Below are 115,343 nucleotides of genomic sequence, written 5' to 3' on the forward strand. Positions count from 1 at the left end.
ATTGGTAACTATTGCTTCGCCTGTGTTCGATTTGCCTACCCTAGAACTGTTACCCTTGGGCCAAATACAATCATTACACCTATATGTGGCCCAATTGGCCGGAGGCACCAGTGTTCAGCCCTTTGGTACCCCTGAGGATTATGACAATTGGCTAAGCCGATTAGAAGATTATCTTACTTTTTTGGATACATGCATTGTTAAAATGAAGGAAGGTATGGCCAAAGGTGTGGTTTTGCCCAAAACGCTAACGAAAAAAATGATTCCACAGTTAGATGGTTTTGTAAATACACCCATTAAAAAACATCATTTTTATACCCCGATAACCTTGTTGCCAGAGTATTTTACCTTGCAAGATAAGGATCGGATAACCGCCGAATACGAACAAATTATTGGGGAGAAACTAATACCAAAATATACAGAACTAAAAGATTTTCTAGAAATTACCTATTTGCCGGCATCCAGAGCAGGTTCTGGAATAGGAACATTACCCAATGGCCCGGAGACTTATCAATATCTGGTAAAATTGCATACTACTACGAATATGACACCTGATGAGATTCATGAACTAGGGAAAAGTGAGGTGAAGCGAATATTGGGAGAAATGGAAAATGCCAAAAAAGAAATTGGTTTTAAAGGTGATATAAAAGCATTTTTTAATCATGTTAGGACCAGTAAGACACAAATGCCTTTTGAGACCCCTGAAGAGGTGTTGGCCGATTTTGAGTTGATCCATAAGAAAATGACCCCCGAATTGGGCAAGCTGTTCAGCACAAAACCCAAAGCAGGTTTCGAAATAAGACGAACCGAAGCTTTTAGGGAGGCTTCTGCAAGTGCAGAGTATGTGCCAGGATCCAAGGATGCCGCTAGGTCTGGCATATTTTATGTGCCCATTCCGGACGTTAAGACCTATAACAAGTATAGCAATGAGGCTCTTTTCTTGCATGAGGCCATTCCTGGTCATCATTATCAATTGTCCTTACAACAAGAAAATACGGATTTGCCAGAATTCTTACACCCCGAAAGCATGGGAGTATTTGTAGAAGGTTGGGCACTATATGCGGAATCTTTGGGGAAAGAACTGGGACTGTACCAAGATCCCTATCAATATTTTGGCATGTTGAGCATGGAAATGCACCGAGCAATACGTTTGGTAGTAGATACGGGGTTACACGCAAAAGGCTGGTCTCGGGAAGAAGCAATTCAATATTCCTTAGATCATGAAGCGGAATCAGAAGCTTCTATCACGGCAGAAATTGAACGCTATATGGCTACTCCCGGACAAGCGCTAAGTTATAAGATTGGACAACTAAAAATTAGGGAACTGCGGTCCAGGGCGGAAAAAGCACTTGGTGAAGCGTTTAAAATAATGGAGTTCCACGATCAGGTGTTAAACTCTGGTAGCCTTCCACTTGTTTTATTGGAGGAAAAAATAGAATATTGGATGGCAGGTAAACTAGATAAGATACAATGACGAGTTTTTCGTAAAGTCCAAAAAATAGAACTAAATCATAAGAATAATGAGAACAATAGTCATACTTGCGCTTTCTTTAATGCCCTTGGTAACATTTTGTCAACGTTTGGATCAGGACCGTTTAGACGTTTTATCGGAGAAGTACGCCAAGTCTTCCTTTCCTATGTTAAAAGAACTTTTAAGCATTCCTAACGATGCCTTGTACCCTAAGGATATAGAAAAAAATGTACGCTGGTGCGAGGAAGTATTTGCTTCTCGAGGCTTTTCGCTTACTAGGATTGAAACCGAAATAGCGCCTTTATTACTTGCGGAAAGAAAAGTGAAAAAAGCAAAAAAGACTGTGTTGATATATCTTCAGGTAGATGGTCAGCCAGTAGATACCACACGATGGTTTCAGGAAAACCCCTATAAGCCCGTACTTAAAAAGCAAGGCGCCTCCGGCGATTGGGAAGAGATTCCGTGGAGCAATATCGAGAACTATGAAGATGACTGGCGCGTCTTTGCTAGGTCTGCCTCCGATGCCAAAGGTCCGGTTGCCATGTTTTTAGCCGCCCTGGATGCGTTGGCAGCGGAAAAATTAGAGCCCAATTACAATATTAAGGTCATAATGGATTTTGAGGAAGAATTAGGGTCTCCAAGATTACCAGGTGCCGTTAAAGCACATTCAGAACTTTTAAAATGCGATATGCTGATCATTTTTGATGGTCCCAGGCATATTACCAATAAACCCACCTTAACTTTTGGTGCCAGGGGAATAGCCACAATAGCACTCACCACATATGGTCCGGTAGTACCACAACATAGTGGACATTTTGGGAACTACGCGCCCAATCCGGCTTTAGGACTCTCCAAACTATTGGCATCTATGAAAGACGATAATGGCCTGGTAACCTTGCCCGGGTTTTATGATGGAATTGCCATAGATACGGAAACTGAAAAAATCCTGCGGGTGGTTCCGGATGATGAGGACGAAATCCAAAATAGGTTACAATTGGGTAGCATAGATAAAGTCGGTAGCTATTACCAAGAAGCCATGCAATATCCATCACTTAACATTAGAGGGATGCAATCGGGCTGGATAAACGAAAAAGTAAGGACCATTGTACCCGCTTGGGCCAAAGCGGAAATTGATGTAAGATTGGTATTGGAGTCCGACCCAGAACGACTTATTGGTCTAATCAAAAAACATGTAGAAGACAAAGGATATTACCTAACCGAGTCACTCCCAACTAAAGAAGAACGAATGACCAATGAAAAGGTGGCCACATTTAACTATGAAGTTTCTTATGGTGCATTCAGAACGGATTTTTCATCCGAAGTAGGAACCTGGTTACGAAAAGCATTGAAGAATGCGTTTGGAGAAGCCCCAATAATGAAGCGCACTTCGGGAGGTTCTATTCCCATTTCACCCTTTGTAACCACGCTCGGTGTGCCCGCGGTTGGCGTACCTACCGTAAATCAGGATAACAATCAACACAGCCCCAATGAAAATTTACGTCTTGGGAATTATCGTGAAGGAATTAAGACCATGATGGCTATTTTGGCAGAGAAGCTGTGAGGATATACTTGGCTTTACGGTTTATACTTGCAGTAATAGGGTAAATGTCTATTTTTGGGATAAATCACGCGACTTATGAAAAAACTTTGGATATTACTATTGATAATTGGTCTCGGAGGCTGTGAACAGGCTAAAGAGCAGGTAGATCTTATTGTGCATAACGGCACTATTTATACAGTGGATGATGCATTTTCGAAGGTCGAAGCCTTTGCCGTCAACGAAGGTAAATTTGTTGCGGTTGGTACATCTGAGGAAATTGAAAAGGCCTATACAGCGGATACAACAATAGATGCTCAAGGTAGTACCATAACCCCAGGACTTATAGATGCGCACTGCCATTTTTACGGACTGGGCCTAAATCAGCAAGTGGTAGATTTGGTAGGTACCAAAAGCTACAAGGAGGTATTGGACCGGGTGGTTGCATTTCAAGAAAAAAATAAGAAAAACTATATCCTTGGGAGAGGTTGGGACCAAAACGATTGGGAAATAAAGGAGTTTCCCACCAAGAAAAAACTAGATTCGCTGTTCCCAGATACACCAGTGGCGTTAAGACGGATAGATGGGCATGCCTACCTCGTGAATCAAAAAGCTCTGGATTTAGCAGGTATAACAGCTCTAACAAAGGTTGAGGGAGGCGAAATTGTAAAAGTATCAGGAACTATTACCGGCGTTTTAATAGATAACCCTATGGGTCTTATAGATGCTACATTGCCAGAGCCCAGTTTGGAGACAAAAATACAAGCCTTAAAAGATGCCGAGAAAATCTGCCTTCAGAATGGGTTGACAACCGTTAATGATGCCGGTTTGGATCAAAGTACCATAGCTCTGATAGATAGTTTGCAACAATCTGGGGGGTTGGCTATTAGAATCTATGCCATGGTCAGTAATTTACCGGATAACTTGGATTACTTTTTAAACCATGGAATAGTTAAGACCGATAGGCTTAATGTTAGGTCTATAAAAGTTTATGGAGATGGAGCTCTGGGATCTAGAGGTGCCGCACTTAAAGCGCCTTATTCTGACCAACCTGGGCACTATGGTGCTATGGTGACCCCTGTAGAGGATATTGAAGCCTTAGCACAACGCATAGCCGATTCGGACTATCAGATGAATACACATGCCATAGGGGATTCTGCCAATACTGTTGTACTTAAAGCCTATACCAAGGTTTTAGCAGGAAAAGGGGATAGACGATGGAAGGTAGAACATGCCCAGGTGTTGGATTCGGTAGATTTTGATTATTTCAAAACGGGTATTCTTCCCTCTGTACAACCTACACATGCCACTAGTGATATGTACTGGGCTGGTGATAGGTTGGGCCCTCATAGAGTAAAAGGTGCCTATGCTTTTAAGAAATTATTGCGGATCGCAGGTAAGATTGCTTTAGGGACAGATTTTCCGGTGGAACAGGTTAGTCCATTCCTCACTTTTTATGCAGCAGTAGCAAGAAAAGACCTTAAAGATTATCCGGAAGGTGGTTTTCAAATGCAAGATGCACTCTCCAGGGAGGAAGCACTTCGGGGAATGACCATTTGGGCCGCATATTCCAACTTTGAAGAAGATGAGAAGGGAAGTATCGAAATTGGCAAACTTGCCGATTTCACTATGTTGAGTGGTAATATAATGGAAGCGCCCGTGGAGGAAATTCCGGGGTTAAAGGCACAGCAGGTGTTTATAGGAGGTGAATTGATGCAATGACCGGTTATCTGGGGACCACTCTTGGGGCCTTAAGACGTATACGGGGAATAATAAAAAAAAGCCGAAGCAATACTTCGGCTTTCTAAATTTATATAGTAAAGAGCACTCTATATGCTTATAGGTAGCGCTACTCTGGTAGTGCCCCAGCCCATAACCAAATGTGCTCCGCCATCAACCTCTTTAAAAGCTATGGAAAAGGCTTCCAAAGACTCCCCAGCAGTACTGGCTTCAGCACTTACACGTGCAACATCTGCGGACTGATCATAAGAATAAGCCCCCCATTGATTTAATTTATTGTTCAAGATTACGGTCCATTTACCTTCGCCCGGAATAGTGAACAAAGAATATGTACCAGCTTTTACAGCAGTTCCGCCAACAGTGGCATCTTTATAAAAAGTAATTTCTACGGCCTCGTTGGCACCAGTTCGCCAAACTTTTCCGGCGGGAGCCAATTCGGATAATGACCTACCCTTCAATTGGGGACGGCTATAAATTACCCTGACCGATTTATCCGATACCCGATAGCTACCGGGAAAAGAAGCAACGTCGGCCGGACTTTTGTCCAATCCGCTAAATTCCTGAGCGGTGGTTTCGGTAGTAAATACCAAGGCAATAACTAATGTGGCAAGTGTAAATAGTTTTTTCATGATTCTAAATTGTTTTGTGTGCGTCAAATCTAAATAGTATTCTATTTGGTGTCTTATAAAATGTCGTTAAAATTTAACGAGCTTACAAAATGAATTTTGAAACAACCATTTAGCCAGTTATTGATTATACTAATAATATAATAACATCTTTTATGTTTTAAATTGTTATTAAAAACAAAATATATGTTTATAATGTAAAAGTTAATATGCATCTTTGCTTTATAATTGAAACAATAATTGCTTATGTGTGGAATAGTATGCGCGTTTGATGTTAAGGAGAGCACGGAGAGTTTACGCCCCCAATTACTGGAAATGTCCAAAAAAGTTAGACATAGGGGCCCGGATTGGAGCGGTATATATTCCGATGATAAGGCTATTTTGGCCCATGAGCGTTTGGCCATTGTAGATCCGGTATCCGGAAAACAACCTTTGTTGAGCGAAGATGGAAAGCTTGTTTTGGCCGCTAACGGGGAAATATATAACCACAGGGAGTTGCGTAAACAATTTGAAGGGTCTTACAATTTTAAAACCGCTTCGGATTGTGAAGTGATACTTGCCTTATATCAAAGGAAAGGTCCCGATTTTTTGGATGAGATGAATGGCATCTTCGGTTTCGCCATTTATGATACCGAAAAGGATGAATATTTTGTGGCTAGGGATCATATGGGAATCATCCCCCTTTATATGGGATGGGATCAGAATGGCACATTCTATGTGGCTTCAGAATTAAAGGCATTGGAAGGTACTTGTGCCAAAATAGAATTGTTTCCTCCCGGTCATTACCTAAGCAGTACGGATGGTAAGCTTACCAAGTGGTATAAGCGAGATTGGATGGAGTATGATGCGGTTAAAGAAAACCAGACGAGTATAGACGAGTTAAGGGATGCTTTGGAAGCCGCCGTACATAGACAATTAATGTCCGATGTACCCTATGGTGTATTGCTTTCCGGTGGTTTGGATTCTTCCGTTACTTCGGCAATCGCTAAAAAATATTCCCAAAAACGGATAGAATCCGGAGATACCAAGGATGCTTGGTGGCCACAACTGCACTCCTTTTCTGTAGGACTTGAGGGTTCACCGGATCTGGCAGCTGCGCAAAAGGTAGCTGACCATATTGATACGGTACACCACGAGATCAAATTTACCATACGAGAAGGGTTAGATGCCATTAAGGATGTCATCTACAACCTGGAGACCTATGACATTACTACGGTAAGAGCTTCTACCCCTATGTACCTTATGGCTAGGGTTATTAAGTCTATGGGAATTAAAATGGTACTTTCTGGTGAAGGTGCGGATGAACTTTTTGGTGGATACTTGTACTTTCATAAAGCACCGAGCCCCAAAGACTTTCATGAAGAAACGGTCCGTAAACTAGATAAATTACATATGTATGATTGTCTTAGGGCCAATAAATCATTGGCGGCCTGGGGAATAGAAGGTCGAGTACCGTTCTTGGATAAAGAATTTATGGATGTAGCCATGCGTATTAACCCAAAAGATAAAATGATCAACGGAGAACGCATGGAGAAATGGGTAATTAGAAAAGCCTTTGAGGATTACCTGCCCGAAAGTGTGGCCTGGAGGCAAAAAGAGCAGTTTTCCGATGGAGTTGGCTACAGTTGGATAGATACCCTTAAAGAAGTAGTGGAAGCGGAAGTAACGGACGAGCAATTGGCCAATGCAAAGTTTAGGTTTCCATTGCAGACTCCTACCTCTAAAGAAGAATTTTATTATCGTTCCATCTTTGAAGAACATTTTCCTTCGGATGCAGCGGCCCTATGTGTGCCTCAAGAGCCTTCAGTAGCCTGTAGTACCAAGATTGCCTTGGAATGGGATGAGGCGTTCAAGAATATGAACGACCCATCCGGAAGGGCTGTGGCCAAAGTGCATGCAGACGCTTATGAAAAGTAAGTGTTTTTAGTTTATGAATGAGTAGTTCGTTCCGATAACTATCGGGATTATTCAGGTTTTTAATTATAATTAGTCCTTAAGAAGCGCTGTAACAGGCGCTTCTTTTGTGGGTGAAATTCAACCAAAAACAACATAGGAATCGGCCTCTCAAAATTACGCTTGCAAGCGTTCCCAAACACGGCTTGGTATGCGTTGCTAAAATTGAATTTCGCAAGAGAAACCACCTATATATTTTCCACAATTTTTGTTGATAACTTAAGCGGTTAAAATAGTCATTAAGGCCTTATTCTATAGGGTATTGCTTATATTTGCAAGATTGCTAAATTATAATTGAAACAACAGAATTTGTTCTATGAGCGAAGAAGCAAAAAAACCAAATTATTCGGCCGATAGTATTCAGGCCCTAGAGGGTATGGAGCATGTGCGCATGCGCCCCTCAATGTATATTGGTGATGTGGGTGTAAGAGGTTTGCACCATTTGGTCTATGAGGTAGTGGATAACTCTATCGATGAGGCCATGGGAGGTCATTGCGACACCATTAACGTTACAATAAACGAGGATAATTCCATTACCACCAAAGATAATGGGCGAGGTATCCCTGTAGATTTACATAAAAAGGAAGGCGTCTCCGCCTTGGAAGTAGTAATGACCAAAATAGGGGCCGGAGGAAAATTTGACAAGGATTCCTATAAGGTGTCCGGTGGTCTTCACGGGGTAGGGGTATCCGTGGTAAATGCCCTCTCCAACCATTTGAAGGCCACAGTATATAGAGATGGCAAAGTTTGGGAACAAGAATATGAAAGGGGTAAATCACTATACCCGGTAAAGAGCGTAGGACAGACCAAAGAGCGTGGAACCATGGTTACCTTCCATCCGGACGAGACCATTTTTAGTCAGACCATAGAATTCAGCTACGAGACCTTGTCCAATAGAATGCGCGAGCTTTCCTATCTAAACAAAGGCGTTACCATTACCATAATGGACAAGCGCCAGAAAGACAAAGACAGTGAAAGTGGTTTTGTAGAAGATTCCTTTTGCTCCGAGGAAGGACTTAAAGAGTTTATACAGTTCTTGGATGGAAACAGGGAACAACTAATAAGAAACATAATTTCAATGGAAGGGGAAAAGAACGGTATCCCCGTTGAGGTAGCCATGGTGTACAATACCTCCTACACCGAGAATCTGCATTCCTATGTGAACAATATTAATACCCATGAAGGAGGTACGCACCTCTCTGGCTTTAGAAGAGGGCTTACCTCTACACTAAAAAAATATGCCGACTCATCGGGTATGCTGGACAAACTAAAGTTTGAAGTACAAGGAGACGATTTTAGGGAGGGACTAACCGCAATTATCTCAGTAAAAGTTGCAGAGCCACAGTTTGAAGGACAGACCAAAACAAAACTGGGCAATAGAGAAGTTTCTTCGGCGGTGAGCCAAGCAGTTTCCGAAATGCTGACCAACTATCTGGAAGAGAATCCGGACGATGCCAAGGTTATTGTTCAGAAAGTGATTTTGGCAGCGCAAGCAAGACATGCAGCTACCAAAGCACGAGAAATGGTGCAACGTAAGACGGTAATGAGTATAGGGGGACTTCCAGGAAAACTATCGGATTGCTCAGAACAAGACCCCACACTTTGCGAGGTGTTCCTGGTAGAGGGAGATTCGGCAGGAGGTACCGCCAAGCAAGGAAGGGACAGAAATTTTCAGGCAATTCTTCCGTTACGGGGTAAGATCCTCAATGTGGAGAAAGCCATGCAGCATAAGGTCTTTGAAAATGAGGAGATAAAAAATATCTACACCGCCTTGGGTGTTACCATAGGTACAGAGGAAGATAGTAAGGCGCTAAACCTAGAAAAATTACGCTATCATAAGGTGGTTATTATGTGTGATGCCGATGTTGACGGTAGTCATATCGAAACACTAATCCTTACCTTCTTTTTTAGATATATGCGCGAGCTTATCGAAGGAGGTCATGTTTATATTGCCACTCCACCATTGTATTTGGTAAAAAAAGGAAGCAAAAAACGCTATGCCTGGAATGATAAAGAGCGCGATGAGATAGCGGAGAGTTTTAAAGGAGGTGTTGGTATTCAGCGTTATAAAGGTCTTGGTGAAATGAATGCCGAACAATTATGGGAAACCACCATGAATCCTGGGTTCAGGACGTTAAGACAGGTAACCATAGAAAACGCTACCGAATCGGATAGGATTTTTTCTATGCTCATGGGCGATGAAGTGCCTCCAAGAAGGGAATTTATAGAGAAGAATGCCGTTTATGCGAACATTGATGCATAAAAAGTAGTACATACACAACAAAAACTCGCACCGAAAGTGCGAGTTTTTTAGTTTTGGACAAAACCAAGAAATTATGAAACGTATATTTTTGTTCGTTGCAGTTTTGTCAGGAGTTTTGTCCAATGCGCAGTCCAATGTAAATGATCTATTGGCGGCCGGCATAGAGGATGCAGAACGTTTTACCAATGATTATCTGGCTCCTGTTTCAGAAGGGGCTATCTATAGTTTTTCGAATGGATGGTATAATTCTGCCGATGCAAAGCCCTTAGGTGGCTTTGAAATCTCAATTATCGGAAATATTTCCCCATTTAAAAATAAGGACGATAAAAAAGCCTTCGTCCTAAACACGGCCGATTACGAAAACCTTCAATTCGCGGATGGGAGTCCTTCTAGAACGGTTTCCTCGGCTTTAGGGGATTTGGAAGGGATTATGGTCTTTGTAGAGGCCGAAGTAGCTCCTGGCGTAAATGTTAGGGAAGACTTTGAGCTGCCGAGCGGACTTGCTTCCGAAAACATAAACTTTGTTCCCTCAGCGTTTTTGCAGGCAAGCGTAGGATTGATCAAAGGAACAGAGATCAAAGTAAGGTTTTTGCCAAAAATAAATACGGATAACGTGGATGTAGGTCTTTATGGGTTTGGTATTCAGCACGATTTTACAAAACACTTACCTGCCGATAAAGTGTTGCCCGTGGCAATATCAGCAGTAATTGGATATACACATTTGGATGGTACTTACGATTTTTCGGATACGGATATCATTGCTGGCCAAAATCAACGCATAGATACCGAAATAAATACATGGGTATTTCAGGCCGTAGTATCTACTAGATTACCTGTTATTAACTTTTATGGAGGTTTAGGGTATCTCACCGGAAAATCAAAAACAGATATTTTGGGGACTTATATAGTACAATCTGGCCCTTTTCAAGAAACATATACCGATCCCTTTTCCCTAAGCGAAGATGCCAGTGGTGTTACCGCCAACTTGGGAACAAAGTTAAAACTAGGATTTTTTAGAATAAATGTAGACTATACCATAGCCGAGTTCAATAGTTTATCACTGGGCCTTAACTTTGGTTTTAGGTAACAGATTTCTGCCAAAGAAATAAATCAAAAAGGCCGTAAAACATTCGTTTTACGGCCTTTTTTCAAGAGCGTGTTTAAAAGTTTTATTCTCTTACGGCCAAGGTATTGCCTTGGTTGTCCTTAAGAACAGTTCCATCTTCGGCCTTCTGTAAGGTAACTATATCATCCAATAAGTCGGTTCCCGGATAGGAAATGGTATAAACCCCATCCTCTTGGGTCCAGCTAAAATCGGTTTTCATTTCTAATTGCTTGTTGGTATAACTGTGAAATCGCCCTAAATAGGCATCGTTGAATATCCACTCCTTGCGGGCAGTTTGCTTTTCTGTAAGACTGTTGCTGCCAATAGTTTCATTGGTCCATATTCCAATAACCGGGTCATTGTTTTCAGGTATGCGAGAACAGTTACTAGCAAATATTATGGCCAAGATTGCCACAAATGAAATCATCTTCTTCATCATCGTAGGTTAATTCAGATTTGGGTATAAATGTTAACGCGTATAGTTTCAATTGTATTGCAGTTATTCGACGTATTGCATACAATTATTTTTTTCTTCGTTGAAATGTCGTTTTTTTTAACATTGTCTCTCAATAATTTAACGAAACAGTACAATTTTGAACTGCCATTTATTATGCAAACAACGGTCGTTTTTCTGTTAAAATTCAGTACTTTTGAACTCTTGAAATTAAATTTAAAAACGGACGTAATATGAAAGTTACCGTAGTAGGTGCAGGTGCTGTTGGCGCTAGTTGTGCAGAGTACATTGCAATTAAAAATTTTGCATCGGAAGTTGTAGTGTTGGATATTAAGGAAGGCTATGCCGAAGGCAAAGCGATGGACTTAATGCAGACAGCTTCTTTAAATGGTTTTGATACCAAAATTGTAGGAACAACGAATGATTATTCTAAAACGGCAGGGAGCGACATTGCCGTAATAACTTCTGGTATTCCTCGTAAACCGGGGATGACCAGGGAAGAATTGATAGGTATCAATGCCGGAATAGTGAAATCAGTGGCATCCAGTCTTTTGGAACATTCGCCCAATGTTATTCTCATTGTGGTGAGTAATCCTATGGATACTATGACCTATTTGGTGCATAAAACTACGAGTTTACCCAAAAACAAAATTATTGGGATGGGCGGAGCTTTGGATAGTGCCCGTTTTAAGTATCGTTTGGCCGAAGCCTTGGATGCCCCAATTTCTGATGTTGACGGGATGGTAATCGGCGGTCATAGCGATACCGGAATGGTGCCTCTAACGCAACATGCCACAAGAAATAGCATCAAGGTCTCCGAGTTTCTCTCTTCTGAGCGTTTGGAGCAAGTTGCGGCAGATACCAAAGTAGGCGGTGCCACATTAACCAAGTTATTGGGGACAAGTGCATGGTACGCTCCAGGTGCCGCAGTTTCTGGACTGGTGCAGGCCATTGCTTGCGATCAGAAAAAGATGTTTCCCTGTTCCACACTTTTGGAAGGTGAGTACGATCTAAACGATATTTGTATCGGAGTACCGGTAATATTAGGAAAAAATGGTATCGAAAAAATTGTCGATATTGAACTGAACGATGCCGAAAAAGCCAAAATGCAAGAAAGCGCCGAAGGGGTAAGAAAGACCAACGGCCTGCTGCAACTTTAAGTGAAAGTTAAGTATAGCATAAGGGGCAACCGCTTTAAGCGGTTGCCCCTTATTTTGTAATAACTCATAAATATATTGCCAATTCCTATGGGAAATAATATATTTGCACGCTGTTAAGAATACTACAAATAAATACATGTAATCAATGCAAAATAAAGGACTTATAAAGCTTTTTGCTTTCTTGTTTGGGATAGTAAGTATCTATCAATTATCCTATACTTTTATTACCAGTAAAGTTGAAAAGGAAGCTGAAGTCTTTGCAACTAATAGTGTTTCTGAGACTGAAGAGGATTATGTTGCCAAGAGAGAGGCGTTGGAAGCCCGTTATTTGGATTCCATTGGTAAAAATTCCATTTTAGGATATACGGATTACAATGAAGCCAAAAAGAAGGAACTGAACAAAGGTCTAGACCTTAAGGGAGGAATTAATGTTACGCTTCAAATATCCGTAAAAGATATTTTAAAAGGTTTGGCCAACAATACCAAAAACCCCATTTTCAATAAAGCATTGGCTGATGCGGATATTGCATCACAAAGTAGTGACAACACTTATCTGGAATTGTTTTTTGATGCCTTCGATCAAATAAAAGGCGATGCCAAACTTGCATCCCCCGATATCTTTGCAAACAAAGGGTTGAGCGATGTAGTTAATTTTCAGATGACCGATGATGAAGTAAAGCCTATTATTAGAACTAAAATAGACGAATCCATAGTTTCTGCCTTTGAGGTATTGCGAGAGCGTATCGATGGTTTTGGGGTTACACAACCCAATATACAACGCGAAGGCAATTCTGGTCGTATTTTGGTTGAACTTCCAGGCGCAAGGGATATAGCCAGAGCGCAAAATCTACTTTCCAGCACGGCTCAATTAGAATTCTGGGAAACGTACCCAAATAATGATCAAAGTCTTAATGCCTTTTTTGGTGCGGCGAACGAGAGATTAAAATCCTTGGTAGATGTTAGCCAGGAAGAACCTATAAAGGAAGAATCGGAAATAGATTCATTACTATCCGATGTTTCGCAAGATTCTTTGGATCTTGCTAGTCAGGTAAACCCCCTATTCGATTTAATACAGGGCCAAGCCGCTAGCTATGCAACCTATACTTTTGCCATAAAAGATACCGCTACGGTTGGGGCATATCTTAGAATGCCGGAAATAAGGCGTTTACTTCCCCCCGATGTTCAATTTGCAAAGTTCGTTTGGGAAAGACCACCAACGAAAGAAACCGAAGTAGTGGGCCTTTATGCCCTAAAATCAAATCGTGATGGTACTCCAAGGATAAGTGGCGATGTGGTTAGTGATGCCAGGTCCCAATTTGATCAATTCAACAGACCGGCTATTGGAATGGACATGAATGTAAGAGGGGCCAAGCTTTGGGAGAAATTGACCAATGAGGCAAATCTAAACAATACAGGAATAGCTATTGTTCTGGATAACAAAGTGTACACGGCACCAGGAGTTTCGCAACCTGGAGGTATATCTGGTGGTAGTTCCGAGATTACAGGAACTTTTACCGTAAATGAAACCAAAGATATCGCAAACGTATTACGAGCAGGTAAACTACCTGCTTCTGCAGAGATAATACAATCGGAAATTGTAGGACCATCACTAGGACAGGAAGCTATTGATAGTGGCTTTAAATCCTTTATGATAGCTATGGCCATCGTATTACTGTGGATGATATTCTACTATGGCAAAGCCGGAATCTTTGCCGATATCGCCCTACTATTAAACATACTGCTGATTTTTGGCGTGTTGGTAAGCTTAAATGCCGTACTAACTTTACCGGGAATCGCAGGTATAGTATTGACCATAGGTATGTCGGTGGATGCCAACGTACTTATTTTTGAAAGGATAAAAGAGGAATTGGCCAAAGGAAAAGGAAAAGGAGAGGCCATATCGGATGGTTTTGCCAATGCATTGTCTTCCATTTTGGATGCCAACGTTACCACCGGGCTTACCGCCCTAATCCTATTTTTGTTTGGATCCGGGCCTATTAAAGGTTTTGCAACAACTTTACTTATAGGTATCGTTACCTCTTTGTTTACCGCAATATTCATTACAAGATTGTTAGTAGACTGGTATATAAGCGGAAAAGGAAGAACCCTGGATTTTTCTACAGGTATTACCAAAAACCTGTTCAGAAATATGAACATTAATTTCTTGAGCAAACGAAAAATCGCCTATGTAGTGTCTACTATTTTGGTTGGTATAGGGTTATTCTCCCTAATTACTCAAGGCTTACAGCAAGGGGTAGACTTTGTTGGGGGACGTTCTTATCAGGTAAGGTTCGAAAAAATAGTGAACCCCTCCGAGATTGCCTCCGAGCTTAATACGGTCTTTGGTAGTGGTACCAATGTAAAAACGTATGGCGATGGTAATCAAATTAAAATTACTACACCTTATAAGGTAGACGTTGAAGGGATTGAAGTAGATAATGAGATTCAAAATAAGTTGTATACATCCTTACAAAAATATTTGCCGGACGGTATTGCCTATGAAGATTTTATCAGCGGTGGAGATGGCACCCCTATTGGTATATTGCAATCCGTAAAGGTAGGCCCTACCATTGCAGATGATATTAAGAACAATGCCTTTTTGGCTATAATCGGTTCTTTGGCGGTAGTGTTTTTATACATTTTATTGCGTTTCCGTAGATGGCAATTTTCTCTTGGTGCGGTAGCTGCGGTTTTTCATGATGTGTTGATTGTATTGGGAATCTTTTCATTGACCGGCAAGATAATGCCTTTCAATATGGAGATCGATCAGGCGTTTATTGCCGCCATCCTTACCGTAATTGGATATTCCTTGAACGATACTGTGGTAGTTTTTGATAGAATTCGGGAAATAGTCAATGAAAGAGGATGGAAATCTGGTAAGAACGTAAATTTGGCCTTAAACAGTACATTGAGTAGAACGCTAAATACATCGCTTACTACTTTGGTAGTGTTATTGGCCATATTTGTATTTGGTGGAGAATCTTTACGCGGATTTATGTTCGCCATGATTGTAGGTATTATTGTGGGTACCTATTCTTCTTTGTTCATTGCTACACCGGTAATGTTCGATACCCTTAAAAGAAAATTCAGGACTGGGGGAGAAGAGGCATAAAACAAAAACCTAAAATATACAAAGAGCCACTATGCTGACAAACAAAGATAGTGGCTCTTTTTAGTTGCGTACTTTCCCTACAGAGCCTTTATCCGTCATGTGCAGGTCGTAAATGAAATTGGGGGTCAACCCTTTTTCTTGTCGATGCGACACAAATATTATCGCAGTTTTGCTTTCTTGGGCTATTTTGTTGGTTAAAGCCACAAACAGGGCCGCGCTATGATCGTCTAACCCAGCGGTAGGTTCATCTAGAATAAGTAACAACGGATGCTTTATCATAGCTCTAGTAGTCATCACCAAACGCTGCTGCCCCATGGAAAGATCGTGGAAATACGTATTTCTTAGTTCCCACATGCCAATTAAAAGCAACCAATCTTTAGCTAACCTAAATTCGGCATCGGTAGGTTTTACGTAGAGGCCCACGGAATCATGAACTCCCGATATCAACATATTCTCTACAGTATGATGGCCAGAGAATTTATCCGTCATGGCGGGTGTGAAGTATCCAATTTTTTTCTTTATATCCCAAATACTCTCCCCACTTCCCTTCTTAACATCAAAAATATAGAGATCCTGTCCGTAGCCCTTACTATTTTCACCTGTAACCATAGACAGCAATGTTGTTTTACCACTTCCGTTTTTTCCTACCAATTGCCAAAATTGTCCAGGCTTTATTTCCCAATTTATGTTTTGTAAGATGGGTTTGTCCCCATAGCTCACGGAAACGTTCCTTAAATCTATCAATACATCCGAGTCGTAATCAAAAGGATGCAAGGGCAAGGGAATACTGCCTTCAAAAAAGACTGTTTCTTCTTCACTACCTTTCTCCACCGTGATTTGGTCCACAACAAGTTTTTTGCCTTCAAGGGTAATTAAATTGGTGACAAATGGTAGCAGATCTATTTTTCGACTAATTAGTTGAACAATAGTAGTGTTTTGCGAAATATCATTTAAAAGGTTCGCCAGGTTGCTTTGGGAAGCAACATCCAAATTGTCGAAAGGGTTGTCCAAAATCAGAAAATCTGGTTTCACCTGTAGTAGGTGACGCAGTAAGGCTTTTTTTTGCTCCCCACTCGACATGGATTTTAAACTTTGTGGGGTATTGGAGGTTATTATTTTTGTATCGTGGCGTTCTTCTTCGTCTATGAACCGATGTAATGCCAATTTTGAAAAAAGGGCTCCCTTTAACCCGCTGAGTTCCTCAAAATATGATGTTTCCGGACGCCCTTCCAACAGCGTATCAATGAAACCTGCCTTATCCGATCGGTTGTCAATAAAAATGCCCCAATGTTTTCTGTTGCCCATAAACCGCTAATTGCCTACTAAGTTATACTTTGCCCATTAAAGCCAAAAATGTGATTTTTACCTATTTTTAACCCTAAATATATGCACGGGATTGTCTTTATACCTAGTTGTCTTGTCCAAAAACATTCCATTGTTGCGGGCTACTTTTTGCGAAGCCATATTGTCTACCTGAATTATGGATATCAATGAATTGTTCGCAAATTTTAAATGTAACTCCTTGTCAAAGGCATATTGTTTACATTTTATGGCCGCTTCCGTAGCATAACCTTGGGACCAATATTGAGGTAATATGGAATATCCGATTTCCAATTCTTCCAAGCCATCTACCTGTTGTATTAGCAATCCGCAGAGTCCTATGAGCTTTCCACTGGTTTTGTTGACAAGCGCGTTCATTCCACCTAGATCGTTTTTATAGCGATAGAATATCTGTTCAAATTGTTGTTCACATGCTATAACGGGATCGGCGTGTATGCCTGTCCAGAATTCCGTACTTAGAGGTTCTTTATGAAATGGAAGCCAAGTATCAAAATCGGTTTGCGTTACTTTCCTAAATAACAACCTATCCGTTTCCTCGCCTTCAAGAAGATACCCCATAATTTGCTGTAATACACTAGTTTCTCGTGAATTCTACGCGGTCACCCACTTCAAGAGACCACTTTTCAGCTAGCCCCGCATTAATTTCCAAAACATATTGTACTGGCACTTTAGAAGAAAGACCAGTTTCGTCTAAAGGCTTGGCATTCTCTTGAAAACTGGCTATATGCAGGTTTTCGTCCAGAAAAATAAGATCAAGGGCTATTTCTGTATTTTTCATGTAAAACGAATGCATTTCCACATCTGGGAATATAAACAGCATGCCCTGGTTTTCTGCCATGGCATTTCGGTACATAAGCCCAGTTTGGGTCTCGTAGTCCGTTTCGGCAATTTCGATGTTCAATTTGGTAAGGACGGTATCTGTTTGTCCCCTGTAGACCATAAGTTCTCCTTCCTTGGTAAAGGTTATGGGCGCAGTGCTTATTACTTTTTTAGGTTCTTCTTTACAGGCGCCCAATATAAACAAAACTGCTAGCAATAAATATGCCCCGGATTTTATCTTTGTCATTGGGATGCTAATAGATTTTTATGAAGTTACAGTTTTTGAGGGTCTAAACATAAAGTACAGTCCAACCGCAATAAATGGTATGCTGAGCCATTGCCCTGTAGATAAAAGTCCCAGTGATTCCTCAAAGCCACCTTGGCTTTTCTTTACAAATTCTACAAAGAAACGGATCGTCCACAACAACACCAGAAAAAGTCCGAACAGAAAACCTAATTTCAGTTTTTTATCTGTTTTCCAATAGAGGTAGTAGAGGATGGCGAAGACAAAAATATAGCAAACACCTTCATATAACTGGGCAGGATGTCTGTAAGGAATAGCTTCGAGATACTCTGAAAACCTTGGGTCTTTTTCTATGAGGTCGTATGCGGCATTAACGGATTTTTCTTTGGTAATGGCTAAAGCTTTAGATGCGGGCATATCATCGGAATCTCGAAGAAAACGCGTAGCAAAAACAAAAGACTTATCAACTATTTTCCCATTGATTTCGGAGTTAAAAAAATTACCCAAACGTACACAGAACGCCCCTATAGAAACCGGGATAACCACTTTGTCCAGTATACCCAGTATTTTAAATTCGGGATATTTTTTTACATAAAGGTACATGGCTATAATTATACCAATAGCCGCACCATGACTCGCCAAGCCGGTGAAACCGGTAAACTCGTATCCGTTTATCAATCCAAACAAAGTACTACCCGCTCTTTCCCGTATAGGCAGCAGTATTTCCAAAAGATGGTTTTTGTAATAAGGCCAATCATAAAAGAATACATGTCCTAGGCGTGCACCCAACATAGTTGCTAGAAGGGTATGGATAAAAAGGGAATCTAACTGTTCTACAGACTTTTTTTCATTCAAAAAAATCTTTTTCGTTAGATACCACCCTAGGGCAAAGGCCACAATCCAAAGTAAATTATAATATTTTATTTGTAGGACGCCTAGATTAAAAAGTGTCTCATCTGGGTTCCAGGTAATGCCTAAAAAGTACATTCGCTTTTGTTTTTAAGTGGCTAAGATAAGTAAATACTGTATTAGTAATTGTTATTTTATAGTCAGTGTTCCAGATTTAACGGACATTAAGTATTAAGACATGCTTTTAGGCTTTTAAGGTACCGGATCATATCCTTTTCCACCCCAAGGATGGCAACTAAAAATACGTTTTAAGGCAAGCCACCCGCCTTTGAAAAGGCCATGTTTCTTTAAGGCTTCCAGGGTATATTGAGAACAGGTGGGTGAATAGCGGCATGTCGCCGGTGTAAGGGGCGAAATCAATAACTGATAGATTTTTACCAGAAAAATAAAAGGGGCTATCAGAATTTTTTTCATTTTACACCAAATGGATTCTATGGCAATCTGCTATTCAGTTTTATATTGGTTGCAACGTTGACCGTTACAAGACCCTACCCGCTTAAGAAACGCTAAAGGTGGTGCCATCCTTGCCATCTTTAAGTTGTATGCCCATACCCGCCAATTGATCTCTTATTTTATCGGAGGTGGCAAAATCTTTGTTGTTACGCGCTTGGTTACGAAGCTCTATTAACAGATCTACAACACCAGAAAGTTTGTCAGAGTCCATGTCAGAGTCAGAGGACTGCTCTAGTCCCAAAATATCGAAGACAAAGTTATACATGCTTTCCTGCAATAAAGCTTTGTCCTCAGATGTAATATTTTCTTCTCCTTCTTTAATAAGATTGATATGTTTAACGGCCTCGAACAGATGGGCTATAAGCATTGGGGTATTAAAATCATCGTTCATGGCGTCATAGCATTTTTGTATCCAAGCGGCAACATCAAAAGCCGAAGTATTAGATTCTTTACCTGTCTTTGCAGTAAGACCTTCCAATACTGTTACAGCTTCCATTAATTTGTTGTATCCTTTTTCGGAGGCCAAAAGGGCATCGTTGCTGATGTCCAAAATACTGGTATAATGTGCTTGCATCATAAAAAAGCGTACAGAGGAGGGAGAAAAAGGCTTGCTAAGCACGTCGTTTTCGCCCGAAAATATTTCTAAGGGTAAGATGTTATTACCCGTTGACTTCGCCATTTTTTTACCATTTAAGGTCAACATATTGGCATGGAGCCAATACTTAACCGGCGAATGCCCATTACTGGCTTCGGCTTGGGCAATTTCACATTCGTGGTGTGGAAATTTAAGATCCATACCACCACCGTGTATATCAAAAGTATCGCCCAAGTATTTGATGCTCATAGCAGTACATTCTAAATGCCAACCTGGGAACCCATCTCCCCAAATAGATGGCCAACGCATAATATGCTGGGGTTCTGCTTTTTTCCATAAAGCAAAATCTTGCGGGCTCTTTTTTTCTTCCTGAGCGGAAAGCTTTCTGGTATTGGCGATCATATCTTCCAATTTTCTGCCGCTTAGCTTTCCGTATTCGTGATCTTTATTAAACTTCTTTACGTCAAAATAAACCGATCCGTTGACCACATAGGCATATCCTTTGTCCAGGATATCTTTTATGATCTCCATTTGCTCAATAATATGACCGGTAGCCGTAGGTTCTATACTTGGTGGCAAAAAATTGAATTTTCTAAGGATATTGTGAAAATCAACAGTATACCTGTGTACCACCTCCATGGGTTCTAGCTGCTCTAACCTGGCTTTTTTTGCAATTTTGTCTTCCCCGTCCTCAGCATCGTTTTCCAAATGACCGGCATCTGTAATATTCCTTACATACCTTACTTTGTAACCCAAATGTTTAAGATATCTAAAGATCATGTCGAATGACATAAACGTACGGCAATTTCCCAAGTGTACATTGCTGTATACCGTAGGGCCGCACACATACATGCCTACGTAACCTTCGTTAATGGGTTCAAAAACTTCTTTTTTGCTAGATAGGGAATTGTATACTTTAAGTTGTTGGGTTTTGTATAATTGCATTTTGGTTAAAACAATTAAAAATTGGTATCAAGATTAATGTAGTCCAAAAACTCCCTGCGTACCGCTTCTTCCTTAAATTTTCCACCGTATTCGGCCGTAACCGTACTGCTTTCAATATCGCGAATACCCCTAGAATTTACACATAGATGTTTGGCATCTATAACGCAAGCAACATTGTCCGTGCCCAGTACTTGCTGTAATTCCTTTACAATTTGAATGTTTAGACGTTCTTGTACCTGTGGTCTTTTGGCGTAGTAATCCACAATGCGGTTCATTTTTGAAAGCCCCACTACAGTACCTTTAGAAATATAGGCTACATGGGCCTTACCAACAATAGGCAGTAAATGGTGTTCGCAGGTAGAATAGAGGGTAATGTTCTTTTCTACCAACATCTCCCCGTATTTATATTTGTTTTTAAATGTGGAGGATTTTGGCTTGCGCTTGGGGTGTAGTCCCCCGAAAATTTCTTTTACAAACATTTTGGCAACTCTATTGGGTGTGCCACTTAGACTATCATCCTCTAGGTCTAATCCCAGTGTTTGCATTATCTCCCTAACGTTGTTGCGTATTGCCGTTATTTTTTCTTCGTCCGTTAAAAGGAAAGCATCCTTTCTTAGGGGTGTATCACCAGATGTGGAAACATGGCCGTTTCCAATTTCATCAAAATGTTCTTCCGTTGTGCTGTCCAATTTCATAGTTCGATACTATTTAATTATCCATTGATGTGTTAACCAAAAAGATGGATCCCCAAAATAAGTGGGGAAGGCTTTCTGTAAACCAAGGTTGTTGATAAAAAACAGCTTATTCAACAACGCTAAGTGCTTGGCCCATTTTTCTTTTTAAACCATCTTAAATGGGGCTTAAGCAAGGAGCAAAGATATACATTATATAGCACTTAATACCATGTTTACGGTGTTACACAACATAAATTAGTGTTAACGCCGAGCAGTATCTAGTTTTATATCATCCAAACCCATGCCTACCAATGAGGAGATTAATGATTGCTATATGGGCTTCCGTTTTATGCGGGGGTTATATTGCGTCGGGACAAGTTTCGCCCGATTGTGATACGGCAATTCCTATCTGTAACAATACTCCTGTAAATGGCGGTACAACGGGGTTTGGCATCGATGATTTTAACAGTGCCCTACAAACAGGATGCTTGGAGCAAACGTCTACCAATGCCATAGAATCTAATTCTGCATGGTATCGTTTCCGTACCGGAGCTTCGGGGCAATTGGGTTTCAACATTGGATTTGATACTTCCGAAGATTGGGATTTTGTTCTCTATAGAGCGTCGGACTGTAATACCTTGGGAGAACCGATACGGTGTAATTTTTTTGATAATAGCGATGGTATGACCTATATGGGTGTGGGCGAAGATCCTACAGGAGCCACTGGCACCGTCCTGTATGAAGATTGGTTACAGGTTACGGCAGGGGAGGATTACTTTTTACTGATCAACAACTTTAGCAATAATAACACGGGTTTTTCCGTTCAGTTTTCCGGTAACATTTTTGTTACCAACCCACACGATGCCTTGGACTGCTCAATAATCAGTAACCTATTGGGCGCACCTGTTTCGGCATGTGAGAATGAAAATATTGTACTTAATGCAGCAACGACCAATGCAGTTCAGTACGATTGGTTTATGGATACTGGTATGGGTTTTTCCCCAATAGCAGGAGAACACAACCCTATATTACCCATAAATGTCTCTGCTTTATACAGGGTAGCTGTATTTACTTCTCTTGGCGATCTAATTCTCAGCGATGTACAGGTTGAATTTTCCCCGAACCCTAGTACATTTCCGCTTGTAGACGAATTGAGCTGTTCTGAAATTGGTTTTTACGATCTATCGCAGAAAGATGCGGAAGCCCTTGGAGGGCAAGCAAATAATGAATTTGTGGTGAGTTACCACAATTCCCAGGCAGATGCTGTACAGGGAATAAATAGTTTGCCAAAGTCCTATCCGGTACACGGCGGCACGGAAACCATTTATGTAAGGGTAGCCTCAATAGCAAATCCAAGATGTTTTGATGCATCTGAAAGTTTTGGGCTAACCATTGTGGAGACTCCGGTTTTAAGTTTCCCCGAAGAAGTGAATCTATGTGAGGGAGATTTAATGGCCGTAATTGGTGAAACAATGCCCAATCCCAGTTATTCCTATGCCTGGGATACCGGTGAAACTACTGCTAGCATTACCGTTTCCCAAGCAGGCTCTTATACACTTACCGCCACACATATAAGCCTAGGGCTTAGTTGCCAAATCACTAGAACGGTTTCTGTTGTTATATCACTGCGTCCACAAATATCCGATGTGGTTATTGAGGGTCTTCAAAATAACAATACGGTTACTATACTTACAGATATTGAGGGCGATTTTGAATATCAATTGGATAATGGGAATTTTCAACCGAGCAACGTTTTTGATGGGGTAACCCCTGGAATGCATACCGTTACCATAAACGATCTTAACGGATGTGGTACGGCAAGCGAAAATATTACCGTAATGGGTTTCTCCAAATTTTTCACCCCCAATGGCGATGGGGTTAATGATAGGTGGCAAATTACAGGAATTTCAGATTTGGAGGAGCCGGTTGTATTCATTTATGACAGGTATGGAAAACTCCTAAAGCAATTAGATCAAAATAACCTGGGTTGGGATGGTACATTTCAAGGAAGAAATCTACCTTCTTCAGATTATTGGTTTAAACTTACTTACATAGACAACCAAGGTCAAAAAATTACCGCTAAATACATCAATAATCATTTTTCACTTCGAAGATAATTTGGTGCCATTTTTTATCAAAACAATCACTTCATCGATTAACCGTATAAAAAATACGTTGAAATATACTAAATCAAAGTGATGCGAGTTATAATATTGATCGTATTTCTAACGTTAGCCCCATAGTCTATGAGAACACGTATCTGTCCCATGTTTTGTTTATTGCTTTTTACTTTTGCGGCAATAGCACAAAACTCTCCAGATTGTAGAACCGCAATCCCCGTATGTGCGGATGTACCTATTATTTCCGAAACCAATGGTAGTGGTGATGTTACGGATTTTGATCCGGACGTTATTAGACAGACTGGCTGTTTGGAAAAGGGAAGTGTGGCATCTGCGGATATAGAAAATAACACGGCTTGGTATGTTTTTAGAGCCGGCACCGATGGTCAGATCGGTTTCCATATTGAGGCTTTATCGATAACCGCCGAGTGGGATTTTGCCCTTTACGGGCCCTATGGTCCCACTTCTGCCTGTGCAGATATAAGTAGTGGGGCTTCAGAACCTATACGATGTAATTATGAGGTAAACACAACGGCGTTCACAGGAATAGGTGTAAACCCTGAAAATGGGCAAGAAGGTGCACCCTTTCTAGTTGGGAGTCAAAATACCTATGACGAATGGTTAGATGTCCTCGAAGGTGAAATCTATTACCTGCTTATCAATAACTTTAATACCAATTTCAATGGGGATCCGGAGCCATTTTCCCTTAGGTTTACCGGGACTTCGGTAAATGCAAATCAGGATACGGCTTTGGATTGTGTATTCCGAGATGAGTTTTTAGGATTGGACATTGTTGCTTGTGAGGGCGATCCCGATATTATTTTAAGTGCTTTACGTTCTCCGGCCGGAGCAGATATTGTAAGCGTTGCCTGGTCCGTGGATTTTGATGATGACGGTACTATAGATCAAACACTCACCGGTACCGGGCCATTTGGCGCCGAATTAGCGGTTGCGAGCCCAAATTCTGGGCGTTATTTTGTTTCCATAGAAGATATCTTTGGTGTTACCCTTACCGATGATGTTTTAATAACGTTTTTTGGAATACCTGTTTTAGATGAGGTGTCAATTTTAGAAAGGAATATAGATGACGATTCTGTGGATACCAACAACGTGGAAATAATAGTTGATGGTAATGGGAGTTATGAATATGCCATTAATGGGGGCGAATTTCAGGACGACCCAATTTTCCTTGATATCCCCCCGGGTATGAACACTGTTATTATAAACGATAAAAATGGCTGTGGTACTACAGAACCCATAGAGTTTTTGGTAGTTGGGTATCCTAAGTTTTTTACGCCGAACGGCGATGGGATTCACGATGCATGGAACGTATTGGGGATAGAGACTTTAACAGATCCGGCAGTTTTTATTTTTGACCGCTTTGGGAAGCTCCTAAAGCAGTTAGACGAGACCACCATTGGTTGGGACGGTACCTTTAACGGTAGGCCGTTGCCCTCATCCGATTATTGGTTTAGGATAGAGTTTTCCGAAGATCAAGAAGGAATAGTTGTGGCAACCACAAAACGAGCACACTTTACATTAAAACGCTAAAACAATAAGGGCCCGTTAACGGGCCCTTATTGTTGCTTTTTCTAAGATTTTCCTTAAAAATTAAGTGTATAGCCAAGTGTTACGTTGGTTATTGCACTGCTTATTAAAGCTGGTGTGGTTACCCCCGTATCGAACAATTGTTGGTTAAAATCTTGCTCGGTTCTACTAACGGCCAAATCCAATCGGCTTCCACCAAAGTTATATCCAATACCACCAGAATAACCGTTTAGGTCACCTATGGTAACACCATCTTCATATGGACTTTCTTCGAAACGGTATCCTGCCCTAAGGCTAACTTGGTCAATTCTATACTCGCCACCGACCCTGTAAGTGGATACGGCACCCAATTGACCTGCAATAAATGTGTTTTCCGAGGCAAAACTAGCATCGCTTGTAGGGCGCAATTCGGCTTGTGACATATCTTGATACCCATAGTCGAAGCTTAGAAGACCTTCTTTTCCAAAGATCAGCGCCAAACTCCCCGTTAACTTACCAGGTGTTTTTATGGTATATCTTTCAAATAAATTAACGATGTTGAAATCGATAAATCCAATATCATTGTCCGCCAGATCTGAATTTATGCGTTGCGAAGTGTCGTCGGTAAGTCGGTACCAAGTTGGAGATTGATAGCTTCCTCCAACCCGTATATTATCATTAAGTTTGGCTATGGCACCTACACTAAAGGAAAAACCAGAGCCTTCGGTATGCAAAAAGTTGTCAAAATCCACAAATTGAATTTCGGAACCAGCATCGAAACCGCTTTCGCGCAATCGTGTAATCTTGTCGTAAAATACCGTATGGAAGTTTAAAGAAGCCCCTAGATAGAGGGTTTCCTTGTATTGTGATGCCACATTTAGGGTAAATTTGCCATTGTAACCAGAAGTTCGCTGAAAAAATTCTTGGTTTACGGTGTTATAGGTGGCATTGGAGACATAATCGGTATTATTGTCGTCTGTGGCGTCCACAGGGTCTATAACACCCCCAAAATAGCCTAGAAATGCCTGTTGGTCCGCAAAACCTAAGTTGGCACCGATATCTAAATAAGCTTCTTCTATGAATTCGCCATCCTGTAGCAATAATGGCCCTAGTGGAACTCCCTGCGCAAAATTCAGGAAATAATTGTCTATGCCCTGATTGCTGTTTCCGGCTATAAAAGTCCTGTTGTCAAAATTCTGTACTAAATCGTAGTTAAAGGCCAATGCAATTTTTTGCCAATCGTCATTGTTATTGCTTTTAAATACAAAAACACCACCTACCTGATTAATTTTTACATCATTAAGGTCTTCCGTGCTGGTACGGTTAAAATATAAGGCATCGTTATTATTGTAATAATTGGTACCTGAAACGGTAAACAAACTATTATTAAAAACTGCAGATCCGGCCGGGTTTACGTTTAGTGCGGATAAGTCGCCTCCCAATGCTCCAAAAGCTCCGCTTAGTCCTTGAAAACGCGCCGTTCCTTGTGTGTTATCTATGCTGTATCGCAATACATCGTTTATGTTTTGGCTGCTCAATAATGCACATGACAATACCATTAGCAAAGTTAAATAGCTTTTCATTATCGTAAAATTTAGAATGATTTAATTGATTGTACCTATTTATTGTCTTCCGCCACCTCTTCTTCCACCGCCTGAGGATCTACCTCCAGAAGAGCGAGAGCCTCCTCCGGAGCTTCTTGCACTTCCGCTAGATCTTCCGGAACTTCCTCCTGATCGGTAACCCGAACTGCGGGAAGATGAAGATGATCTGGAGTACCCAGAACTTCTTCCGGATGAACGTGAAGATGGTGATCTGGAATATGAAGAACTCCTAGGTGCACTACTTCTGTAAGTGCCCCTGGCCGCACTGGTGCGATTGCCAGAACTTCTTCTATAGGTACTGCTTCTAGGCGAATTACTTCTATAGGTCTGATTGCTTCTAGAGCTGCTATTGTACCGTGGTACAGCACGTGTGGTTCTGCTGGTCCTATAAGATCTGTTACGGGCTGCAGCATCTACTCCCACAGTCCTTCGGGCCGTAGTCCCTGTTCTATACCTGCTAGAAGAGCGGGTACCGGTATTTCTTCCTACGTTAGACCTACCGCTGTATGTTCTGTATCTAGATGAGGTAGCACCTCTCCTAACGCTAGACCTACTCCTTAAAGAATTACCAACTACTCCATTGCGGTTGTAATAGCCACGTCTACTTCGGTTAAAGGCGTAACGACCTCTTCCGCCGTAATATCCATAATGCGATCTTCCATAATAAGGCCTACCGTAGAAACCACCGTAACCTAATCCATAACCAAAACCAAAGCCGGGTCCGTAAAAGCCACCCCAACCAAAACCACCCCAACCAAAACCACCCCAACCAAAGCCACCCCAGCCCCAGTTGTTCCAGCGGTTCCATCTATTCCAGCCAAAGCCGGGTCCGTAAAAGCCACCCCAGCCCCAGTTGTTCCAAAGCCATGGGTCGTTCCATCCCCAACCGAAGCCGGCACCACCCCAGTTATCGTATATATTAATACTTACGTTAGAAGGGCTTTCTCCCCATCCGGCGTAACCATTGTAATTGTTATTATTATCAAAATAGTTGGATTGTTCCGCAATTTGTAGGCTATCGTTTTCAGCGCCTCCATAATACTCATCTACATCCGTAAATACCTCACTGTCCAATATTTCTCCATATTCATCCGCTTTCTGCCCAAAATAGTTTCCATACCCGCTTTTGTCCTCTTTTTGCGCTGGTGGTCTCTGGTAGCGGGGTTGTTCTACCGAAACCTGACGCCTTTCCTCGGAATAAATTCCATCATTATCATAGTAAGATGCTTGCTGATATGACCCGCAGGAAACAAAAAGTGCTCCAACAAAAGTATACAGGGCAACAATTCCAATTTTAGGCCGGGGTAGAGAATGTATCATCTTGGTAAATTTAATTGTTGAACATTATAAAAATAGTTAGTTTTACCGAACTATTTTTTAGAAGATTAAGTCACAAGTTTTGTGCCAAACTGAGAATAATGGGTAAATATTTAACAAAAAGGGGAGAGGATTACTCCAAATGGTACAACGAACTTGTGGTTAAGGCTGATTTGGCTGAAAATTCGGGAGTTCGTGGATGTATGGTGATAAAGCCTTATGGTTATGCTATTTGGGAAAAAATGCAGGCCGGATTGGACAAGATGTTCAAGGAGACGGGTCATGAAAATGCCTACTTTCCGCTGTTTATCCCAAAATCTTACCTAAGTAAAGAAGCCAGTCATGTTGAAGGTTTTGCAAAGGAATGTGCCGTAGTTACCCATTATAGATTGAAAAATGCGGAGGATGGCAGTGGTATTATCGTAGACCCGGAAGCCAGGTTGGAAGAGGAGTTGATTGTAAGGCCAACATCCGAAACCATTATTTGGGATACATTCAGGAAATGGGTACAGTCCTACAGAGATTTACCTTTATTGATAAACCAATGGGCCAACGTAGTTCGTTGGGAAATGCGTACGCGTCTTTTTCTACGTACCGCGGAGTTTTTGTGGCAAGAAGGGCATACCGCCCATGCTACGGAAAAGGAAGCGATTGAGGAAGCAGAGCTGATGATGAACGTCTATGCCGATTTTGTTGAAAACCATATGGCGGTACCAGTAATTAAAGGGACCAAAACCGAAAGCGAACGTTTTGCCGGGGCCATAGAAACCTATTGCATTGAGGCATTAATGCAAGACGGAAAAGCGCTTCAGGCCGGAACATCGCATTTTTTGGGTCAAAACTTTGCCAAAGCCTTTGATGTAAAGTTTGCCTCCAAAGAAGGAAAACAAGAGCATGTTTGGGCAACCTCTTGGGGCGTGTCCACAAGGCTAATGGGCGCATTGGTAATGACCCATAGTGATGATAACGGTTTGGTATTACCGCCAAAGCTTGCACCCATACAGGTTGTAATTGTACCTATTTATAAGGGTCCAGAGCAATTGGATGCTATTTCCGAGCGTGTTGCTCCCTTGGTAAAAGAGCTACGGGCAAAAGGAATATCCGTAAAGTTCGACAATAGGGATACCCATAAACCCGGGTTTAAGTTTAACGAATATGAGCTTAAAGGAGTTCCGGTAAGATTGGCAATAGGCCAACGCGATATGGAAAATGGCACATACGAACTTGCCAGAAGAGATACTTTGGAAAAAGAGACCGTTAATGAAAAAGATGTTGTTGCTAGGATTCAATTTTTGATGGAAGATATGCAACAGGCCATTTATACAAAGGCATATGACTATAGGCAAAAACATATTACACCGGTAGAATCCTATGAAGAATTTAAGGATATCCTGGAAAATAAGGGTGGTTTTGTTAGTGCACATTGGGATGGTACCCCAGAAACGGAAGAAAAAATAAAGGACGAGACCAAGGCTACGATTCGCTGTATTCCTATTGATGCTCCGGAGGAGGTTGGAAGCTGTATGGTTACCGGAAAACCGTCAAGTCGTAGAGTGCTGTTTGCCAAGGCTTATTAAAAGAAATTAAAAAATAATATATAGGTGTTGCGATAGTAAAAAATAATTGTATTTTTGCATCCGCAATTGTGTAAATTAATGGTCCGTTCGTCTAGGGGTTAGGACGCCAGGTTTTCATCCTGGTAACAGGGGTTCGATTCCCCTACGGACTACAAGAAGGTTTAAAACTTAAAGATGACTTTTGGTTGTCTTGGGTACAACTTTTAAGTTCTAACTTATAATGGCCCGTTCGTCTAGGGGTTAGGACGCCAGGTTTTCATCCTGGTAACAGGGGTTCGATTCCCCTACGGGCTACAATATAAAGCTCGTTTGGGTTTAGTATAAAAAATAACAAAAGAATAAAATGGCAAATCATAAGTCGGCATTAAAGAGAATAAGAAGAAATGAAGCGGTAAGGTTGCGGAATAGGTACCAGCACAAAACCACTCGTAATGCTATCAAGAAATTGCGTTCGGAAGAGGACAAAAAGGCTGCGCAAACTTTATTGCCTTCAGTTATAAGCATGATAGATAAACTTGCAAAGCGCAATATTATCCATGCCAATAAGGCGGCAAACCTTAAAAGCAAGTTATCTAAACAAGTAGCTGCTCTTTAAGACTTTTAAAAGTCATTGTACAATAATTTAGCGCTCTTCTTTGGAAGAGCGTTTTTTGTTTCCCGAAGTAAGGATGTTAGCCTTTAAACGGTTCTGTTTTAATTACATCCACGGAAATGTCCTCAGTGGAGACTAAATAATTCTTACCGGCTATAAGGCTAAAAAAATGAACTGATGATTCTCGCACGATCTTTCCCGTGAGCATCTCCATATCTATTTCTCCTCCTTCTTGCTGCCATATAAAGCAGGAATGTTCCTGAATTTGTATAATCTTATGGGTAGTTTTGTACTCGGCAATATAGGTGGTCATATTGTTGCGGAATTGGTTGTTAGTATAGGGTATGGGCTCCTATAATGCACATTCCAAACAGCATTATGGAAATCAAATTTAATTATTTGTCGGGTTATTTTAACTCTACTTACGTTAAAATAACTACTTACCGATGGTATAAAAGTTTAGGGTAGTTACTTTGATAATCGCCTACGCATTCTTAGAAATCCAATGATGAAGCAAGTATACATAACTAAGATTAGACTTAAATGAATTTTTCTTAAATGGACATATTCACTCAATCCATGGATTGCGTTGTAATGTCTATTTATTTTAATGGGAAGATAGCCTATATAGAATATTGATAACCCCAAGCTAAGCCAGGCCAATAAATCTCTTTTTAAAGAATAGGTAGGCCCAGAGTTCTTCAACTGAAGTAAATACAAAACAATACAAGTCAAAAGAATCAGTGCGCCCACCACATAGGTATAGACCTGAGCCTCCAACATAAAATTTTGAAAGATTGGGTTAATAATGCTAACGATAATAAAAAGCAACCCGGCCCTCAATACAAGCGCCTTATGTCTTTCATTTTGGAGATGGTCCCAAAAAACGTAGTAAAAGTATAGGTAGAAAATGATGCTATAGATGTTATAAATAACAACATTGTAATAGGAATATCTGTCGTTCATGAAAAGGCTAAACTCTTCATTCCGTAAAATAAGAATCCCAAGAAGTTCATTAAAAAAGGTATACGCAAAAATAATGGGCAAATATTTTAGCGAGGTGGTATAATACTTTGGATATTTCACTAACGCAAGAAGTGCCGTTATGGCGTATAACGGCACAAAGGAGTTTTCTAAGAACTTATTCAAAAAATCCAAAGCAGTTAGCGTTTTGTGTTCAACTGAGATCCAATACTATTGATGGGGCGGTGGTGCAGAACCGCCTTCGTTAAGTATAGTACTTCTATTGCCATAAAAGTTTATTGATGGTCCCTTAGAAGTAGAGGTGGATAAGTTGGGAACAAAAGTAGCGTAAGATTTCTCACTGCCAACTTCTTGTGCGCCCATTCCTTCAATGGAATATTCGTCTAATTCATAGGTTAACAAAACCGCCTTACGCTTTCCGGGTTCCCCATCCGCAGTATAGAAACCAAAATCTTTGCCGTCCTCTTTAATGGTTGGCATTATAAAAATAGAATTTTGCCTTGGATGAACTATTTTTCTTCCGCCTTCAAAATTTGGTTTATCCGGATAGTTGGAAAAATAGAATCGTAAGGTAGAAATTTCTACATTGGCCAATTTGGCTTCTTGTTCTATGTAGGCCAAATATTGTTTTATGGTTTTGTAATCGTAGTATGTATATCTGGCAACATCAAAGGTATCTCTACTTTTCTTCTCGTATCTGTTTATAGAGTCTTCGTAGCGTTCTATGAGGGGAGCCCTACGTTTGGTATAGTTTTCAAACATCTTTTTGGCCTGATCTACTGAAATAATTTGATCTGGCGCTTTAACTTCTTGGTCTTCTTCATGTTGTCCTTCCCCATTTTCCTTTGCTCTTTGTTCTCCGCAGCCAACTAGGCCAATCAGTATTGCTAAAATGAACAGTGGTTTTAAAGATGACTTTTTTGCAAGGTTTTTCATAAGTGTAATTTTAATGATTGCTAATTTGTTCTTTTCGTCTTTATGGGGGTACTGTTTTCTGTCATAAAAATAACATATATTCCGTTCAATTTAGCAAGAAAAGAAATCTATTCGCTGTATGGGGGTTATTAAAACAAAAAATCCCAAGTGCCATGACACTTGGGATTTTAGATATACATGATGATTTGTTTACTGACTCATCGTCATTAAAAACTCCTCATTGTTTTTGGTCTGTTTAATGCGTTGTTCCATAAACTCCATAGCTTCCACCGGGTTCATATCGGCCAAATACTTACGCATAATCCACATACGTTGAATATTGTTTTCATCCAATAAGAGATCGTCCCTACGCGTACTGGAAGAGGTAAGGTCAATAGCTGGGAATATTCGTCTGTTCGAAATTTTTCGATCCAACTGCAATTCCATGTTACCGGTACCTTTAAATTCTTCAAAAATAACTTCGTCCATTTTTGAGCCTGTTTCCGTTAATGCCGTGGCAATAATGGATAAGGACCCTCCATTTTCTATGTTTCTTGCCGCTCCAAAGAATCGTTTGGGTTTGTGCAAGGCATTGGCATCTACACCACCGCTAAGCACTTTTCCAGACGCTGGTTGTACCGTATTATAGGCACGGGCCAATCTGGTTATAGAATCTAAAAGAATAACAACATCGTGTCCACACTCCACTAAACGCTTGGCTTTTTCCAATACAATATTGGCCACCCTAACGTGTTCCGTTGCTTCTTTGTCAAAAGTAGATGCAATTACTTCTCCACGAACATTTCTTTGCATGTCCGTAACTTCTTCCGGGCGTTCGTCTATTAGCAATACTATTTGGTATACCTCCGGGTGGTTGGCGGCTATTGCGTTGGCAATATCCTTTAATAGCATGGTCTTACCCGTTTTAGGTTGAGATACGATCATACCCCGCTGACCTTTGCCAATTGGGGAGAAAAGATCCATAATCCGAGTGGAAATAGTGCTTTGGCGTTCTGCCAAATTAAACTTCTCATCTGGGAAGAGCGGTGTTAAGTGCTCAAAAGCAACTCTATCCCTAACCACTTGAGGGTCTAGCCCATTAATTTTGTTAACTTTAATGAGTGGAAAATATTTTTCCCCTTCTTTTGGCGGGCGTACATTACCCAAAACAGTATCCCCCGTTTTTAGTCCAAACAGACGAATCTGGGATTGGGACACGTAAATATCATCTGGAGAGGAAAGATAATTGTAATCCGAAGAACGCAAAAATCCATAACCGTCTTGCATAATGTCCAGGACGCCTTCGCTCTCAATGATGCTATCAAATTCAAACTCGGGTTGTTTGTACTTATTTTTTAGGTCCTTGTCAAAGTTACTGTTGTTCTTGTCCTGACCGTTTTTGTGGTGGTGACCACTATTTTTGTTTCCCTGATTTTTATGTTGGGGAGTATTTTTTTGAAAGTCCTTTTTAGGATTATTGCCACTGTTTTTTTGTTGCTGCGGCCTTTTTTCTTCTTGCTTGGCTGGCTTTGCCGAATCCGTTTGCAATGAAGCTTTATTTTCTACGGCCTCGGGGTTATTTACGGTAGCCGTTTCCTTGGAAGTTCGTTCCCTTCTGGGTTTGGGTGTTGGCTTAGGCGTAGGTTTAGGTTTTTCTGGACTTTTCTCTACGTTGCCGGGAACTGCACTGGGATTAGATGCCTGTAGGTCTAGAATCTGATATACTAGATCAAGTTTTTTTAGGGTTTTGTACTTAGGAACCTTTAAGCCCTTAGCAATTTCTTGAAGCTCGGGAAGCTTCTTTGATTTTAAATCTGAAATCTCAAACATTGAGTGTTGAATAAATTATACTTGTCTTAAAACTTTATGAAGTCTACTGTCATTTGGGTATTACTCGGGAAAGATACTCCCTTGGGTAAGTGCTTAAACGAATAAGCGAAACAATATTACAAATTATTTTCAATATTTAGGCGATATTTTTTAAAAAGACGCTTATTTTTGCCTTTTAATACGATTAAAAGTAATGATTCAGAGAATCCAGACCGTTTATTTACTTTTTGTAGGCCTTTTGGCAGGCTTACTACCTATTTGGGCAGGTCTTTGGACAAATGGTAATGGTGAAGAGGTTTTTGCGGTTAATGAACTACCTGTCTCCATTATGTTCTACGGATCCGCTGTGTTGGCCCTTATGGCTATTTTCCTATTCAAGAATCGAAAAAATCAATTTGTTGTAAACAGGTTGAATATGATATTAAATCTTTTTTTACTGGGATTTTTCGTTTACCGATCGCTAAACTTATCCGGAGAAAACATCATTTCTGAGAAGGGTATTGGGATGCTGATTCCTGTATTTTCTATCGTTTTTTTAACCCTGTCCAACAGGGCAATAAAAAAGGATGAAGATCTTGTAAAATCTGTTGATCGTTTGCGTTAAACCTAACATCTTAGTAGTATTAGTGCGTAAACCCAGGGGTTGTTCCCTGGGTTTTTTATACACCAACTATAAAGCAGTCGCTTTTATTCCTAGTTCATTTCCAAAATGGAAGTTGTGGTAAAACCGTTATTAAAACTAAGGTCAGAAATAGTTTGTACCAGACTTGGCTCTTCTCCATAAGTACCGTCCTCCTTGGGCATAAAATAAGTACGCTTGGTAGCTACAGTCTGTCCTTCAATAGTTTCATAGAAATAATTCGCAATGATCAGAGGGTCATTGAGTCCTAGAAAAGGTAAAGAAAAATAGAAACGATCTATGAGTCTTGTAGTAGGATTAACATAAAGGATATACGTATCGTTTTGCTCTTTTCCGGTAATTTCTGGGTCATAGGTAACTTTTACTTTGTCGTAGACCTTGGAATTGTATTCTTCTTGGCCCAGATAACTTACAATAGTACCCTTATCTCCTAATTTATAAGGCATTACAAACCAAAAATAGTTTGCCCTTCTCAAAAAATCAGCTCCTCCAAGTATCTGTGGATCCTCAACTTTTGCATCGTTATGCATTACGGTGGTTTCCGTGCCGTTAAAGAACTGACTTACTTTACCAGGAGTTTTGGGCATTACGTTTATTTGATGCTGCTCATAATGGCCAAAAGAAACTTCCGATTTAAAAATGTAGCGTTCCGTAGAAACATCCGCATCGTTGTTGGCCGGGTACCGGTAGTCATATGTATAGGCAACATCTCCTTTTTTTAGAAGATCTTCCCATCCTCCATGGGCATATGCCACAGAAGCTAAAATAGAGGCGGGGTCTTCCGTATTGTAAACGGGTTCTTTAGCCATTTCTTCAACCGGGGCGATTACGGTTTCGTTTTTTTTTGTTTTTTCCCCACATGATCCTAGGAGCATTCCCAGACCCAAGATCAGTGCAATAGGTAATTTTTGTGTTTTCATTGTGGTTGTTTTTGTTCTTAGCTTAGACGGAATTATAAAATTATCTTACGTCCCTAATTTGAAAACACCACTCCCCACCAACCAAACCTATCGTTTGCCAAGTTCTATGATTTCTAAGTTTTTAATGTCTTTTTTATCAATATCGAACCGTAACATCGTCCGTACTTGGTGAAAACCATGCTTGCCGCAGGCACCGGGATTCATATGAAGCAATCCCAATTTTTTGTCCCACATCACTTTTAATATGTGGGAATGACCAGAAATAAACAACTTTGGGGGGTTCCTTTTTATATCTTCCCTTACGCTTACATCATATCTATTTGGATAACCCCCAATGTGCTTTATCCAAACATCTACCTCTTCGCACAGAAACCGATTGTTAAGAGGAAACTCTTTTTGGATTATATGGTCATCGATATTTCCATAGACCCCTTTGGTTGGTTTAAGTGCCAGCAGGGCATCTGTTACCTTTAAACTGCCTATGTCCCCGGCGTGCCAAACCTCGTCTGCCTGTTCCACATAGTTTAGTATGGCCTTGTCCATATGGCCATGGGTGTCGGATAATAATAGGATTTTTGTCATGAATTGTTCGGTTAAAAGAAATCCCAAAGTATCTGATCAAAGCTTTTTTGTGCATTGGTCGCGAGATAAATAATTGTTGGGAAAACTTAAAAAATGCTTAAATATAACAGCGTTGTACTTCTTTTTAATGTGATTGGGGTATCTTTAGGCGCTACAAAAATAGGGTATTCACTTGAGATATTTCGTTGCTTTTTCATATGTTGGCAAGGCCTACCACGGATGGCAAAAACAACCGAATGCCATTACCGTACAACACGTGTTGGAAGAAGTTTTTTCCAAACTTTTGAGACAACCGGTTTCTTTGGTGGGGGCAGGTAGAACCGACGCAGGTGTACATGCACGGCAGTTATTTGCCCATTTTGATTTAACGGAGGATGCTTTGGAAGCGGATACAATACATCGGTTAAATGCTTTTCTCCCAGACGATATTGCCGTACACAATATTCATAAGGTGGCAGACCATGCACATGCACGTTTTGATGCTTTGGAGCGCACTTATGAATACTGGGTAGTACAAAAGAAGGATCCTTTTTCTATGGAGGCGGCACATTATGTAAAGCAAGCATTGGATGTAGCTTTAATGAACAACGCAGCAGAACTGTTAATGGGATACGAGGATTTTGAGTGCTTTTCCAAATCCAACACCGATGTAAAGACTTTTATATGCAAAATAAAGCATGCAAAATGGAAGAAAGACCAGGATAAATTGGTTTTTACCATTACCGCAGATCGCTTTTTACGAAATATGGTACGAGCCATTGTTGGGACTTTGATCGAGGTGGGTTTAGGAAAGATGACCTTGGACGAATTGCATCAGGTAGTTCAAAGCAAGGATAGGAGTAGGGCAGGTGTGTCCGTTCCGGCAAAAGGCTTATATTTAACCAAGGTTTTATACCCCAAAGATTTTTTTAAGATACATGGATAAAGATACTGGCAAAGCATTTGATTTTAGGCTGTTCAATAGGGTTATGGCACATACCAAACCTTATAGGCCAACGTTTTACGGAGTGGCTTTTGCAGCTGTTCTGGCCTCTGCTTTTGCCGTGCTTACGCCAATTATTGTGGGTGATATTATTGATGAGGCGGTTAAACAGAAGAACGTAGAACAATTGTGGAACCTTACCTTGGCCTTGCTAGGTGTCCTTTTTGGACAGGTGGTTAGTCAGCTTTCCTTTAACTACTACGCCAACTGGTTGGGAGAATCTGTAATTAAGGACATACGGATCAATCTTTTTGAAAGGATGATGGGTTTTCGGATGAAATATTTCGATAATTCCTCTATAGGGGTGTTGGTTACCCGGGCCGTGGCAGATATGCAAAGAATAGGTGAAATATTCAGCCAAGGGTTTTTTGTGATTGTGGCAGACTTGTTAAAAATGATCGTGGCGGCGGCAGTAATGCTTTATCTCGATTGGAAACTGGCATTAATAGTGTTTGGGGTACTTCCTATAATATTATACGCTACCCGCGTGTTTCAACAGGCCATGAAAGTTGCTTTTATAGAAGTAAGGGCCCAGGTATCCAATTTAAATTCCTTCGTGCAGGAACGCATCACAGGAATGAAAATCGTGCAGCTTTTTACACGAGAGAAAATAGAGCGAGAAAATTTCAGACGGATCAATGAAAAGCATCAAAATGCATGGTTGAAGACGGTATGGTACAACTCTATCTTTTTCCCTATAGCGGAAATTGTTTCTTCAATTACCGTAGGGTTGATCGTATGGTACGGCGGACTTCAAAATGTAAGCAATATTGCGGCCGACGAATACGGCACTATTTTTACCTTTATTTTGTTGATAGATATGCTGTTTAGGCCTTTAAGGCAGATCGCAGATAAATTTAATACCCTTCAGATGGGCATGGTTGCCGCTAATAGAGTATTCAAAATATTGGATACTGGTGGGCAAATAGAGGATCACGGTACGGTACTAAAAGAACAAATCGAAGGAAAAATTGCATTTTCTGATGTTCGGTTCGGGTATTTGGAGGATGAAGAGGTACTCCATGGTATTTCATTCGATGTAAAAGTGGGGGAGACCATAGCTATTGTGGGAGCCACGGGAGCGGGGAAATCTACCATAATTAATTTGCTGAACCGCTTTTATGAAATTAATTCGGGCGCCATTTTTGTTGACGATATCAATATAAAGGACTATCAACTATCTTCACTTCGTTCCGGTATTGCCGTAGTGCTGCAAGATGTTTTCCTCTTTGCAGATACTATTGCCAACAATATATCTTTGAAAGATGAGTCCATTTCGTTGGAAACCATTGAAAAGGCAGCAAAAGAGATCGGGGTGCACGATTTTATTGCTAGCTTGCCCGGAGGATATTTATATAATGTTAAGGAGCGAGGTACTATGCTTTCCAGTGGCCAGCGTCAGCTAATCGCATTTTTAAGGGCGTATGTGAGCAATCCAAGTATTTTGGTGTTGGATGAGGCTACGTCTTCTGTAGATACCTACTCCGAACAGTTGATACAAAAAGCTACGGATAAAATTACCCAAGGCAGAACCTCCATTGTAATAGCCCACCGTTTGGCAACAGTAAAAAAGGCCGATAAAATTCTGGTGATGGAAGCGGGTAAAATTGTGGAAACCGGCACGCATAAAGAACTTCTGAAACTTGGAGGGTATTACAGCAATCTTTATGAAGCACAGTTTATGGCTGAGGAGGTTGCTTAATTACACTAGATCGTCCTGTATTACATTGGCCAGTTCCGTTAAATCTTGGTAGAGCACAAACTCCCCGTTTTTAATGTAAGATATCATTCCGGTTTCTTCGCTAACCACAAGTGCCAGTGCATCGGTTTTTTCCGTAATTCCTACGGCCGCTCTATGCCGTAACCCAAAACGCAAAGGAATGGTACGTTCACTAGAAACCGGTAAAATTACCCTTGTAGCCACAATATAATTATCTTCTATTATCACGGCGCCATCGTGCAGGGGGCTGTTCTTGTAAAAAATACTTTCAATGATGGGTTGGGTAACCTCAATATTCATTTTATCTCCGCTCGATTTTATAAAATCCAGGGAGTTGTTTCGTTCTATTACAATAATGGCCCCGGTTTTTGAGGTACTCATTTTTTCACAAGCACCCAAAATTGCTTCAATATTTACTACAGAAGCAACCGTTTCTTGTCTCAGAAATTTAAATTGGCGCACAAAACTTCGTTTAGAGGCAAAATTGGTTGAACCTACCATTAAAAGAAATTTACGTACCTCTTGTTGAAAAACGATGATCAAGGCTATTAGACCAATACTCATAAAGCCGCCTACCATACTGCTGATCATCTTCATATCCAGCAACTCTGTTAATTTCCAGAGCCCCCATACAATTACGATGCCAATGAAAATATTAATGGCAACTGTGCCACGTACAAGTTTGTAGATGTAGTAAAGGAGTGCGGCTACCAGAATAATGTCTATGATATCCGTAATTCTAAAATCAAGAAAATTTAAAAAATCCAAGCCAAGTGGTTTTTGTAAAATTAGGAAAAATAGGTTAACCAAAAATCAATTGGTCCCATGCTTAAGTTCCTGTATCAATTTAATACATTCCCCCGCTTCTTTAACGTCATGAACCCTTAAAATATTTGCTCCATGGTCCAAAGCATACATATTCAATGCTGTGGTCCCGTTTAAGGCACCTTGTGCATCTGTGTGCAGTACTTTGTAGATCATGGATTTTCTGCTGACCCCTACCAAAAGAGGAAGATTTAAAGTTTCGAAAATAGAAAGCTGCCTCAGCAGTACATAATTTTGTTTCAAGGATTTGGCAAATCCGAAACCAGGATCTACAATAATATCATTGATACCAAGTTTTCGGGCTGTTGCCACGCGCTCAGAAAAGTATACTAAAATCTCCCCCATAAGATCTTCGTACGTACTATGTTGCTGCATTGTTTGTGGGGTACCCTTCATATGCATCATAATATAAGGGACGCTGTGTTTGGCAATTATTGGTAACATTTCGGGATCTCTTTTTCCTGCAGAAATGTCGTTTATCATAGCGGCCCCTATGGCCAGACCTTCCTCAGCTACTCTACTTCTAAAAGTATCAACGGAAAGCAATATGTCTGGAAATTCTTTTTGCAGGAGGGTTATTACAGGAAGAATACGTTGCAATTCCTCTTTTTCGCTCACGTTTTCCGCTCCTGGTCGCGAACTATAACCCCCAAGGTCTATAAAGGTAGCGCCTTGCTTTAGCATTGTTTCGGTTTGGGTCAATATCGCATGGGCATCTTTATATTTACCTCCATCATAAAAGGAATCTGGCGTAATGTTTAAAATACCCATTATTTTTGGGATGTTCAGGTCAATTAGGTTTCCTTTGCAATTGATGGTCATAAGGTTCTTCCTTCGAAACAAATTGGAGATTAAAAGTTAGGAAAGCCCAAGTTTGGACCGCTAACTTTGAACAATTAAAAATTTTAAGCGAAATTTACGCAAATTACTAGGAATACATGCAGCAAACCTCGGAACAGTACAATGCCGTCGTAAAAATTTGTCGAGATCTATTTTTAAAGAAGATGAAGGATTACGGTAGTGCTTGGCGTATTTTAAGACTTCCCTCATTAACCGACCAGATATACATAAAAGCGCAGCGCATACGAAGCTTACAGCAAAATAAGGTGCGAAAGGTAGATGAGGACGAGAGGGCCGAGTTTATTGGTATCATTAACTACGCTATAATGGCTTTGATACAATTGGATAAGGGCATTGTGGATCAACCCGATCTTTTACCGGAAGAGGCCTTGGAGCTATATGACCATCGTATTGCGGAGACCAAATCACTTATGGAAGATAAAAACCATGATTACGGGGAGGCTTGGCGAGATATACGTGTTAGCTCATTGACCGATTTGATTATTCAAAAATTATTAAGAGTGAAGCAAATAGAGGACAATGATGGAAAAACGCTTGTTAGCGAGGGGATAGCGGCCAATTATCAGGATATGATCAATTATTCAATTTTCGCCATGATTCATTTGAACCATAAGTCATAATAGTATGAAAGTTTTAGTGAATATTGCCCGGATAATCGTTGGAGTACTTTTCATTATTAGTGGATTTATAAAGCTCAACGATCCTGTAGGGTTTTCTTTTAAATTAGAGGAATACTTTAGCCAAAGTGTTCTAGACCTACCTTTCTTATTACCCTATGCCTTGGGCATCTCTATTTTTGTAGTTATTTTGGAAGTACTTTTAGGTGTAATGTTACTGATAGGTTTTAGGGTTAGGGTTACGGTCTGGAGCCTGTTGCTTACGATTGTCTTTTTCACCTTTCTTACCTTCTATTCGGCATATTTTAATAAGGTAACCGACTGTGGTTGTTTTGGAGATGCGGTTAAACTTACACCGTGGGAGTCTTTTTCCAAGGACGTTGTGCTCTTAGTGCTGATATTGGTTCTTTTTATGGGCAAAAAGTATATCGTTTCCTTTCTAGACATAAATTTACAACGGATGGTCACCATTTTTACCTTGGTGGCCTGTGGCCTTTTTTGCTATCATGTGCTTAATCATTTACCATCAATCGATTTTAGACCCTACAAAATTGGCGTTAACATAGAGCAGGCAATGAAAGTGCCAGAGAATGCCCCTAAAGCCATATTTGAGTATGCTTGGAAATTTAAGGTGGGCAATGAGGAGCAGATTGTGGTTACCAATGGAGATTATCCCTCGGTAGAAGGAGAATTCATCGGTGTAGAAACCACTGAAATACAAAAGGGGTACGAACCTCCGGTACATGATTTTACTATTGAAAAAGATGGGGAAGACCTAGCGGCTTCCTTATTGCAGCAAGATAAGCTGGTAATGGTGATAGCTTACGATCTTAGAAAGAGTAACCTGGATGCCTTTAAAGAAATTAAAACGGTAACCGCCGATGCCCTCGCAAAAGGCTATAAAGTCATAGGAATGTCAGCTTCGGACAATAATACAGCGTCGTCCATTATAAAAAAATATGGTCTTGGGTTCGATTTTTATTTTACCGATGAGACCACTTTAAAAACCATAGTGCGTTCTAATCCGGCGATTTTGGTACTTAAAAAGGGAACAATAGAGCAAAAGGTGCATTATAACGATTTGGATGATTTGGAGTTTAATTAGGAAAGAACAGACATCTCAATTTAATGATAGGACACTAGACGCACTAATGCAAATACTAAACTAGAAACAAATAGCTACAAACGGAAAACTAAAACTGATGAGAAATAAAATTGTTGCTGGAAATTGGAAAATGAACAAAAACCTTTCCGAAACGGAATCCTTGCTTAGGGAACTTTCGGCAAAACTACCAGATACCGACGCCGAGGTAATGGTGGCACCAACCTTTGTTAACCTTTCCGGGGCAGTCCATTGCCTGGAATCGTCTATTATACAGGTTATTGCACAAAACATGCATTTTGCGGAAAGTGGGGCTTTTACGGGGGAGATATCTGCCGATATGCTATTGAATATTGAGGTGGATACCGTAATTATTGGACACTCAGAACGAAGAGCATTATTTGGCGAAACGGATGAGATTCTTGCGAAAAAGGTAAAGGCCGCACTTGCAAAAAATATGCGGGTAATGTTTTGTTTTGGAGAGGAATTAGGAGACCGTAAATCTGAAAATCAGTTCAATATCGTGGAAAGTCAATTAAAAAATGCACTTTTCAATTTGGATGCTGATTCATGGTCTAGACTTGTATTGGCCTACGAACCCGTTTGGGCCATTGGTACTGGCGAGACCGCTTCTCCGGAACAAGCCCAGGAAATGCACGCCTTTATCCGAAATACAATTTCGCAAACCTATTCGGCGGATATAGCAGAGCGTGTTTCCATTTTGTACGGCGGAAGTGTAAAACCTTCAAATGCCAAAGAAATATTCTCCAAGCCAGATGTAGACGGTGGTTTAATAGGAGGAGCGTCCTTGGTAGCGGATGATTTTGTTGGGATTATTAAATCGATTTAAAAAATAGGGACTCTAAATTTCCTTCGCCCTTTAGTACCTTATCCAATAATCAGTGGAATATAACAGTTACATAGCGTACAGTTTTAAAATAAGTCCACTGCAACCGGCAATGGATATTCTTATTGCTGAATTAAGTACGGAAGGTTTTGAGAGTTTTGTGGAAGAGGAGGACGGCCTTTTGGCTTACATTAAAAAGGAGGATTGGAGCAAGGAAACCTTAAATTCCATTCAAATTTTAAGGAACCACGATTTTAAAATACAACATACTTTTAGCGAGATAGCACAAGAAAATTGGAACGCGGTCTGGGAAAGTAGTTTTGATCCTATTGAAGTAGGGAAAGATTGCGTTGTACGGGCACCATTTCACAAAAAGCCCGAGGTAAGATTCGATATTGTCATTGAACCAAAAATGAGTTTTGGAACAGGGCATCACGAAACAACCCATATGATGATTCAACATATATTGGGCAATGAGATAGCGGGGAAATCGGTTTTGGATATGGGAAGTGGCACAGGAGTGCTTGCCATATTGGCGGCCATGAAAGGTGCCACCAACGTTGACGCCATAGATATTGATCATTGGTGTTACCTTAATGCCATAGAGAACGTTACCAGAAATGGACAGCAACATATAAATGTTCTAGAAGGGGATGTCGCCTTGCTTACCAACAGGAAATACGACATTATTTTGGCCAATATCAATAGAAATATACTGCTGAACGACATACCCATTTACGTTGGTTGTCTTAAAGCAAAGGGAAGCTTGTTTTTAAGTGGATTTTACTTGGAAGACATGCCTTTAATCAGTCAAAAATGCAAAGAGAATGGTCTTAAATTTGAAAAAAACTTGAAAATTAATAATTGGGTTGCTGTAAAATATGTATTTTAGTTAGTGTCAAAACCTAAATCTATGAGCTCCAAGGAAAAATTCTCGGAAGACCTTCTTGTAGAAGAGGAAACCGTTAAACAGAATGAGATTATACTGTTCAACGATGATGTGAATACGTTTGAGCACGTAATCGAAACTTTAATAGACGTTTGCGAACATAGCCCGGAACAAGCTGAACAATGCTCCCTTATTGTCCATTATAATGGGAAATGTACCGTTAAAACAGGAGAATACGATTACCTAAAACCTAGATGTAGCAGATTGCTACAAGCAGGTCTTAATGCGGAAATTGCGTAACCCCTTATTTACAAGCTTTAAGTCCACCCGTTAATATACTTTTGTTACCTTTAAAGGAAACTCCTGCCTAAACAGTGCAGTTGGAGAAACTTGCTCGTAATCAAGGCATTACTTTTTTCTTCAATGACTTTGAACAGGAATTATCCACTTGTGCTGGTTAAAATCAATATTGGGAACATGTAGGCCGGGAGCAAGATATTATTGAAGGAACCTTTAACGACCCACCAATTTTACTGGAAACGGTAGATATAGGCTCGCCAAAGTTCCCAGAGCGTTTGATAACTTTCATGTTTACAACATGGAAGGGAGCGCAAAGGAAACAATTTTCTTTGTTGATGGGGTTGTACTCTATGAGGTTTCCAATAATGATACCCCGTCTTTTTACCAAAGGTTTTCCTTATTCCAATATTGCATGGGAGATACTTTGAGAGGCGTTATTGATGCAGGGCTTTTGGAGTCTATGATGGAGGTTAACTACATTAGATTATATAAGTAAGTTTGATTTAGTTAATTTAGAAAAATTTTAGTTTACAGTAAAGAACATTGCGTAAGCAAATAACCAAACCAAGAAATTATGGAAGAACCAGCCAAAGTAGTTAAGATGAACAAGTCCTATACCATTCTAATAAGTCTCATTGTAGCACTTGGAGGGTTTTTGTTGGGCTTTGATAGTGCAGTGATCTCAGGAGCTGTTAAGGGAATAACCGTCTATTTTGAGATGACTGAATGGATGCTGGGCTTTTCTGTAGGATGCGTGGTGTTTGGCGCTATGGCAGGAAACCTTATGGCCGGACCCCTGGCCGATATTTTTGGAAGAAAAAAAATCTTAATTATAGTTGCCGCCCTTTTTACGGTTTCGGCCACTTGGTCGGCTTTTGCTACAGGATACACAGAGTTTATAATTGCCCGTATAATAGGAGGAATTGGCATAGGCGGTGCCATATTGATAGCACCAATTTATATTGCGGAAATAGCACCTCCCAAACTTAGGGGTAGTTTGGTGTCCTTTAATCAATTGAATATTGTGCTAGGGATATCCGTGGCTTATTTCTCCAACTATTTTTTGGTAAATATGGAAGGGGAAAGCTGGCGGTGGATGTTGGGTGTAGAAGCTATTCCTGCAGCCATATACTTTCTGGCCCTGTTTACGGTTCCAAGAAGCCCAAGGTGGTTGATCCTAAAATTGAACAAGGTAGAATTGGCCCGAAAAATTTTAATGAAAATAGGTGGTGAAGAATATGCGGAGGTAACGATTGCCGAAATTCAAAGAGGAACAACAAAAAAAGAAGAGAAAGGTACCCTCGCAGAGATTTTTAAAAGTAAATACACTACCATCATGATCATTGCGCTTGGTATCGCCTTTTTTCAGCAGATAACAGGTATCAACGCAGTTTTTTATTATGCTCCCACCATTTTTGAACAAGCGGGCGGAAGTACAGATTCTTCTTTTTTACAGGCTATTGTTGTAGGTCTTACTAATTTGGTTTTTACCTTGGTCGCCATTTGGTTAATAGACAAATTGGGAAGAAAACCCTTGTTGTTGATCGGTACCAGCTTTATGACCATAGCGTTATTGATGGCTACCTTTGCATTTAGCAATGCCACTTATAATTTTAGTTCGGAAAACTTGGATAAAGTAGGTGATGTGGAGGTTAAAACGGCCTTAATGGAGTTAAAGGACAAATCCTTTGAGAATCAAGGTGTATTGTTTGAAACGGTATCCGAAAAATTGGATGAGGCACAGTTTTTAAAGTTTAAACGCAACGAGATTACCAATTTCATCAATATCAATGCAACCTTGGTTTTAATAGCCATTTTGCTGTACGTTGCAGCATTTGCTATTTCCCTGGGACCTGTAATGTGGACATTGATTTCGGAAGTATTTCCAAATAAAATAAAAGGAATCGCTATTTCGGTAGTAGGTTTTTTCAATTCCTTGGTGAGTTTTTCAGTAACTCAGATTTTTCCGTGGGAATTGTCCAATCTAGGACCTACAACCACTTTTGCCATTTATGCATTGCTCTCGCTTTTCGCGGTCTTCTTTGTGCATAAGTTTGTAATCGAAACTAAGGGAAGGACCTTGGAGGAAGTTCAGGAATTATTAATCAGAAAATAATACGATTATGATCAGAATATTTTGGATATGCTGTTTTTGTTTCTTGCTATCTTGCAAAGAAAACACTCAAAAAAAGGACTTAAAAGGAGAGTTTGCCGAAGAAACAGGTCCTGCCAAGGTAGAGGTAAGACAGGAAGGCGATAAGTACCAATTGTATGTAGATAACGAACCATTCTATATCAAAGGGGCAGGATTGGAGTTTGGTGATATTAAAACCTTGGCCATGCACAATGCAAACTCTTTTAGAACATGGCGAACAGAAAATGGTGAAAGGTCGGCCAAAGAAGTATTGGACGAGGCACATGAAAATGGACTTATGGTATCCATGGGTATTGAAGTCGGCAGGGAACGACATGGTTTTGACTATGATGATCCGGTAGCTGTAGCCAATCAATTGGCAGAAATAAAGAAACAGGTAGTAGCTTTAAAAGATCATCCGGCCTTACTGATTTGGGGAATTGGCAATGAACTTAACTTGCACTATACCAATCCAAAAGTATGGGATGCCGTTAATGACATTTCCAAAATGATCCACAGCTTGGATCCCAATCATCCCACAACAACTAGCTTGGCAGGTATTGAACAACAAGAAATAACCTATATACAGGAACGATGTACGGATTTGGATATACTTGCTGTTCAGATGTACGGCGATTTACCCGATTTGCCACGGTTAATCGAAGAATTTGGATGGGAAGGTCCCTATATGGTAACAGAATGGGGAGCCACAGGCCATTGGGAGGTTCCTCAAACATCATGGGGAGCACCTATAGAAGACAATAGTACCGTTAAAGCCGCTAATTATTTAAAGCGATATAAAAAAGGCATTGAGGCAGACTCCTTACAATGCATAGGGTCCTATGTTTTTCTATGGGGCAACAAACAAGAAAGAACACCTACTTGGTATGGTATTTTCTTGGAAGACGGACAAGAAACCGAATCAGTAGATGTAATGCATTATGTATGGAATGGCGAATGGCCAAGTAATAGAACGCCTGCTATCAAAACCTTTGTCCTGGACGGTAAGGTACCACAAGATAATATTTACCTGGTAGCGGGAAAAGAATACAATGCCACTATAGAAATTATGGATTACGAGAACGACACCCTGACCTTTACATGGGAAATAATGGCAGAAAGCACCGATCTTAAACATGGTGGAGACGAGGAAAAAAGACCGGACGCCATAGCAGGTGCTATAGTTTCACAGCAAGATAATTCAGTTACGGTAAGAGCTCCCGATAATGGGGCCTATAGATTATTTGTGTATGTCAATGATGGCCAAAACCATTCCGCTACAGCCAATATCCCCTTTATGGTGAACTAAGAGAATAGGATTGCAATAAAGTACGGAAGTTGGTATAGCGAATATAACGCATTGTTCGTTATAGGCTTAGTGCCGCAAGGATACTATCAAGTTATCTGAACGCCATTTGGTTATCAATGAGGCAATCTGTTTTTTAACAGACCGTAGGCAAAGGTGCCCAAAACAGCTGCCGCAATTACAATAAGCATGCTATAAACTCCTGTGCCAAGTAAAATGTACATAGGTCCGGGGCATGCACCCGCAAGCGCCCATCCAAGCCCAAAAATTGTTCCTCCAAGAATGTAACGGATAAAGCCGGGCTCTTTAGGCGTAAGATGCACATGTCCACCGGTTATATTTTTTATACCGAATTTTTTCATTGCCCAAAGGAATCCGCCACCAATAAAAACAGCAGAACCAATAATACCGTACATATGGAACGATTGAAATTTGAACATTTCAAAAATACGGTACCAGGACACGGCCTCTGATTTAACCAGAATTATTCCGAAGAAGACACCAACAAGTAAAAATTTTAAAAACTTCATACCTAAAAAATAAGGGGTAATAAAAAATGGGTCATTAAAAGACCTCCGATAAAAAAACCGATAACGGCAATAAGGGATGGAAGTTGCAGATTACTCAATCCTGTGATGGCATGGCCAGAAGTGCATCCGCCGGCATATCGTGTGCCAAAACCTACCAAAAAACCGGCAATGATCAAAATGGCCAATCCTTTTAACGTTAGAACACCCTTCCAACCATAGATTTCTGCAGGTAATAGAGATTCTCCCACTTGTGAAAATCCAAGCTGTTCCAAATCCATAATGGTATTCGGATTTAACGCAATAGTGGAATTGTCCGATAAAAATTGGGTAGCAATAAAGCCTCCGATTATAGCACCAAGAACTACAATGAGGTTCCAGCGATAACTTTTCCAATCAAACCTAAAAAACTCGGTGTATTTACCCGCTCCGGCCATACTGCAAAGCGTTTTTAAGTTGGAGGACATTCCAAATGTCTTTCCAAAATACACCAGCACCAGTAGTACAGAAGCGATTAAAGGGCCCGAAACATACCATGGCCAAGGTTTCAATAGAAATTCCATCCAACATTTTTATCAAAAGTAATGAGCACTAGGTAAAGTCTGCGTAATGAAAGTTACAGAACATATAGTTAAATTTCCTTAAGACTTATAAAAGCAAAGCGGTCTAATTTACTATACGCCTTTCATAGACATAGCTAAGCACACCAGGTAAATTTTCGCCCACTGTATTCACCAGCTTGTCTCCTTCTATCTGCATGGTACTTAGTGCCGGATCACCAGAAAATGTAATGGAGGTCTCGTTAGAGAACCATGTGCCAGTAGCTGAAGTAGCATCGATACAATTTATTTCGAAAAGCCCTCCGGTAATTGTGGTAACGCTTAGCCCTACCTGATCAAATGTCCATTGGAGATCTCCATCGATCAATAATGTTCCAGACAGGCAATCTAATTCATCCACCACATTGGTAGATAAGGTTCCATCGGTGTTTAGATCCTGACCTTCGCTAATATTCACTTCTACCAGATCCCAGAGGCCAAGCACCTCAAAATTTGGCGGTTCAATAGGGTTATCGTCAGAACTTACGTTGCATGAGGAGATGGTCAATGCCATCAAAAGAAAAATAAAAGAGTTTACAGAAAATTTCATAACAAGCTAATTTTTATGGAATATTATCGATTTTTTAGTAGAAGTAAAAATATCTTATGTACTATTTAACGTTAATTTTTCAAATTCCTTATCCATAGGGTCCCATAGCGGCTGTAGAATTTGGTTCCTGAGGATTTTTATGGTAAATCTTTATAGTATGCAGCCCATTTGTGGTGCAAACCGATTGTTTGTAAAAAGATGATATTTAGCCAACAATTTCTTTAAACCCATTAAAGCTATGCTTTGGATACTTAGGGTATCTTTCAAAAGGAATTGTCCACTACCATGGAAGAACGGCTTCGCGCGGAAATCAAAGATACATTTTTGGGATATGGCTTAGACCGAATGGAGTTTTTTGGCCCTAAAGAGTTTATGAAAAGGTATCCTACCTTAGTTACGAACGAACAGGAACTTTTGGAATTGATCTATGAAATCATGGATTTTGATGCAGAACTTTTGGATTCTTTAAACGGTAACGGAAAACGTATTTTTTTATTAATTGCAACACCAAAAGCAAAGACATTCTTAAACTATGGGGGGTTTACCAAAATTCATCAGAAAGAAACGGAAGAATGGGAACGTCTTTTTCATCGGTTACGGGAACTACGGTTCACTAGAAAGCATAAAATGACTATCTCAAAAAATGGTCCTCCGGGATATGTCCTTAAAAACTGGCGGTATTATGTTTTTGTGGCAATGGCCATTTTTAGTTTTTGCTACTGTATTTTGGATGCTTTTTTGGATTATTGGCCTTAGATATGAGCACTCTGTTTTTTTAATGCCGTTACTTGTATTTCAATCTTCATTCTGGGATCGGACAAACCGGCAGAAATCATCGTTGCCGCAGGTCTTATCTCACCAAAATATTTCCTGAGAACGGGCCAGCACAATTCAAATTCCGCTGCATTTGGTAAGATGTACATAACCCTAACCGTATCATTGAGGGTAGAACCGGCTTTTTCCAGAGCTTGAATAATATTCAGAAGGCATTGTTCTGTCTGTGCCAAGATATCGTCAGATATCGTCATGGTGTTATAGTCAAAACCGGTAGTACCCGATACAAAAACCCAATTGCCATCTACCACGGCCCGGGAATAGCCAATTGTACTTTCAAATGTTGAACCCGAACTTATTAACTTTCTGTCCATATATTGTTTTTTAAATGGTTTATAGCCGCTTTTAAAATAGTTGTCGTAGTATTACTATAGTTTGTTTTTGATGGCTTTTCTAATCCCAGCAAGTTGGGAAATGAGAACTATGGGGACAATCACCGTTGGGAGCCAAACAAATGGAAAATAAGTTACGCCAATATTGGGTTGGTCCATTGCAATTTTTTGAAAGGGAGTTTCAGCACTTAGGACCGCTATGGTAAGTACATTCAGTAAAAGCCCTAAACAAAGAATATTCCAAGAGGCCAACAACCATCTTTTAGTTTTTTTTGTTTTGAAAGTAAGATAAAATATAACTGGTGTCGATAGCCCAGAAAATATATCCAGGTTGTAACCGTCAAAAGTCATTTCAATAGGAATCAAGCCTGCCATGTAAACGTAAAAAAGAACAATCTCTACAGGTATTCTTACGATATGAAGTATGGTCAACCATTTTATGTTTAGCCCATCAATAAACGTTTTACCATTTTTTGAAAAAAATAGCGCTACGATAAATAATATTCCAGGCGTTAACAAAAAAATAAACCTTGGTGGAAATGCTTCGGTGTTTTGATAAAAGCCCGATAGACTTAGCACAGCTTGCAAGACCATCCAAATAGCTAACAGTGTTACGATAATATTTCTTTTGTTGGCTGCAAGCCAAAAAAATACAATCGAAGCCACTGTAGCAACTAAAAATAAGATAAACACCCAGATTGAAATACTTTCCATATTATTTTACTTTCATCAATTCTGTTATTCCAAGTACTATTTTTTAAAAGAAACTCGCCCAAAAATGGCGGGTATTCCAATAACCAATAAGACAATTCACAGTACTAAAACCCGACTTACTTTTTAATAATTGGGGTCATGTTTTCGGGTACCGAATAGTCTCCTTAAAGATACACCATAATACAATTGAAATATGTTTAGAGTTAATAGAAATGACACCACAATCTGTGTTCACTTTGTGTTTAATGTTGCAAACAAGAAACTTGTAATTTCACTTTAAATCTAACCAACTATTGGTGCCCGATAATAATTTTGAGTCTAATAAAATTTTGGACTTGTCAAAACCCTTGGGGTAATGAAAAACATAATAAGCGTCAGAATGTATGTATTCTTCAATCAGTTGGGGCGATTCTTTTTTAATACAATACCAAAGCGGTAAAAAGACGTAATTGATGTTGTAATTTCTAAATGGTGCTTTTTTTAAGAGGTTCGCGTTCCATTCCGAATCTCCAAAATGAGCGATGGTGGTATCGTTCATTTTAAGGATAAATACGTAGTTTTTAATCTGAAAGTTCTTTTCGTACGGATGCCGAAACCAGTAAGAACTTATGGTAATATTGGCAAAGGTTGAAGTTACCACGTTTTGGTTTAGATCCGGGTCGTGTTGGATATACGGAAAGGTAGCTACCCCTGTTCGCAGCTGTGAAAGTACCTGATCCGAAGAAACTATGGTTGTTTCTGGATGATTAAGTATAAATTGAGTCACCAAATCCTGGGAGAAGTGATCCCGGTGTTCGTGCGAAATAAGCAGATAATCTACATTTTTGTATACTCCAATGCCATAGATTATGGAATCCTGAACTTTTTTTGACAGGGTCTGGTAAATACCAAAATCCTCTTCAAATAATGGATCAATAAGTACGTTATTGTCCTTATCCATTATTAGCAACCCTTCATTGGCCAAATATTTTATACGTAGCTCTTGGGCAGACAAATTGCTGTTTGATGTAAGAATAAATGAAATAAAAAAGACTAAGGCTATCCTCAAAGCTCAAAAGTTTGGTATACCAAATGTTTACATGAAGATAACATCTTTATTGATCAATCGGATAATAGGATGCGCATTTACCCTAAAGCACAACCAATCCTTGGCCATTTTATAACTTATTCTGACTATAGTGCTGCTGCAACGTAGTCTCACAAAATGAAGAAAGAAATTTCCTAATCTTCCCAATTGTCTATTATTGTAATGGAATCTATTCTTTTAAAATTCTGTAATTTAGTACTCATTGCGTTAAGAGTAACCTAAAACTATATGCACATTGGTATAAAATAATGATTAATTTAAAATACGGTAAACAATCATTATCCCTGATATGACCATTAAGCCCAGTAAAAAAAATGGTAGAATCATTATACAAAAAGTTCTATGGCAAACTATATCAATATGGTTGTCTTGTGTATGATGATACCATAAAAGTAGAAGATACTATTCAGAACTTTTTTGTTTGGACTCTAGAAAATCCGGAGAAATTAAGGGACATTAAGAATTTTGAAGCGTTTGCGTGCAAAGCGATAAGAAGAAATCTCATTCAGGGGATCATTAAAGACACTCGATCCAAAAAAAGTCATGATAACTACGTAGTGACTTTGGTTGATGAAAAATCGATTACCTCTGTTGAAAAAGAAATAATGCAAGTTGAGGAGAATTCGTGCTTAAAAACGAACCTAAAAAGCGCTATCGAAAAACTACCGGATAAACAAAAGGAAATCATCTACCTTAAATACTATGCCAATTTTTCCTATAAAGAAATTGAAGATATCATGAACGTGAGCAATCAGGTAGCCAGAAATTACGTTTCTAGGGCCCTCAAAAAGTTAAAAAGTTCTATTTTTTCGGAAAAAATGCGATCTTTTATAGTCTCTGCTTTTTTAGTTTAACACATCTTTTCAAAAAAAAATTACTTTTTAAGGTTACATTTTTATGTTTTGCGGCTTCTATAATAAAATCGCAACATTAAATGGGCCATAAAAATTTCAAAGACTACATATTCGAAGACTTTATAAAGGACGCTTATTTTAGAAAATGGGTGTACACTACCGATGAAAAAGCAAACCACTTTTGGGATACATTTGTTAGGGAAAATCCAAGCAAGGCTGTCGATATTGAGAAAGCAAAGCTTTTTTTGGAAGGTATTCATGAATATTATGATAGTAACAAGCTAAGTGAAGCCCAGATAGAAGAAAAGTACAGCGAGTTTATTTCCAAGCATTCTAGTGCAGGTTCTCCTAAAATAAGGGTTCTTAAAAGGAATAGGAAGAAAGTTTTCAATTATGCGGCGGCCGCTTCTATCGTTATTTTGATAGCTTTCAGTTTATTCTATACAAACTCCGGCACAAATTATTATACTACCGCTTACGGGGAATATAAGAAAATAGAACTTCCAGATGGCACCCAGGTTACCTTAGGTGCAAATTCCAAATTAAGACTCGCAAAGAAATGGGACAATACCGTTGACCGGAAAGTGTGGTTAGATGGTGAGGCCTATTTTAATGTAAAGCATATCGAAACAAACCAAGCCAAATTTATAGTTATCACAGACGATGTTAATGTAGAGGTTTTAGGAACGGCTTTTAATGTGGATAACAGAAAAGAAGATACCAAGGTTATTTTGGATAAGGGAAAGATTAAACTTGATATCAAAGGTAATTTGAACAAGCAACTACTAATGGCTCCTGGAGAAAAAATAACATATAAAGCCAAAAGTCGAAAGTTACCGGAAAAACAGAAAGCGAACAAAGATGAAACTTCTTGGAGAGATGGGGTTATGACCTATACGAACACGCCCTTGCACGTTGTACTGTCCAAAATGGAGGATGTATATGGAATTCAACTAAAACTTAAAGATAATGCCCTTAGGGACAAAGAAGTTACTGTAGGAATTTCAATTACGGACCAACAAGTGGCCGTAACGACCATAGAAAGAATAATCGGCACAGAGTTTATTAAATAAAAAAGGGATGATCTTCTGACCAAGACCACCCCTATCAATTGTAATATAATACTACTAATTAACAACCAAATTTATGAAAAAATCCATTGTCTTCAAAGGAAGCATTCTGCTGTTGGCTTTCATTATGAGCAGTAGCTATGCTGCGGCCAATCTATTCGAAACCAACAAAGATCCGTCCTATACCCTGTTAAAAACCAATAAAATAAAGCTTACGGATGCGCTACAGGCCATCAGTGAGAATTATCATGTATTCTTTAGCTACGAAACAAAACTTCTAGAAGACATAGAAGTAGAGGTGTCCTTAAGCGAGCTTTTTAGCAAAGAAAAGGAAATAGGGGCTGTTGTAAATACTGTATTAAGGGATACCAATTTAAAATTTGAGACCATTGGTGAAAAATATATAGTCATCTATAAAAACAACAGGAACGGAAAAAACAAACTGCAAAAACTGAAGGAAAAGATCAATGAGCTCAGAGATATTGAGAATGGAGATGATATACTACTCTACCCCAATTCAAAAAAGGCTCAAAAAGTTTTGGCCAAAGGAAGAGGTGTAAACGTAACCCAGGAAGTTACCATAACAGGGGTTGTAACAGATGAAGCTGGCGTGCCCCTTATTGGAGCCACTGTTATTGCCAAAGGAACATCGGTGGGTACAGTTACGGATTTTGACGGCTTATATTCCTTAAAGGTTCCTTCTACGACCTCTCATCTTGTGTTTTCTTATATAGGTTATGAGCAAAAAGAAGTGGCCCTTAACCAACAAACTACAATCAATGTACAACTTAAGGAAGACCTTAACAGATTGGATGAGGTTGTTGTTACGGCTTTGGGAATAGAAAGAGATAGAAAATCATTATCCTATGCCGTTTCGGAAGTAAAAGGAGATCAACTGGCAAATAAGGCCGAAGTAGACGTGCTGAAGGCATTGAGCGGAAAAGTAGCGGGGGTTAATATTTCGGGTTCTGGAGGAGCAGCTGGTTCCTCTACCAATATAATAATTAGGGGAAACAACTCGGCAACCGGTAACAATCAGCCCTTGTTCGTTGTAGACGGTATACCTTTTGATAATTCTACCACCAGTACTTCAGATCTAGCTGGAGCTTCATCTACTTATTCCAATAGAGCGTTGGATTTGGATCCGAACGACATCGCCACTATGACCGTGCTAAAAGGAGGTGCAGCTGCTGCCTTGTACGGTTCAAGAGCTTCAAATGGTGTAATCATAATCACTACCCATTCTGGAAGTCAATCCAAAAAAGGTCTCGAAATAGAGATATCAAATACGGCGGGAGCAGAAACTATTTCTCGTTTCCCCGATTACCAAAACAAATACGGTCAGGGAAATTTTGCCAATGGGGAATATGTGTTCAGCCCAACGGCAACAGAATCTTGGGGCCCTGCCTTCGATAGTCCCAATCTAGTTGGGAACGGCGGTTTGTTTTCAGAAGATGGGGTAATTAAATATACCAATCACATTGGCGATAATGTACCCTATAGGGCATATCCAAACAATGTAAAGGAATTCTATAAGACAGGTTTTCAACGAGAAACTTCTATACGTGCACAAGGAGGCGATGGTAAAAATGCTTTCGCTGTTACGGCCAGTAACGTGGACAATAAAGGATTTATTCCAAATACGGGACTTAAAAGAACTTCTGTAAAAGTTTCCGGGTCTACTAAATTGGAGAACGGTTTAAAAATAAGTGCATCCGTAACCTACGTAAATACCCATCAGGATGGTATTTTATCGGGTGGGCACAATACCTTATCCAGTATCAACAGGCAAACCTTGTTTATTCCAAGGAGTTACGATCTGTCTGGGTTCCCATATATTGATGAAGTAACAGGAGGGCAATTTCAATTTTCTTTCTGGGACAATCCAAGATGGTTGGCTCAAGAAGGCCCATACGATAGTGATGTAGACAGGGTTTACGGTTTTGTATCCACGGACTACAAGGTAAACGAATGGCTTAATATCTCTTACAAACTTGGAAACAACACGTATACGGATAGACGGACCCAAATAATACCAAGAGGTAGCTTTTTTACTTCAGGAAACATAATCAATAACAATATCACCTTTTCGGAATTATCTTCTAACCTAATTGCAACAGCTTCCAAGAATCTAAGCGAAGACTTAAATGTAAGGGTCGTTTTAGGTCATAATTACAATCAAAGGAAAACCGATTTATTAAATATCAGGGGAACCGGGATTATAAAAAGAGGTATTTCTAGAATTACCAATACCGAAGCGGTAGTAACGGATGAATCTATTTTTGAGCAAAGAAGGATTGTAGGGCTATTTGGCGATGTAGTTTTCTCGTACAAAGACTTTTTGTTTCTAAACCTAACAGGAAGAAATGATTGGTCTTCTACCTTGCCTAAAGGAAAAAGAAGTTTCTTTTATCCTTCGATATCTACAACGTTCAATTTCTCGGATGCTTTTAAGATCAAATCCGATTTCCTTTCCTTTGGAAAAGTGCGTTTGGCGTATACCAAAATTGGTAACGACGCCGATCCATATTTGTTATCTACCGTTAACACCATTAACGGAAGCGTAAATGAATCTGGATTGGAATTTCCTTTCAACGGTGTTTCGGGTACGGAAATAGGGGATAACCTGGGAAATCAGGATCTAAAACCAGAGTTTACAACAGAATATGAGGTAGGTCTAGAGCTTAACTTGTTTAATAATCTGATAGGACTAGACGTTGCTTACTATTCAAAACGGACCGAAGATCAGATATTCAGTATAAACATTCCATCGTCCACAGGATATAGTACCAAAACCCTCAATGCGGGTGAAATATCAAATAAAGGATTGGAAGTAGGATTGGATCTTAATCCAATTAGGAATCCTAATGGACTTAGCTGGAACATCTTTGGTACGTTTGCTAAAAATGTTAGTAAAGTTGAAAAACTGATCGATGGATTAGATCAGATCAACCCGGGAAACAGGGTTCCCGCATACGGTAATATCCTACGGGTAGGACAACCTTATGGGGTAATTGAAGGAGAGGTGCAAAATAGAGATAGCGATGGAAGCCTTTTAATCAATGCTTTAACGGGTCTTCCCACAAAGGCTGCGGAACAACAAATTGTTGGTGACCCCAATCCCGATTTCATAGTTGGTATTAACAATACACTGTCTTACAAAGGATTTCAATTAGGCTTCTTGTTCGATTGGAAGCAAGGGGGAGATATACTTTCTTTATCCAACGGGTATTTAAGAGGATTTGGATTAACAAAAGAAACGGCGGAAGATAGGGATAGGACCTATATCTTACCGGGATACTTAGCGGATCCAAACGATCCTACGCAACCTTTGTTGGACGGAAGTGGAAACAGAGTGTTGAACAATATTCAGATATCCCCACAAAACTATTGGAGTGGTGCCACCAACGGTACACAAAGGAACCAATATCGTTTTAGTGCGGAATCCCTGATTTTTGATGCAACGGTGTTTAGATTGAGAGAACTCAGTTTTGGATATACATTTCCAAAAGCAATGCTGAAAAATTTACCCTTTGGTAGTTTAAGTATGACTTTCTTAGGCAGAAACCTATGGTTTAAAGCACCTAACTATCCCCATTTAGATCCTGAGGTTTCTACGTACGGAGCTGGTAATGCCCAAGGTGTTGAGCAGTATGCCCCACCAACAGTAAAGAATATGGCATTGAACATCAAAGTATCATTCTAACAAGAAATTAAAATAACGTACATTATGAAATATAATATATATAAAAAAGGACTTGCAATACTAGGGATACTATGCTTGTTCCTCTCCTGCGACCTAGATATTAACGATAACCCCAATAGTCCTACTACGGCAACGGTGGTAGAGCTATTGCCTCACGGACAAGTATCGGTTATCCAGCCATTTTCAAGTCTAATAAATGCAATAACCTCCAGTGCCGTACAAACTAGCGTTAACACGCGTTACGATAACTATACGGTTAGTAGAACTACAATAGATGGTACCTGGAATAATGACCTCTATAGTGGTGGATTGAAAAACCTGGAAGAAATCATAGACCAGGGCACGGAAAATGAACAATGGCATTATGTGGGCATAGCCAAATTGATGAAGGCCTATACCTTTAGTTTAATGGTAGACCTTTGGAACGATATTCCGTATTCCGAAGCGTTTAACCCAGAGTTTGAATCACCTGCCTATGATTCTGGAAGCGCCATTTATGCCAATCTGGAAGCACTGGTTATAGAGGCCATTGGGGACTTGGGCAAAAACTCTGATCTTTCTCCTGCGGCAGATGATGTTATATATGGCGGCGATTTAAATAAATGGCGTCGTATGGGCAATACGCTTCTATTAAAAATGTACAATCAAACACGCTTGGTTGATAGTAGCGTAGGATCTAAAATGGAAGCCTTAATAGCTGCCAACAATCTTATTCAGTCCAGTACGGACGATTTTCAACTGGTTTTTGGAGGAACAGCTTCTCCGGAAAACAGAATGCAACTTTTTATAGATGACTATGTAAATAGACTGGACAACAGAATTTCTAATTACTTCAATGATCTGTTAACCGGTAACAATGATCCAAGAATACCTTATTATTTCTATAACCAGTTGGCCGGCACGTTTGTGGGCCGGGATGCCGGAAATCCCAATGGTTTGTCAACATTTGAGGATCAAGACACACGAACATTTCATGGTGTTTATCCTTGCGGAGGACAGTATGATAACGGTTTGGGTGGAGTTACTACCGGAGAGTTAGGATTAAAAGGGGCGGGGACCTATAGAATGATGACCAATGCCATGCGCTTGTTCATTGAAGCAGAAGCTGTAATGGCCTTAGGGATTACGGCTTCTGCAGACGTAGCCACCCTGTTTGAACAAGGCATACGGGAGTCTATGGAAAAAGTAAACGAACTTGGAGCAGGACCCGGTATTTCGGAGGATCAGATAAACACTTATGTGGCCCAAAGACTGTTGACTTTCAATGCGGCTTCCGATGCTGATAAGTTGAAGTTAATAATGCTCGAAAAATATGTACATCAATTTGGAAACGGCATGGAACAGTATAATGATTGGCGTAGAACCGGTATTCCAGATGATTTAACCTTGGTTGTGCAGACGAGCCCAACCCTAAATAGGTTGCCTTACCCATCTAGCATTACACCACCAACCTTACCCAATAATGATGAATTTGTTTTCTGGGACAACTAAACTAAAAACGTAAGACAATGAAAAATATCACAAAATATATTCTCGTATTAGTTATCGGCATAACCCTTTCTTGCAACGATGATGAAAACCAAATAGTCCCAGATTTCTTGGACGGTACCGAATATGGGGTACTGTTAGATGTTGAGGTTACAAGTGCCGTGGAAGTTTCTTTAGCGGATATAAGTACATATGAACTGGGTTTTAACATCAGCTTTAAAGGAGATAAAAGACCAATAAGTTCAATAGTTGTAAACAAATCATACGTTAGTAGCGTAAATGGGGAATCCTCATTAGTCGAAGAAGAAGTTATTGTTGATTTTCCGGCTTCAATGACTTTATCTTCAAATGAGTTAGTTAGCGGCATTCCAAGTCTCTTAATTGATGATTTGGAAGCCGGGGATTCCTTTAACATAAGCTTTGTTATCAATTATGTGGATGGTGGGGTCGTAGACCGGTTTGACAGCAGTATGCGCACCAATTTTGCCGTTGCAATTGTTGATTAACCCAAAAGACGTTTAATTTATGAGAGCTATTCTTGGTTTTCTATTGCTTGTAAATCTAATTGGCTGCTCTTCCAAAACTGAAAGTCGCTATGTGATTGAAACCGAAGTAGGGGATATCACTTTAGAGGTATACCAAGAAAAGGCCCCTATAACGGTGGGTAATTTTCTAAAATACGTTGAACAAGCAAAATTTGATGGTGCTTATTTCTATAGGGTAGTTCGGTTGGACAATCAACCTATAAATCCTGTAAAGATTGAGGTAATACAGGGCGATTTTACCGGTAGACAGTATTATTTCCCTGTAATTGCCCATGAAACAACCCTGGAGACCGGATTAACCCACAAGGATGGAACTGTTTCCATGGGTAGGTTCGATGTGGGAACTACGGCGGCTGAGTTCTTTATTTGTATCAACGATCAGCCAGAGCTTAACTACGGCGGAAAACGGAACCCCGATGGGCAGGGTTTTGCCGCTTTTGGTCAAGTCATTGACGGCATGGACGTTGTTCGCAAAATCCAAGCAGGGGAAACGGACAGCCAAATGCTGAAAGAGAAAATCAAAATCAAAGGAATTTACGCCTTAAAATAACAAAGAACTATGTTTAATTTTTTTAAAATATCTGCGCTTGCTTTAGGGTCCTTCCTTTTTTTAACCCTAAACAACCCTATGAAATGTGAAGGTGAGGCGGGGAAGGAAGTTGCCGTGCAAGACATTACATTAGAAAACACCTATATCATAGCAACGGAACTGGGAGATATTGTTTTCCAAGTATACCCTAAAAAAGCTCCCATTACGGTTAAGAATTTTTTGCAGTATGTTGAAAATGGCAATTTTGAAGGGGCCAGCTTTTACAGAGTGGTAAGAATGGATAATCAACCTGTGAATCCCGAAAAAATAGAAGTTATACAGGGTAATTTTATCTCTGGCGACTTAGCATTGCCTCCCATAGAACACGAAACAACAAATAATACCGGGGTTTTACACAAAAACGGAACAATCTCAATGGCCAGGTTAGAACCAGGAACCGCTTCCGCGGCCTTTTTTATATGCATAAACGATCAACCAGAACTTGATTTTGGTGGAGACCGGAATCCGGACATGCAAGGTTTTGCGGCATTCGGACAGGTGATAGAAGGTATGGAAATTGTAAAACAGATCCAATCCGGAGAGGCCGATGGGCAGTCGCTTATAAAGGAAATAAAAATAAATAGAATTTATAAGCGCGAATAAAAAAGGGACTTCGGACTTACCAGTTCAGGGTAATCATAAGACGCACTCCCAGTGGATTTGAACGGAATCTTAAATAAGACGGGAGAACATCAATAGGTCTATTTGCTTTAACAAGGAAGGAAGATATATTGAAGTACAGCATGAGCGCTAAACTAATTGCCTCACATTTTTTTAATTCCTAAAAATCCCTGCGTTTATACTTTTTTCTGTAGAACCCTCTGCAGCGTGTAGGTGTCTTTTGGTTAATTTAACGGAACTATTTTCCAGTAAGGGTATTTCTCCAGTTTTTGTTACGGATTGTTCCTTTATATTAGGTTTGGCGATAGGTACAATACGTTTTTCCTCTCTAGACCAATAACCTACATAACCGCTATTGTTACTGATTATGCTGTTTGTAAAAGGGGAAGAATACTCTAAATCTGCGGAGCGCCCTACCAAAAAGTTGTTGTTATTGGTGATAATATTATTGGTGAATGTAAAAGGTATATCAGCAGGGCCAAACCAGAATGCACTTTCATAGGCATTTGCTACTATGGAATTTTCAATGGTAAATCCACTTACATTATCAAAAAACAGCACTCCATTTCTGCATTCATAAAAGATACAATGCGATACGGTATTGTTAGGACCATGTGCCCAAACACCAGCTTGGATGGCCGCTGCCTCTTTATTGCCGATAAAATAACATTGCGACACTTCCAAATCTCCCAATTTGGAATCTTCCTTGGCAATGGGGTAGTAATAGGAAACCGCGGGGTTGGCATTACCCAAAAATGTTAATCCTTTCAAGGTGACATAGGACGAGGATACCAAAAAACCAACACTGTGCTCAAACATAGTATCGGAATTGTTATGGGATGTAGATTGTATTTTCGGCATTTTTTCCTGAGACCAATCGTGCGCATCGGGCATATATACAGCTTCTATAATGTATCTGGTGCTATCCGTCATTATCCTTACGGGGTTTATATCTGCACGCCCCTCTAACGTATATACCCCGGGGTTTAATTTTATGGTGATTTCACCATTTCCCGTAAAGGAATTTGCAATAGAAAGTGCTTTCTCAATTGACCTAAGAGGTTTCTCCAAATCACCGGTATATCCATCACTGCCATGTTGCGAATCAACATAAATTTCTTGCGCAAAAGCGTTGCCAAAAACCATTAAAATAAATGTGATGAAAAGAATTACTGTGTGCCTCATGATAAGTTTTTTTTGATAGTGTAGCAGATTTATAAGTCTATGATAATCAGGGATACGAAACTATGTGCAAAGACCGGTATACGTAAAACAATTTACGTTCACTTTGGTACATGTTGGTGCAAGATGCCCAAATAGTAATCAATTATTGATGTTTAAGACGGAATGTATGAGGCCAACTCATTGTTTTTTGAATGGAATCTTTTGTTGCAACCAGAGGTTAAAGCAGGGAAGTTTCACTGTGGATATCGTCGATATCCAATATCAACTACTTCAGAATGTTTCATCGGGTTTTTGATGCCTAATTTACATCTGTTTTGTTTTTTAGAGTGTTATCCGATATCCACCCATTGAAACAAGGTGTATAAAAAGTATAGGGTTAAGATAATAAGCGCAAGACGTAAAGACCACAGCGTGTAGAATCCGTTGTTCATAAGCCTGGACCAACTCTTTTTAAATAGCCCCCTTTTCTTTTCTTTAGACATGCACTATGGGTTTTAGTAAATATAAGCCTACCTTTTAAAAAGAGGCGCTTTTTTTGGATATAACCGGCATTTTATCGATGTTTTTGTATTAATTCATTCATTTATCTTAAAGTTAAGACTATAAGTAAATAAAAAGAGGTCTATATAGAAGATGTTGTAAGCCTCCTAATTTATTATAACCCTAGCAAGATTATCTTTGGTTTTTCGAACATAACTCCATAGTCTAAATAAAAAACTGCAAATCTGTGGTTTGGAAATAAGTTCTTATGCCGTTCAAATAAAAAAGCAGCTAGTTGCGATCTTTTCACTTTTAAGTGACCTGGACAGGATTCTAGCGGCTGCTAGGAATCCAAGTTGGTACGTTTAAAACTCCTTGCAAAATCTGTTTACCTGATTGTTGACGGTTTATTTGATTGCAAATGGTATCCTTTGACTTTTATCCCAAAGGTGGGAGTATCAAATTTTCAAATCAAGATATTGGGTAATTGAATCAAATACCCGGAAATCGTTGGTTTAACGGACTAAGAAAAATACACTACAACAGTTCGGTATATGCTTGGTGTAGCGTTAGAAGTGCTCCACTCTCAACTTGCCAATATGTTTGGTAATATTCAGCTGTTTTAAATTTAACACTTTGCCCACATTGTCTTATACCTTGTTGCAGCACGTTTTATTCTACCGGTTCCTTTATTTCTGGGTTCGAGATAAAACCAAAAAGCACAAAAATTCCAAACATCAAAATCAATCCCAAAACGGAGGCTATTATGTCATAATAGTCATAAACATTGTTACCACCAATGTTATGATATCCCAATTCTTGAGAAATGACGTAAAATGCTGTAAGTAATGCAGAAATTAGATAAATCAAAATATCCTTAAGGTCATTATTGAAGTGTCTTTTTAGTTGAAATAGTATTCCGGTTATTACGGTAATCCCTAAGATCACCTCGATTAGGTTAGGTATGGAAAAAACCAGAATGCTAAAGGCATTGGGTAAATCACTTTCTAAAACCCAAGGTCGTAGATAAAACTTGTTTAGGACGAATATCGCAAATGATACCCAAAATAGAATCCTAATATGTTTTTTAATTCGCATCTATTTTCTTTCAAATCTGCTAAAATGGCGGTCAGTCTCAAAACCACCTTCTTGGGTTTAAAAATAAGGATTTCCTAGTCGGAAACCCTGCAAAATTTAATTATAGCCATCGTTGCGCCCAATTTGCCCCATGGACTGGGTTGGTGACTTTGCCTTTTGCCGGTTATTAATAAATGGAAAAGGTATTTCGTGTATGGCATGATTTTGTATGAGATTAGTTGTGTGGTTTAAATACCTAATTTAGCAAATACAAACCGAATGTAACCCCGATAGCTATCGGGACGCCGAGATTTTAGTAAGTAGGCGAGTACTGGCAATGAAAATTATGCACGTCGGTGTAAAACGTTTTTCTAGTCAGACTAAAATCGGTAACCTATGCTTATTGCACGACGATTAATAACGTCGTGGTCTGTTTTATCGGCATTAAATAAATTTCCTCCCATACCAACCAAAACCTCAAAAATAATTCCGCTTTTGGTAACCCACTTGCATCCAAAACTTAAACCAAGTGATAAATCAAGCACATCAGGGCCTTCATTTAAAGTAATGTTTCCGTTCATATCAGTTAATTGTTTTCCATCGGTTGAGCCAAAGGTTGCAAATCCTTCAACAAAAAAACCTGAAGCATATTTTTTACCAAAGTACCTCCTATAAAAAGGTGAAATGAGAAAATTTGTATCCTCATCATTTTTTTTGCTGAAAGCATACAAACCGGTAATACCCATCGAAGATTTTCCATTTATGTTTCTTTCATAAGTTGCCTCGAAAAGGCCCAATGTTGTAAAATATAAATTAAGTTTTACGTCATTTTTCTTTTCGAATGGATTGGAAATAGTATCATTTTGAGATTGTGCTCTAACTGTAAAAAGAGACAACAAGAATGCAATTGTTAAGAGTGTTTTTTTCATAAAAAGCCTATTTAATTTTTTAATGGGCAAAAATTAAATTAATAGGTTTTAAAAAGGTTTCAGTACCTTAAAATTGAAGAAATCGGTACTTATTTTTGACTATTTCGATATTCATTTGGGGTCATCCCCGTAACTTTCTTAAATGATTTATGGAAAGTGGTTTTTGAAGTAAAACCCGATTCTAATCCTATAGCCAATAAACTGTAGTTTTTAAATTCAGAATCTAAAATCATTTCCTTAACAGCTTCTACTCGATAGTGATTTATGTAATTTGCGAAATTTCTTCCTGTAATTGTATTTACCAACTGAGAAACATAACCCGAGCTTATTCCTAATTTTTCGGCAACTTTTTCTCTGTTTAATGTACTGTCCCTATAAATTTGATGGTTTTTACAAAGTGATTCAAGTTTTATGTAATAAGGATTCTCTGCTGTAAGTGGATCTAAATTATTTGGAGAATTTACTTTTTTAAGATTAGTATCTAAGTATAGGTCATTATCGTTGACTGAAATCTTGCGATTTAATAATTTATTGATGCCTTCTTTATCTTTCGCCAATCTATATTTATATATGCCAAAATATGCCGTCCAATGGATTACGAATGTTCCAAATAAGGCAAGAAGTTTCATAAAAGATGAAATGTCATATTCGAAAAATAGACCAAGAATAATTGCCAAGACCCAAGAAAGTAATAATATGGAAACTAGCGCCCATAAAAGCGTAATCCATTTTTTTTCTTGGGTGTTGTTAGAAAATTTAATGAAGCTATATGTATAGATTAAGATGCCAATTATAAATGGTGGAACTATAAAGATTCCTATAAGTTTTAAAACATCTATTATTTTATCAATTGAATTTGGAATATCATAAACACCGGCAATAGTATCGAGGTCATTAAAAATATTGATGAAGGCATAGTATATAAAAGGGACAAATAACCATCGGATTTTTTTTGAATGTTGTATAGGATGATTTACTTGGTGCACAGTAAATAGAAAAATAAAAACCGGAAGAATAAAACCCCATTCAATATTATCAATAAAACGCAACAGGGGTATGGTATTATATATTTCTACTATTTCAAAAACAAGATTTAGTAAAAGAAGCGATAGTGTAAATATGGCGTAAGCCAAATATTTGTTTGCCTTGCTTTTAAATAAGGGCGATTTTAAAATTATTATTCCTAGTACTATTCCTTGAAAAATGGCAATATTGAGAAGTGTTATATAAATCAAATACTAATTGTTTAAAAATATTGCCTTTTATCTTAGATGAATCGGTTCAACTGATTAAGTGGAAATAAATATACTTCTTGTAGCATATATATCTTAAAATTTTGTCACAAATGTTTTACAAATAGTGTCCCAAATATGATCTTTTAAGTAGTAAGGTTAATTGGTCTTTTAACAAAACCATAGGAATCAGCGGCAAGGTCCGATCAGCCTAAAGACCGAGTAGACAGGATGGTATAAAGAACATAGAGCAATTTAGGCTCTATGTTTCTCATGCTTTGTCGGGGAAGCTTTATTCCTTCAATTGTTTAAGTTTATTTATTGCATTCTGATTTTCAGGATTTAATTCCAATGACTTCTTGTAGTTAGAAATAGCGTTTTTAATATCCTTATTGTAAAGATAGGCCAGGGCTAAACTATCATATAAATTTGCTGATTTCGGATAAATATGTAAAGCCAATAAAAAGACATTTATACCTTGCTCCATCTTGCCAGCATTAAATGATAACCTAAGGCCGAGGTTGTTTAACATCCCTTCTTCTAGCTTAAGTGTTGGATGCTTTGCTACCTTTTTTTCGTATAATGGGATTAAATCTAGATAACCCTGATTGATTGCCAAATCTTGAAAATCTTTATAGTCAAATTCTTTTGTAAGTGATTTTTTCATTTTTTTCAAAACCAAGTTTTCCGAAATATTATTTTTATCAGGGCTGTTTTCAATGAACTCCCTTGCTTTCTCCTCATTTTTCAAAGTGGCATTTAAAAATTGCAAGGTGTGTTGAGATAGTAGTTTGTATGACGCCATAATTTTATCATCACTTTTATCCTGTCTTTTATCTCTATATGCAAACAAAACACCAATAGAACCAAAATGGGAATGTGTTAGGTCGTGGAATTTGTAACTGTAGGCATTACTATATTTTAAAGAGTCGTACAATTGGAATTTATAGTTCAGCTCGGCAGGTATTTTATCACTAATAAGTACCTCTTCAGGAATATCTTTTTGAGCAAAATGAACGTAGGGTATATTAAACCTATCTAAATTAAAGTAAGGTGATTTTTCTAGTACGGAGTAATTGTATCTTTCAGTACCATCTAAACTTACAACCGCACTTATTGTCTTATTTTTCATGACCGTTATAGTGTTTGCCAACCCACCAAAACTAAAGCCCATAAGTGCTATTTTATCGAAGTCTATATATTCATATTTATGAATTTCTTTTAAAAGAAATTCTACATCTCTAGATTGTGTTTCCAAATCTTTTGTAGTTCCTCCTTCTAACCATCTTGTATCTGTTCCTCTAGAAGGACTTGATATCACCACGAAACCATTACTTGCCAAATATTCGAATAATGCAAAATTTTCAATTGATGAGGCTTGATAGCTTGGTGCATAAACTACGACCGGAAATTTTCCTTCTAAAAAAGCGGCATTCCTCAACGCATTTACTTTTTCAGACAAATGAGCTCTATTTTGCGGTGTATCCCCTAAGTCAGGAAACCAATCTAACAATAACTCGTTTGGCAAGTTTTTCGATTCTTCCTCTTCTTTTAAAATCTCCAAATAATCCAAAACCGTTAATTGATTGGAGTTGCTATTTTTAATAATAGTCGGATACCATATGCTAATTGGAATTGGCCTATTTACGAATTGATTATTAAATTCATTTTTAATTTGATAAATTCTTGTGCTATCAATCATCGTATAATGTCTAAAGCCCACATTATACTCTCCGTTTTTTAAGTTTATTTCGTTTAATGATGTCTGCGCTTTTACAAAACATACTTGAAAAAGAACTAAGGTTACTAAAATTATTGTTCTCATTGTTTTCATATTTACGCACCTGTTAATTTTTAGGATATTAATTTGGCTAAAGTCAACATCAAGTAGGCTTTCTTGATAAAGTGATATTCTTAATACTTCCCTATTCGAATAACCGTATACGTCAAATTTAAGAAATATATTTGCAGTTATTATTTTCCGATTACCCTTATAATTGTTGCTATTAAAACTTTTAGTAGGGGTTTAATATCCATGCCACGGTTCCATTGAACGGCCGTTTTAGGACTCTATTCCAAAAACCTAAACTTTACCCCAAAGTGTCCCAAATGTGGTCTTAGATCTAAAAAAGAACTTGGCAATAGTGCAATACCAAATTTAGAGTATAATAAACCATGGAGGAATGGATTGCAAAAATGGATATTGAGACAAGATTCATAATAAATTATTATAATGAAGTAAAGACTAAAAAACTAATATAGAAGAATGTAACGTTTTATATTTTGCTGAGTCATTAAAAGAAACATGTCCATATGAAAATACTCACTAAAGGAAAGTATTATGGCGAAAAAGATCTGGAGGTGTCATTTAATGGAATTCTGTTGTCCCAATATCATTATACTGGAAATAAAACAGATTGGCACTATCATGAAAATCCTTATTTCATGTATGTGTTAAATGGTAATATGAAGGATTGTAATAAAAAAGTAGAATCATTGTGTCCAGCCGGAAGCTTAATGTTCAATAATTGGCAAGAAGCTCATTATGGCTCAAAACATTCCGTTGAAGCAAGTGGTTTTCATCTGGAATTTGAGAGAAAATGGCTCAAAAAAAATGGAATACCGCTAAATTTATTGGAAGGTAGTCAGTTAATTCAAAACCCGAAATTGCACTTACTTTTCGCAAAACTATATTATGAATTTTTAATTTCAGATAAATACAGTGATATGTCTGTTGAAGTTTTATTGCTTCAAATCTGTGAAGCGTTGAGTAACTTAAAGGAAATTAACGCTCAAAAGAATCCAAACTGGGTAGATGGTTTAAAAGAATTACTACACTACGATACTTCTAATCTTAGTCTTGATTATTTGTCAAATGAGTTAAAAGTACATCCTGTACATATCTCAAGAGCCGCTTCAAAACACCTTTCAATGAGTCTTGGAGAATATATAAGACAGCATAAAGTTAAAAAAGCCATTCCGCTACTTCTAAACTCAAATAATTCATTAACCGAAATAGCTCACCAAACAGGTTTTTCAGACCAAAGTCATTTTAATCGTGTATTTAAATCGATTTTCAATGATAGTCCAAGCTCTTATCGAAAAATAATAAATAAAAATTTGTAATGCTAATTTCATTCTATTAAGCAATAATTGCTTTTTATAAGTTTGATGGTTGTAAAACCTTAAAAAATACCGATGAAATACAAACTCATTCTCGTAATTTCTTTTTTGTGCATTCTAGACAGTAACGCTCAACTTAATTTTTCTAAAACCAATAAAAGTAATATTCCTATATTGAGTAAGATGGACAGTGTTGTCTCTTCTGGAAAGTATGAACGTATTACAAGTATTTTAATAGCTAAAGACGGAAATGTATTATTTGAAAAATATTATCGTAAAAACAATGTTAATTCCCAGCATAATACTCGTTCTGTTACTAAAACCATGGCAACTTTATTAACCGGCATTGCTATAGATAAAGGACATATTGCATCTGAAAAGGATAAGATTTTCGACTATTTACAGCACAAACTTCCAGTTAAAAACCCCGATAAACGTAAAGAAGAAATTACAATCGAAGATCTCTTAACCATGAGTTCTACATTAGAATGTAATGATAGTAATAGATATTCTAGAGGTAATGAAGAGCGTATGTATATCATAGAAGATTGGGCTAAATTTTACTTAGATCTTCCTGTTTATTCTTATCCTTGGGGAACAAAACCTAAAGATAAGCCTTACGGTCGTGCGTTTAGTTATTGTACAGCTGGTGCCGCTTTAGTTGCTGAAGTTTTACAAAGTGCTATTAAAAGCAATTTGGTTGAATTTGCAAAAAAGAATCTTTTTGAACCTTTAGCAATTAAAGACTATACATTGCATTATACACCATTTAATCTATTAAATACTGCTGGAGGTAGTGAATATAGAAGTAGGGATTTTTTGAAATTGATTCAGTTATGTTTAAACAAAGGGCAATGGAATGGGAAACAAATTATTTCATCATCATGGATAGAAAAAGCATCAACAACAAAACTCGAAGCTTATGATGCTGAGTACGGTTATCTTTTTTGGATAAAAAACTTTGGTAAGGATAAAAAATACAAATCTTTCTTTATGTCTGGTAACGGAGGTAATAAAGTTTTAGCAAATTCAGAGTTGGGTTTGGCTGTTGTTATCACAACAACTAATTATGGTAATAGAAATGGACATAATTATACTGATGAAATTATGAATGATTTTATTATTCCAGCTATTGAGAAATTCAAAAAATGAGGAATATTGTGATTTATTTTAACGCTCTATAAAAATTCAAACTATGCTTAAAAATTTTAAATTTTTAGTGCTACTATTCTTCTCATTTTTTTCAAGTTATGCTATACAAAATAATAAAGGAAACAAAAGTGCTTCGAAAGCCTATCTAGAGCAAAAAAGGCCTTCAAAAACACCAGAGATTTTTGCTCCTAATCTGATTTCAAAAAAGGGTGAATATGAGTTTGGGTCAGTCTTTAACAGAGATGCCACTGAATTTTTCTATGGAGTTGCTATTAATGGGAAAGAAGAAATTCGATATTCTAAACTTGTTGGAAAAAAATGGAGCAAACCTGAAGTGATTTTAACACATAAACAGTATGGTTACAATGATCCATTTCTTTCGCCTGATGAAAATAGATTATACTTTATATCCAGAAGGGCTTTAGATGGTTTAGGAAAGTCGAAAGATTATGATATCTGGTATGTCGAAAGAAATAATAACCAATGGTCAGATCCAATCAATGCTGGGCCAAACATCAACTCAAGCGGAAATGAATATTATGTTTCATTTACCAACGATGGCACCATGTACTTTTCGTCAAACAAAAAAGGGTCTAACTTTGATATTTATTCTTCAAAGTTTCTAGATGGAGAATTTCAAAAAGCAATACAACTAAGTGATTCAATCAATACGTCAGCCTACGAAGCAGATGTATTTATTGCGCAAGACGAATCTTATATTATTTTTTGTGCGACAAGGAAAGATGGTCTCGGTAGAGGTGATCTCTACATCAGTTTCAAAAACACAGATGGAACCTGGTCAAAATCTGTCAATATGGGAGATCGTATAAACACCAAGAATCATGAATTATGTCCTTTTGTTTCCAAAGACGGAAAATATCTATTCTATACCAGTAATCAAGATATTTATTGGGTGAGTGCAGATATATTAGAAAACTATAGGAAAAAGAGTAATTGACTTTATTTTGTTTTTAAAACCACATTGAATCTTCCGATTCATTAAGCATCCCCTAAAAGAAATCCATTTTCATAGTTAAAACCAGGGCTCTGTTTCTTCCCATTCGATATTAAGGCTAATTTGAAGTTGAGATGCAATTCAAGATGTGTCATTGTCATGACAATCTTGCTTTTTTCCCGAAGGTCGCAAAAGAAAAAAGAAAATGAAAAGGGAGTTCATCCAATTTAGATGTAGTATCTATGAAAAGAAGATGTTGAAGCTCAAGGCCAGAAGGGCTGGATTATCCCTGTCCGAATATTGCCGTAGTTCCGCTTTTGGGTATAATATCATCGAACGATTGACCCCTGAACAGTTGGAACGTTATTCCTTGTTGGTTAAGTACAAGAACAACTTTAAAAGGATAAGCAACATGTTCAAAAAAAGGAACCTAAGGATTTCCAAAGAGGTGGAACAATTGGCTGAAGAAATTAGAAAACATCTTTACAACTTCAACAAATGATAGGAAAGGGAAGATCCATATCGCATACAAGAACCTCTATCTCCAATGGATGGAACCAAGAAAATAAGTTGAGGTAATTGTTCGAAAGGTTCGAAACCATTGATTTACAGACTTTTTGAATTTAATTGATGAATTTAAGTGACCCCGACAGGGGGTCGAGTGGCCATCAAAGGTCTGGTAGACCTTTGATAACGAGGAGCCAGGTGGTGCGTAGGCGTCCTGCCGTACATTTGGTTAGTTAGGGTTTACAGGATTACTCGTTCCACTCGTGATCCTTTGTTGTCAATGTAGCAAATACAAAACCTCGCAGTTAAAGCTGCTAGTTCTTTATTTCTTTTCAAAACCTTGAGCGAGCTCCGGTTTTTCTCAAAAAAAGAACCACGCCAAATGGCGTGGTTTTATAAGTGTCGTGACCTCGACAGGATTCAAACCTGTAACCTTCTGAGCCGTAATCAGATGCGCTATTCAGTTGCGCCACGAGGCCATAACTACCCCAATTAGGGGCAGCAAATATATTTCTTTTTAAACTTATCACAAAATATCAATGCTCAAATAACCGAACAAGGACAGAAAGTTATCCAAGGGCCTTGGTAGTAACAAAATAACGCCATCCTATCAATGCCAGTTGTAGTTTTGACGCCTTGGAAAGATCTAGACGCCTTTTGGTATACGATGGCAAAAACGCTTTGTTAACCCTGGCCAAAAACCTAAAAAAAGATCGTTGCATAGCGCAGTTTTAACAAAGATAGTAAAATGCAAATGAGGAAATAAATAGTTAAGGTATTACGAAATAGCTATAGGCCTATGGGTGCTACTTACAAAATTATCGTAATCAAAGATAAAATTAAGAACAATAACAGTTTTGCAAGGGTGATCATAGTTTTAGAATTAAAGGTTTAAAAAAGTGATTTTTACTAGATTGTTCTTTCAATATATAGTATTGCAAAGCCTACTTGCAAGTGTTTTACAATATTTTAATGTAATTGAATACAATATTGTAAGCTAAAAAACGAATACGATTATATATTTAAACTTGCTGTCTTGCATTAAGTTTTTGTTTGTAATATCTTTAGGTTAGTAGTATTACAGATTATAACAATTGTAGGGGCTTTTTGCCAAGTTTTTTACTTAGCAAGGCAAATTTGAGCGTAAAAAGGGTCTTTTTTTAAGTTTTGATCTTTTTTTTAGGTTTTATCTAAGTCCATTTACAAATTGATGCGGACAGATTTAAATCAAAAATCTTAGGCTATATTTGCTCAAAATTTGGTACATGCAAGATGCTCTTTTTGTTGTTTTAGGCTTACTTCTTCTAATATTGGGCGGCAATTGGCTTTTAAAAGCGGCGGTAGCCCTTTCATTACGACTCAATATTCCAAAAATTGTTATAGGTATGACGGTGGTTTCCTTTGCTACTTCGGCGCCCGAACTGATTGTCAGCATTAATGCCGCCCTAGACGGTTTTCCAGATTTGGCCTTGGGGAACGTGGTTGGGTCCAATATCGCAAATTTGGGACTTGTACTGGGTATTACCATTGTTTTGGGACATATGGATGTTAGAAAGAGTTTCTATACCACCGATTGGCCGGTTATGATGTTGGCTTCCCTTATGTTCTTTGGATTTATATATTTTGACCAAGAACTTCAACGGTACGAAGGAATGGCCATGGTAGTTTTTCTCTTCCTATTTCTGGTATACTTGTTACGTTTTCAGAAAACTGCGGTTGTAGATGAAATGCCCGAAGATGATGTGCCGCTACCACTTTATAAAACAGTATTGTATTTGGGTATTGGCGGGGCGGCCCTTTGGGGCGGTTCTGAATTATTGATTGAGGGTGCCGTAGGCCTTGCCACTTTCTACGGTGTTAGTGAACGTGTTATTGCCATTACAGTGGTGTCCGTAGGTACTAGTATCCCAGAGCTGGCCGCATCGGTCATTGCGGTAATGAAAAAAGAAAAGGCAATTTCCCTGGGGAATTTAATTGGCTCCAATATTTTTAACCTTCTTGCCGTTTTGGGTATAACTTCTATGATAACCCCGATCCGGGTTATGGATACCGGATTGTTGACCAATGATATATTTTGGATGCTGGGGATTTCTTTTATTATACTTCCATTGGTCTTTTTACCGCGTGGGCTTAGATTGGGATGGCGAGATGGCATTGCACTGCTTGCCGGCTACATAATCTTCGTTTACCTTACGGTTCAATAAAAAAACCGCCCTTATTAAATAAGAGCGGTTTGTAAGCAACATTCAATTAAATTTTAAACCTTAACAGATTTTACCGTCTGGATAATTCTACCTGCAATTTTGTACGGGTCTCCATTGGAAGCAGGTCTACGATCTTCCAACCATCCTTTCCAACCTTTTTCAACTGTAAGGATTGGAATACGAATAGAAGCTCCCCTGTCCGAAACACCATAACTGAAATCGTTAATAGAAGCGGTTTCGTGCAAGCCAGTTAAACGTTGATCGTTGAACTCTCCATAAACCGCAATATGCTCTTTGGTAACAGGTCTAAAAGCCTCACATATTTTTTCATAAGTTTCTTTAGAACCACAAGTTCTTAAAGTAGTATTGGAGAAATTGGCATGCATACCGGAACCGTTCCAATCTCCTTTCACTGGTTTCGGGTGCAATTCAATATAATATCCATATTTTTCTGTAAGTCGGTTAAGCAAGTATCTTGCTATCCAAATCTCGTCACCAGCTTTTTTGGCTCCTTTGGCAAAAAGTTGAAATTCCCACTGACCAGCGGCAACTTCTTGGTTAATACCTTCAAAGTTAAGTCCTGCCTCAATACATTGGTCCGCATGTTCTTCAACTAAGTCCCTGCCCCAAGTATTTTTACCCCCTACAGAGCAATAGTAAAGACCCTGTGGTCCTGGATACCCACCAATAGGGAAGCCTAATGGCAACTGTGTATCCACGTCCATAATAAAATATTCTTGTTCAAAACCGAACCAAAAGTCGTTATCCTCATCGTCGATCGCCGCACGGGAGTTAGACTCATGCGCCGAGCCGTCTGCATTTAGAACCTCGGTCATTACCAAATACCCGTTTACCCTATCCGGATCTGGATAGATGGCTACAGGTTTTAACAAACAGTCAGAAGAACCGCCTTCCGCTTGCTGTGTTGAACTTCCATCAAAAGACCATGTAGGACAGTCCTCCAATTTGCCGCTAAAATCCTCTTCGATTTTTGTTTTGCTCCTTAGGTTTGCAGTTGGTTTGTATCCGTCCAACCAAATGTATTCCAGTTTTGATTTGCTCATAATTCAGCTAGTTAAATTTTATGTTTTAAAGACCCACAAAAATATGTTTTTTCATGAATTTATCTAATTTTTAAAGGGTTAATAATCAAGAAAATCATATTATTTTTCAACACCCCTAGTTTTTTTGGGGTATTTTGTGAAAAATTTATTTTTTTGACTTTAAATTATTAAATCCATAATCCTTAATTTTGCCAAAATAAACCAATTTAAACATGTCCAAAACTAGATTTGATGCCATTGCGGAAAGCCATAGGAGAATTCGTATAGATATTGAAGAAAAAGGACGGCGTTCCGAACTGTTTGGGCGCAATGTCTTTAACGAGGAAAGAATGTTGCAATACCTAACCAAAGATGCATATAACAGTGTTAAAGCGGCTGTTTTTTCGGGTTCTAAAATAGATCGAAAAATTGCAGATCAGGTTGCCGAGGCCATGAAGACCTGGGCCATTTCCATGGGGGCCACGCATTATACCCATTGGTTTCAGCCCCTTACGGGGGCCACGGCCGAAAAGCACGATGCCTTTTTTGATCTTTTACCAGATGGTAAGGGTATGGAAAAGTTTGGAGGCGGGCAGTTGGTACAACAAGAACCCGATGCATCTAGTTTTCCTAGTGGTGGCATACGAAATACCTTCGAAGCTAGAGGATACACCGCTTGGGACCCTACCTCTCCTGCATTTATCTACGGAACCACTTTATGTATTCCAACCATTTTTGTGTCCTATACCGGCGAGGCTTTGGATAACAAAGCACCACTTTTAAGGGCCCTCCATGCTGTAGATGAAGCCGCTACCGCGGTTGCCAAATATTTTGATAAGAATGTAACTAAAGTAAACGCCACCTTAGGGTGGGAGCAAGAATATTTTTTGGTTGATAAGGCCTTGGCACATTCCCGTTTAGATATCGTTATGACCGGAAGAACCCTGGTAGGCCATTCGGCTGCGAAGGGACAACAATTGGATGATCACTATTTTGGGGTAATACCAAGTAGGGTTTTAAGTTTTATGAGCGACTTGGAAAAGGAATGTACCAAATTAGGAATACCGGTGAAGACCAGGCACAACGAAGTAGCTCCCAACCAATTTGAATTGGCACCAGTTTTTGAGGAGGCCAATTTAGCGGTAGACCACAATCTACTCCTTATGGACGTTATGGAAAAAGTGGCAGACAAACATAGTTTTAAGGTTCTTTTCCACGAAAAACCGTTTGCAGGCATCAATGGATCGGGCAAACATAATAACTGGTCCTTGGCCACCGATACGGGTACTAATCTGCTAAGTCCGGGATCTACCCCAATGAAAAACCTGCAGTTCCTCACCTTTTTTGTTAATACCATCAAGGCAGTAAATACATATGAAGAGCTGTTGAGATCCTCAATAGCATCGGCAAGTAATGATCATAGGCTAGGTGCAAACGAAGCGCCACCTGCCATTTTATCAATTTTTATAGGGACTCAATTGAGCAATGTTTTGGATGAATTGGAAGGGGTTTCCCATGGAAAATTATCGCCCGAAGAAAAAACGGAATTAAAACTGAACGTAGTAGGTAAGATACCGGAGATTTTATTGGACAATACCGATAGAAACCGTACTTCTCCTTTTGCCTTTACGGGCAATAAATTTGAAATGCGTGGGGTAGGTTCAAAAACCAACTGCGCCAAACCTATGACTATCTTAAATACTATTGTCGCCAAACAACTCATCGATTTTAAAAAAGAGGTAGATGTACTAATTGATAAAAAGAACCTTAAAAAGGACGAGGCCGTATTTAATGTGCTACGAGAGTATATAAAAACATCAAAAAGGATCCGGTTTGATGGCGATGGTTACAGCGATGATTGGGAGAAAGAAGCCAAGCGGAGGAAACTCAGCAACAATAAAAATACACCGCAAGCACTTAAAGTACTTACTTCCAAAGAGAGCCTGGCCTTGTTTAAATCTATGAAGGTAATGAGTGAGGTAGAAGTAAGGGCGCGACAGGAAGTTGAGCTAGAGGCTTACATTTTGCATACCCAAATAGAGGGTAGAATTTTTAACGAAATTGTGAACAACCACGTAATTCCGTCCGTTATAGCCTACCAAAACAATCTAATAAAAAACGTGATGGGCCTAAAGGATGTGTTTGGGGCCGCACATAAAAAATTATCGGATGGTCAGCATACCATTATCGAGCAGATAGCAGAGCACGTGGCAGATGTAAAAAAGAAGGCCGATGCCATGGCCGAGGCCAGAAAAAGAGCCAATGGCTTGCAGGGTGTTGAGAAAAAGGCCGCTGCCTATTGTGATAATGTAAAACCTTATTTTGACGAGATTAGATATCATTGCGATAAGTTAGAGCAATTGATAGACAACAGATTGTGGCCTCTAACAAAATATAGGGAGCTGTTATTCATTAAATAAGGCTTCCTTAAACCAATTCTAATTTAAAAGCTCACATTTGTGGGCTTTTTTTATGGATTCACCTATTTTTGCGTCAAACTACGATTAATGGGTACGTCAAATAGCGAAAGATATGCACAACGGGGGGTCTCGGCCTCAAAGGAAGATGTGCACAATGCCATAAAAAACATAGATAAGGGGTTGTTTCCCAAGGCTTTCTGTAAGATTGTTCCAGATTATTTAACCCAAGACGACGCATACTGCCTTGTGATGCATGCCGATGGAGCAGGAACCAAATCCTCCCTGGCCTATATGTATTGGAAAGAGACCGGAGACCTCAGTGTTTGGAAAGGGATAGCCCAAGATGCATTAATTATGAACATTGATGATTTGATCTGTGTAGGTGCTACTGATAATATAATGCTTTCCTCTACCATTGGACGTAATAAAAACCGCATCCCCGGAGCTGTTATTTCTGCTATTATCAATGGAACGGAAGAATTGATTGCCGATCTTAAGACCCATGGAATCACCATCCATTCTACCGGAGGAGAAACAGCCGATGTGGGAGATTTGGTACGTACCATAATTGTAGACTCCACGGTAACCGCCCGTGTTAAGCGAAGTAAGGTGATAGACAACGCCAACATACGGTCAGGAGACGTAATTGTAGGTTTGGAATCGTTTGGGAAGGCCACTTATGAGCATACTTACAATGGTGGTATGGGAAGCAACGGACTTACTTCTGCCCGCCACGATGTATTTGCCAAATACCTTGCGGAGAAGTATCCGGAAAGCTATGATACTGCCGTACCGACCGATCTGGTATATTCTGGTACTATAAAATTGACCGACCCCGTCTTGGGTTCCCCCTTGGATGCTGGTAAGCTGGTGCTATCACCCACAAGGACCTATGCCCCGATAATTAAAAAGATATTGGAAAACTACGACGCAAGCGATATTCATGGTATGATCCATTGTAGCGGGGGTGCGCAAACTAAAATATTACATTTTATAGACAATCTGCACATACTTAAAGACGATATGTTTCAGGTGCCACCATTGTTTAAATTAATACAAGAACAATCGGGTACGGATTGGCAAGAAATGTACAAGGTTTTTAACTGTGGCCATCGTATGGAATTGTACGTAAACGAGTCCGTGGCACAGCATTTGATATCTATTTCGGAAAGCTTTGGAGTTGCTGCAAAAATAGTGGGTAGGGTCACTCAAAATAAGGGTGCAAAACTCACTATAAATAGCGAATATGGAACCTTTGTTTATTAAGGCATACGAATACCCCTTTTCATACGTTGTTTTATAAGTAAAGACCCCTTTGTTATGGAAAGAAAAGAATTTTTAAAAAGCCTCGGTGCAGGCGCGGCCTTTGCCTTGGTTTTTCCTTGTGTAAATGGCTGTTCTAGCGACGGAAATGACGATGTTGCCCCAGAAGATATGAAACCCATACCTACCGGTGTGGATTTTACCATAGACCTTAGCACATCGGAAGGAGCTGGTTTACAGAACAACGGCGATTTTATTTTAAAGGATTTTGTGGTCGTGGTTAAGAATTTGGAAGGCAATTTTGTAGCTGCCAGTCAGGTTTGCAGCCATCAACAAACCGAAGAGGTAAGATTTTTGCAAGAAAGTGGTGGCATTTTCAGATGTTCCACGCACGGTGCCAGGTTTAGCCAAACCGGTAGCCCATTGAATAGTGTTACCAGTAATCCCTTAAAAATCTTTAGCACTGAATTGACCGGAGATGTTTTACGGGTTTTTGAGTAAACCCAACAAATTAATTGCCCCTAATCCTAGATTATGAAATATGTCCCCCACATAATCCTCATCTTGTTTTCCTTATGCTGTAATGCGCAGGAATGGCAGGCCACTTATGAGGAAGCACTTACTTGTGCCAAGGATCAGGACAAACCTATTGTACTCGTTTTTTCGGGATCGGATTGGTGTGCTCCCTGTATAAAACTAGAGAAGGACATATGGCAGTCCGATACGTTTAAAGCTTATTCCAAGGAAAATTATATACTTTATAGGGCCGATTTTCCAAGAAAAAAGGCAAACAAACTTCCCAAGGAAAAAGAGCTTGCCAATGGTCAATTGGCAGAAACGTTTAATCCAAAAGGGCATTTTCCGCTTGTTGTGGTCTTAGATCGGGAAGAGCGGGTTTTAGGCTACACAGGATATAAAAAAATTGCCCCTACCGCTTACATCTCACTTTTAAACTCTTTTGTAAAGTGAAGAAGTTTCTCCTCCCTATTCTTTTAATTTTTTTTGACCTAGCGGTACATGGTCAGGAAAATGATGTTACCGTCCATAGGGTTATGAGCCTCATGGGTAGCCGCTTCGAAATTACCGTAGTTGCCGCCAACGAGGAAATAGGATACATAAATATTGAGGAAGCGGCTGCGGAGATTAAACGCATAGAAAAAATGATCTCTTCGTGGGACGAGGCATCGGAGACCTCAAAAATCAATAGAAATGCCGGAATAAAACCTGTAGAGGTAAGTGTGGAACTCTTTAAACTTATAGAGCGGTCCAAACAGATTTCTGAAATCACAGACGGTGCTTTTGATGTTACCTATGCTTCCATGGATAAGGTTTGGAGATTTGATGGTACCATGGAATATCCGCCGACGGCCTCCGAAATAAAAAGGGCCATTGCTAAGGTAGGATATCAAAAAATAGTATTGAACAGGGATAAAAACACTGTTTTTTTAAGACAAAAAGGAATGAAGATTGGGTTTGGGGCAATTGGCAAGGGTTATGCCGCCGATAAGGCCAAGGAACTCTTGGTGTCCAAACAGGTACGAGCCGGCATAATAAATGCGTCTGGAGACCTTACAACGTGGGGCACAAAGTTAAGTGGGGAAAAATGGCTGATCGGTATTGCCAATCCGTTGAGTAAGGATAAAATTTTTTCTTGGTTGCCCATTGTGGAATCGTCTGTGGCAACTTCCGGAAACTACGAAAAATTCGTCACCTTTAAAGGAAAAAAATATTCGCATATTATCGACCCCAGAACGGGATATCCGTCCACAGGAATAAACAGTGTTTCCATTTTTACTAAGAGCGCGGAATTATGCGATGCCCTGGCAACAGCTGTTTTTATAATGGGTAAGGATGCAGGTATGGCGCTAATAAATCAACTTAGGGGTACAGAAGTGATTATAGTGGACGGCAATAACAAAATACATAAGAGCAATGGGATTCTTTTTAATAATAATCAGTAACTTTAATTGTATGAAGCGAATACTGCTGATATGTTTACTATCCATTTTTTGTACCTCATGCGTGGCCGTTAAGGAATATGAAAAGGTATACCTTAATGATGACGAAATGATTTTATCGGCACGAGGTGCGGAACGTTTTGAGACCAATTTTCAGATTTATAGGGAAGCGGCTTCGGGTGCCAATGGAGGCAAGACCGGTGGAGGCTGCGGTTGCAATTGATACATGATACATAAACTATTTATTTTTTGTCTATTGCTTGTGTCTTGCTCGGCATTTTCCCAGGCTAGCGGCTCTTATCAAAAAAGAGTGCTGGAAGCTGCAGAAGTAGACCTATTGTTCAGTTACTACGAACAGGAAGGTCAAAACGCTGCGGTTACCGGGGGGGAAGGTACGGAAGAGCTTACGGACGTCACTTCCAGCATTGTGGTGAACATCCCAATGAACGAAGACGATATTTTAACCGTAGATGTGGGCCTATCCGCGTATACATCGGCCTCATCTAGCAATGTAAACCCCCTGGATGGTAATGCCAACAATGCGGTAAGTCCTTTTATAGCTTCTTCGGGAGCGTCGCGCAAAGACCAACTTGCTTATTTTAAACCCACATATCAACACAGTTCGGAAGATAGAAATTCTATTTGGAACGCCAACGCGTATGTCTCCACTGAATACGATTACTTCTCTATAGGATTTGGTGGTGGGTATACCCGATTGTTCAATGAAAAGAATACTGAAATCAGCCTTAGTGGACAGGTATTTCTCGATAAATGGAATTCTCAATACCCCATAGAATTAAGAGGTGCTTTTTTTGACGATCGCATTGTAGGTACCGGAACCTATGCACCAAATTTTGTGGCATTCCAAGATGAAAAAAGGAATTCGTATTCACTGTCTTTTAGTTTCTCCCAAATTTTGGGAAAAAAGTTACAGGGGTCTTTGTTTATGGATATTGTTTCGCAAAACGGCTTACTAAGCACCCCTTTCCAACGTGTATATTTTGGAGATATCAATGATTTTTTTATTGACGATTTTCAGTTGGCAGACAACGTGGAACGATTGCCCGATAGTAGATTTAAACTGCCATTGGGCGGTAGGTTGAACTACTATCTAAATGATGTTATAGTTCTAAGGACATATTATAGGTTTTATTCGGATAATTGGGGAATAACTTCACACACGGCAAGCTTGGAGGTTCCTATAAAAATCACCGATAAATTTACGCTATATCCCAACTATAGGTATTACACCCAAACGGCGGCCGATTATTTCTATGCCAAGGAAGCGGCCCTTTCCACTTTTGAATTCTATACCTCGGATTACGATCTATCTGGTTATAACGCCAATCAATTTGGGTTGGGACTGCGATACAAGGACATTTTTACCAAGGCCAAGGTGTTTTCTTTCGGTCTAAAGACTATAGACCTTCGGTTTAATCAATACGATCGCAGTGATGGGTTAAACGCCTTTATTGTTACGGTAGGTACTACCTTTGTAGGGAACTAGCCTAGAACGCAACATTTGCTTAGTAAAGCTTCAAAAAAATCGTAAATTCGCAAACCAAGTAAAGCAGGTACATGTTAGAGAAACTGAATATTGTAAAGCAGCGTTTTGATGAGGTTTCGGATCTTATTATTCAGCCCGATATTATATCGGACCAGAAACGCTATGTGCAATTGAACAAGGAATATAAAGATCTTAAAAACTTAAGCGACAAACGAGATCAATATATTACACTTACCAACAATATTAGCGAGGCCGAGGAGATTATTGCAGACGGAAGTGATGCGGAGATGTTGGAAATGGCCAAGATGCAATTGGAAGAGGCTAAAAGTGCTTTACCCCCCTTAGAGGAGGAAATTAAGCTGTTGTTGATACCCAAGGATCCTGAAGATTCCAAAAATGTAGTTGTGGAGATTAGGGCAGGCACCGGAGGTGACGAAGCCAGTATATTTGCTGGGGACCTTTATCGTATGTATGCTAAATATTGTGAGTCCAAAGGCTGGAAAACCAATGTAATAGATCTTAGTGAGGGAACTAGCGGTGGCTATAAGGAAATACAATTTGAAGTTACCGGAGAGGACGTTTATGGAACTTTAAAATTTGAGGCAGGTGTTCATAGGGTACAACGCGTACCGCAGACCGAAACCCAGGGTAGGGTGCATACCAGTGCCGCCACGGTAATGGTACTCCCCGAAGCCGAGGATTTTGACGTGCAGATAGACCCCAAGGATGTACGCATAGATTTTTTCTGTTCATCTGGCCCCGGAGGGCAGTCGGTTAACACCACATATTCTGCGGTTCGACTTACCCATATCCCAACCGGATTGGTAGCACAATGCCAAGATCAAAAATCACAGCATAAAAACAAGGAAAAAGCGTTTAAGGTGCTTAGATCTAGACTTTATGATCTAGAGCTTGCCAAGAAACAAGAGGAAGATGCCGCCAAAAGAAACTCCCAGGTGAGTAGTGGAGACCGTTCGGCTAAGATTAGAACGTACAATTATCCCCAGGGTAGGGTTACCGATCACAGGATTGGTCTTACACTTTATGATCTTCAGAATATCATCAACGGGGATATCCAAAAAATTATCGACGAATTGATGTTGGTGGAAAATACCGAGAAGCTAAAAGAGGCTTCGGAAATCTTCTAATGTCGTAAAACGAACATAATTGAAATGACCACCGAATATCTGGTAGCACAAATTCGCCAAAAAAAATCCTTTCTATGTGTTGGGCTCGATACCGACCTACAAAAGATCCCAAAACATTTATTGGACGAGGAAGATCCCATTTTCGCCTTTAACAAAGCTATCATAGATGCCACCCATGATCTGTGTGTGGCCTATAAGCCAAATACTGCCTTTTACGAGGCTTATGGCGTAAAAGGGTGGCAGGCCTTGGAAAAGACCGTTAGATACTTAAACTCAAAGCATCCGGAGGTATTTACCATTGCCGATGCCAAAAGGGGAGATATCGGAAACACCTCTAGTAGGTATGCAAAAGCTTTTTTTGAGGACCTAGGTTTTGATGCCATTACAGTGGCACCTTATATGGGGAAAGATTCTGTAGAGCCTTTTCTTTCTTTCGAAAACAAGCATACCATTTTATTGGCGCTTACCTCCAATGAAGGGGCTTATGATCTGCAGACAAAAATGGTAGAGGGTAAACCACTTTATAAACAAGTCTTGGAGGTCTCAAAGACCTATGAACATGCCAAAAATTTAATGTATGTTGTAGGTGCCACGAAAGCCAGTTATTTAAGTGAAATACGGCAAATTATTCCCAATAGTTTTATTTTGGTGCCCGGTGTAGGGGCTCAGGGAGGCAGTTTAACGGAAGTATGCCAACATGGTATGACCCAAAATGTAGGGTTACTGGTAAATTCCTCTAGAGGAATTATCTATGCTTCGGATGAAAGGGATTTTGCCAAGGCGGCAAGGTTGCGAGCCAAGGAAATACAGGTGCAGATGGAGAAAGAATTAAGAAATTTGGTTCAATAATTACATTAAACCTTCTAAAATCTTCTGTATTTTTTTTGCTTTTTGCTCAAAAAACTCGCCAAGCTGCGTGTCCGTATATTTTAAGTTGGAAGCCTTGTCCATGAAGCTCTGATATTGATACTCCAATAAGGTAATTGCATGACTTCCACTTGTGATCGGGGTAACTGTTCCTACCCTACAATACTGCTTTTCCATAGTCTATATCTTTGTTCTTACAAATATACGACCAAAAACAGGGTTTGGATGTTGGGCACATGGTGTATTCACCTAAAAATCAGGTGATTTATCTATTTTTTAACAATTTGATGAGGAAATCCTCACATATGACCTTTTTTTTGGTAATTAACATAGGTTCTAAAGAGAGAGGAATTTTAAGGCTAAAACAGCTAAACTTTATACACTTATTGTAAATTGGTGTGGACTAATAATACATAGATTATGAAAAATAGATATTTTATGGCATTGGCGATTATATGGTGCAGTTATTCCTTGGTGGCTCAAGACACCCCTTGCGCTTGTTGTACCGATAACCACAGGGAGTTTGACTTCTGGGTAGGGACATGGGAAGTTACAGCTCCTGATGGTACTTTGGCGGGGAAAAATACAATCGAGATAATCCAGGACGGTTGTGTGCTAAAGGAAAATTGGACTAGCGCCACGGGGAAAAGTACGGGTGTCAGCACCAATTTCTTTAACTCACAAACAGAACAATGGGAGCAATTATGGTTAGATAATTCCGGGTCTTATTTAAAACTACAAGGTAGTCGGGCGGGAAATCAGATGATGCTCTCATCAGAAACGTTTACACATACGGATGGGAAGCAGTACACGAACAGAATTACTTGGACGGCCAATGAAGACGGAACCGTGCGCCAGATGTGGGAGGTATTGCAGGAAGGTGAGGTAGTAAGTGTAGCTTTCGACGGACTATATAAAAAAGTGGGATAGTCTTATACAAATAGAAACCGACCGGCCCCAAGGAGCCGGTCGGTTTTTTTGTTGATGAGTAGTATTTATATTATGATTAATTATACCCAGGATTCTGTTCTAGCATAGGGTTTCTATCCCTAGCGGATTGCGGAATGGGAAATACTAAACTATTATCGTTAAAAGGAAGCCCATCGATGTCTCTTTGGGTTCTCTTATAATCGTTTACAAGAAAACCTTCAAAGGCCAGTTCCAATTCTCTTTCGTTCAAAATAAGATCTAATGTAAGTGCCGCTAAAGGTGGGGCGAGCGATCTTCCACGTAAAGTATTGATTTCTACAAGCGGATCTAACCCTACCGCAGATCCCAGCCTAAAGTTGCATTCTGCACGTATCAAATGCATTTCTGCTACCCGTATAGGGGTTGCATTGGCAAATTGCCTAGCGTGTTTAGAGGTTAGTGTTAACCCTAGGCTTACCCCTTCGCCCGGGTACGTAAATGCCCTACGTTGATCCAAGGCAGAATCAAATTTATCCAAATAGTCCTGGGTGATGGCAATATCACCACCCCTTCCACCAAGTGCCTGAGTGGCATAATGGGTATTGGATTCGTTGGTTCCTTCTTGGTTGGTAACCACCCATGAGAATAAGGTTTCTACCGTATTGTCATCAGTCTCAAAGGCTTCAGCAAAGGTTGGCGTTAGACTGTGACCACTGTTTTGCAAAACATCATTGGCAGCGTCGCGTGCTGCACTAAAGTTACCTTGTTGAAGGTATACCCTTGCCAAAAGCGCTTTGGCGGAGTATCGATCTGCCCGTTCACCATTGGTGCCCGGTAATTTGGCAAAGGCATCGTTTAAATCCGAAAGCACTTGGCTATACACTTCTTCAACTGTATTTCTGCCTACCGCGCGAGTAGCATCTGGCGGTAAAAGCACAATAGGTACTCCAAGTTGCGAATTTGTTGCCCCTGCAGTATACTGTTGACCGTACAACCGTACCATATCAAAATAAACCAAACCTCTTAAAAATTTGGCTTCGCCCTCTACACGGTTACGTTCAGCAGCATCGTCGAATTTATCCAGATTATCGAGCACGGTGTTTACATGTCCAATGATGGCATAACTATCCCCATAGATATTTAGGGCACTCACATTATCATTTACCATGGCCTTGTTAAAAATATCCCTCAGCTCTTCGAAGGTTCCGTTCCAACTTACCTGATCGGTGTTTCCCAAAAGGTCATAAGCAATATTGATCTGCCCACTGTAAATTCCAAAATATAATGGATTGAGGTTGTCCGGGGTGGTATTTCTTCCAATATCATAGGCCGCCAATAATATGGCATTAACGTTTTCCGGTGTTGCCGTGGCCAGACCTATCCCGATACTCTGCTGCGGTTCTAGATCGAGTTCTTTTTCGCAGGATGTCCCAACAATCAAAAGAACTAAAATGGTTATTATTTTATAGTATTTCATAACTTATATTTTTGTTTTTTAGAAACTAAGATTTAACCCTACAGTATATACCCTGGCAGGCGGAGCCGAGTAAAAAGTACTACCTGCATTTACATTGGGATTGTTAAAATCATCAAAAGAAGACTCAGGATCGTAACCTCTATAGTCGGTAATGGTCAGTAAATTTAGGCCAGACAGATATATCCTAACCCTGCTAAGTCCCATACGTTCCAACACCTGCGGAGGCAAGGAATAGCCTATGGTTAAATTTCTCAACCTTATAAAATCGGCATTCTGTAAGAAGCGGGTACTGGCAGAATGACCATTGTCTATAAAGAGTCTTGCTTGTGGCACATCGGTGATGTCGCCAGGGTTCTGCCATCTGTTGTTATAGATAAAAACATCTTGGTTATCCAACCCGTTCCCAAAGCCACTTTCTTGATATTGGCCTGCTTCGTTGTAAAGATCTGCACCCCACTGTCCCTGAAATGTAAAAGAAAAATCGAGTCCTTTGTAATCAAGTGTACTAGAGAAACCTGCTATTACGTCTGGATTGGGGCTTCCAATTACGATACGCTGGGCAGCAGCATAATCGTTGGTTACCGTTTTATCCAAAGAACCGTCTGGCCTTACCGTGTTTAAGAAATATTCCGCATCACCTGTATTTGCATTAACACCAGCATATTCTACCAAATAAAAAGCGTTGATCTGCTCCCCTTCTCGAAGAATATTCTTGTCCGTGATCTGATCTTCTCCGTTGGGTAGATTGGTGATCTCATTGGTGTTGTAAGCGATGTTAAAATTGGTCTTCCATGTAAGGTTTTCGGTTTGTACATTAATAGTGTTCAAAGCAAATTCAAGACCACTGTTTTCCAAGTTACCTATATTTTGTAGTATGCTATGGGTAGGTATCAAAGATTCGAAAGGAACCCTTGCATTAAATAAAAGGTCTTTGGTTTTCTTTACATAATAGTCTATTTCTCCTGTAATTCGATTGTTTACGAATCCAAAATCGAGTCCAAAGTTGGTCTGGGTGGTCTCTTCCCATTTCAGATCGGGATTTTCTCCTTGGGTAAACTCTAAGCCAGACTGTCCGTTGTAGTTTGTGCCCCCATAAAGTCCAAGACTACTAAAGTTACCAACAGGTGTATTACCATTGGTTCCCCAACTTGCTCTTAATTTTAAGTTGGATAGGGTATTGGAGTTCTGAAGAAATTCTTCCTCGGTTATGATCCATCCGGCAGAAGCGGCAGGGAAGTACCCAAACCTGTTCTCGGATCCAAAGCGTGAAGAACCGTCTTGCCGTATACTCGCTTTTAAGATGTATTTGTTCTTATAATCGTAACTAAGCCTTGCAAAATAGGAAAGTTGCGCCCAATTGGTAGCAGTCCCCGTACCCGCGGAAATAGTTGCCGCACTGGAAACGGATTTAAAATCATCCGTGGGAAAACCATCACCGGTAACCGAAGTTGCCCTGTTTTTAAACCTTGTATAAGTGGCCCCTAGGACAAAATTAACATTGGATGCTTCTCCAAAGGTATTGTCGAAGGTTACATAATTGTTGGTAGAAATAATCTCCGTACCATCATCCGAAGCAAAAGTTTGCCCATTTGTAGATTGGAAAGGAGCCAATCTTCCAGTATTTCTATCTACAGTCTGATTTAGATAATCATACCCCAATTCTGATTTATACTTTAGAAATGGGAAAAGTTGAAATTCTGCAAAGACTTTTCCTAGAAGTCGGCGTCTTTTGGTTAATCTAAAGGAGTGCTTGTCTTGCAATAGGAAATTGGCGTACAAGGTGCTGGCATTTATATCTCCATCCAATAAAAAAGGGGGAGCTGTAGGTACCTGGGCTATGGCCTGCATTGGGGTGGTAAAGGCGTTGTCGCCGGCTATTCTGTCTATTACCGTGCTTGTATAACCCATGTTTAGCCCAACATCTAACCAGTTATTAACCTTATGGTCTATATTGGTACGAACACTTATCCTTTCCAGATTATTGCCTCTTACTATCCCTTGCGTGTCGTTGTAGGAGCCGGAAATAAAACTTTTTGTTTTTTCGTTACCACCCGATACGGAGAGGTTAATATCCCTTACATAACTGTTCTGAAAGGCTTGATCTTGCCAATCGGTATTTACATTCCTGTAATCCTGATCGCCCTGATAGCGTTGCAACCGTGTATCTACCCATTCATTGGCCGCAGCTTGGTCTGCAAAGCTACCGTCATTAAAAGCGGATTCTTGTAGCAGCTCTATATATTGCTCTGCGTTTAACCAATCGCGTCTGTTGGTTGGCTCTCCTATACCGGAAGATACATCTAAAGAAATGGTAGACTTTCCTTCTCTACCGCGTTTTGTGGTAATAAGAATTACCCCATTGGTACCTTTTGCCCCAAATATGGCCGCAGCCGAAGCATCCTTTAGAATATCTATAGACGCTATGTCATTTGGATTTAAAGCCAACAACGGGTTTAGGGGTGCCGTTATGGAAGAGATATTGTTATTGTTCATTTCAATACCATCTATAACGTATAAAGGTTCTTGCGAAGCCGATACCGAAGATAGACCACGAATAATTACTTTTACCCCACCTTCTACTTTTCCGTTGGTCTGGGTAATCTGTACTCCCGTAGCTTTTGCCACCAAAGCACTTTGTAAACTTGGTGTGGAAATACCCCCAATTTGTTCCGAATCAATTTTGGCAACATTGTCGGTTAACAACCTTTTGGATTGTGTTCCGAAACCTACTACTATAACTTCCTCCAATTGGGAAGCATCTTCCAACATTTGTACATCAATAACGTTTGATGCACCTACGGTAATCTCCGTGGTCTTTTGACCCAGATAAGAAAATACCAAAATTTGACCTGAACTGGCCACTATGGTATAATTACCGTCAAAATCTGATTGTGTTCCCTGGGTTGTACCCTTTAGGACAACATTTACACCCGGCAGTGGAATACTGTTCTGGTCGGTAATGTTTCCCGAAACTGTTTTGTCCTGTGCATATGCCAAAGAAATTCCCATAAGGAAAAGCATGAGCAACCAATTGTGTTTTTTTTGCATACTTTAAAGTTTTTCGAATTAATCTTAGGTTTTTATGTAAACCACAGCCCTGGGTTGTTTTGATAGCTAATTCAAATAATTACTCTAAAAAAGGAGACAGAAGTTTTTTCGGAGTAAGCCCCCAGAGCTGCTTTTACATTTAGTCAGTCAAGTTTCAAAGTAAAGCGCTCCTTCCAAATCTGGGGGTAAACCCTATAGACATTTACTTTTCCGAAGAAAGTTTACACTTTTTTTACCCTTTTATTGTTTTGTGAGCGGTACGGGTTGGACTTTATAGAATATATTGAAGGCGTAATAAATAAATGTGGTTGATTGTGTTATCCCAACATTGAGTAAAGCATGTTGTATAGAACAATGGGGTTGGTAAGTTTAAAACCGATCTGTTCGGGAAAGCTTTGTATGGGTTCGGCAGAAGAAGAACTAATGGCAGCCCCTTATTATTCTGATGACTAATTCAAATAATCGATTACCCTAAAAATGAGAAAAAAGTTTTACGAGTAAGTTTTCAGAGCTGCCGTGTTTTTGGTAGTTAGATCAAAATAACGAACGCCCAGAGTATAATTCGGAAAATCCGATAAATGTTTACCAGATTGCTTGATGAAAAGATAGGTGCCGATCAGCTAAAGGAACTTACCAAACTTCTATGATATTCTGTAGGAGTTAGGTTGGTATCTTTTTTAAATGCCTTATTAAAAGTTACTTTGTTGTTGTAACCCACCTCGTAGGCAATATCTATGATGTTTAAGTTTTCTAAATGACCATTGTCCAAAATTTGCTTGGCCTCCCTAATTCTGTAAGTATTTATCAATTCGTGAAAATTCATTTTAAAATGCTCATTGATAACCTGAGAAGCATTATGCCTTGTAGTATTCAACCGGTCCGATAATATCTCCAGACTGATGTCATTTTCTTTATATATTTTAAATTCGTCGAATAACCTTATCAAGTTTTCTTTTAACTCTGAAGAAAGACTTTCTGTTAACCCAGAGTTCTTATACTTAAAAAGAAGCGGAGTTTTATAAGAATAGACCCCACTAAAAACACTTGGTTGTACATTGGCAGAATAGCCTACGTACAGCACCATTAATGCCATACATATAATCTGCGAGTGATAGAAAAACCCAGACCAGATATTGGTACTTATCAATATACCATAAACGGCATAAGAGAGGATATAGGCAATATGGATTCCGTAAATGCTTTTCTGCCACAGTTTGTTTTCCCTACTGATATTGGTATTTTGCCTGCCCGCCACGTAGAGCTTGCCAATAAAGTATCCATATAGTATTAAGGAGGTTAACTTAAGGGTAACGATGATGGCCACATCTTTAGAATCCGTAGGATTTTGACCGTTGTTGAACCTTCCCATCATAAGGGTCAATTTTTCACTGGCGGACATGGCATATATAGGAAGTATGTACACTAAAAACAGGAGTGTAGGGATTAAATGCAAAAGATCCTTGACCTTAAATCGATATAATTGTGTGGTTCGTTTAAAGTAAAAATAGAGTAGGGGGCCGTAGAGAAAAGAAAACACGGTAGACATTAAATAGGAATGCGAAAATATATATTGATAGTTGGTAATATTTAAGCAGATATGAAAAATGAAAAATGAGTGTATAAAAATGAACGCACTGATCAGTTTTTTAGAAACCGGATCTACATTTCTATTGAAGTTAATTACTATGGTAAGGTAAAAGCCAATAAGGGCTACGTACAGATATAAGAAAGACCAAATTGTAATTTTTGGGGAATAGCTCTTCTCGGCTTCCCTAAATTCGGCACTGTTTTTAATGCTCTCGAAACCGTCATTTAGAAAAATATTGGGGTCGAAATCTTGCAGTAAATATTGTTCTATACAAGTAACGGATTTGGAAGGATGGTTAAGGGCAGCATGGCTTAAGGCCATTTTTTTAAATATGGGTGCTTTGGCCAGATCGTCTTCCAGCAATAGTAATTCATAAGTTTTAAGGGCTTCCGAATAGTTGCGGGAATGAAAGAATAAATCGGCCTTTTCTTTTAAACCTTGTGAAAATGCAACAGGCTCTTCGTATCGGAAAGTTTTCGCGTTAGTTGCCTCCTTTGCTTCAATTGTTACATTGAACAACAAGAACACCGCGGAAATTATTCCTAACTGCCTCATTTTACTGTTGGTTGAATTAGCAACATCAAGTTAGCCAATTAACAAAAGCGAAATGTTAAAGTTATCTTAAAAAGGGTAATCCCCGATAATAGTTTACCTTTGAGTAAGCGATATTTTTCGCTTATAACTCGCTGATATTCAGTAATTAATTTTGAAGGAGACTTTTTAATTTTGAATTTAAGATTGCGGTAATGCACAAAAAAAACCGGTGATGACACCGGTTTTACGACTAACTAACTCAAAAATTACTAACTCAAATAATTCGGTACAAAAATCTTATATAAATTTCGCTAAATGGTTAACTAAACATTAGCAATACGTAATATCCAATACTAATTAATCAACGATATCGTAATGGTTTTATTGTAAGTTAGACCGAAAATTTTAACAAATTCTCTGTGCGAGCGCGGAACGGCTCGGTTTAGGAGGAATAAAATTGTAATATGTTGGCTAGTAATGGATTATATGTCACTATAATATTGCCGAATAAGCGCGTCGGTCTCCTTCCTGTTCTTAAATACATCAAAAGTTTTCCCTTGCGTTCTTAAAGCACCCAAGGCATTGGCATATTGCGCAGCTTTTATGGGGTCTTTATAAAGCGAAAACCCATAGGCTAGCCCACCCGCAAAAGAATCGCCACAGCCGGTGGTGTCCACTACGTTTTGCATGAAAATGGATTTTACAAACTCTTTTTTAATTCCGCCATTTTCATAAAAGTATAGCACACAACCTCTAGAATCTAAGGTGACGTAGAAATAGGTTATCCCTTTTTTTAGGACATGGGCTGCCATATCATCCAGGTGATCAACTTTTCCTTCGTCATAACTTACCATTTCTTCTGAGACATATTCGTTCTTAAGCCAACAGGCCTGCGACTCTTCCAAATTCATTTTGAGTACATCGATATAAGGGAGCCATTCATCCATATCTACCCAAAACTTTCTGTAACGATCACCGGTTATGGCCATTGTAGTGGTAGGGCCATGGGCATCGAAAACCACCAAGCCTTTCATGTTTTCCTTTATATGGACGAGGGTACTCAGAGAAATTTCAAAGTCTGTTATTGGAACAAATACAAATGCATCCATATCCCCTAATTCTGCAATATCTTTGGGAAGTATTGGCCGCATACAGGCCGTTTGCTTTTCTATTCTGTTATTCTGATCTACAAAATTAAGCTCAATGACAGTGCCTTTATCATCTTCACTGGAGATGGCCTTGGTATCGATATTTGAAAAAGGGCTAAAAAGTTTTAAAATACCTTCTCGGTCTTTCTTGTGTACCGTAGTTACCGGGATTACTGTACCATCTTCCTCCAAAAGTTTGGCCAACGCAATCACAGGATGCGTTACACATCCATATTTTTTTATCGTCTCATCGAGGTGTGTAATAATGGTATCCCTAGGAATTGGTCCTAAAACAGCAATCTTAATCATAATCAATATTAATCTTGTAGTGCAAAAACTTTACGCAAAATGTCCGTGGTCCTTGATGAAATTTTTGTCCTTATTTCCTTTTCTTCTACTGCAATCATGGTATACACACCTTTTAGTGCTTCTTGAGTTACATAATCCGTTAAATCCGGATTTACGTCATTGGTAAGCGGCAAGGCATTGTATCTAGTAATGAGGTTGTTCCATATTTTATCCGCGCCTACTTTTTCAAAAGACTTTTTTATTACCGGGTTAAACTTGGTATAAAGTGGTGCCTGGGTAGAACCGGTTAAATACTGGGTGGCGGCATCGTCCGCACCCAACAAAATTTGTTTGGCATCGTTAAAACTAATCCCTTTTACGGCATCTACAAATATGGGGATAGCCTGGCCAACAGCATCTTCAGCGGCTCTGTTCAGTACTCTAAGGCCTTCGTCGGCAAGGTTACCCAGACCTATGTCCCGTAATGTTTTGTCAACTTTCTTAAGTTCATCCGGCAATAGAATTTTCACCAATTCATTTTTAAAGAACCCATCCTTTTTAGTGAGTTTGCTAACCTGTTTTTCTATACCTAGGTTTAGCGCTTCCTGAAGGGCTTGTGCTATTTCCGCATTTCCCATACCTGTAGTTCCGGGTGGGAGTTGATTTACAACTTGCTGAAGTTCGGCACAGGCCATAAATTGAAAAACTGAAAAAAGTAATAGTATCTTTTTTGTCATGACAATAAATAATTGTTTAGCCTAAAGTTAGCATTAAATGATTAAAAAATCAGGGTATTTGTTAATGTGCTGGTTTACAATAAACTAGGAGAAAATCACTGTCTTATTATTATACACCATGGTTTTACGCCGAATATGAAGCTTTACCGCTCTACTGAGCACAATTTTTTCTAAATCCCTTCCTTTGGCTATAAAATCTTGTATGGTATGCGAATGCGATACTATAGTAACATCTTGTTCTATTATAGGCCCCGCATCTAACTCTTCCGTTACATAATGACTGGTAGCTCCTATAATCTTCACACCTCTGGCAAAAGCCGCGTGGTACGGTCTTGCTCCGGCAAAAGCAGGCAGAAAGGAGTGATGTATGTTAATGATTTTGGAAGGATAACGATTTATGATCCTAGGTGTTACAATTTGCATATATCTAGCAAGTACTACAAAATCTACCTCATGTTGTTCCAAGAGTTCCAGTTGCCGAATTTCGGCTTCGGCCTTTGTGTCCTTGGTTACCGGGATATGATGAAATGGAATGCCAAATTGTTCGGCGATATATTCCAGGTCCTCATGATTACTTATGATAAAGGGAATTTCAACTTCCAGTTCACCGGAGTTAAACCTGCTAAGAAGATCGTAAAGACAATGATTGTATTTGGAAACAAAAAGGGCCATTTTAGGTTTTTTGTTGCTCCAATGTAGATGCCATTTCATTTCATAGGGCCTGGCGAGTTCGTTTTGAAACGTTTCCTTGAAATTTGGTATCAAGGGTATTTTCTTATCAAAATCACTTTCCAAACGCATAAAGAAGACCCCCGCCTCTTTGTCTACATGTTGATCTAAATACACAATGTTGCCACCGTTGGCATGAATAAAGCTGGTAACCGCGCTGATAATTCCAGATTTATCCGGACAATGTATTACTATAGTGGTTTTCAAAAGAAGCTCGTTAAGGCCATAAAGTTAGAGTATTAAGAATTATGGACTTAAACAGCGCTATATTTTTATAAAATTCTGATTAGAATGTAATAATCTTTGCATTTTCCGTAAATTGCATCGGTAAAAATGGCCTAATATTATAGATGGAACAAATAAAACGCTATATCCCTAAAAACAAAGTAAGAATTGTTACTGCTGCCTCCTTGTTCGATGGTCACGACGCCGCCATTAACATTATGCGTAGAATTATTCAGGCAACAGGGGTAGAGGTTGTTCATTTGGGACACGATAGAAGTGTTTTGGAGGTGGTAAATTGCGCCATACAGGAGGATGCTAATGCCATTGCGATAACCTCTTATCAGGGTGGACATAACGAGTATTTTAAGTATATGTACGACCTCTTGAAGGAGCAGAATGCCAGCCATATCAAGATTTTTGGCGGCGGCGGCGGAGTTATCCTTCCATCAGAGATTAAATCCTTGATGGATTACGGTATAACCCGAATATATTCTCCCGACGATGGCAGAACAATGGGATTGCAGGGCATGATCAACGATCTGGTTAAGAAAAGTGATTTTCCGGTTCCTCCACTCGATTTAAAAAAAGGAGTCGGTTTAGCGACCGTCCTGAAAAACAAAAATGTAAATACCATAGCCAGACTGATATCATTGGCAGAAAATAGGCACGAAGAATTTGAAGCCCACTTTTCCAACCTACCCGAAAACGGACAAGACATTCCGGTATTGGGTATAACAGGAACTGGCGGAGCTGGGAAATCGAGCCTTATAGACGAGCTGGTAAGGCGGTTTTTAACGGGCTTCCCGGATAAGACCATTGCCCTGGTATCCGTTGACCCCTCTAAACGGAAAACGGGTGGGGCCTTGTTAGGAGATCGTATACGGATGAATGCCATTAATGATGGGCGGGTATACATGAGATCCCTTGCTACAAGGCAGTCTAATTTGGCATTGTCCAAAAATGTTGGTGAAACGGTGGAAGTACTTAAAAAGGCCGGATTTGATTTGGTTATTTTGGAAACTTCGGGTATTGGGCAGTCAGATACAGAAATTATAGAACATAGCGACGTTTCCCTGTATGTTATGACCCCGGAATTTGGAGCCGCTACCCAATTGGAAAAGATTGATATGCTAGATTTTGCCGATTTGGTAGCCATAAACAAGTTCGATAAAAGGGGTGCCATGGATGCCCTTCGTGATGTAAGAAAGCAATATATGAGAAATCATGGTCTGTGGGATATAGACCAAGAAAAACTGCCAATATTTGGTACTATGGCCTCTCAATTCAATGACCATGGAATGAACCAGCTGTATATAGCGGTCATGGACAAAATATCTGCTAAGACCAAAAAATCGTTTGAAACAGGGCTCAAATTAAAGGAAGGCAAAGCCAAAAAGGTCTATATTATTCCACCGGCCAGAACAAGGTATTTGTCAGAGATTGCAGAAAACAACCGAGCATATGATACTAAGGTTGGTTTGCAGGTAGAAGTTGCGCAACGTCTATACGGTATATACAAGACCGTAGAAAGTGTAATCAATGAAACTCCAAAACTTACTACAACGGGTTTGGTTGAGGCCGAAATTAAGAAGAAAACATCGGAGAAGGCAAAAACATTCGTTTCCCTTTTGCTACAAGAATTTAACCGGGTAAAAATGGATTTGGATCCGTACAATTGGGAAACAATACTACAATGGGAGGCTAAGGTAAGGCGCTACAAAGGCCCAATATATAGTTTTAAAGTGAGGTCTAACGAGGTTAAGATAGAAACGCATACCGAATCTCTTTCGCATCAAAAAATTCCAAAAGTGGTACTCCCCAAGTATAAGGCGTGGGGCGATTTATTGCAATGGAACCTACAGGAAAATGTACCTGGAGAATTCCCATATACCGCTGGTTTGTATCCGTTTAAACGAACGGCTGAGGACCCCACACGGATGTTTGCTGGGGAAGGCGGACCGGAAAGAACCAACAGAAGATTTCATTACGTAAGCCTGGGAATGACGGCCAAAAGGCTTTCCACGGCTTTTGATTCGGTGACGCTGTACGGCAACGACCCAGGCCGAAGACCCGATATTTTTGGAAAAATAGGAAATGCAGGTGTATCCATATGTTGTTTGGACGACGCAAAAAAATTATACTCGGGCTTTGATCTTTGCGATCCGGTTACATCTGTTAGTATGACCATTAATGGTCCTGCTGCCATGCTTCTTGGCTTTTTTATGAACGCGGCCATAGATCAGAATTGCGAAAAATACATTAAAGAAAACAAATTGGAAAAAGAGGTAGCCTCCAAAATTGAGGCTATTTATAGCAAATCGGAGGTGCCTAGACCAGAATACCATGGGGAACTTCCTGAAGGAAACAATGGTCTTGGACTTATGCTGTTAGGGGTTACTGGTGATGAGGTGTTACCAAAAGAAGTATATGAAAACATAAAGACCACTACCCTCGGTCAGGTAAGAGGTACAGTACAAGCAGATATCTTAAAAGAAGATCAGGCTCAAAATACCTGTATTTTTTCTACCGAGTTTGCCCTTCGGCTTATGGGCGATGTGCAGCAATATTTTGTGCAAAGACAAATTCGAAATTTTTACTCCGTTTCCATTTCGGGATATCATATAGCAGAAGCTGGTGCAAACCCAATTACCCAATTGGCCTTTACCCTGGCCAATGGTTTTACCTACGTGGAGTATTATTTAAGTAGGGGAATGGATATCAACAAATTTGGCCCTAACCTTTCGTTTTTCTTTTCCAACGGAATAGATCCGGAATATGCAGTAATAGGTAGGGTGGCTCGTAGAATATGGGCCAAGGCAATGAAGGGTAAATATAATGCGGATCCAAGGGCACAAATGCTTAAATATCATATACAGACCTCGGGTCGTAGTTTGCATGCCCAGGAGATAGACTTTAATGATATTCGTACCACCTTGCAGGCGCTATATGCCATTTACGACAATTGCAACTCCTTACATACCAATGCCTTTGATGAGGCCATCACTACACCTACGGAAGCATCCGTTAGAAGGGCCATGGCCATACAACTAATAATTAACAAGGAACTTGGGCTTGCAAAGAATGAAAACCCGCTTCAAGGATCTTTCATTATAGAAGAGCTTACAGATTTGGTAGAGGAGGCCGTTTTATTGGAATTCGACCGTATTACGGAACGTGGAGGTGTACTCGGGGCCATGGAGACCATGTACCAACGTTCTAAAATACAGGAAGAAAGCCTGCATTATGAAACCCTAAAACACACAGGAGAATACCCTATTATTGGGGTAAATACCTTTCTTAGCTCTAAGGGTTCCCCTACCATACTGCCGGCTGAGGTAATACGAGCTACAGAGGCGGAAAAGGAGCTGCAAATAGCCAGTGTTGAGCATCTTCAAAGGCATAATGAACAAAGGGCCAAACAACAATTATTAGAACTTAAGCAGGTGGCTATCGGCAACGGAAACATATTTGACAAATTAATAGAGGTTACCAAGGTTTGTTCTTTAGGCCAAATTACGAAGACTTTATTTGAGGTAGGGGGTCAATACCGAAGAAACATGTAGTTTAAAGACCTAGTGAATCGTCTAAACCCCAAAGGTTATTGTCACCTCCTTTTCGTAAGGAACGTCTCCATGCTTTGAAGGACTTTCTAAAACCTTTTATTTCGGTTCTGAGCAAATTTAAATACTCCTTTTCTTTTACACCATCCTTTTCCAGACCGTTACAATAGGAAAGAATATTTCTGATCATGATGTTAATAAAAGTAGCACTTTTCATACGCACGGCATTGGACTCGGAATATTCTGCCTGGGCTATTTGCTGAGGTATCAAAATAGCATCGGTGACCAAAGAATCTGCGATGATATCCCTATGGCTGTTAGATTGATACAATTTCAACAAATCCTTGTTGTAAGATACATAGGTGGCTATCTCCCTGCTCATTTTACAGAGATCCAAAGCCTTCCTGTAAACAGGGACTGTTCTTAAATTTTTATTGGACATTTTTGGTATAGCAACTTTTGTACTATAAAATTACAATGTATTTCGTAACTTTATCTTTTGAATCAAAGGTGAATGGGTATAATTACTTTCGAAAAAAAAAATTATTTCACTTTAAATTTTTGAATGTGAAAATTGATGATTTAAACTGGGGAATATTGAAGCAACTGCAAGAAAATGCTAGGGAATCCTTTGCCAATATTGGGCGTAAGGTAGGGCTTACACCACCTGCTGTAGCGGAACGGATTAAGAAGATGGAAGACCTCGGAATTCTCGAAGGCTATAAAGCCATAGTATCGCACAGTCAAACTGGGTATCAACTAAAAGCCATTATAACACTAAGGGCTTTTATGGGAAAGCTAAGGCCTTTTTTAGAGATCGTGGGTACTTTTGATGAAGTAATCAACTGTCATAGGATCACAGGAAATGAAAATTTCATTATGCAGGTGGTGCTTAAGGATCAGTTTCATTTAGAACGTTTTATAGATAAACTAATACAATACGGGGAAGCACGCACCCATATTATTTTATCCGATGTTGTTTCCAATGCCCCTATTAAGAAGGGAAATGTATAAGTTGTTCGGGTTATTTGTATATGTTGTACTGGAGCTGATCGGAATACAAAAAATCTTGATTTATTGCCTATCTAACCTTCAGGGGAAATAGGATGAAATTTATATAAGAGAGATGTACTAAAAGTCAATTTGTTAAAATAGCGTAAAACCCAATCGTTTTATATAACTTTATTAGAGTAATTTTTGGCGAGATTTTTGATGAACCTACATTTATGAAGCAATTTTTAATAGTTTTGTTCCTGGGTATTTCCTTTAGTTTCAATACCAAAGCGCAACAACTTAGCATCAAAAAAGGAATTATTGTAGACTCTTTACAGGTAAACGATTCTATCCCCGAAAGTTTTGCACTTTATCTTCCGCAAAAATTTGATACCAACAGTCCATGGCCCGTTCTTTTTGTCTTTGATCTTAAGGGCAGGGGAAGGCAAGCTTTACGAATGTTTCAAGAAGTTGCCGAAAAACAGGGATATGTATTGGCTGCTCCTAACAATGTAAATGATAGTCTGTCTATTTCGGAAAACGTAATTAAGGCCAATAGGGTGTTTAATAGGGTTTTCTCCCTGTTTCCGATACATAAAAATAGAGTGTATACCGCAGGATTTTCAAATAGCGCCCGCTTTGCATCAATTATCCCCACTTTTATTAAAGGTATTAGTGGTGTGGTGGCCGTAGGAGGAGGTATCCCCAATACAGAAATCTTAAGCAACAAAAGCCCTTTTTATTTTATAGGCATTGTAGGTAATGAAGATTACAACTATACTGAAATGTTGTTGGAGGAAAAGATTATGAGCAAAATTCGATTTCCCAATAAACTGTTGGTTTTTGATGGAGGCCAACAATGGCCCAAACCAGCGCATTTAAACAAGGCGTTGGAATGGTTGAGATTGCACGCAATTGCAAAAGGAAGAGCGCCAAAAGATTCGATGTTCATTAAGAATAGCTTTGATCAAAACCTCAAGGAAGTTAACACCCTTGTCAATAGTGGAAAACTTTTGGCCGCTGAAGACCTACTGTCGGACGTACTAGACATTTATGGCGTTCATTTGGGAATAGATTCGCTAAAGGAAAAAAAACGTACCCTAAAAAAACAAAAACTTTACAAATCCCTAAAAAGAAGTGAGAACAATGCTCTTTTTAAGGAATCGCTCATTAAGGACGATTTTATTTATTATTTGGAAGAGGATATCCTTACTCATAATTTCAACAATTTGGGGTGGTGGAACTATCAAATGCAAGAATTAAAAAAGTACGAGAACGGCCCCAACCAAGCTCTGCAACGCATGGGAAAGCGACTTCAAAGCTACGTAAATGCTTTAGTAGAGGATAATATTGATCTCACTGTTTCGGAGACGGTTATCGATTATGAGGCCCTTAATTTCCTTTGGATGTTGAAGACCATTACAGCTCCGAAAGATTATAGCTATTATCTTAAGATAATTTCATTAAGTTCAGAAAATGAGGACTTCGGTACCGCATTGTTTTACTTGGAAGAACTATTAAAACAAGGCTATAAGAACAAGGAAGAGCTTTACGCTTTGGAGCACACCGCTTTGTTTAAGATTACACCGGAGTTCAATAAAACCGTAGCCAAATATTTAGAAGGTGCCAGATACGATATTAACGAAGAATAAGATGTGGCACTTCGTCCAAATTCCAATCAATGACCAATCCTTTGGCCAAGGACTCCGCAATTTCCTTTCCGTATAGATACTCGCATAGGTACAGGGCAGCTTCAAAACTTTTGGCTCCGCCCGCTGAGGTAATGTATTTTCCATCGTGCACAAAAAGAACGCTGTCTTTTACTTTTAGCTGTGGGAACATTTCCCTATACGTACCAATATCACTGGGGAATGTGGTAGAGGTAACTTCGTCTAACACTCCTGCTTTGGCCAAAACAAAAGCGCCATCGCAATGTGAGGTCATAAAAAGTGCGTTTTTATCTGCTGCCTTAACAAAATTCAGCATAGTAGTATCTTTTAAGTCGGTATCCAAATGGTGTTCTGCACTGGGTACCACCAAAATATCTATCTGGGGAATAGAATCCTTGGTATAGTCAAAATCCGGAAGAATGCGTACCCCTTCAAAAGTGGTTATGGGTTTTAGGGTATTAGCTACCGTAAAGGTGTTCATCGCTTTAATGTTCTTTCTATAAATGGTGTGTTGAAAAATGTCGAATGGAGCGGTAAATTCTGTATTGTAGGTGCCATCCATAATTAAAAAAGCCACGTTATACCTATTCGGCTCCAACGTAACAACACGTTCTTCATCTAAAGAAACTTCTTTTCCATTCTCTTTTTTCTGGGTACACCCCATGGCAATAATCACCCAAGATAAAATAAGTACTTTCTTTTTCATTTGCTAACAACTGTTTGTTTTCGTAGAAGTCTTTGTAGCAGTAAAAGTAACAAAATACCAAGCAAACAAATAATTCCAATACCATACCAAGTTAATTCGTAGCCCAAATTGGCTATGGCGCGCATACCCCAATTGTGTGCAAAAATGTGAGCAATAGAGAATGAAATGGTGTAAAGGGCCATATACTCTCCCTGGTTTCCTCGTTTTGCACGATCCATCGCAAAAGCATTTGAGAAGGGAAAGGCGATCATTTCTCCAACGGTCATTAGCAGCATTCCCATAACAAGTACCCCTATCCAGGAAAAAAGATTTAGGATAACAAAACTGAGCCCTACCAAGAACAGTCCTAGGATTACATTGCTAATTCTAGACCAGGGCCTGGTTTCCATAAAGGCAATCAGAGGCATCTCTAGGGCAAAAATCAGAAAACCATTCATCGCCAATAAAAGTCCAATTTCAAATTCGCTGAGCAAGTGAATTTCGGTATAGTATATGGGTATGGTGGAAAAATATTGAACAAATACAAAGGCAAACAATACCATAGCCCCTATAAACAGCCAATAGGGAAGGTCTGTATAGGCAGATTTTGGGGTTTCGTTCTTCACTTCGTCCGATACCCTTGCCTTTTTAGGGTTTAAGACCAAAAACAACAAAATACTGGCCAGAATACATGTACTTCCATCTACCCAAAAAAGGCCGTTATAGTCCAAGGTTGTAATGATGATACCACCAACTGCCGGTCCGGCAGAAAAACCAAGGTTAATGGCCAACCGAATCAAGGTTACAGATCGGGTTTTGTTCTCCGGTTTACTATAGGCACTTAGCGCAACGTAAGAGGCCGGTCTAAAGGCATCCGCAACAATCATTAGTACTAAAATCCCGATGCATATGGCTGTGTAATCCGTGAGAAATTGCAGGGCAATGAACATAACCCCGGTTAGGGAGAGGCTGATCAGCATAATACGATAGTAACCAAGTATATCCGTAAGTTTACCACCCACCCAAGAGCCTATTAACGATCCAAGGCCAAAGCAACTCATAATAATGCCCACATTCTCTAGGGTAAAGCCCAGATTCTGGGTAAGATAGAGCGATAAAAAGGGAATTACCATGGTACCGGCCCTATTTATTAGCGTAATCAGGGCCAACCACCAAACCTCTTTGGAGAGCCCTTTAAAAGAATCTAAATAGCCAAAATAGATTTTTCTCATAATGATAAAGCATAAAAAAAGCCCCGACGTTGGCGTCAGGGCTTTATATTTTAAAATCTCATCAATTTTAACAATAACAGCGCTGAACCCATTGCCTTGGGTATACATGAACCGTCTTCCAAATTGATGTAAATCTCATTTCCTGTTTTTGTTTACACAAAGCTAACCAAAAAAATACTATGTTGTATTTTTGAATTTTAAATTTGTGTTATGCGACTTTATTTTTTGATTTTAGTTTTGATAATCTTAGGTGCCGGGTGCACTGGTAAAAAGAAATATCATGATGTGGTTAAGTCCAGTACAGCTAGCATAGCAGGTAATGCGATGGATGAGATTTTAAAATTTCAGGAAGAACTGAACGCAGAATACAAAGACCCGGAAAGTTCCCCATTGCCCGACAGGTTTCGCAAGAATTTTGAATCCTTGGATTTTTTCAGTCCAGATACCAGTTATGCAGTGAGGGCCAAATTGCAATTGACCCCTGAAGCAGTTCCTTTTATGATGCCCACTACTACCGATAGGGAAGCCGAGGAAGTGGTATATGGCGTTGCACATTTTACCTTAAAAGGAAAGCCATATCAACTAGAAATATACCAGAGTCCTAGTTTAATTTTGCAAGAAGGTTATTCAGATTATTTGTTTTTACCTTTTTTGGACAAGACCAATGGCGAAGAGACCTATACCGGCGGTAGGTATATAGATCTTAGAATCCCTAAGGGCGATTCGCTTACCATAGATTTTAATAGGGCGTACAACCCCTATTGCGCTTATAACAAAAAATATTCGTGTCCCATAGTGCCAAAGGTAAATACCTTGGACACCAAAGTTTTGGCAGGGGTAAAGGCCTTTGCCAAAAAGTGAAAATGCCCCAACGTTTCCGTTAGGGCATTTCCCATTATAAATAGTCAAGTAAACCTATATTCTTAGAATTGATAGACCGCGGCCAATAAAAATGATGCCAAGCTATCATTGGCCTCCAAATCAGCGTTAATAAAAGCGTCGTCCGATGCACTATCCAAGCGCAGTTCTGGCTTTATGATAAGATCACCTATGGTTGCACTTCCGGTTAGGGTTATGGCAAAAACACTAGAATCTTCCACGCCTGTGCCAATGGCACCAAAATCTCCCATTTCTTCAAAATATTCGCCTCTTAGGCCAATGGCGAAGTTTTCCGATGTTTTGAGCTGTGGATAAAGTGCCGCTCCATAGAATCCTATATCATCCGTATCCTGATAGGTGGCGTTTATACCAAGGAAAAAGGTGTCGGTGATATCAAAACCTCCGGTATAATCAATTTGAAAAAGGGATTTGACATCGGTATCTGTTAGTACCCCATCTATCAATTGCTCATTTGTTCCCTGTTTTCCAAATATAAAGTTCAAATACTGTCCACTATACCCCAATTGCGCCCCGAAAGAAAGCTCTCCAAATGGGTTGATATCCGTAAAATCGGTTGGGTTAAGTATGGCAAGCATGGCAGACCAATCGTTACCCAAGTCAAAGTCGGCTTTTAAACCAGCATGTGAAAAGGGCCCGTAAGAAAACATGTATGATGTGCTGTAGTTAAAATTGGCGGCAGGTGAGATTACCTCATAGCCTAAAAAGGTATTGAAGTTACCAAAGGTAAGCGTAGTACTTTCACTAACGTTCCAGTATACGTACAATTGGTTAACAATGTTAGGCGAGCCAAAAGGGGAGCCAAAAACAGCATCTTCCCCACGAGGGCCAAATACCAAATCTGCCACAAATCCTACTTTTTCGCCTTCATAACCCGCTATCAAGTTTATCATACCCAGTGCAAACCCAGGATCGTTGGCAAAACTAGAACCAGGGGCGGTGGGTAAAAACGTACCCACTTGTAGGTCATTTTCAATAACAGGAACTTCTTTGTTAAGGCCATTAAAGTTAGCTCTATAGTAGGCATCTACCGTTCCACTGAATTCAAATTTGGGTTTTTCCTCGGCTGCCTCTTCTTGGGCAAAATTAGCCGTGGAGATTAAAACAAACGTTAGGAAAAATAAATTTTTTATGTATTTTGTGTTTATAATCGTTTTCATATTTCAATGATTTAAATATCCTTGTAAAAGGATTGTTAACTAGTTTAATTGAGTTGTATATTTTGAAAAAGGTTGTATTAACGGAGCGTTCTGCCAAACGCTCCGTTTCCTTTTTATTTACTAATGTTGGTTCATCCTAAAATCTGCATAAGCATCCATTCCGTGTTCATGAAGATCCAAACCTTCTAGTTCCTCTTCTTTGGAGACTCGGATACCAACGGTTTTCTTAATTACGGATAGGATGATGAATGACGATATGGTACACATTAAAGCAACGGCACCTACACCCGCTAATTGGTAAAGGAACTGATCGCCTCCGGCCTTAGCTCCAAAAATACCAACTGCCAAGGTTCCCCAGATACCGCATATTAGGTGAACTGCAATGGCACCTACGGGATCGTCCAATTTTATACGATCTATTAATGCTACCCCAAGCACAATGATGATTCCGGCAAGAAATCCGATAATTACCGCTTCGTTGGGAGACATAAGATCCGCGCCCGCGGTGATACCTACTAAACCGCCAAGGATACCATTGAGGAACATAGTAAGGTCAAAGTTTTTGTAAAGAATGGTAGAAAAAAGGAAGGCTCCTACACCGCCAGCTGCTGCTGCCAGACATGTGGTTACCAATACCAATGAAGTACCTTCGGGGTCTCCGGACAGTACAGATCCACCATTAAACCCAAACCAGCCCAACCATAATATTAAGACACCACCGGCGGCCAAGGGTATATTATGGCCTGGTATTGCTTTGGTTCTACCGTCTTCACCAAATTTACCGATTCTAGACCCTAACAGGTAAACGGCAATAAGCGCTCCCCAGCCACCTACGGAGTGTACCAAGGTAGATCCTGCAAAATCGTGGAACCCGGCGTCATCGCCTCCTAAGGTAGAAAGGAAACCACCTCCCCATTGCCACGACCCAACGATTGGGTATATCAGTCCTACATAAATAATGGTAAAGACCATGAAAGGTACCAGTTTTATCCTTTCAGCAACGGCACCCGAAACTATGGTTGCGGCTGTTGCTGCAAACATTCCTTGAAAAAGGAAATCTGTCCACCAAGTATACCCACCATCGGCGTATTCTGGTGTCATCCCATTTTCGGGAGCTGCAATTCCAAATCCGGCGAAACCAAAATAACCATTAAAGTCTCCCGGGTACATCATGTTAAATCCACCAATATAGTATAGCAAAAGCCCTACACATATGATGAAAACGTTTTTAAATAAGATATTGATCGTGTTTTTCTGTCTGGTTAGCCCAATCTCCAAGAAAGAGAATCCCATATGCATAAAAAATACAAGGGCGGTACATACCATCATCCAAACATTATTAGCTGTAAATAATCCTGCGTCCATTTTAATACTTGTTTGTTAGTTGAATAATTGTTTTAGTTGATTCCTGCGTGTCCGCTTTCTTTGGTCCGTATTCTATACGCTTCAATGACATCGGAGACGAAAACCTTTCCGTCGCCTACATTGCCCGTATTGGCCGAATCTAAAATGGCATTAACGGTTCTTTCCAAAAATTCATCGGATACCACTATAGATAGGTACCTTCTTTGAATGTCCGTGGTACTGTAAGAAATACCGCGGTAAACATGTCCTTGTTTTTCGTTACCAACCCCAGTTACATCCCAGTAACTGAAGAAGTTTACTTCGACATCATGTAAAGCCTTCTTTACATCGTCAAATTTTGATTTCCTAATAATTGCCTCGACTTTTTTCATAATTAATTTGTTGTTAATCGTGCCAAATATATGTTAATTTATAATAGACCCTAAATTATTAGGGGGTATATGCATAATTTTTATGTTTATAACAAATTACCCCTATAAATTTTAGGGGTATTCTATTTACAAATTAAAAAATTGAATATTTGGTTATTTTGTAGGACAACTTTAAAGGAATTGGTAGGAGAGCCTATGGACATAGGTGTAATAGATGTGTAAATCACATTATTTACCCTATAATCTTAAGAAAATACTAGATAATGGGAAGGGGAGAGATAACCCTAGGGTTATAGCAATTTGGCAAGCCAAAGCCCCAAAGCCACAGCAAGAAGACCTACTGCGATGCTAGCGATCGTATAAAATGAAAAATGCCAGAGCTCTCCTGCCTTCAATAAGGAGTGTTTTTCGAAAGCAAATGCGGAGAATGTAGTAAAACCTCCACAGAAACCAGTAGAAAGTAGTAAAGTCTGGTTTTGTGAAAGATAATCGTTCTTAAGAGATGCCCCAAGAACAAGTCCTATTATTAGGCATCCAATTATGTTTACCAAAAAAGTTCCTAAAAAAAAGTTTTGAAAATAGCTATTGTATGTTTTTCCTATGATGAATCTAAGGCTGCTGCCCAAACCTCCTCCCAAGAAGACAAGTAGTATTTGTTTCATACCCTAAAGGTAAAAAACTATACCGCCTTTTTGTATTTGGAAGTTATTAAATCTATGGGATAGATTTCAGCCGGTGTTTCGGAAATACCTTTTTCGGTAGGCCTATTCTTTTGATTTGCACCATTAACACTGAAGACCAGTAGGATGGCATTTATAGCAATAAGACCAAAAAGTATGCTTACAAAAGTTACCATTTAACGATATTATTTAGTACTACAACGCAAAATTACGCTATTTCTTATAGTATACGAGGAAAACGGAAATAATGTTGTCAACCCCCTAATTTTTGTGGTATATGCAAACAAAAAGTTAATTTTTGAGAAAATGTTTAAGGAAGAACAAGATTATTATAAAGGTTACAAACACAATTCCTACCCATTTAACACCTTTGTAATTTTTTGCATGCAATTTTTTGTCCTTTTTATAGGAAAACACCATAATGGCGATAAACATTACAACAAAAATGCCTGCAAATATTAATTGCCCGTTGCTGAACATATTGCTTATTTTTGTGCAAAGCTAACCCAAAATAGTATAAGGGTAAGGTGCCTTCCAAATAATTTTGATTGCCCGTTCTTTAATTTTGGATGTAAAAGTTAAACTTATAAATCGTAATAAATGAAAGATAAACTCAATGCCGTAGCACAATTCCACAACTCCTTTGGGTTGGGGGTTTCCGAAACCTTGAGAGCAAATTTGGGAACCGATAAGAACTTGTTGCGTTTTAATCTTATGGATGAGGAAAATAGGGAGTATTTGGAGGCAGCCAATAGTAACGACTTGGTAGAAGTGGCCGATGCCTTGGGCGATATGCTCTATATTTTATGCGGAACAATTCTGGAGCACGGCATGCAGTACAAGATCGAAGAGGTATTTGCGGAAATACAACAGAGCAATATGAGCAAGTTGGATGCGGATGGAAAACCAATCTATAGGGAAGATGGGAAGGTGCTAAAGGGCCCTAATTATTTTAAACCGGATATAAAAACGGTTTTGGATAGATAAAAAAAAGCACCATACTTATATGGTGCCTTTTATATGTAATCTATAATGGGATTAGATTTGATAGCGCCACCCAAATTTGTCTTCTGCCTTGTTGTATTGGATGTCCATGAGCTGGTCTTTAAACCGAACCGCATAGGAGTCTTGTAATTTAGGAAGTTCGTAGCGCTCTCCTTTGTAACCAAAGCCCAATATAGGGTTTATTACTGCTGCGGTGCCACTTCCGAACATTTCCATTAAAGTACCGTCTTTCACCCCTTCAAGAAGTTCTGAAACCTTAATAGGTCTTATTTCTACTTCTATACCTTGATCCTCGGCCAGGGCTATAACGCTTTTCCGGGTTACCCCGTCCAATATCCTGTCGCTGGTAGGGCAGGTTAATAGCTTGTCGCCTATCCTTACAAAAACGTTCATGGTACCAGCTTCTTCTATATATTCGTGAGTATTGGAATCTGTCCAGACCACTTGTTGAAAACCTTCCGATTTAGCCAAATTGGTAGGATAAAACTGCCCGGCATAATTACCTGCGGCCTTAGCCGAACCAAAGCCGCCATCAGCCGCTCTACTAAATTTTTCTGCTATTTTAACCCTTACCTCGCCACCATAATAAGATTGGGCAGGGGAAAGGATGATTATAAACTTATACTCTTCAGAGGGCGAGGCCATTACACTAGGCTGTGAGGCAATGACAAACGGTCTGATGTACAACGAGTTGCCATATCCCTTTTTAATCCAAGCTTCGTCTAACTGCAAAAGTGCCTTTAAACTCTCAAAGAAATATTCCTCCGGAAACTCTGGCATGGCCAATCTAGCGCAAGACGCATTGATCCTGTTAAAATTTTCATCGGGCCTAAACAACCAAACACCACCATTATCATCCTTATAAGCTTTCATTCCTTCAAAGACCGCCTGCCCGTAATGAAAGACTCGTGCGGAGGGTTCCATCATTAATGCCTGGTAGGGCATAATGGATGGGGTTTCCCAACTGCCATTTTTGTAATCGCAAACCATCATGTGATCCGTAAAAACAGATCCGAAGGTTAGGTTGTCGAAATCTACTTGGTCTATCTTGGAGACCTTTGCCTGCTCAATGTTAAGCTTGCTTATGGTTGTATCCATAGTATAAATTTTTTGCAAATATAAAATTAACCAATTATCATAAGTAGCTACTTCTTTTTATGGGTAAAAATCACCAGTTTTGCGATACAATCACAATTTTTACCATATTTGAAAAGTTTTAACATCTTACTTGCATATTTGGTAACAAGATTGGCTATAAGATCGGGCAAAAAGTGAAACGCAAAATAATTACTACTTCAGATGGTTCCAAGACCATCCATATTGAAGATTGGAACGAGCAATATCATTCTATTCATGGTGCCGTTCAAGAAGCATATCACGTTTTTATCAAATCGGGACTTACACTTTTTAAGGACAGATCCATCTCTATTTTGGAAATAGGTTTTGGAACCGGTCTTAATGCATTGGTGACTTGTGTTGAAGCGATTAATTTGGGGCTCAAAGTGGATTACATAGGGGTAGAGGCCTATCCGGTATCCCTGGAAGAAATAGAACAATTAAATTATATAGAACAACTAAAGGCCAATTCGTTCGAAGACGATTTTAGAAAAATGCATGCGATGGCTTGGGAAGAATCATTGCCTATAACCGATTGTTTTCAATTGCATAAGCAATGTAAAGACTTTATGGAGATACAAGACGTAGATAGGTTTGATTTGGTTTATTTTGACGCTTTTGGAGCTAGGGTGCAGCCCGAATTATGGACCCAGGACATTTTCTCCATAATGTACAAGGCCTTAAAAACCAATGGGATTTTGGTAACCTATGCTGCCAAGGGTAGTGTAAGGAGGGCCATGCAGGCGGTTAACTTTAGTGTGGAACGTTTACCCGGGCCTCCCGGAAAGCGAGAAATGCTGAGAGCTACCAAATTGTAATAAACCTTTAAGAAAAGTTAAATTATAACGTCTTATTGGAAGAGTCTTAACAAAGGCATAGACAATACTGTTAAACCTGAACTAAAGGGATGAAGCTTACATATTAAAACCAATACCTTTACCAAAAAAGCGATGAAAATTTTAATAACAGGTGCGACAGGATTGGTGGGGAAGGCGATCGTAGCCTTGTGCGGTGAGCGCCATATCGCCGTTAATTATCTAACCACCAACAGACAAAAAATTGTGAGTGCCCCCTATTATCAGGGATTTTATTGGAACCCGGAAAAAGGGGAAATAGATGAGCAAAGCCTTAAAGGGGTAACGGCTATTATTAATCTGGGCGGGGCCACTATTTCAAAGAGATGGACAAAAGCATATAAAGAAAGGATACTGAGCAGCCGTGTAGACGGTATAAAATTACTTCGAAACACCTTGCAGCGTATAGGTCCCAACCAAATAAGCTACTTTGTTTCAGCTTCGGCCATAGGCATTTACCCAGATTCGGAGACTAATTTTTATGATGAAGATGAGACAGCCATAGCTTCCGATTTTTTGGGTAGCGTAACCAAGGCATGGGAGGAGGAGGTTAATAAATTAAATACACCGAACCTAACCATTGCCAAAATCCGTATTGGCCTAGTACTTTCCAACAAGGGTGGGGCCTTACCAAAATTAGCGGTCCCTGTAAAAAGTTTCATGGGTGCTGCCTTTGGTTCCGGAAATCAGTGGCAGTCTTGGATCCATATCCAAGATCTGGCAAGAATGTTCTTATATGTATTGGAAAATAACTTAGGGGGTGTTTTCAACGGTGTAGGCCCTAATCCGGTTACAAATTCCAAGCTCCTCAAGGAGCTTGCCGGGACATTGCAAAGGCCTTTGTTACTTCCGAACATTCCAAAATTTGTAATGAAAATGGCTTTGGGGGAAATGTCCTATCTTTTGTTTGCTAGCCAAAGGGTAAGTAGCAAAAAAATACAGGAAGAAGGATTTGTGTTTAACTTTCAAAACATACGGATGTCCTTGGAAGACTTATATGCCAATAAAACAACAAAGGGCAATGCCCCAGATTCGGTACCCGACCAGCATATATAAAAGAGAAAATACATTATCCGAGTTTTACTAGAAGTGCCGTGCTAGCCGTATGGCACTTTTTTTTGGAAAGTTTTGTGACATTTTGACATTTTTAAAGAATTGGCAGTACTTTTGCCCCTTTAAATTCCGAGTATATAAAGTTATACTATATGAGTAAAAAAAATAAGGTTGAGGAGATGGATGAGGTAATCAACAACACGCCAGTAGAACAAGAGGAGAATACTTCAGAAGAGACCGTGGTGGAAGAATTATCCGTTGAGGAACAACTCCAAGAAGACCTAGGAAAGGAAAAGGATAAGTTTTTACGCCTTTTTGCCGAGTTTGAGAATTATAAAAAGCGTACTTCCAAGGAACGCATGGAACTTTTTAAAACTGCGGGCCAGGAAGTTATAGTATCGTTGCTGCCTATTTTGGATGATTTTGATAGGGCGATGAAAGAACTGTCCAAATCAGAGGACAAAGAAATGTTTACGGGAGTAGAGCTCATTCAGAATAAGTTTAAGGAAACGCTTAAGGTAAAGGGTTTACAAGAAATAACAATTAAGCAGGGCGATGCCTTTGATGCTGAAGTGCACGACGCTATTACACAAATACCGGCACCTAACAAGAAGCTAAAGGGCAAAATTATAGATGTGGTGGAAAAAGGCTTCAAATTGGGCGATAAAATAATCCGTCATCCCAAAGTGGTGGTAGGCAACTAAAAAAGAAATATGAAGGATGATTTTTACGAAATATTAGGGGTAAGCAAAAACGCCAGTGCTGCCGAGATAAAAAAGGCCTATCGAAAGAAAGCCATAGAATATCACCCAGATAAGAACCCGGGCGATACCAAAGCGGAGGAGATGTTCAAAAAAGCTGCAGAAGCCTATGAAGTTCTCAGTGATCCGGATAAGAAGGCACGTTACGATCAGTACGGCCACGCCGCATTCGAAGGTGGAGGCTTTGGTGGTGGAGGTATGAATATGGACGATATATTCAGCCAATTCGGGGATATCTTTGGTAGTGCATTTGGCGGCGGCGGATTTAGTGGATTTGGCGGCTTTGGAGGTGGAGGTCAACGAAGGGTTAAAGGAAGCAATCTAAGAATCCGTGTTAAACTCACCTTGGAAGAAGTGGCCAATGGTGTAGAGAAAAAAATAAAGGTCCGTAGAAAAGTTCAGGCAGAAGGAGTAACCTACGGAACTTGCCCAACTTGTAACGGAAGGGGTCAGGTTACCAAGGTTACCAATACTATTTTGGGTAGAATGCAGACCGCGGCAACATGCAGTACATGCGGGGGCAGTGGACAAACTTTGGATAAACGACCTAAAGATGCGGATGCCCAAGGGTTAAAGATAGCTGAGGAAACAGTTTCTATAAAAATACCCGCCGGTGTAGAAGATGGGATGCAGTTAAAGGTGCAGAACAAGGGAAATGACGCCCCGGGCAATGGAATACCAGGAGACCTTTTAGTAGCGATTGAAACCGAAGAGCACAGCACACTTAAAAGAGAAGGGGATAATCTTCACTACGATCTATACATTAGTATTTCGGAGGCCGTTTTGGGGACTTCCAGGGAAATTGATGCGGTTACAGGAAAAGTTAGGATAAAACTAGAAGCAGGCATACAGTCTGGAAAAATATTGCGCTTACGTGGCAAAGGAATCTCTAGTATAAACGGATATGGTAGTGGAGATCTTTTGGTGCATGTTAACGTATGGACGCCAAAAGAGCTGAATAAAGAGCAGCGCGAGTTCTTTGAACGCATGCAGGGGGATGAAAATTTTGAACCAAAACCAGAAAAATCCGATAAATCCTTCTTTGAAAAAGTTAAAGATATGTTCTCCTAAGGAAATATAATTTTCTTTTTAAATAAAAAACGTATATTTGAGTCAATATTGGGTAACCAATATTAATTTTCTTTTTCATAGCAATTTTTTTCCCATCCTTAATGTTTTAAGGGTGGGTTTTGTTTTTTAGGATGCATTTGGCTTAAAACGTTAACCTCTTTTAAAGCATTTATATATCTTTGGCAAAATTGCTTTCATGAACAATATTTTGGCTACCAAAGAGGTTACCAAGCAGTTTGGGGACCAAATGGCGCTTAACAAAGTTTCTCTCCAAATCCCAAAAAATAGTATTTATGGTCTTTTGGGCCCAAACGGTGCAGGAAAGACAACACTAATTAGAATAATCAACCAAATTTCTTACCCTGATACCGGTGAGGTTTTCTTTGATGGAGAACCCTTACGGCCAAATCATATTTCCTATATTGGTTATTTGCCCGAAGAAAGAGGATTGTATAAAAGCATGAAAGTTGGTGAACAAGCCCTTTATCTTGCGCAGCTGAAAGGACTGAGCAAGGCAGAGGCGAAAAAAAGGTTGAAGTTTTGGTTCGATAAGTTGGAAATAGGAAATTGGTGGAATAGAAAGGTGCAAGAACTTTCCAAGGGAATGGCACAGAAAATACAGTTTATCGTTACTGTGTTACATCAGCCCAAATTGCTGATTTTTGATGAACCGTTTAGCGGTTTTGATCCCATTAATGCCAACATTATAAAAGACGAGATATTAAAACTGAAGGAAAATGGCACTTCTATTATCTTTTCTACCCATAGGATGGAATCCGTGGAGGAGCTTTGTGAGTACATTGCCCTACTTCATAAGTCCGAGAAAATATTGGATGGCAGGCTGTCCGATATAAAGAATGCATACAAGAACAATATTTTTGAGGTTGGTTTGGAAGTTGACCAGGGCCATACGCTTTTGCAAGAGCTTTCGGAAAAGTTTCAGATTTCATCTTCCAGTTTGGATAGTGCCAATGGACATCTTGATTTAACAGTGCAATTGCCCGAAGGTAACTCTACAGATTTTCTGGCGCATTTATCGACCCGAGCCAACGTAAACCGTTTTGTAGAGACCATTCCGTCGGCCAATGACATTTTTATAAGAACAATTGAAAGTAAAAATAACGATGAGTAAACTGGGGCTGATCATAAAACGAGAGTACTTGGCCAAAGTTCGCAATAAATCTTTTGTGATCATGACATTTTTGAGCCCCATACTTATGGTAGGTATGGTGGTTCTCATTGCCTACCTTACCAAGGTCAATGACAGTGAAAAAAGAATAATTGCCGTGCTAAACGAAAGCGATTATTTTACAAACGATTTCCTTACAACGGATAACACGGGCTATGTAAATTTTAAGGAGATAGATTTAGAGACCGCTAAGGATTCTACCGCAAACCTAGGTTATTATGGTTTGGTACACATTCCGAATGCCACAGATCTGAAGACGGTGGCAAAACGCGCTTTTTTCTATACCAAGGAGGCGCCAAGTACTGCAGTCGTGGATGCCCTGGAATCCGTGTTCCAAGAAAGGCTGATGCAAAAGAAATTGGTAGATCTGGGTGTTTCTACAGAAGATTTCGCTTCCATGGAAGATCAGTATGAAATTAACACGGCCACCTTCGCCGGTCAGCAAAATGTAAAGGGCATCAATGAGATCAAGGCTTTTATAGGAGGAGGTTTCGGTTATTTGATTATGATGTTCATAATCATTTATGGAGGCTTTGTAATGCGCAGCGTTATCGAGGAAAAAACCAGTAGGATCATTGAAGTAATCATTTCTTCCGTAAAGCCTTTTCAACTTATGCTCGGAAAAATAATTGGTACTTCACTCGCCGGTATTACCCAATTCGCCATTTGGATCGTTTCCGCTTCATTGTTGTTGATGTTCGTCTTTTTTATTTTTAATATAGACCCACAAGGATTGGGTGCAGCAGGTTTACCAACTGCTGGTCCGGCAAATTTTGCATCGGTTCCAACCTCGGATGATATGGTAGAATTATATGCTGCCGAGCTTTTTAAAATTCCTTGGAC

The 115,343-nt window shown here is 39.5% G+C and carries 105 protein-coding genes and 3 tRNA genes (2 of these 108 only partly in view); 59 read left to right on the forward strand and 49 right to left on the reverse strand.

Annotated elements, in window-relative coordinates; translation table 11 throughout:
* The 3 genes from ACEQ81_RS12780 to ACEQ81_RS12790 form a co-directional block, all read left to right on the forward strand.
* On the forward strand, positions 1–1,471 hold the 3' portion of the coding sequence (locus ACEQ81_RS12780) for a DUF885 domain-containing protein (protein WP_411031292.1). 359 nt of this gene lie to the left of the window's left edge; the window shows 1,471 of its 1,830 coding nt (coding positions 360–1,830); its start codon lies beyond the left edge, outside the window; it ends in the stop codon at positions 1,469–1,471.
* Between the two features lie 46 nt (positions 1,472–1,517).
* Positions 1,518–3,029 (forward strand): M20/M25/M40 family metallo-hydrolase, encoded by a 1,512-nt coding sequence (locus tag ACEQ81_RS12785; RefSeq protein ID WP_411031293.1) that lies wholly within the window; start codon positions 1,518–1,520, stop codon positions 3,027–3,029.
* 75 nt (positions 3,030–3,104) lie between these two features.
* A complete protein-coding gene (locus tag ACEQ81_RS12790) occupies positions 3,105–4,727 on the forward strand; it encodes an amidohydrolase (protein WP_411031294.1) in 1,623 nt (540 codons plus the stop codon).
* Between the two features lie 107 nt (positions 4,728–4,834).
* Here the strand turns inward: ACEQ81_RS12790 and ACEQ81_RS12795 are convergent, their stop codons facing one another.
* Positions 4,835–5,374 (reverse strand): DUF2911 domain-containing protein, encoded by a 540-nt coding sequence (locus tag ACEQ81_RS12795; RefSeq protein ID WP_411031295.1) that lies wholly within the window; start codon positions 5,372–5,374, stop codon positions 4,835–4,837.
* 243 nt (positions 5,375–5,617) lie between these two features.
* On the opposite strand from ACEQ81_RS12795, the gene asnB reads away from it, so the two are divergent.
* From asnB to ACEQ81_RS12810, 3 genes are all read left to right on the forward strand, one after another.
* Positions 5,618–7,288: an asparagine synthase B gene (gene asnB / locus ACEQ81_RS12800; protein ID WP_411031296.1), complete on the forward strand. Its 1,671-nt coding sequence runs from the start codon at positions 5,618–5,620 to the stop codon at positions 7,286–7,288.
* Positions 7,289–7,640: 352 nt separating this feature from the next.
* Positions 7,641–9,587, forward strand: a complete 1,947-nt coding sequence (gyrB, locus tag ACEQ81_RS12805; protein ID WP_411031297.1) for a DNA topoisomerase (ATP-hydrolyzing) subunit B — start codon at positions 7,641–7,643, stop codon at positions 9,585–9,587.
* A 73-nt stretch (positions 9,588–9,660) separates the two neighbouring features.
* Positions 9,661–10,674: a DUF6588 family protein gene (locus tag ACEQ81_RS12810; protein ID WP_411031298.1), complete on the forward strand. Its 1,014-nt coding sequence runs from the start codon at positions 9,661–9,663 to the stop codon at positions 10,672–10,674.
* Between the two features lie 82 nt (positions 10,675–10,756).
* Here ACEQ81_RS12810 and ACEQ81_RS12815 read toward each other — a convergent pair whose 3' ends face one another.
* Complete coding sequence (locus tag ACEQ81_RS12815; protein ID WP_411031299.1) at positions 10,757–11,131, reverse strand: hypothetical protein; 375 nt, start codon at positions 11,129–11,131, stop codon at positions 10,757–10,759.
* Positions 11,132–11,379: 248 nt separating this feature from the next.
* On the opposite strand from ACEQ81_RS12815, the gene ACEQ81_RS12820 reads away from it, so the two are divergent.
* Complete coding sequence (locus ACEQ81_RS12820; protein WP_411031300.1) at positions 11,380–12,306, forward strand: malate dehydrogenase; 927 nt, start codon at positions 11,380–11,382, stop codon at positions 12,304–12,306.
* Positions 12,307–12,451: 145 nt separating this feature from the next.
* The gene (secDF, locus tag ACEQ81_RS12825) at positions 12,452–15,418 is read left to right on the forward strand and encodes a protein translocase subunit SecDF (RefSeq protein WP_411031301.1); all 2,967 of its coding nucleotides are present in this window, start codon (positions 12,452–12,454) and stop codon (positions 15,416–15,418) included.
* Positions 15,419–15,478: 60 nt separating this feature from the next.
* On the opposite strand, the gene ACEQ81_RS12830 is transcribed toward secDF, so the two are convergent.
* The 7 genes from ACEQ81_RS12830 to folE all read right to left on the reverse strand — a co-directional run bounded on the left by ACEQ81_RS12830 (position 15,479) and on the right by folE (position 21,419).
* The gene (locus tag ACEQ81_RS12830; RefSeq protein ID WP_411031302.1) at positions 15,479–16,723 is read right to left on the reverse strand and encodes an ATP-binding cassette domain-containing protein; all 1,245 of its coding nucleotides are present in this window, start codon (positions 16,721–16,723) and stop codon (positions 15,479–15,481) included.
* A gap of 57 nt (positions 16,724–16,780) precedes the next feature.
* Positions 16,781–17,317, reverse strand: coding sequence for a GNAT family N-acetyltransferase (locus ACEQ81_RS12835; RefSeq protein WP_411031303.1), 537 nt, complete (start codon positions 17,315–17,317; stop codon positions 16,781–16,783).
* A 16-nt stretch (positions 17,318–17,333) separates the two neighbouring features.
* The gene (locus ACEQ81_RS12840; RefSeq protein WP_411031304.1) at positions 17,334–17,825 is read right to left on the reverse strand and encodes a DUF192 domain-containing protein; all 492 of its coding nucleotides are present in this window, start codon (positions 17,823–17,825) and stop codon (positions 17,334–17,336) included.
* A gap of 18 nt (positions 17,826–17,843) precedes the next feature.
* The gene (lgt, locus tag ACEQ81_RS12845) at positions 17,844–18,809 is read right to left on the reverse strand and encodes a prolipoprotein diacylglyceryl transferase (protein ID WP_411031305.1); all 966 of its coding nucleotides are present in this window, start codon (positions 18,807–18,809) and stop codon (positions 17,844–17,846) included.
* A gap of 114 nt (positions 18,810–18,923) precedes the next feature.
* Positions 18,924–19,145 (reverse strand): membrane protein insertion efficiency factor YidD, encoded by a 222-nt coding sequence (gene yidD / locus ACEQ81_RS12850; RefSeq protein WP_411031306.1) that lies wholly within the window; start codon positions 19,143–19,145, stop codon positions 18,924–18,926.
* An 82-nt stretch (positions 19,146–19,227) separates the two neighbouring features.
* Complete coding sequence (gene cysS / locus ACEQ81_RS12855) at positions 19,228–20,724, reverse strand: cysteine--tRNA ligase (RefSeq protein ID WP_411031307.1); 1,497 nt, start codon at positions 20,722–20,724, stop codon at positions 19,228–19,230.
* Positions 20,725–20,738: 14 nt separating this feature from the next.
* Positions 20,739–21,419, reverse strand: a complete 681-nt coding sequence (gene folE, locus ACEQ81_RS12860) for a GTP cyclohydrolase I FolE (RefSeq protein ID WP_411031308.1) — start codon at positions 21,417–21,419, stop codon at positions 20,739–20,741.
* 290 nt (positions 21,420–21,709) lie between these two features.
* On the opposite strand from folE, the gene ACEQ81_RS12865 reads away from it, so the two are divergent.
* On the forward strand, positions 21,710–23,515 hold the full coding sequence (locus tag ACEQ81_RS12865; protein WP_411031309.1) for a T9SS type B sorting domain-containing protein: 1,806 nt from the start codon (positions 21,710–21,712) through the stop codon (positions 23,513–23,515).
* Between the two features lie 129 nt (positions 23,516–23,644).
* Positions 23,645–25,069 carry a T9SS type B sorting domain-containing protein gene (locus ACEQ81_RS12870; protein ID WP_411031310.1) on the forward strand — a complete coding sequence of 475 codons (1,425 nt, stop codon included), beginning with the start codon at positions 23,645–23,647 and terminating at the stop codon, positions 25,067–25,069.
* A 53-nt stretch (positions 25,070–25,122) separates the two neighbouring features.
* Here ACEQ81_RS12870 and ACEQ81_RS12875 read toward each other — a convergent pair whose 3' ends face one another.
* Both ACEQ81_RS12875 and ACEQ81_RS12880 read right to left on the reverse strand, forming a co-directional pair.
* Entirely contained in the window at positions 25,123–26,628 is a 1,506-nt protein-coding gene (locus tag ACEQ81_RS12875) for an OmpP1/FadL family transporter (RefSeq protein WP_411031311.1), read from the reverse strand.
* A gap of 39 nt (positions 26,629–26,667) precedes the next feature.
* On the reverse strand, positions 26,668–27,969 hold the full coding sequence (locus ACEQ81_RS12880) for a hypothetical protein (protein ID WP_411031312.1): 1,302 nt from the start codon (positions 27,967–27,969) through the stop codon (positions 26,668–26,670).
* A gap of 98 nt (positions 27,970–28,067) precedes the next feature.
* Between ACEQ81_RS12880 and proS the strand changes: the two genes are divergently transcribed.
* The 4 genes from proS to rpsT all read left to right on the forward strand — a co-directional run bounded on the left by proS (position 28,068) and on the right by rpsT (position 30,138).
* Positions 28,068–29,543, forward strand: a complete 1,476-nt coding sequence (gene proS / locus ACEQ81_RS12885; RefSeq protein ID WP_411031313.1) for a proline--tRNA ligase — start codon at positions 28,068–28,070, stop codon at positions 29,541–29,543.
* Positions 29,544–29,623: 80 nt separating this feature from the next.
* Positions 29,624–29,695: transfer RNA gene (locus ACEQ81_RS12890), tRNA-Glu, on the forward strand.
* Between the two features lie 70 nt (positions 29,696–29,765).
* A tRNA-Glu gene (locus tag ACEQ81_RS12895) sits at positions 29,766–29,837 on the forward strand.
* 49 nt (positions 29,838–29,886) lie between these two features.
* A complete protein-coding gene (gene rpsT / locus ACEQ81_RS12900) occupies positions 29,887–30,138 on the forward strand; it encodes a 30S ribosomal protein S20 (RefSeq protein WP_411031314.1) in 252 nt (83 codons plus the stop codon).
* A 76-nt stretch (positions 30,139–30,214) separates the two neighbouring features.
* On the opposite strand, the gene ACEQ81_RS12905 is transcribed toward rpsT, so the two are convergent.
* The 4 genes from ACEQ81_RS12905 to rho all read right to left on the reverse strand — a co-directional run bounded on the left by ACEQ81_RS12905 (position 30,215) and on the right by rho (position 33,864).
* Positions 30,215–30,448, reverse strand: a complete 234-nt coding sequence (locus tag ACEQ81_RS12905) for a GTP-binding protein LepA (protein WP_411031315.1) — start codon at positions 30,446–30,448, stop codon at positions 30,215–30,217.
* Between the two features lie 155 nt (positions 30,449–30,603).
* A complete protein-coding gene (locus tag ACEQ81_RS12910; RefSeq protein WP_411031316.1) occupies positions 30,604–31,284 on the reverse strand; it encodes a hypothetical protein in 681 nt (226 codons plus the stop codon).
* Between the two features lie 45 nt (positions 31,285–31,329).
* Complete coding sequence (locus ACEQ81_RS12915; protein ID WP_411031317.1) at positions 31,330–32,055, reverse strand: hypothetical protein; 726 nt, start codon at positions 32,053–32,055, stop codon at positions 31,330–31,332.
* Between the two features lie 189 nt (positions 32,056–32,244).
* Entirely contained in the window at positions 32,245–33,864 is a 1,620-nt protein-coding gene (gene rho, locus ACEQ81_RS12920; RefSeq protein WP_411031318.1) for a transcription termination factor Rho, read from the reverse strand.
* A gap of 193 nt (positions 33,865–34,057) precedes the next feature.
* Between rho and ACEQ81_RS12925 the strand changes: the two genes are divergently transcribed.
* Positions 34,058–34,468, forward strand: a complete 411-nt coding sequence (locus ACEQ81_RS12925; RefSeq protein ID WP_411031319.1) for a DUF4293 domain-containing protein — start codon at positions 34,058–34,060, stop codon at positions 34,466–34,468.
* 89 nt (positions 34,469–34,557) lie between these two features.
* Here ACEQ81_RS12925 and ACEQ81_RS12930 read toward each other — a convergent pair whose 3' ends face one another.
* Both ACEQ81_RS12930 and ACEQ81_RS12935 read right to left on the reverse strand, forming a co-directional pair.
* On the reverse strand, positions 34,558–35,424 hold the full coding sequence (locus ACEQ81_RS12930) for a DUF6503 family protein (RefSeq protein WP_411031320.1): 867 nt from the start codon (positions 35,422–35,424) through the stop codon (positions 34,558–34,560).
* A gap of 87 nt (positions 35,425–35,511) precedes the next feature.
* Positions 35,512–36,006 (reverse strand): metallophosphoesterase family protein, encoded by a 495-nt coding sequence (locus ACEQ81_RS12935; RefSeq protein WP_411031321.1) that lies wholly within the window; start codon positions 36,004–36,006, stop codon positions 35,512–35,514.
* 172 nt (positions 36,007–36,178) lie between these two features.
* Here ACEQ81_RS12935 and truA point away from each other — a divergent pair, with 172 nt between their 5' ends.
* Together truA and ACEQ81_RS12945 are read left to right on the forward strand one after the other, a co-directional pair.
* On the forward strand, positions 36,179–36,931 hold the full coding sequence (truA, locus tag ACEQ81_RS12940) for a tRNA pseudouridine(38-40) synthase TruA (RefSeq protein ID WP_411031322.1): 753 nt from the start codon (positions 36,179–36,181) through the stop codon (positions 36,929–36,931).
* The gene (locus ACEQ81_RS12945) at positions 36,924–38,690 is read left to right on the forward strand and encodes an ABC transporter ATP-binding protein (protein WP_411031323.1); all 1,767 of its coding nucleotides are present in this window, start codon (positions 36,924–36,926) and stop codon (positions 38,688–38,690) included. The genes truA and ACEQ81_RS12945 overlap by 8 nt, the downstream gene beginning before the upstream one ends.
* Here the strand turns inward: ACEQ81_RS12945 and cdaA are convergent, their stop codons facing one another.
* Together cdaA and folP are read right to left on the reverse strand one after the other, a co-directional pair.
* Complete coding sequence (gene cdaA / locus ACEQ81_RS12950) at positions 38,691–39,476, reverse strand: diadenylate cyclase CdaA (RefSeq protein WP_411031324.1); 786 nt, start codon at positions 39,474–39,476, stop codon at positions 38,691–38,693. It lies immediately after the preceding gene.
* 45 nt (positions 39,477–39,521) lie between these two features.
* Positions 39,522–40,355 (reverse strand): dihydropteroate synthase, encoded by an 834-nt coding sequence (gene folP, locus ACEQ81_RS12955; protein WP_411031325.1) that lies wholly within the window; start codon positions 40,353–40,355, stop codon positions 39,522–39,524.
* Positions 40,356–40,471: 116 nt separating this feature from the next.
* On the opposite strand from folP, the gene ACEQ81_RS12960 reads away from it, so the two are divergent.
* The 8 genes from ACEQ81_RS12960 to ACEQ81_RS12995 all read left to right on the forward strand — a co-directional run bounded on the left by ACEQ81_RS12960 (position 40,472) and on the right by ACEQ81_RS12995 (position 47,592).
* Entirely contained in the window at positions 40,472–41,014 is a 543-nt protein-coding gene (locus ACEQ81_RS12960; RefSeq protein ID WP_411031326.1) for a DUF1599 domain-containing protein, read from the forward strand.
* A 4-nt stretch (positions 41,015–41,018) separates the two neighbouring features.
* A complete protein-coding gene (locus tag ACEQ81_RS12965; RefSeq protein WP_411031327.1) occupies positions 41,019–42,116 on the forward strand; it encodes a BT_3928 family protein in 1,098 nt (365 codons plus the stop codon).
* A gap of 97 nt (positions 42,117–42,213) precedes the next feature.
* A complete protein-coding gene (gene tpiA / locus ACEQ81_RS12970; RefSeq protein ID WP_411031328.1) occupies positions 42,214–42,963 on the forward strand; it encodes a triose-phosphate isomerase in 750 nt (249 codons plus the stop codon).
* Positions 42,964–43,015: 52 nt separating this feature from the next.
* On the forward strand, positions 43,016–43,852 hold the full coding sequence (gene prmA / locus ACEQ81_RS12975; protein ID WP_411031329.1) for a 50S ribosomal protein L11 methyltransferase: 837 nt from the start codon (positions 43,016–43,018) through the stop codon (positions 43,850–43,852).
* A gap of 21 nt (positions 43,853–43,873) precedes the next feature.
* Positions 43,874–44,149, forward strand: a complete 276-nt coding sequence (locus ACEQ81_RS12980; protein ID WP_411031330.1) for an ATP-dependent Clp protease adaptor ClpS — start codon at positions 43,874–43,876, stop codon at positions 44,147–44,149.
* 298 nt (positions 44,150–44,447) lie between these two features.
* A complete protein-coding gene (locus ACEQ81_RS12985) occupies positions 44,448–44,645 on the forward strand; it encodes a hypothetical protein (RefSeq protein WP_411031331.1) in 198 nt (65 codons plus the stop codon).
* Between the two features lie 78 nt (positions 44,646–44,723).
* Positions 44,724–46,265: a sugar porter family MFS transporter gene (locus tag ACEQ81_RS12990; RefSeq protein ID WP_411031332.1), complete on the forward strand. Its 1,542-nt coding sequence runs from the start codon at positions 44,724–44,726 to the stop codon at positions 46,263–46,265.
* 7 nt (positions 46,266–46,272) lie between these two features.
* Positions 46,273–47,592 (forward strand): glycoside hydrolase family 2 TIM barrel-domain containing protein, encoded by a 1,320-nt coding sequence (locus ACEQ81_RS12995; protein WP_411031333.1) that lies wholly within the window; start codon positions 46,273–46,275, stop codon positions 47,590–47,592.
* A 113-nt stretch (positions 47,593–47,705) separates the two neighbouring features.
* Here the strand turns inward: ACEQ81_RS12995 and ACEQ81_RS13000 are convergent, their stop codons facing one another.
* The 3 genes from ACEQ81_RS13000 to ACEQ81_RS13010 form a co-directional block, all read right to left on the reverse strand.
* Complete coding sequence (locus ACEQ81_RS13000; RefSeq protein WP_411031334.1) at positions 47,706–48,119, reverse strand: DUF6691 family protein; 414 nt, start codon at positions 48,117–48,119, stop codon at positions 47,706–47,708.
* A 2-nt stretch (positions 48,120–48,121) separates the two neighbouring features.
* Positions 48,122–48,679: a YeeE/YedE family protein gene (locus ACEQ81_RS13005; RefSeq protein WP_411031335.1), complete on the reverse strand. Its 558-nt coding sequence runs from the start codon at positions 48,677–48,679 to the stop codon at positions 48,122–48,124.
* A gap of 103 nt (positions 48,680–48,782) precedes the next feature.
* Positions 48,783–49,265: a hypothetical protein gene (locus tag ACEQ81_RS13010; protein ID WP_411031336.1), complete on the reverse strand. Its 483-nt coding sequence runs from the start codon at positions 49,263–49,265 to the stop codon at positions 48,783–48,785.
* Between the two features lie 285 nt (positions 49,266–49,550).
* Between ACEQ81_RS13010 and ACEQ81_RS13015 the strand changes: the two genes are divergently transcribed.
* The gene (locus ACEQ81_RS13015; RefSeq protein WP_411031337.1) at positions 49,551–50,021 is read left to right on the forward strand and encodes a hypothetical protein; all 471 of its coding nucleotides are present in this window, start codon (positions 49,551–49,553) and stop codon (positions 50,019–50,021) included.
* On the opposite strand, the gene ACEQ81_RS13020 is transcribed toward ACEQ81_RS13015, so the two are convergent.
* From ACEQ81_RS13020 to ACEQ81_RS13030, 3 genes are all read right to left on the reverse strand, one after another.
* Positions 50,018–50,413, reverse strand: coding sequence for a RidA family protein (locus ACEQ81_RS13020; RefSeq protein ID WP_411031338.1), 396 nt, complete (start codon positions 50,411–50,413; stop codon positions 50,018–50,020). The genes ACEQ81_RS13015 and ACEQ81_RS13020 overlap by 4 nt on opposite strands.
* 54 nt (positions 50,414–50,467) lie before the next feature.
* The gene (locus ACEQ81_RS13025; protein WP_411031339.1) at positions 50,468–51,145 is read right to left on the reverse strand and encodes a hypothetical protein; all 678 of its coding nucleotides are present in this window, start codon (positions 51,143–51,145) and stop codon (positions 50,468–50,470) included.
* A 271-nt stretch (positions 51,146–51,416) separates the two neighbouring features.
* Entirely contained in the window at positions 51,417–52,193 is a 777-nt protein-coding gene (locus ACEQ81_RS13030) for an MBL fold metallo-hydrolase (RefSeq protein WP_411031340.1), read from the reverse strand.
* Between the two features lie 353 nt (positions 52,194–52,546).
* On the opposite strand from ACEQ81_RS13030, the gene ACEQ81_RS13035 reads away from it, so the two are divergent.
* From ACEQ81_RS13035 to ACEQ81_RS13065, 7 genes are all read left to right on the forward strand, one after another.
* A complete protein-coding gene (locus ACEQ81_RS13035; protein ID WP_411031341.1) occupies positions 52,547–53,086 on the forward strand; it encodes an RNA polymerase sigma factor in 540 nt (179 codons plus the stop codon).
* 80 nt (positions 53,087–53,166) lie between these two features.
* Positions 53,167–54,159: a FecR family protein gene (locus ACEQ81_RS13040; protein WP_411031342.1), complete on the forward strand. Its 993-nt coding sequence runs from the start codon at positions 53,167–53,169 to the stop codon at positions 54,157–54,159.
* A 73-nt stretch (positions 54,160–54,232) separates the two neighbouring features.
* Entirely contained in the window at positions 54,233–57,862 is a 3,630-nt protein-coding gene (locus ACEQ81_RS13045) for a SusC/RagA family TonB-linked outer membrane protein (RefSeq protein WP_411031343.1), read from the forward strand.
* Between the two features lie 24 nt (positions 57,863–57,886).
* Positions 57,887–59,353: a SusD/RagB family nutrient-binding outer membrane lipoprotein gene (locus tag ACEQ81_RS13050; RefSeq protein WP_411031344.1), complete on the forward strand. Its 1,467-nt coding sequence runs from the start codon at positions 57,887–57,889 to the stop codon at positions 59,351–59,353.
* 17 nt (positions 59,354–59,370) lie between these two features.
* Positions 59,371–59,856 (forward strand): hypothetical protein, encoded by a 486-nt coding sequence (locus tag ACEQ81_RS13055; protein ID WP_411031345.1) that lies wholly within the window; start codon positions 59,371–59,373, stop codon positions 59,854–59,856.
* A gap of 19 nt (positions 59,857–59,875) precedes the next feature.
* Positions 59,876–60,445, forward strand: coding sequence for a peptidylprolyl isomerase (locus tag ACEQ81_RS13060; protein ID WP_411031346.1), 570 nt, complete (start codon positions 59,876–59,878; stop codon positions 60,443–60,445).
* Between the two features lie 78 nt (positions 60,446–60,523).
* Complete coding sequence (locus ACEQ81_RS13065; protein ID WP_411031347.1) at positions 60,524–61,087, forward strand: peptidylprolyl isomerase; 564 nt, start codon at positions 60,524–60,526, stop codon at positions 61,085–61,087.
* A 171-nt stretch (positions 61,088–61,258) separates the two neighbouring features.
* On the opposite strand, the gene ACEQ81_RS13070 is transcribed toward ACEQ81_RS13065, so the two are convergent.
* The 5 genes from ACEQ81_RS13070 to ACEQ81_RS13090 all read right to left on the reverse strand — a co-directional run bounded on the left by ACEQ81_RS13070 (position 61,259) and on the right by ACEQ81_RS13090 (position 67,833).
* Positions 61,259–62,290: a right-handed parallel beta-helix repeat-containing protein gene (locus ACEQ81_RS13070; RefSeq protein ID WP_411031348.1), complete on the reverse strand. Its 1,032-nt coding sequence runs from the start codon at positions 62,288–62,290 to the stop codon at positions 61,259–61,261.
* A 1,152-nt stretch (positions 62,291–63,442) separates the two neighbouring features.
* A complete protein-coding gene (locus ACEQ81_RS13075) occupies positions 63,443–63,868 on the reverse strand; it encodes a hypothetical protein (protein WP_411031349.1) in 426 nt (141 codons plus the stop codon).
* Between the two features lie 359 nt (positions 63,869–64,227).
* A complete protein-coding gene (locus ACEQ81_RS13080; RefSeq protein WP_411031350.1) occupies positions 64,228–64,776 on the reverse strand; it encodes a DUF3575 domain-containing protein in 549 nt (182 codons plus the stop codon).
* A gap of 89 nt (positions 64,777–64,865) precedes the next feature.
* Positions 64,866–66,011: a helix-turn-helix domain-containing protein gene (locus tag ACEQ81_RS13085; RefSeq protein ID WP_411031351.1), complete on the reverse strand. Its 1,146-nt coding sequence runs from the start codon at positions 66,009–66,011 to the stop codon at positions 64,866–64,868.
* Positions 66,012–66,300: 289 nt separating this feature from the next.
* Positions 66,301–67,833 carry a prolyl oligopeptidase family serine peptidase gene (locus ACEQ81_RS13090; RefSeq protein ID WP_411031352.1) on the reverse strand — a complete coding sequence of 511 codons (1,533 nt, stop codon included), beginning with the start codon at positions 67,831–67,833 and terminating at the stop codon, positions 66,301–66,303.
* A 488-nt stretch (positions 67,834–68,321) separates the two neighbouring features.
* Between ACEQ81_RS13090 and ACEQ81_RS13095 the strand changes: the two genes are divergently transcribed.
* From ACEQ81_RS13095 to mbpA, 4 genes are all read left to right on the forward strand, one after another.
* Entirely contained in the window at positions 68,322–69,134 is an 813-nt protein-coding gene (locus ACEQ81_RS13095; protein WP_411031353.1) for a helix-turn-helix domain-containing protein, read from the forward strand.
* 72 nt (positions 69,135–69,206) lie between these two features.
* Positions 69,207–70,283, forward strand: coding sequence for a serine hydrolase domain-containing protein (locus ACEQ81_RS13100; RefSeq protein ID WP_411031354.1), 1,077 nt, complete (start codon positions 69,207–69,209; stop codon positions 70,281–70,283).
* Positions 70,284–70,326: 43 nt separating this feature from the next.
* Positions 70,327–71,241, forward strand: a complete 915-nt coding sequence (locus ACEQ81_RS13105) for a TolB family protein (RefSeq protein ID WP_411031355.1) — start codon at positions 70,327–70,329, stop codon at positions 71,239–71,241.
* Between the two features lie 202 nt (positions 71,242–71,443).
* A complete protein-coding gene (mbpA, locus tag ACEQ81_RS13110) occupies positions 71,444–71,740 on the forward strand; it encodes a mobilization protein MbpA (protein ID WP_411031356.1) in 297 nt (98 codons plus the stop codon).
* Between the two features lie 410 nt (positions 71,741–72,150).
* On the opposite strand, the gene ACEQ81_RS13115 is transcribed toward mbpA, so the two are convergent.
* Positions 72,151–72,224: transfer RNA gene (locus tag ACEQ81_RS13115), tRNA-Arg, on the reverse strand.
* A gap of 90 nt (positions 72,225–72,314) precedes the next feature.
* Positions 72,315–72,467 (reverse strand): SsrA-binding protein, encoded by a 153-nt coding sequence (locus ACEQ81_RS13120; RefSeq protein ID WP_411031357.1) that lies wholly within the window; start codon positions 72,465–72,467, stop codon positions 72,315–72,317.
* A gap of 543 nt (positions 72,468–73,010) precedes the next feature.
* Between ACEQ81_RS13120 and ACEQ81_RS13125 the strand changes: the two genes are divergently transcribed.
* Positions 73,011–73,949 carry a calcium/sodium antiporter gene (locus ACEQ81_RS13125; protein WP_411031358.1) on the forward strand — a complete coding sequence of 313 codons (939 nt, stop codon included), beginning with the start codon at positions 73,011–73,013 and terminating at the stop codon, positions 73,947–73,949.
* Positions 73,950–74,002: 53 nt separating this feature from the next.
* On the opposite strand, the gene ACEQ81_RS13130 is transcribed toward ACEQ81_RS13125, so the two are convergent.
* On the reverse strand, positions 74,003–75,013 hold the full coding sequence (locus ACEQ81_RS13130; RefSeq protein WP_411031359.1) for a glutamine synthetase beta-grasp domain-containing protein: 1,011 nt from the start codon (positions 75,011–75,013) through the stop codon (positions 74,003–74,005).
* A gap of 212 nt (positions 75,014–75,225) precedes the next feature.
* On the opposite strand from ACEQ81_RS13130, the gene ACEQ81_RS13135 reads away from it, so the two are divergent.
* The 9 genes from ACEQ81_RS13135 (at position 75,226) to pyrF (ending at position 84,137) form a co-directional block, all read left to right on the forward strand.
* Positions 75,226–77,412, forward strand: coding sequence for a glutamine synthetase III (locus ACEQ81_RS13135; protein ID WP_411031360.1), 2,187 nt, complete (start codon positions 75,226–75,228; stop codon positions 77,410–77,412).
* Positions 77,413–77,499: 87 nt separating this feature from the next.
* A complete protein-coding gene (locus tag ACEQ81_RS13140) occupies positions 77,500–78,678 on the forward strand; it encodes an AIR synthase related protein (RefSeq protein WP_411031361.1) in 1,179 nt (392 codons plus the stop codon).
* 54 nt (positions 78,679–78,732) lie between these two features.
* A complete protein-coding gene (locus ACEQ81_RS13145) occupies positions 78,733–79,176 on the forward strand; it encodes a ubiquinol-cytochrome c reductase iron-sulfur subunit (protein WP_411031362.1) in 444 nt (147 codons plus the stop codon).
* Between the two features lie 33 nt (positions 79,177–79,209).
* Positions 79,210–79,644 carry a thioredoxin family protein gene (locus ACEQ81_RS13150; protein ID WP_411031363.1) on the forward strand — a complete coding sequence of 145 codons (435 nt, stop codon included), beginning with the start codon at positions 79,210–79,212 and terminating at the stop codon, positions 79,642–79,644.
* Positions 79,641–80,636: an FAD:protein FMN transferase gene (locus tag ACEQ81_RS13155; protein WP_411031364.1), complete on the forward strand. Its 996-nt coding sequence runs from the start codon at positions 79,641–79,643 to the stop codon at positions 80,634–80,636. The genes ACEQ81_RS13150 and ACEQ81_RS13155 overlap by 4 nt, the downstream gene beginning before the upstream one ends.
* Before the next feature lie 10 nt (positions 80,637–80,646).
* Entirely contained in the window at positions 80,647–80,856 is a 210-nt protein-coding gene (locus ACEQ81_RS13160; RefSeq protein WP_411031365.1) for a DUF4266 domain-containing protein, read from the forward strand.
* A 3-nt stretch (positions 80,857–80,859) separates the two neighbouring features.
* The gene (locus ACEQ81_RS13165; RefSeq protein WP_411031366.1) at positions 80,860–82,140 is read left to right on the forward strand and encodes a DUF3570 domain-containing protein; all 1,281 of its coding nucleotides are present in this window, start codon (positions 80,860–80,862) and stop codon (positions 82,138–82,140) included.
* A gap of 71 nt (positions 82,141–82,211) precedes the next feature.
* Entirely contained in the window at positions 82,212–83,288 is a 1,077-nt protein-coding gene (prfA, locus tag ACEQ81_RS13170; RefSeq protein WP_411031367.1) for a peptide chain release factor 1, read from the forward strand.
* 24 nt (positions 83,289–83,312) lie between these two features.
* Complete coding sequence (gene pyrF, locus ACEQ81_RS13175) at positions 83,313–84,137, forward strand: orotidine-5'-phosphate decarboxylase (protein ID WP_411031368.1); 825 nt, start codon at positions 83,313–83,315, stop codon at positions 84,135–84,137.
* On the opposite strand, the gene ACEQ81_RS13180 is transcribed toward pyrF, so the two are convergent.
* Positions 84,138–84,332 (reverse strand): hypothetical protein, encoded by a 195-nt coding sequence (locus ACEQ81_RS13180; RefSeq protein ID WP_411031369.1) that lies wholly within the window; start codon positions 84,330–84,332, stop codon positions 84,138–84,140.
* A 243-nt stretch (positions 84,333–84,575) separates the two neighbouring features.
* On the opposite strand from ACEQ81_RS13180, the gene ACEQ81_RS13185 reads away from it, so the two are divergent.
* The gene (locus tag ACEQ81_RS13185) at positions 84,576–85,085 is read left to right on the forward strand and encodes a hypothetical protein (protein WP_411031370.1); all 510 of its coding nucleotides are present in this window, start codon (positions 84,576–84,578) and stop codon (positions 85,083–85,085) included.
* 76 nt (positions 85,086–85,161) lie between these two features.
* On the opposite strand, the gene ACEQ81_RS13190 is transcribed toward ACEQ81_RS13185, so the two are convergent.
* The 6 genes from ACEQ81_RS13190 to purU all read right to left on the reverse strand — a co-directional run bounded on the left by ACEQ81_RS13190 (position 85,162) and on the right by purU (position 94,820).
* Positions 85,162–86,541, reverse strand: a complete 1,380-nt coding sequence (locus ACEQ81_RS13190) for a RagB/SusD family nutrient uptake outer membrane protein (protein WP_411031371.1) — start codon at positions 86,539–86,541, stop codon at positions 85,162–85,164.
* Positions 86,542–86,559: 18 nt separating this feature from the next.
* Positions 86,560–89,589 carry a SusC/RagA family TonB-linked outer membrane protein gene (locus ACEQ81_RS13195; RefSeq protein WP_411031372.1) on the reverse strand — a complete coding sequence of 1,010 codons (3,030 nt, stop codon included), beginning with the start codon at positions 89,587–89,589 and terminating at the stop codon, positions 86,560–86,562.
* Between the two features lie 616 nt (positions 89,590–90,205).
* On the reverse strand, positions 90,206–91,732 hold the full coding sequence (locus ACEQ81_RS13200) for a helix-turn-helix domain-containing protein (RefSeq protein ID WP_411031373.1): 1,527 nt from the start codon (positions 91,730–91,732) through the stop codon (positions 90,206–90,208).
* Between the two features lie 461 nt (positions 91,733–92,193).
* On the reverse strand, positions 92,194–93,168 hold the full coding sequence (locus tag ACEQ81_RS13205; protein WP_411031374.1) for a carbohydrate kinase family protein: 975 nt from the start codon (positions 93,166–93,168) through the stop codon (positions 92,194–92,196).
* 8 nt (positions 93,169–93,176) lie between these two features.
* Positions 93,177–93,884 (reverse strand): DUF4197 domain-containing protein, encoded by a 708-nt coding sequence (locus ACEQ81_RS13210; protein ID WP_411031375.1) that lies wholly within the window; start codon positions 93,882–93,884, stop codon positions 93,177–93,179.
* A gap of 84 nt (positions 93,885–93,968) precedes the next feature.
* A complete protein-coding gene (gene purU / locus ACEQ81_RS13215) occupies positions 93,969–94,820 on the reverse strand; it encodes a formyltetrahydrofolate deformylase (RefSeq protein ID WP_411031376.1) in 852 nt (283 codons plus the stop codon).
* Between the two features lie 143 nt (positions 94,821–94,963).
* Here purU and ACEQ81_RS13220 point away from each other — a divergent pair, with 143 nt between their 5' ends.
* Positions 94,964–98,401 (forward strand): methylmalonyl-CoA mutase family protein, encoded by a 3,438-nt coding sequence (locus ACEQ81_RS13220; RefSeq protein ID WP_411031377.1) that lies wholly within the window; start codon positions 94,964–94,966, stop codon positions 98,399–98,401.
* 1 nt (position 98,402) lies between these two features.
* Here ACEQ81_RS13220 and ACEQ81_RS13225 read toward each other — a convergent pair whose 3' ends face one another.
* On the reverse strand, positions 98,403–98,840 hold the full coding sequence (locus tag ACEQ81_RS13225; RefSeq protein ID WP_411031378.1) for a hypothetical protein: 438 nt from the start codon (positions 98,838–98,840) through the stop codon (positions 98,403–98,405).
* A 119-nt stretch (positions 98,841–98,959) separates the two neighbouring features.
* Here ACEQ81_RS13225 and ACEQ81_RS13230 point away from each other — a divergent pair, with 119 nt between their 5' ends.
* Both ACEQ81_RS13230 and ACEQ81_RS13235 read left to right on the forward strand, forming a co-directional pair.
* Positions 98,960–99,412, forward strand: coding sequence for an Lrp/AsnC family transcriptional regulator (locus tag ACEQ81_RS13230; RefSeq protein ID WP_411031379.1), 453 nt, complete (start codon positions 98,960–98,962; stop codon positions 99,410–99,412).
* Between the two features lie 212 nt (positions 99,413–99,624).
* Positions 99,625–101,043, forward strand: coding sequence for an alpha/beta hydrolase (locus ACEQ81_RS13235; RefSeq protein WP_411031380.1), 1,419 nt, complete (start codon positions 99,625–99,627; stop codon positions 101,041–101,043).
* On the opposite strand, the gene ACEQ81_RS13240 is transcribed toward ACEQ81_RS13235, so the two are convergent.
* Both ACEQ81_RS13240 and ACEQ81_RS13245 read right to left on the reverse strand, forming a co-directional pair.
* Positions 101,030–101,767: a DJ-1/PfpI family protein gene (locus tag ACEQ81_RS13240; RefSeq protein ID WP_411031381.1), complete on the reverse strand. Its 738-nt coding sequence runs from the start codon at positions 101,765–101,767 to the stop codon at positions 101,030–101,032. The genes ACEQ81_RS13235 and ACEQ81_RS13240 overlap by 14 nt on opposite strands.
* A complete protein-coding gene (locus ACEQ81_RS13245; RefSeq protein ID WP_411031382.1) occupies positions 101,764–102,978 on the reverse strand; it encodes an MDR family MFS transporter in 1,215 nt (404 codons plus the stop codon). Before ACEQ81_RS13245 ends, ACEQ81_RS13240 begins: the two co-directional genes overlap by 4 nt.
* 210 nt (positions 102,979–103,188) lie before the next feature.
* Here ACEQ81_RS13245 and ACEQ81_RS13250 point away from each other — a divergent pair, with 210 nt between their 5' ends.
* Positions 103,189–103,839 carry a DUF1684 domain-containing protein gene (locus ACEQ81_RS13250; RefSeq protein ID WP_411031383.1) on the forward strand — a complete coding sequence of 217 codons (651 nt, stop codon included), beginning with the start codon at positions 103,189–103,191 and terminating at the stop codon, positions 103,837–103,839.
* 62 nt (positions 103,840–103,901) lie between these two features.
* Here ACEQ81_RS13250 and ACEQ81_RS13255 read toward each other — a convergent pair whose 3' ends face one another.
* From ACEQ81_RS13255 to ACEQ81_RS13275, 5 genes are all read right to left on the reverse strand, one after another.
* On the reverse strand, positions 103,902–105,035 hold the full coding sequence (locus ACEQ81_RS13255; RefSeq protein ID WP_411031384.1) for an outer membrane beta-barrel protein: 1,134 nt from the start codon (positions 105,033–105,035) through the stop codon (positions 103,902–103,904).
* A 120-nt stretch (positions 105,036–105,155) separates the two neighbouring features.
* Positions 105,156–106,400, reverse strand: coding sequence for an ammonium transporter (locus ACEQ81_RS13260; protein WP_411031385.1), 1,245 nt, complete (start codon positions 106,398–106,400; stop codon positions 105,156–105,158).
* 32 nt (positions 106,401–106,432) lie between these two features.
* A complete protein-coding gene (locus ACEQ81_RS13265) occupies positions 106,433–106,771 on the reverse strand; it encodes a P-II family nitrogen regulator (protein WP_411031386.1) in 339 nt (112 codons plus the stop codon).
* Between the two features lie 290 nt (positions 106,772–107,061).
* Positions 107,062–107,433: a fluoride efflux transporter CrcB gene (gene crcB / locus ACEQ81_RS13270; protein ID WP_411031387.1), complete on the reverse strand. Its 372-nt coding sequence runs from the start codon at positions 107,431–107,433 to the stop codon at positions 107,062–107,064.
* Between the two features lie 17 nt (positions 107,434–107,450).
* Positions 107,451–107,627: a hypothetical protein gene (locus tag ACEQ81_RS13275; protein ID WP_411031388.1), complete on the reverse strand. Its 177-nt coding sequence runs from the start codon at positions 107,625–107,627 to the stop codon at positions 107,451–107,453.
* A gap of 424 nt (positions 107,628–108,051) precedes the next feature.
* On the opposite strand from ACEQ81_RS13275, the gene ACEQ81_RS13280 reads away from it, so the two are divergent.
* Positions 108,052–108,438 carry a hypothetical protein gene (locus tag ACEQ81_RS13280; protein ID WP_411031389.1) on the forward strand — a complete coding sequence of 129 codons (387 nt, stop codon included), beginning with the start codon at positions 108,052–108,054 and terminating at the stop codon, positions 108,436–108,438.
* Positions 108,439–108,489: 51 nt separating this feature from the next.
* On the opposite strand, the gene ACEQ81_RS13285 is transcribed toward ACEQ81_RS13280, so the two are convergent.
* Positions 108,490–109,554 carry a branched-chain amino acid aminotransferase gene (locus ACEQ81_RS13285; protein ID WP_411031390.1) on the reverse strand — a complete coding sequence of 355 codons (1,065 nt, stop codon included), beginning with the start codon at positions 109,552–109,554 and terminating at the stop codon, positions 108,490–108,492.
* A 173-nt stretch (positions 109,555–109,727) separates the two neighbouring features.
* On the opposite strand from ACEQ81_RS13285, the gene mnmD reads away from it, so the two are divergent.
* The 6 genes from mnmD to ACEQ81_RS13315 form a co-directional block, all read left to right on the forward strand.
* Complete coding sequence (gene mnmD, locus ACEQ81_RS13290; protein WP_411031391.1) at positions 109,728–110,390, forward strand: tRNA (5-methylaminomethyl-2-thiouridine)(34)-methyltransferase MnmD; 663 nt, start codon at positions 109,728–109,730, stop codon at positions 110,388–110,390.
* 132 nt (positions 110,391–110,522) lie between these two features.
* Entirely contained in the window at positions 110,523–111,482 is a 960-nt protein-coding gene (locus ACEQ81_RS13295) for a TIGR01777 family oxidoreductase (protein ID WP_411031392.1), read from the forward strand.
* 149 nt (positions 111,483–111,631) lie between these two features.
* Positions 111,632–112,183 carry a nucleotide exchange factor GrpE gene (locus ACEQ81_RS13300; RefSeq protein WP_411031393.1) on the forward strand — a complete coding sequence of 184 codons (552 nt, stop codon included), beginning with the start codon at positions 111,632–111,634 and terminating at the stop codon, positions 112,181–112,183.
* 9 nt (positions 112,184–112,192) lie between these two features.
* Complete coding sequence (gene dnaJ, locus ACEQ81_RS13305; protein WP_411031394.1) at positions 112,193–113,311, forward strand: molecular chaperone DnaJ; 1,119 nt, start codon at positions 112,193–112,195, stop codon at positions 113,309–113,311.
* Between the two features lie 196 nt (positions 113,312–113,507).
* The gene (locus ACEQ81_RS13310) at positions 113,508–114,443 is read left to right on the forward strand and encodes an ABC transporter ATP-binding protein (RefSeq protein ID WP_411031395.1); all 936 of its coding nucleotides are present in this window, start codon (positions 113,508–113,510) and stop codon (positions 114,441–114,443) included.
* Positions 114,436–115,343 carry the 5' portion of an ABC transporter permease gene (locus tag ACEQ81_RS13315; RefSeq protein ID WP_411031396.1) on the forward strand. 427 nt of this gene lie beyond the right edge of the window, so 908 of the gene's 1,335 nt are visible here — the first part of the coding sequence; it begins with the start codon at positions 114,436–114,438; its stop codon lies off the right edge, out of view. The genes ACEQ81_RS13310 and ACEQ81_RS13315 overlap by 8 nt, the downstream gene beginning before the upstream one ends.

It is taken from the genome of Spongiimicrobium sp. 3-5 (assembly GCF_046557915.1).
Classification (GTDB): domain Bacteria; phylum Bacteroidota; class Bacteroidia; order Flavobacteriales; family Flavobacteriaceae; genus JBHEBG01.

Bases quoted from the DNA above. Each gene is read 5' to 3' on its own strand.
- ACEQ81_RS12785 (WP_411031293.1), top strand. From the start codon at position 1,518: ATGAGAACAATAGTCATACTTGCGCTTTCTTTAATGCCCTTGGTAACA.
- ACEQ81_RS12790 (WP_411031294.1), top strand. From the start codon at position 3,105: ATGAAAAAACTTTGGATATTACTATTGATAATTGGTCTCGGAGGCTGT.
- ACEQ81_RS12795 (WP_411031295.1), bottom strand. From the start codon at position 5,374: ATGAAAAAACTATTTACACTTGCCACATTAGTTATTGCCTTGGTATTT.
- asnB (WP_411031296.1), top strand. From the start codon at position 5,618: ATGTGTGGAATAGTATGCGCGTTTGATGTTAAGGAGAGCACGGAGAGT.
- gyrB (WP_411031297.1), top strand. From the start codon at position 7,641: ATGAGCGAAGAAGCAAAAAAACCAAATTATTCGGCCGATAGTATTCAG.
- ACEQ81_RS12810 (WP_411031298.1), top strand. From the start codon at position 9,661: ATGAAACGTATATTTTTGTTCGTTGCAGTTTTGTCAGGAGTTTTGTCC.
- ACEQ81_RS12815 (WP_411031299.1), bottom strand. From the start codon at position 11,131: ATGATGAAGAAGATGATTTCATTTGTGGCAATCTTGGCCATAATATTT.
- ACEQ81_RS12820 (WP_411031300.1), top strand. From the start codon at position 11,380: ATGAAAGTTACCGTAGTAGGTGCAGGTGCTGTTGGCGCTAGTTGTGCA.
- secDF (WP_411031301.1), top strand. From the start codon at position 12,452: ATGCAAAATAAAGGACTTATAAAGCTTTTTGCTTTCTTGTTTGGGATA.
- ACEQ81_RS12830 (WP_411031302.1), bottom strand. From the start codon at position 16,723: ATGGGCAACAGAAAACATTGGGGCATTTTTATTGACAACCGATCGGAT.
- ACEQ81_RS12835 (WP_411031303.1), bottom strand. From the start codon at position 17,317: ATGGGGTATCTTCTTGAAGGCGAGGAAACGGATAGGTTGTTATTTAGG.
- ACEQ81_RS12840 (WP_411031304.1), bottom strand. From the start codon at position 17,825: ATGACAAAGATAAAATCCGGGGCATATTTATTGCTAGCAGTTTTGTTT.
- lgt (WP_411031305.1), bottom strand. From the start codon at position 18,809: ATGTACTTTTTAGGCATTACCTGGAACCCAGATGAGACACTTTTTAAT.
- yidD (WP_411031306.1), bottom strand. From the start codon at position 19,145: ATGAAAAAAATTCTGATAGCCCCTTTTATTTTTCTGGTAAAAATCTAT.
- cysS (WP_411031307.1), bottom strand. From the start codon at position 20,724: ATGCAATTATACAAAACCCAACAACTTAAAGTATACAATTCCCTATCT.
- folE (WP_411031308.1), bottom strand. From the start codon at position 21,419: ATGAAATTGGACAGCACAACGGAAGAACATTTTGATGAAATTGGAAAC.
- ACEQ81_RS12865 (WP_411031309.1), top strand. From the start codon at position 21,710: ATGAGGAGATTAATGATTGCTATATGGGCTTCCGTTTTATGCGGGGGT.
- ACEQ81_RS12870 (WP_411031310.1), top strand. From the start codon at position 23,645: ATGAGAACACGTATCTGTCCCATGTTTTGTTTATTGCTTTTTACTTTT.
- ACEQ81_RS12875 (WP_411031311.1), bottom strand. From the start codon at position 26,628: ATGAAAAGCTATTTAACTTTGCTAATGGTATTGTCATGTGCATTATTG.
- ACEQ81_RS12880 (WP_411031312.1), bottom strand. From the start codon at position 27,969: ATGATACATTCTCTACCCCGGCCTAAAATTGGAATTGTTGCCCTGTAT.
- proS (WP_411031313.1), top strand. From the start codon at position 28,068: ATGGGTAAATATTTAACAAAAAGGGGAGAGGATTACTCCAAATGGTAC.
- rpsT (WP_411031314.1), top strand. From the start codon at position 29,887: ATGGCAAATCATAAGTCGGCATTAAAGAGAATAAGAAGAAATGAAGCG.
- ACEQ81_RS12905 (WP_411031315.1), bottom strand. From the start codon at position 30,448: ATGACCACCTATATTGCCGAGTACAAAACTACCCATAAGATTATACAA.
- ACEQ81_RS12915 (WP_411031317.1), bottom strand. From the start codon at position 32,055: ATGAAAAACCTTGCAAAAAAGTCATCTTTAAAACCACTGTTCATTTTA.
- rho (WP_411031318.1), bottom strand. From the start codon at position 33,864: ATGTTTGAGATTTCAGATTTAAAATCAAAGAAGCTTCCCGAGCTTCAA.
- ACEQ81_RS12925 (WP_411031319.1), top strand. From the start codon at position 34,058: ATGATTCAGAGAATCCAGACCGTTTATTTACTTTTTGTAGGCCTTTTG.
- ACEQ81_RS12930 (WP_411031320.1), bottom strand. From the start codon at position 35,424: ATGAAAACACAAAAATTACCTATTGCACTGATCTTGGGTCTGGGAATG.
- ACEQ81_RS12935 (WP_411031321.1), bottom strand. From the start codon at position 36,006: ATGACAAAAATCCTATTATTATCCGACACCCATGGCCATATGGACAAG.
- ACEQ81_RS12945 (WP_411031323.1), top strand. From the start codon at position 36,924: ATGGATAAAGATACTGGCAAAGCATTTGATTTTAGGCTGTTCAATAGG.
- folP (WP_411031325.1), bottom strand. From the start codon at position 40,355: ATGACCATCAATTGCAAAGGAAACCTAATTGACCTGAACATCCCAAAA.
- ACEQ81_RS12960 (WP_411031326.1), top strand. From the start codon at position 40,472: ATGCAGCAAACCTCGGAACAGTACAATGCCGTCGTAAAAATTTGTCGA.
- ACEQ81_RS12965 (WP_411031327.1), top strand. From the start codon at position 41,019: ATGAAAGTTTTAGTGAATATTGCCCGGATAATCGTTGGAGTACTTTTC.
- tpiA (WP_411031328.1), top strand. From the start codon at position 42,214: ATGAGAAATAAAATTGTTGCTGGAAATTGGAAAATGAACAAAAACCTT.
- ACEQ81_RS12980 (WP_411031330.1), top strand. From the start codon at position 43,874: ATGAGCTCCAAGGAAAAATTCTCGGAAGACCTTCTTGTAGAAGAGGAA.
- ACEQ81_RS12985 (WP_411031331.1), top strand. From the start codon at position 44,448: ATGGAAGGGAGCGCAAAGGAAACAATTTTCTTTGTTGATGGGGTTGTA.
- ACEQ81_RS12990 (WP_411031332.1), top strand. From the start codon at position 44,724: ATGGAAGAACCAGCCAAAGTAGTTAAGATGAACAAGTCCTATACCATT.
- ACEQ81_RS12995 (WP_411031333.1), top strand. From the start codon at position 46,273: ATGATCAGAATATTTTGGATATGCTGTTTTTGTTTCTTGCTATCTTGC.
- ACEQ81_RS13000 (WP_411031334.1), bottom strand. From the start codon at position 48,119: ATGAAGTTTTTAAAATTTTTACTTGTTGGTGTCTTCTTCGGAATAATT.
- ACEQ81_RS13005 (WP_411031335.1), bottom strand. From the start codon at position 48,679: ATGGAATTTCTATTGAAACCTTGGCCATGGTATGTTTCGGGCCCTTTA.
- ACEQ81_RS13010 (WP_411031336.1), bottom strand. From the start codon at position 49,265: ATGAAATTTTCTGTAAACTCTTTTATTTTTCTTTTGATGGCATTGACC.
- ACEQ81_RS13015 (WP_411031337.1), top strand. From the start codon at position 49,551: ATGGAAGAACGGCTTCGCGCGGAAATCAAAGATACATTTTTGGGATAT.
- ACEQ81_RS13020 (WP_411031338.1), bottom strand. From the start codon at position 50,413: ATGGACAGAAAGTTAATAAGTTCGGGTTCAACATTTGAAAGTACAATT.
- ACEQ81_RS13025 (WP_411031339.1), bottom strand. From the start codon at position 51,145: ATGGAAAGTATTTCAATCTGGGTGTTTATCTTATTTTTAGTTGCTACA.
- ACEQ81_RS13035 (WP_411031341.1), top strand. From the start codon at position 52,547: ATGGTAGAATCATTATACAAAAAGTTCTATGGCAAACTATATCAATAT.
- ACEQ81_RS13040 (WP_411031342.1), top strand. From the start codon at position 53,167: ATGGGCCATAAAAATTTCAAAGACTACATATTCGAAGACTTTATAAAG.
- ACEQ81_RS13045 (WP_411031343.1), top strand. From the start codon at position 54,233: ATGAAAAAATCCATTGTCTTCAAAGGAAGCATTCTGCTGTTGGCTTTC.
- ACEQ81_RS13050 (WP_411031344.1), top strand. From the start codon at position 57,887: ATGAAATATAATATATATAAAAAAGGACTTGCAATACTAGGGATACTA.
- ACEQ81_RS13055 (WP_411031345.1), top strand. From the start codon at position 59,371: ATGAAAAATATCACAAAATATATTCTCGTATTAGTTATCGGCATAACC.
- ACEQ81_RS13060 (WP_411031346.1), top strand. From the start codon at position 59,876: ATGAGAGCTATTCTTGGTTTTCTATTGCTTGTAAATCTAATTGGCTGC.
- ACEQ81_RS13065 (WP_411031347.1), top strand. From the start codon at position 60,524: ATGAAATGTGAAGGTGAGGCGGGGAAGGAAGTTGCCGTGCAAGACATT.
- ACEQ81_RS13070 (WP_411031348.1), bottom strand. From the start codon at position 62,290: ATGAGGCACACAGTAATTCTTTTCATCACATTTATTTTAATGGTTTTT.
- ACEQ81_RS13075 (WP_411031349.1), bottom strand. From the start codon at position 63,868: ATGCGAATTAAAAAACATATTAGGATTCTATTTTGGGTATCATTTGCG.
- ACEQ81_RS13080 (WP_411031350.1), bottom strand. From the start codon at position 64,776: ATGAAAAAAACACTCTTAACAATTGCATTCTTGTTGTCTCTTTTTACA.
- ACEQ81_RS13090 (WP_411031352.1), bottom strand. From the start codon at position 67,833: ATGAGAACAATAATTTTAGTAACCTTAGTTCTTTTTCAAGTATGTTTT.
- ACEQ81_RS13095 (WP_411031353.1), top strand. From the start codon at position 68,322: ATGAAAATACTCACTAAAGGAAAGTATTATGGCGAAAAAGATCTGGAG.
- ACEQ81_RS13100 (WP_411031354.1), top strand. From the start codon at position 69,207: ATGAAATACAAACTCATTCTCGTAATTTCTTTTTTGTGCATTCTAGAC.
- ACEQ81_RS13105 (WP_411031355.1), top strand. From the start codon at position 70,327: ATGCTTAAAAATTTTAAATTTTTAGTGCTACTATTCTTCTCATTTTTT.
- mbpA (WP_411031356.1), top strand. From the start codon at position 71,444: ATGAAAAGGGAGTTCATCCAATTTAGATGTAGTATCTATGAAAAGAAG.
- ACEQ81_RS13120 (WP_411031357.1), bottom strand. From the start codon at position 72,467: ATGCAACGATCTTTTTTTAGGTTTTTGGCCAGGGTTAACAAAGCGTTT.
- ACEQ81_RS13125 (WP_411031358.1), top strand. From the start codon at position 73,011: ATGCAAGATGCTCTTTTTGTTGTTTTAGGCTTACTTCTTCTAATATTG.
- ACEQ81_RS13130 (WP_411031359.1), bottom strand. From the start codon at position 75,013: ATGAGCAAATCAAAACTGGAATACATTTGGTTGGACGGATACAAACCA.
- ACEQ81_RS13135 (WP_411031360.1), top strand. From the start codon at position 75,226: ATGTCCAAAACTAGATTTGATGCCATTGCGGAAAGCCATAGGAGAATT.
- ACEQ81_RS13140 (WP_411031361.1), top strand. From the start codon at position 77,500: ATGGGTACGTCAAATAGCGAAAGATATGCACAACGGGGGGTCTCGGCC.
- ACEQ81_RS13145 (WP_411031362.1), top strand. From the start codon at position 78,733: ATGGAAAGAAAAGAATTTTTAAAAAGCCTCGGTGCAGGCGCGGCCTTT.
- ACEQ81_RS13150 (WP_411031363.1), top strand. From the start codon at position 79,210: ATGAAATATGTCCCCCACATAATCCTCATCTTGTTTTCCTTATGCTGT.
- ACEQ81_RS13160 (WP_411031365.1), top strand. From the start codon at position 80,647: ATGAAGCGAATACTGCTGATATGTTTACTATCCATTTTTTGTACCTCA.
- ACEQ81_RS13165 (WP_411031366.1), top strand. From the start codon at position 80,860: ATGATACATAAACTATTTATTTTTTGTCTATTGCTTGTGTCTTGCTCG.
- prfA (WP_411031367.1), top strand. From the start codon at position 82,212: ATGTTAGAGAAACTGAATATTGTAAAGCAGCGTTTTGATGAGGTTTCG.
- pyrF (WP_411031368.1), top strand. From the start codon at position 83,313: ATGACCACCGAATATCTGGTAGCACAAATTCGCCAAAAAAAATCCTTT.
- ACEQ81_RS13180 (WP_411031369.1), bottom strand. From the start codon at position 84,332: ATGGAAAAGCAGTATTGTAGGGTAGGAACAGTTACCCCGATCACAAGT.
- ACEQ81_RS13185 (WP_411031370.1), top strand. From the start codon at position 84,576: ATGAAAAATAGATATTTTATGGCATTGGCGATTATATGGTGCAGTTAT.
- ACEQ81_RS13190 (WP_411031371.1), bottom strand. From the start codon at position 86,541: ATGAAATACTATAAAATAATAACCATTTTAGTTCTTTTGATTGTTGGG.
- ACEQ81_RS13195 (WP_411031372.1), bottom strand. From the start codon at position 89,589: ATGCAAAAAAAACACAATTGGTTGCTCATGCTTTTCCTTATGGGAATT.
- ACEQ81_RS13200 (WP_411031373.1), bottom strand. From the start codon at position 91,732: ATGAGGCAGTTAGGAATAATTTCCGCGGTGTTCTTGTTGTTCAATGTA.
- ACEQ81_RS13205 (WP_411031374.1), bottom strand. From the start codon at position 93,168: ATGATTAAGATTGCTGTTTTAGGACCAATTCCTAGGGATACCATTATT.
- ACEQ81_RS13210 (WP_411031375.1), bottom strand. From the start codon at position 93,884: ATGACAAAAAAGATACTATTACTTTTTTCAGTTTTTCAATTTATGGCC.
- ACEQ81_RS13220 (WP_411031377.1), top strand. From the start codon at position 94,964: ATGGAACAAATAAAACGCTATATCCCTAAAAACAAAGTAAGAATTGTT.
- ACEQ81_RS13225 (WP_411031378.1), bottom strand. From the start codon at position 98,840: ATGTCCAATAAAAATTTAAGAACAGTCCCTGTTTACAGGAAGGCTTTG.
- ACEQ81_RS13235 (WP_411031380.1), top strand. From the start codon at position 99,625: ATGAAGCAATTTTTAATAGTTTTGTTCCTGGGTATTTCCTTTAGTTTC.
- ACEQ81_RS13240 (WP_411031381.1), bottom strand. From the start codon at position 101,767: ATGAAAAAGAAAGTACTTATTTTATCTTGGGTGATTATTGCCATGGGG.
- ACEQ81_RS13245 (WP_411031382.1), bottom strand. From the start codon at position 102,978: ATGAGAAAAATCTATTTTGGCTATTTAGATTCTTTTAAAGGGCTCTCC.
- ACEQ81_RS13250 (WP_411031383.1), top strand. From the start codon at position 103,189: ATGCGACTTTATTTTTTGATTTTAGTTTTGATAATCTTAGGTGCCGGG.
- ACEQ81_RS13255 (WP_411031384.1), bottom strand. From the start codon at position 105,035: ATGAAAACGATTATAAACACAAAATACATAAAAAATTTATTTTTCCTA.
- ACEQ81_RS13260 (WP_411031385.1), bottom strand. From the start codon at position 106,400: ATGGACGCAGGATTATTTACAGCTAATAATGTTTGGATGATGGTATGT.
- ACEQ81_RS13265 (WP_411031386.1), bottom strand. From the start codon at position 106,771: ATGAAAAAAGTCGAGGCAATTATTAGGAAATCAAAATTTGACGATGTA.
- crcB (WP_411031387.1), bottom strand. From the start codon at position 107,433: ATGAAACAAATACTACTTGTCTTCTTGGGAGGAGGTTTGGGCAGCAGC.
- ACEQ81_RS13275 (WP_411031388.1), bottom strand. From the start codon at position 107,627: ATGGTAACTTTTGTAAGCATACTTTTTGGTCTTATTGCTATAAATGCC.
- ACEQ81_RS13280 (WP_411031389.1), top strand. From the start codon at position 108,052: ATGAAAGATAAACTCAATGCCGTAGCACAATTCCACAACTCCTTTGGG.
- ACEQ81_RS13285 (WP_411031390.1), bottom strand. From the start codon at position 109,554: ATGGATACAACCATAAGCAAGCTTAACATTGAGCAGGCAAAGGTCTCC.
- ACEQ81_RS13295 (WP_411031392.1), top strand. From the start codon at position 110,523: ATGAAAATTTTAATAACAGGTGCGACAGGATTGGTGGGGAAGGCGATC.
- ACEQ81_RS13300 (WP_411031393.1), top strand. From the start codon at position 111,632: ATGAGTAAAAAAAATAAGGTTGAGGAGATGGATGAGGTAATCAACAAC.
- dnaJ (WP_411031394.1), top strand. From the start codon at position 112,193: ATGAAGGATGATTTTTACGAAATATTAGGGGTAAGCAAAAACGCCAGT.
- ACEQ81_RS13310 (WP_411031395.1), top strand. From the start codon at position 113,508: ATGAACAATATTTTGGCTACCAAAGAGGTTACCAAGCAGTTTGGGGAC.